This window comes from Bacillus sp. FSL W8-0848 (assembly GCF_038007805.1).
GTDB lineage: Bacteria > Bacillota > Bacilli > Bacillales > Bacillaceae > Bacillus > Bacillus glycinifermentans.
In genome coordinates this window covers 170,847-286,189 of sequence record NZ_JBBOYB010000002.1, presented here as the reverse complement: position 1 = coordinate 286,189, position 115,343 = coordinate 170,847, and the positions used below count along the sequence as shown (strand labels likewise).

The 115,343-nt window shown below is 48.0% G+C and carries 107 protein-coding genes, 4 pseudogenes and 1 riboswitch (2 of these 112 cut by a window edge); of the genes and pseudogenes, 48 read left to right on the top strand and 63 right to left on the bottom strand.

The genetic code is table 11. The features are described from left to right. From NSQ39_RS22185 to NSQ39_RS22150, 8 genes are all read right to left on the bottom strand, one after another. On the bottom strand, positions 1-2,209 hold the 5' portion of the coding sequence (locus NSQ39_RS22185) for a carbamoyl phosphate synthase large subunit (protein WP_175076164.1). 890 nt of this gene lie to the left of the window's left edge; the window shows 2,209 of its 3,099 coding nt (coding positions 1-2,209); its start codon is at positions 2,207-2,209; its stop codon lies beyond the left edge, outside the window. Then, positions 2,202-3,263, bottom strand: a complete 1,062-nt coding sequence (locus NSQ39_RS22180) for a carbamoyl phosphate synthase small subunit (protein WP_175076165.1) — start codon at positions 3,261-3,263, stop codon at positions 2,202-2,204. The genes NSQ39_RS22185 and NSQ39_RS22180 overlap by 8 nt, the downstream gene beginning before the upstream one ends. A gap of 68 nt (positions 3,264-3,331) precedes the next feature. Beyond that, on the bottom strand, positions 3,332-4,489 hold the full coding sequence (locus NSQ39_RS22175; protein WP_175076166.1) for an acetylornithine transaminase: 1,158 nt from the start codon (positions 4,487-4,489) through the stop codon (positions 3,332-3,334). Further along, positions 4,490-5,263, bottom strand: coding sequence for an acetylglutamate kinase (gene argB, locus NSQ39_RS22170; protein WP_175076167.1), 774 nt, complete (start codon positions 5,261-5,263; stop codon positions 4,490-4,492). Between the two features lie 11 nt (positions 5,264-5,274). Further along, positions 5,275-6,495: a bifunctional ornithine acetyltransferase/N-acetylglutamate synthase gene (gene argJ / locus NSQ39_RS22165; protein ID WP_046131240.1), complete on the bottom strand. Its 1,221-nt coding sequence runs from the start codon at positions 6,493-6,495 to the stop codon at positions 5,275-5,277. A gap of 18 nt (positions 6,496-6,513) precedes the next feature. Further along, positions 6,514-7,551 carry an N-acetyl-gamma-glutamyl-phosphate reductase gene (argC, locus tag NSQ39_RS22160; protein WP_175076168.1) on the bottom strand — a complete coding sequence of 346 codons (1,038 nt, stop codon included), beginning with the start codon at positions 7,549-7,551 and terminating at the stop codon, positions 6,514-6,516. Between the two features lie 526 nt (positions 7,552-8,077). Next, positions 8,078-8,386, bottom strand: a complete 309-nt coding sequence (locus NSQ39_RS22155) for a metal-sulfur cluster assembly factor (RefSeq protein ID WP_046131243.1) — start codon at positions 8,384-8,386, stop codon at positions 8,078-8,080. 66 nt (positions 8,387-8,452) lie between these two features. Then, complete coding sequence (locus tag NSQ39_RS22150) at positions 8,453-9,220, bottom strand: prolyl oligopeptidase family serine peptidase (protein ID WP_175076169.1); 768 nt, start codon at positions 9,218-9,220, stop codon at positions 8,453-8,455. A gap of 123 nt (positions 9,221-9,343) precedes the next feature. On the opposite strand from NSQ39_RS22150, the gene NSQ39_RS22145 reads away from it, so the two are divergent. The 4 genes from NSQ39_RS22145 (at position 9,344) to guaC (ending at position 11,734) form a co-directional block, all read left to right on the top strand. Then, positions 9,344-10,156 (top strand): Cof-type HAD-IIB family hydrolase, encoded by an 813-nt coding sequence (locus tag NSQ39_RS22145; RefSeq protein ID WP_046131245.1) that lies wholly within the window; start codon positions 9,344-9,346, stop codon positions 10,154-10,156. 99 nt (positions 10,157-10,255) lie between these two features. Further along, on the top strand, positions 10,256-10,396 hold the full coding sequence (locus NSQ39_RS22140) for a hypothetical protein (protein ID WP_164918140.1): 141 nt from the start codon (positions 10,256-10,258) through the stop codon (positions 10,394-10,396). A gap of 1 nt (position 10,397) precedes the next feature. After that, positions 10,398-10,595, top strand: a complete 198-nt coding sequence (locus NSQ39_RS22135) for a DUF3813 domain-containing protein (protein WP_175076170.1) — start codon at positions 10,398-10,400, stop codon at positions 10,593-10,595. 158 nt (positions 10,596-10,753) lie between these two features. Further along, positions 10,754-11,734, top strand: coding sequence for a GMP reductase (gene guaC, locus NSQ39_RS22130; RefSeq protein WP_046131247.1), 981 nt, complete (start codon positions 10,754-10,756; stop codon positions 11,732-11,734). Between the two features lie 71 nt (positions 11,735-11,805). Here guaC and NSQ39_RS22125 read toward each other — a convergent pair whose 3' ends face one another. Both NSQ39_RS22125 and NSQ39_RS22120 read right to left on the bottom strand, forming a co-directional pair. Then, positions 11,806-12,258 (bottom strand): BsuPI-related putative proteinase inhibitor, encoded by a 453-nt coding sequence (locus tag NSQ39_RS22125; protein WP_046131248.1) that lies wholly within the window; start codon positions 12,256-12,258, stop codon positions 11,806-11,808. Positions 12,259-12,271: 13 nt separating this feature from the next. Next, the gene (locus NSQ39_RS22120) at positions 12,272-13,114 is read right to left on the bottom strand and encodes a YitT family protein (RefSeq protein ID WP_175076171.1); all 843 of its coding nucleotides are present in this window, start codon (positions 13,112-13,114) and stop codon (positions 12,272-12,274) included. Positions 13,115-13,289: 175 nt separating this feature from the next. Here NSQ39_RS22120 and NSQ39_RS22115 point away from each other — a divergent pair, with 175 nt between their 5' ends. After that, the gene (locus tag NSQ39_RS22115) at positions 13,290-14,150 is read left to right on the top strand and encodes a DegV family protein (protein WP_046131250.1); all 861 of its coding nucleotides are present in this window, start codon (positions 13,290-13,292) and stop codon (positions 14,148-14,150) included. Between the two features lie 62 nt (positions 14,151-14,212). Here NSQ39_RS22115 and NSQ39_RS22110 read toward each other — a convergent pair whose 3' ends face one another. Then, on the bottom strand, positions 14,213-14,416 hold the full coding sequence (locus NSQ39_RS22110; protein ID WP_046131251.1) for a spore germination protein: 204 nt from the start codon (positions 14,414-14,416) through the stop codon (positions 14,213-14,215). 151 nt (positions 14,417-14,567) lie between these two features. Between NSQ39_RS22110 and NSQ39_RS22105 the strand changes: the two are divergent. Beyond that, positions 14,568-14,692: pseudogene (locus NSQ39_RS22105) on the top strand (DUF3941 domain-containing protein). Between the two features lie 41 nt (positions 14,693-14,733). Here NSQ39_RS22105 and NSQ39_RS22100 read toward each other — a convergent pair. After that, positions 14,734-15,602, bottom strand: a pseudogene (locus NSQ39_RS22100) (CvfB family protein). Between the two features lie 141 nt (positions 15,603-15,743). Here NSQ39_RS22100 and NSQ39_RS22095 point away from each other — a divergent pair. The 4 genes from NSQ39_RS22095 to NSQ39_RS22080 all read left to right on the top strand — a co-directional run bounded on the left by NSQ39_RS22095 (position 15,744) and on the right by NSQ39_RS22080 (position 22,209). Then, positions 15,744-16,235 (top strand): YajQ family cyclic di-GMP-binding protein, encoded by a 492-nt coding sequence (locus tag NSQ39_RS22095; RefSeq protein ID WP_046131254.1) that lies wholly within the window; start codon positions 15,744-15,746, stop codon positions 16,233-16,235. A gap of 91 nt (positions 16,236-16,326) precedes the next feature. Next, a riboswitch (SAM riboswitch) is annotated at positions 16,327-16,440 on the top strand. Positions 16,441-16,514: 74 nt separating this feature from the next. Continuing rightward, positions 16,515-18,353: a bifunctional homocysteine S-methyltransferase/methylenetetrahydrofolate reductase gene (locus NSQ39_RS22090; protein ID WP_175076172.1), complete on the top strand. Its 1,839-nt coding sequence runs from the start codon at positions 16,515-16,517 to the stop codon at positions 18,351-18,353. Next, on the top strand, positions 18,337-21,753 hold the full coding sequence (gene metH / locus NSQ39_RS22085; RefSeq protein ID WP_175076173.1) for a methionine synthase: 3,417 nt from the start codon (positions 18,337-18,339) through the stop codon (positions 21,751-21,753). Before NSQ39_RS22090 ends, metH begins: the two co-directional genes overlap by 17 nt. Before the next feature lie 18 nt (positions 21,754-21,771). Then, entirely contained in the window at positions 21,772-22,209 is a 438-nt protein-coding gene (locus NSQ39_RS22080; RefSeq protein WP_046131257.1) for a GNAT family N-acetyltransferase, read from the top strand. Positions 22,210-22,252: 43 nt separating this feature from the next. Here NSQ39_RS22080 and NSQ39_RS22075 read toward each other — a convergent pair whose 3' ends face one another. The 7 genes from NSQ39_RS22075 to NSQ39_RS22045 form a co-directional block, all read right to left on the bottom strand. Next, positions 22,253-24,067: an IucA/IucC family protein gene (locus NSQ39_RS22075; protein ID WP_175076174.1), complete on the bottom strand. Its 1,815-nt coding sequence runs from the start codon at positions 24,065-24,067 to the stop codon at positions 22,253-22,255. A 17-nt stretch (positions 24,068-24,084) separates the two neighbouring features. Then, complete coding sequence (locus NSQ39_RS22070) at positions 24,085-25,428, bottom strand: lysine N(6)-hydroxylase/L-ornithine N(5)-oxygenase family protein (protein ID WP_175076175.1); 1,344 nt, start codon at positions 25,426-25,428, stop codon at positions 24,085-24,087. Next, the gene (locus NSQ39_RS22065; RefSeq protein ID WP_175076176.1) at positions 25,403-25,957 is read right to left on the bottom strand and encodes a GNAT family N-acetyltransferase; all 555 of its coding nucleotides are present in this window, start codon (positions 25,955-25,957) and stop codon (positions 25,403-25,405) included. Before NSQ39_RS22065 ends, NSQ39_RS22070 begins: the two co-directional genes overlap by 26 nt. After that, entirely contained in the window at positions 25,950-27,719 is a 1,770-nt protein-coding gene (locus NSQ39_RS22060; protein ID WP_175076177.1) for an IucA/IucC family protein, read from the bottom strand. Before NSQ39_RS22060 ends, NSQ39_RS22065 begins: the two co-directional genes overlap by 8 nt. Then, positions 27,719-29,227, bottom strand: a complete 1,509-nt coding sequence (locus NSQ39_RS22055) for a pyridoxal phosphate-dependent decarboxylase family protein (protein WP_175076178.1) — start codon at positions 29,225-29,227, stop codon at positions 27,719-27,721. The genes NSQ39_RS22060 and NSQ39_RS22055 overlap by 1 nt, the downstream gene beginning before the upstream one ends. Beyond that, positions 29,211-30,557 carry an aspartate aminotransferase family protein gene (locus tag NSQ39_RS22050; protein ID WP_175076179.1) on the bottom strand — a complete coding sequence of 449 codons (1,347 nt, stop codon included), beginning with the start codon at positions 30,555-30,557 and terminating at the stop codon, positions 29,211-29,213. Before NSQ39_RS22050 ends, NSQ39_RS22055 begins: the two co-directional genes overlap by 17 nt. 272 nt (positions 30,558-30,829) lie before the next feature. Then, on the bottom strand, positions 30,830-32,272 hold the full coding sequence (locus NSQ39_RS22045; RefSeq protein WP_175076180.1) for an aminotransferase-like domain-containing protein: 1,443 nt from the start codon (positions 32,270-32,272) through the stop codon (positions 30,830-30,832). Between the two features lie 134 nt (positions 32,273-32,406). Here NSQ39_RS22045 and NSQ39_RS22040 point away from each other — a divergent pair, with 134 nt between their 5' ends. The 4 genes from NSQ39_RS22040 to NSQ39_RS22025 all read left to right on the top strand — a co-directional run bounded on the left by NSQ39_RS22040 (position 32,407) and on the right by NSQ39_RS22025 (position 35,912). After that, entirely contained in the window at positions 32,407-33,015 is a 609-nt protein-coding gene (locus NSQ39_RS22040; protein WP_046131265.1) for a LysE/ArgO family amino acid transporter, read from the top strand. A gap of 123 nt (positions 33,016-33,138) precedes the next feature. Then, complete coding sequence (locus NSQ39_RS22035; RefSeq protein WP_175076181.1) at positions 33,139-34,626, top strand: spore germination protein; 1,488 nt, start codon at positions 33,139-33,141, stop codon at positions 34,624-34,626. 4 nt (positions 34,627-34,630) lie between these two features. Then, the gene (locus tag NSQ39_RS22030) at positions 34,631-35,635 is read left to right on the top strand and encodes a hypothetical protein (protein ID WP_309245923.1); all 1,005 of its coding nucleotides are present in this window, start codon (positions 34,631-34,633) and stop codon (positions 35,633-35,635) included. Beyond that, positions 35,619-35,912, top strand: a complete 294-nt coding sequence (locus tag NSQ39_RS22025) for a Ger(x)C family spore germination C-terminal domain-containing protein (protein WP_236809684.1) — start codon at positions 35,619-35,621, stop codon at positions 35,910-35,912. Before NSQ39_RS22030 ends, NSQ39_RS22025 begins: the two co-directional genes overlap by 17 nt. Before the next feature lie 22 nt (positions 35,913-35,934). Here the strand turns inward: NSQ39_RS22025 and NSQ39_RS22020 are convergent, their stop codons facing one another. The 5 genes and pseudogenes from NSQ39_RS22020 to NSQ39_RS22000 form a co-directional block, all read right to left on the bottom strand. Continuing rightward, complete coding sequence (locus NSQ39_RS22020) at positions 35,935-36,627, bottom strand: class I SAM-dependent methyltransferase (RefSeq protein WP_175076182.1); 693 nt, start codon at positions 36,625-36,627, stop codon at positions 35,935-35,937. 138 nt (positions 36,628-36,765) lie between these two features. Continuing rightward, positions 36,766-37,794 carry a Gfo/Idh/MocA family oxidoreductase gene (locus NSQ39_RS22015; RefSeq protein ID WP_046131270.1) on the bottom strand — a complete coding sequence of 343 codons (1,029 nt, stop codon included), beginning with the start codon at positions 37,792-37,794 and terminating at the stop codon, positions 36,766-36,768. A gap of 272 nt (positions 37,795-38,066) precedes the next feature. Beyond that, complete coding sequence (locus NSQ39_RS22010; RefSeq protein WP_175076183.1) at positions 38,067-39,113, bottom strand: LacI family DNA-binding transcriptional regulator; 1,047 nt, start codon at positions 39,111-39,113, stop codon at positions 38,067-38,069. A 36-nt stretch (positions 39,114-39,149) separates the two neighbouring features. Beyond that, positions 39,150-39,718, bottom strand: a pseudogene (locus tag NSQ39_RS22005) (GNAT family N-acetyltransferase). 34 nt (positions 39,719-39,752) lie between these two features. Further along, the gene (locus NSQ39_RS22000) at positions 39,753-40,616 is read right to left on the bottom strand and encodes an AraC family transcriptional regulator (RefSeq protein WP_175076184.1); all 864 of its coding nucleotides are present in this window, start codon (positions 40,614-40,616) and stop codon (positions 39,753-39,755) included. A gap of 120 nt (positions 40,617-40,736) precedes the next feature. On the opposite strand from NSQ39_RS22000, the gene NSQ39_RS21995 reads away from it, so the two are divergent. Beyond that, positions 40,737-42,077 carry an MATE family efflux transporter gene (locus NSQ39_RS21995; RefSeq protein ID WP_175076185.1) on the top strand — a complete coding sequence of 447 codons (1,341 nt, stop codon included), beginning with the start codon at positions 40,737-40,739 and terminating at the stop codon, positions 42,075-42,077. A 38-nt stretch (positions 42,078-42,115) separates the two neighbouring features. Here the strand turns inward: NSQ39_RS21995 and asnB are convergent, their stop codons facing one another. Continuing rightward, on the bottom strand, positions 42,116-43,957 hold the full coding sequence (gene asnB, locus NSQ39_RS21990) for an asparagine synthase (glutamine-hydrolyzing) (protein WP_175076186.1): 1,842 nt from the start codon (positions 43,955-43,957) through the stop codon (positions 42,116-42,118). 161 nt (positions 43,958-44,118) lie between these two features. Between asnB and NSQ39_RS21985 the strand changes: the two genes are divergently transcribed. Further along, positions 44,119-44,685 (top strand): DUF2777 domain-containing protein, encoded by a 567-nt coding sequence (locus NSQ39_RS21985; RefSeq protein WP_046131276.1) that lies wholly within the window; start codon positions 44,119-44,121, stop codon positions 44,683-44,685. A 39-nt stretch (positions 44,686-44,724) separates the two neighbouring features. Here the strand turns inward: NSQ39_RS21985 and NSQ39_RS21980 are convergent, their stop codons facing one another. The 4 genes from NSQ39_RS21980 to cotG all read right to left on the bottom strand — a co-directional run bounded on the left by NSQ39_RS21980 (position 44,725) and on the right by cotG (position 48,003). Beyond that, on the bottom strand, positions 44,725-45,093 hold the full coding sequence (locus NSQ39_RS21980; RefSeq protein WP_175076195.1) for a YisL family protein: 369 nt from the start codon (positions 45,091-45,093) through the stop codon (positions 44,725-44,727). A 115-nt stretch (positions 45,094-45,208) separates the two neighbouring features. Then, positions 45,209-46,264: a ribosome small subunit-dependent GTPase A gene (rsgA, locus tag NSQ39_RS21975; protein WP_175076187.1), complete on the bottom strand. Its 1,056-nt coding sequence runs from the start codon at positions 46,262-46,264 to the stop codon at positions 45,209-45,211. Positions 46,265-46,534: 270 nt separating this feature from the next. After that, positions 46,535-47,440 carry a fumarylacetoacetate hydrolase family protein gene (locus NSQ39_RS21970; RefSeq protein ID WP_175076188.1) on the bottom strand — a complete coding sequence of 302 codons (906 nt, stop codon included), beginning with the start codon at positions 47,438-47,440 and terminating at the stop codon, positions 46,535-46,537. 152 nt (positions 47,441-47,592) lie between these two features. Further along, on the bottom strand, positions 47,593-48,003 hold the full coding sequence (gene cotG / locus NSQ39_RS21965) for a spore coat protein CotG (protein WP_175076189.1): 411 nt from the start codon (positions 48,001-48,003) through the stop codon (positions 47,593-47,595). A gap of 164 nt (positions 48,004-48,167) precedes the next feature. Here cotG and NSQ39_RS21960 point away from each other — a divergent pair, with 164 nt between their 5' ends. Both NSQ39_RS21960 and NSQ39_RS21955 read left to right on the top strand, forming a co-directional pair. Then, on the top strand, positions 48,168-49,250 hold the full coding sequence (locus tag NSQ39_RS21960) for a CotH kinase family protein (protein ID WP_175076190.1): 1,083 nt from the start codon (positions 48,168-48,170) through the stop codon (positions 49,248-49,250). Positions 49,251-49,414: 164 nt separating this feature from the next. Continuing rightward, a complete protein-coding gene (locus tag NSQ39_RS21955; RefSeq protein ID WP_046131281.1) occupies positions 49,415-49,603 on the top strand; it encodes an aspartyl-phosphate phosphatase Spo0E family protein in 189 nt (62 codons plus the stop codon). A 76-nt stretch (positions 49,604-49,679) separates the two neighbouring features. Here NSQ39_RS21955 and NSQ39_RS21950 read toward each other — a convergent pair whose 3' ends face one another. Continuing rightward, positions 49,680-49,973 carry a DUF3784 domain-containing protein gene (locus NSQ39_RS21950; RefSeq protein WP_046131282.1) on the bottom strand — a complete coding sequence of 98 codons (294 nt, stop codon included), beginning with the start codon at positions 49,971-49,973 and terminating at the stop codon, positions 49,680-49,682. Between the two features lie 143 nt (positions 49,974-50,116). On the opposite strand from NSQ39_RS21950, the gene NSQ39_RS21945 reads away from it, so the two are divergent. The 6 genes from NSQ39_RS21945 to NSQ39_RS21920 are packed head-to-tail and all read left to right on the top strand — an operon-like array spanning position 50,117 to position 52,029. Then, on the top strand, positions 50,117-50,338 hold the full coding sequence (locus NSQ39_RS21945) for a spore germination protein (RefSeq protein ID WP_046131283.1): 222 nt from the start codon (positions 50,117-50,119) through the stop codon (positions 50,336-50,338). Between the two features lie 11 nt (positions 50,339-50,349). After that, complete coding sequence (locus NSQ39_RS21940) at positions 50,350-50,589, top strand: spore germination protein GerPB (RefSeq protein WP_046131284.1); 240 nt, start codon at positions 50,350-50,352, stop codon at positions 50,587-50,589. After that, entirely contained in the window at positions 50,586-51,200 is a 615-nt protein-coding gene (gene gerPC / locus NSQ39_RS21935) for a spore germination protein GerPC (RefSeq protein ID WP_046131285.1), read from the top strand. The genes NSQ39_RS21940 and gerPC overlap by 4 nt, the downstream gene beginning before the upstream one ends. Further along, the gene (locus NSQ39_RS21930) at positions 51,197-51,373 is read left to right on the top strand and encodes a spore gernimation protein GerPD (RefSeq protein WP_046131286.1); all 177 of its coding nucleotides are present in this window, start codon (positions 51,197-51,199) and stop codon (positions 51,371-51,373) included. The genes gerPC and NSQ39_RS21930 overlap by 4 nt, the downstream gene beginning before the upstream one ends. Further along, positions 51,373-51,756 (top strand): spore germination protein GerPE, encoded by a 384-nt coding sequence (locus NSQ39_RS21925; RefSeq protein ID WP_046131287.1) that lies wholly within the window; start codon positions 51,373-51,375, stop codon positions 51,754-51,756. The genes NSQ39_RS21930 and NSQ39_RS21925 overlap by 1 nt, the downstream gene beginning before the upstream one ends. Before the next feature lie 54 nt (positions 51,757-51,810). Then, positions 51,811-52,029, top strand: coding sequence for a spore germination protein (locus NSQ39_RS21920; protein WP_046131288.1), 219 nt, complete (start codon positions 51,811-51,813; stop codon positions 52,027-52,029). A gap of 58 nt (positions 52,030-52,087) precedes the next feature. Here NSQ39_RS21920 and sbcC read toward each other — a convergent pair whose 3' ends face one another. From sbcC to modA, 6 genes are all read right to left on the bottom strand, one after another. Continuing rightward, positions 52,088-55,480, bottom strand: coding sequence for an exonuclease subunit SbcC (gene sbcC / locus NSQ39_RS21915; protein WP_046131289.1), 3,393 nt, complete (start codon positions 55,478-55,480; stop codon positions 52,088-52,090). After that, positions 55,477-56,661: an exonuclease subunit SbcD gene (sbcD, locus tag NSQ39_RS21910; protein WP_046131290.1), complete on the bottom strand. Its 1,185-nt coding sequence runs from the start codon at positions 56,659-56,661 to the stop codon at positions 55,477-55,479. The genes sbcC and sbcD overlap by 4 nt, the downstream gene beginning before the upstream one ends. 67 nt (positions 56,662-56,728) lie before the next feature. Beyond that, positions 56,729-60,421: a helicase-exonuclease AddAB subunit AddA gene (gene addA, locus NSQ39_RS21905; RefSeq protein WP_175076191.1), complete on the bottom strand. Its 3,693-nt coding sequence runs from the start codon at positions 60,419-60,421 to the stop codon at positions 56,729-56,731. Then, positions 60,408-63,908: a helicase-exonuclease AddAB subunit AddB gene (gene addB / locus NSQ39_RS21900; protein WP_046131292.1), complete on the bottom strand. Its 3,501-nt coding sequence runs from the start codon at positions 63,906-63,908 to the stop codon at positions 60,408-60,410. Before addB ends, addA begins: the two co-directional genes overlap by 14 nt. 108 nt (positions 63,909-64,016) lie before the next feature. After that, entirely contained in the window at positions 64,017-64,673 is a 657-nt protein-coding gene (gene modB / locus NSQ39_RS21895; RefSeq protein ID WP_046131293.1) for a molybdate ABC transporter permease subunit, read from the bottom strand. An 8-nt stretch (positions 64,674-64,681) separates the two neighbouring features. Further along, a complete protein-coding gene (gene modA / locus NSQ39_RS21890; RefSeq protein WP_046131294.1) occupies positions 64,682-65,473 on the bottom strand; it encodes a molybdate ABC transporter substrate-binding protein in 792 nt (263 codons plus the stop codon). 182 nt (positions 65,474-65,655) lie between these two features. Between modA and NSQ39_RS21885 the strand changes: the two genes are divergently transcribed. From NSQ39_RS21885 to NSQ39_RS21875, 3 genes are all read left to right on the top strand, one after another. Further along, the gene (locus tag NSQ39_RS21885; protein ID WP_046131323.1) at positions 65,656-66,108 is read left to right on the top strand and encodes a ferritin-like domain-containing protein; all 453 of its coding nucleotides are present in this window, start codon (positions 65,656-65,658) and stop codon (positions 66,106-66,108) included. Positions 66,109-66,192: 84 nt separating this feature from the next. Next, positions 66,193-66,885, top strand: a complete 693-nt coding sequence (locus NSQ39_RS21880; RefSeq protein WP_175076192.1) for a response regulator transcription factor — start codon at positions 66,193-66,195, stop codon at positions 66,883-66,885. Beyond that, positions 66,866-68,236, top strand: a complete 1,371-nt coding sequence (locus NSQ39_RS21875) for a sensor histidine kinase (protein ID WP_046131295.1) — start codon at positions 66,866-66,868, stop codon at positions 68,234-68,236. The genes NSQ39_RS21880 and NSQ39_RS21875 overlap by 20 nt, the downstream gene beginning before the upstream one ends. Positions 68,237-68,248: 12 nt before the next feature. Here the strand turns inward: NSQ39_RS21875 and NSQ39_RS21870 are convergent, their stop codons facing one another. After that, positions 68,249-69,160, bottom strand: a complete 912-nt coding sequence (locus tag NSQ39_RS21870; RefSeq protein WP_046131296.1) for a VanW family protein — start codon at positions 69,158-69,160, stop codon at positions 68,249-68,251. A gap of 257 nt (positions 69,161-69,417) precedes the next feature. On the opposite strand from NSQ39_RS21870, the gene NSQ39_RS21865 reads away from it, so the two are divergent. The 3 genes from NSQ39_RS21865 (at position 69,418) to NSQ39_RS21855 (ending at position 71,904) form a co-directional block, all read left to right on the top strand. After that, complete coding sequence (locus NSQ39_RS21865) at positions 69,418-69,813, top strand: hypothetical protein (protein ID WP_236809685.1); 396 nt, start codon at positions 69,418-69,420, stop codon at positions 69,811-69,813. Between the two features lie 127 nt (positions 69,814-69,940). Further along, positions 69,941-70,300, top strand: a complete 360-nt coding sequence (locus NSQ39_RS21860) for a hypothetical protein (protein ID WP_231592706.1) — start codon at positions 69,941-69,943, stop codon at positions 70,298-70,300. Then, positions 70,288-71,904, top strand: a complete 1,617-nt coding sequence (locus tag NSQ39_RS21855; RefSeq protein ID WP_046131297.1) for an AMP-binding protein — start codon at positions 70,288-70,290, stop codon at positions 71,902-71,904. Before NSQ39_RS21860 ends, NSQ39_RS21855 begins: the two co-directional genes overlap by 13 nt. Before the next feature lie 70 nt (positions 71,905-71,974). Here NSQ39_RS21855 and cotJC read toward each other — a convergent pair whose 3' ends face one another. The 3 genes from cotJC to NSQ39_RS21840 are packed head-to-tail and all read right to left on the bottom strand — an operon-like array spanning position 71,975 to position 73,068. Beyond that, positions 71,975-72,544 carry a spore coat protein CotJC gene (gene cotJC, locus NSQ39_RS21850; RefSeq protein WP_046131298.1) on the bottom strand — a complete coding sequence of 190 codons (570 nt, stop codon included), beginning with the start codon at positions 72,542-72,544 and terminating at the stop codon, positions 71,975-71,977. Positions 72,545-72,565: 21 nt separating this feature from the next. After that, positions 72,566-72,829 carry a spore coat protein CotJB gene (locus tag NSQ39_RS21845; RefSeq protein WP_046131299.1) on the bottom strand — a complete coding sequence of 88 codons (264 nt, stop codon included), beginning with the start codon at positions 72,827-72,829 and terminating at the stop codon, positions 72,566-72,568. Further along, positions 72,826-73,068, bottom strand: a complete 243-nt coding sequence (locus tag NSQ39_RS21840) for a spore coat associated protein CotJA (RefSeq protein ID WP_046131300.1) — start codon at positions 73,066-73,068, stop codon at positions 72,826-72,828. The genes NSQ39_RS21845 and NSQ39_RS21840 overlap by 4 nt, the downstream gene beginning before the upstream one ends. 224 nt (positions 73,069-73,292) lie before the next feature. On the opposite strand from NSQ39_RS21840, the gene NSQ39_RS21835 reads away from it, so the two are divergent. Then, on the top strand, positions 73,293-74,447 hold the full coding sequence (locus NSQ39_RS21835) for an AbrB family transcriptional regulator (protein ID WP_046131301.1): 1,155 nt from the start codon (positions 73,293-73,295) through the stop codon (positions 74,445-74,447). Positions 74,448-74,510: 63 nt separating this feature from the next. Further along, a protein-coding gene (locus NSQ39_RS21830) for an IS3 family transposase (protein WP_341014364.1) occupies positions 74,511-76,066 on the top strand; the annotation gives its coding sequence in 2 pieces (ribosomal slippage) (positions 74,511-75,168 and positions 75,168-76,066; 1,557 coding nt in all). A gap of 76 nt (positions 76,067-76,142) precedes the next feature. On the opposite strand, the gene NSQ39_RS21825 is transcribed toward NSQ39_RS21830, so the two are convergent. The 6 genes from NSQ39_RS21825 to NSQ39_RS21800 all read right to left on the bottom strand — a co-directional run bounded on the left by NSQ39_RS21825 (position 76,143) and on the right by NSQ39_RS21800 (position 82,879). After that, entirely contained in the window at positions 76,143-77,441 is a 1,299-nt protein-coding gene (locus NSQ39_RS21825; RefSeq protein WP_046131302.1) for an alpha-glucosidase/alpha-galactosidase, read from the bottom strand. Between the two features lie 30 nt (positions 77,442-77,471). Then, positions 77,472-78,293 carry a carbohydrate ABC transporter permease gene (locus tag NSQ39_RS21820; RefSeq protein ID WP_373688050.1) on the bottom strand — a complete coding sequence of 274 codons (822 nt, stop codon included), beginning with the start codon at positions 78,291-78,293 and terminating at the stop codon, positions 77,472-77,474. Positions 78,294-78,302: 9 nt separating this feature from the next. Continuing rightward, positions 78,303-79,229 (bottom strand): carbohydrate ABC transporter permease, encoded by a 927-nt coding sequence (locus NSQ39_RS21815; protein ID WP_175077615.1) that lies wholly within the window; start codon positions 79,227-79,229, stop codon positions 78,303-78,305. A 15-nt stretch (positions 79,230-79,244) separates the two neighbouring features. After that, complete coding sequence (locus NSQ39_RS21810; RefSeq protein WP_175077614.1) at positions 79,245-80,501, bottom strand: ABC transporter substrate-binding protein; 1,257 nt, start codon at positions 80,499-80,501, stop codon at positions 79,245-79,247. Positions 80,502-80,607: 106 nt separating this feature from the next. Next, on the bottom strand, positions 80,608-81,651 hold the full coding sequence (locus NSQ39_RS21805) for a LacI family DNA-binding transcriptional regulator (RefSeq protein WP_175077613.1): 1,044 nt from the start codon (positions 81,649-81,651) through the stop codon (positions 80,608-80,610). A 166-nt stretch (positions 81,652-81,817) separates the two neighbouring features. Further along, on the bottom strand, positions 81,818-82,879 hold the full coding sequence (locus tag NSQ39_RS21800) for a tetratricopeptide repeat protein (protein ID WP_175077612.1): 1,062 nt from the start codon (positions 82,877-82,879) through the stop codon (positions 81,818-81,820). 717 nt (positions 82,880-83,596) lie between these two features. Here NSQ39_RS21800 and NSQ39_RS21795 point away from each other — a divergent pair. Further along, positions 83,597-85,537 carry a S8 family peptidase gene (locus tag NSQ39_RS21795; protein WP_175077611.1) on the top strand — a complete coding sequence of 647 codons (1,941 nt, stop codon included), beginning with the start codon at positions 83,597-83,599 and terminating at the stop codon, positions 85,535-85,537. Between the two features lie 57 nt (positions 85,538-85,594). Here the strand turns inward: NSQ39_RS21795 and lepB are convergent, their stop codons facing one another. Beyond that, entirely contained in the window at positions 85,595-86,110 is a 516-nt protein-coding gene (lepB, locus tag NSQ39_RS21790) for a signal peptidase I (protein WP_046131309.1), read from the bottom strand. A gap of 12 nt (positions 86,111-86,122) precedes the next feature. Beyond that, entirely contained in the window at positions 86,123-86,734 is a 612-nt protein-coding gene (locus NSQ39_RS21785; protein WP_046131310.1) for a TVP38/TMEM64 family protein, read from the bottom strand. A gap of 231 nt (positions 86,735-86,965) precedes the next feature. On the opposite strand from NSQ39_RS21785, the gene NSQ39_RS21780 reads away from it, so the two are divergent. After that, on the top strand, positions 86,966-87,331 hold the full coding sequence (locus NSQ39_RS21780; protein WP_046131312.1) for a hypothetical protein: 366 nt from the start codon (positions 86,966-86,968) through the stop codon (positions 87,329-87,331). On the opposite strand, the gene NSQ39_RS21775 is transcribed toward NSQ39_RS21780, so the two are convergent. Then, positions 87,325-87,906, bottom strand: a complete 582-nt coding sequence (locus tag NSQ39_RS21775; RefSeq protein ID WP_048406711.1) for a competence protein ComK — start codon at positions 87,904-87,906, stop codon at positions 87,325-87,327. The two genes, NSQ39_RS21780 and NSQ39_RS21775, sit on opposite strands and share 7 nt — an antisense overlap. A gap of 270 nt (positions 87,907-88,176) precedes the next feature. Here NSQ39_RS21775 and NSQ39_RS21770 point away from each other — a divergent pair, with 270 nt between their 5' ends. Together NSQ39_RS21770 and NSQ39_RS21765 are read left to right on the top strand one after the other, a co-directional pair. Then, a complete protein-coding gene (locus NSQ39_RS21770) occupies positions 88,177-88,410 on the top strand; it encodes an IDEAL domain-containing protein (protein ID WP_046131314.1) in 234 nt (77 codons plus the stop codon). A gap of 123 nt (positions 88,411-88,533) precedes the next feature. Then, positions 88,534-90,089 (top strand): IS3 family transposase gene (locus NSQ39_RS21765; protein ID WP_231947364.1). Its coding sequence is split into 2 segments (ribosomal slippage): positions 88,534-89,191 and positions 89,191-90,089, totalling 1,557 coding nucleotides; the frame shifts between segments, so codons are not numbered across the junction. 60 nt (positions 90,090-90,149) lie between these two features. Here the strand turns inward: NSQ39_RS21765 and NSQ39_RS21760 are convergent. Beyond that, the gene (locus NSQ39_RS21760; RefSeq protein ID WP_175077588.1) at positions 90,150-91,007 is read right to left on the bottom strand and encodes an SDR family oxidoreductase; all 858 of its coding nucleotides are present in this window, start codon (positions 91,005-91,007) and stop codon (positions 90,150-90,152) included. Positions 91,008-91,142: 135 nt separating this feature from the next. Here NSQ39_RS21760 and NSQ39_RS21755 point away from each other — a divergent pair, with 135 nt between their 5' ends. From NSQ39_RS21755 to NSQ39_RS21745, 4 genes and pseudogenes are all read left to right on the top strand, one after another. Beyond that, complete coding sequence (locus NSQ39_RS21755; protein ID WP_175077589.1) at positions 91,143-92,672, top strand: FAD-dependent oxidoreductase; 1,530 nt, start codon at positions 91,143-91,145, stop codon at positions 92,670-92,672. A gap of 104 nt (positions 92,673-92,776) precedes the next feature. Beyond that, positions 92,777-93,310, top strand: a pseudogene (locus NSQ39_RS23170) (protoglobin family protein); the annotation flags it as partial. A 252-nt stretch (positions 93,311-93,562) separates the two neighbouring features. Then, positions 93,563-94,069: a methyl-accepting chemotaxis protein gene (locus NSQ39_RS23165; RefSeq protein ID WP_373688049.1), complete on the top strand. Its 507-nt coding sequence runs from the start codon at positions 93,563-93,565 to the stop codon at positions 94,067-94,069. Between the two features lie 282 nt (positions 94,070-94,351). Then, complete coding sequence (locus NSQ39_RS21745) at positions 94,352-94,924, top strand: histidine phosphatase family protein (protein WP_175077591.1); 573 nt, start codon at positions 94,352-94,354, stop codon at positions 94,922-94,924. Positions 94,925-94,960: 36 nt separating this feature from the next. On the opposite strand, the gene NSQ39_RS21740 is transcribed toward NSQ39_RS21745, so the two are convergent. The 3 genes from NSQ39_RS21740 to NSQ39_RS21730 all read right to left on the bottom strand — a co-directional run bounded on the left by NSQ39_RS21740 (position 94,961) and on the right by NSQ39_RS21730 (position 98,076). Beyond that, positions 94,961-95,983 carry a FecCD family ABC transporter permease gene (locus NSQ39_RS21740; protein ID WP_175077592.1) on the bottom strand — a complete coding sequence of 341 codons (1,023 nt, stop codon included), beginning with the start codon at positions 95,981-95,983 and terminating at the stop codon, positions 94,961-94,963. After that, positions 95,980-96,978 carry a FecCD family ABC transporter permease gene (locus tag NSQ39_RS21735; RefSeq protein WP_175077593.1) on the bottom strand — a complete coding sequence of 333 codons (999 nt, stop codon included), beginning with the start codon at positions 96,976-96,978 and terminating at the stop codon, positions 95,980-95,982. Before NSQ39_RS21735 ends, NSQ39_RS21740 begins: the two co-directional genes overlap by 4 nt. 135 nt (positions 96,979-97,113) lie before the next feature. Next, complete coding sequence (locus NSQ39_RS21730; RefSeq protein ID WP_341017384.1) at positions 97,114-98,076, bottom strand: ABC transporter substrate-binding protein; 963 nt, start codon at positions 98,074-98,076, stop codon at positions 97,114-97,116. A gap of 749 nt (positions 98,077-98,825) precedes the next feature. Between NSQ39_RS21730 and NSQ39_RS21725 the strand changes: the two genes are divergently transcribed. Further along, entirely contained in the window at positions 98,826-99,905 is a 1,080-nt protein-coding gene (locus NSQ39_RS21725; RefSeq protein ID WP_202049496.1) for a S8 family peptidase, read from the top strand. Positions 99,906-99,964: 59 nt separating this feature from the next. Here NSQ39_RS21725 and NSQ39_RS21720 read toward each other — a convergent pair whose 3' ends face one another. The 4 genes from NSQ39_RS21720 to NSQ39_RS21705 form a co-directional block, all read right to left on the bottom strand. Next, positions 99,965-101,221: a M48 family metallopeptidase gene (locus tag NSQ39_RS21720; RefSeq protein ID WP_046128889.1), complete on the bottom strand. Its 1,257-nt coding sequence runs from the start codon at positions 101,219-101,221 to the stop codon at positions 99,965-99,967. 72 nt (positions 101,222-101,293) lie between these two features. Continuing rightward, positions 101,294-101,605, bottom strand: coding sequence for an AzlD domain-containing protein (locus NSQ39_RS21715; RefSeq protein WP_175077595.1), 312 nt, complete (start codon positions 101,603-101,605; stop codon positions 101,294-101,296). After that, on the bottom strand, positions 101,598-102,314 hold the full coding sequence (locus NSQ39_RS21710; protein ID WP_046128891.1) for an AzlC family ABC transporter permease: 717 nt from the start codon (positions 102,312-102,314) through the stop codon (positions 101,598-101,600). The genes NSQ39_RS21715 and NSQ39_RS21710 overlap by 8 nt, the downstream gene beginning before the upstream one ends. Before the next feature lie 11 nt (positions 102,315-102,325). Next, on the bottom strand, positions 102,326-102,877 hold the full coding sequence (locus NSQ39_RS21705; protein WP_046128892.1) for a helix-turn-helix domain-containing protein: 552 nt from the start codon (positions 102,875-102,877) through the stop codon (positions 102,326-102,328). Positions 102,878-103,060: 183 nt separating this feature from the next. On the opposite strand from NSQ39_RS21705, the gene NSQ39_RS21700 reads away from it, so the two are divergent. Further along, positions 103,061-103,396, top strand: coding sequence for a hypothetical protein (locus tag NSQ39_RS21700; RefSeq protein ID WP_231947435.1), 336 nt, complete (start codon positions 103,061-103,063; stop codon positions 103,394-103,396). A gap of 11 nt (positions 103,397-103,407) precedes the next feature. Here NSQ39_RS21700 and NSQ39_RS21695 read toward each other — a convergent pair whose 3' ends face one another. Further along, positions 103,408-104,949, bottom strand: a complete 1,542-nt coding sequence (locus NSQ39_RS21695; protein ID WP_046128893.1) for a fatty acid--CoA ligase family protein — start codon at positions 104,947-104,949, stop codon at positions 103,408-103,410. A 223-nt stretch (positions 104,950-105,172) separates the two neighbouring features. On the opposite strand from NSQ39_RS21695, the gene NSQ39_RS21690 reads away from it, so the two are divergent. Both NSQ39_RS21690 and NSQ39_RS21685 read left to right on the top strand, forming a co-directional pair. Further along, positions 105,173-105,469 carry a transposase gene (locus NSQ39_RS21690; protein WP_046129823.1) on the top strand — a complete coding sequence of 99 codons (297 nt, stop codon included), beginning with the start codon at positions 105,173-105,175 and terminating at the stop codon, positions 105,467-105,469. Positions 105,470-105,477: 8 nt separating this feature from the next. Continuing rightward, positions 105,478-106,359, top strand: coding sequence for an IS3 family transposase (locus NSQ39_RS21685; protein ID WP_341017377.1), 882 nt, complete (start codon positions 105,478-105,480; stop codon positions 106,357-106,359). Between the two features lie 59 nt (positions 106,360-106,418). On the opposite strand, the gene lplJ is transcribed toward NSQ39_RS21685, so the two are convergent. After that, the gene (gene lplJ / locus NSQ39_RS21680) at positions 106,419-107,408 is read right to left on the bottom strand and encodes a lipoate--protein ligase LplJ (RefSeq protein ID WP_046128894.1); all 990 of its coding nucleotides are present in this window, start codon (positions 107,406-107,408) and stop codon (positions 106,419-106,421) included. Positions 107,409-107,422: 14 nt separating this feature from the next. Continuing rightward, positions 107,423-108,157, bottom strand: a complete 735-nt coding sequence (locus NSQ39_RS21675) for an MBL fold metallo-hydrolase (RefSeq protein ID WP_175077164.1) — start codon at positions 108,155-108,157, stop codon at positions 107,423-107,425. A 157-nt stretch (positions 108,158-108,314) separates the two neighbouring features. Between NSQ39_RS21675 and yhfH the strand changes: the two genes are divergently transcribed. From yhfH to NSQ39_RS21660, 3 genes are all read left to right on the top strand, one after another. Beyond that, positions 108,315-108,449 (top strand): protein YhfH, encoded by a 135-nt coding sequence (gene yhfH / locus NSQ39_RS21670; RefSeq protein WP_065894221.1) that lies wholly within the window; start codon positions 108,315-108,317, stop codon positions 108,447-108,449. A gap of 316 nt (positions 108,450-108,765) precedes the next feature. After that, complete coding sequence (locus tag NSQ39_RS21665) at positions 108,766-110,055, top strand: cation:dicarboxylate symporter family transporter (protein WP_341017373.1); 1,290 nt, start codon at positions 108,766-108,768, stop codon at positions 110,053-110,055. 163 nt (positions 110,056-110,218) lie between these two features. Continuing rightward, positions 110,219-110,380, top strand: a complete 162-nt coding sequence (locus NSQ39_RS21660) for a hypothetical protein (protein ID WP_341017371.1) — start codon at positions 110,219-110,221, stop codon at positions 110,378-110,380. Positions 110,381-110,469: 89 nt separating this feature from the next. Here NSQ39_RS21660 and NSQ39_RS21655 read toward each other — a convergent pair whose 3' ends face one another. Then, entirely contained in the window at positions 110,470-111,510 is a 1,041-nt protein-coding gene (locus NSQ39_RS21655) for a M42 family metallopeptidase (protein ID WP_341017370.1), read from the bottom strand. A gap of 116 nt (positions 111,511-111,626) precedes the next feature. Between NSQ39_RS21655 and NSQ39_RS21650 the strand changes: the two genes are divergently transcribed. Then, on the top strand, positions 111,627-112,622 hold the full coding sequence (locus NSQ39_RS21650; protein ID WP_341017367.1) for a ketoacyl-ACP synthase III: 996 nt from the start codon (positions 111,627-111,629) through the stop codon (positions 112,620-112,622). A 55-nt stretch (positions 112,623-112,677) separates the two neighbouring features. Here NSQ39_RS21650 and NSQ39_RS21645 read toward each other — a convergent pair whose 3' ends face one another. Together NSQ39_RS21645 and NSQ39_RS21640 are read right to left on the bottom strand one after the other, a co-directional pair. Beyond that, positions 112,678-114,837 carry a YhgE/Pip domain-containing protein gene (locus NSQ39_RS21645; protein WP_341017365.1) on the bottom strand — a complete coding sequence of 720 codons (2,160 nt, stop codon included), beginning with the start codon at positions 114,835-114,837 and terminating at the stop codon, positions 112,678-112,680. Between the two features lie 72 nt (positions 114,838-114,909). Beyond that, positions 114,910-115,343: the 3' portion of a TetR/AcrR family transcriptional regulator gene (locus NSQ39_RS21640; RefSeq protein WP_341017363.1), read on the bottom strand. Its footprint extends 139 nt past the window's final position; 434 of the gene's 573 nt are visible here — the last part of the coding sequence; its start codon lies beyond the right edge, outside the window; the stop codon is at positions 114,910-114,912.

Here is a 115,343-nt window from a genome sequence, read left to right as displayed (position 1 = left end):
CGCCCTCAAGCAGATCTGACAGTTCACGCTTTGAATGGACGATCATCATTCCCATGCCGCCGATCACATAAGACGGTCTGATCAGAACCGGATAACCGATGGCACTTGCTTTTTGCACAGCCTCCGACTTTGACGAGGCCGTTTCCCCTTTGGCATGCTGGATGCCGAGTTCGTCAAGGAGCTGATAAAATTGGTCGCGGTCCTCCAGTACATCAAGCGTTTCCGATGACGTTCCCAAAAGGACGACACCCGCTTTTTCGATCGCTTCCGCCACATTAATGGCCGATTGCCCGCCGAATTGGACGATCGCAAAATCGATGTCCTCAGCTTCCGCTACATTTAGAATATGTTCAGGGGTAATCGGTTCAAAATAGAGCCGGTCCGCCGTTTCGTAATCCGTGCTGACGGTTTCCGGGTTGTTGTTGAGCATAATCGTCTCAAAGCCGAGGCTTTTCAGCGTCATGACGCCGTGCACGGCGCTGTAGTCAAATTCGACCCCCTGTCCGATCCTGATCGGTCCTGATCCGATGATAAGCGCCCGTTTTTTCGTTTTTTCGGAGAAGTTCCCGTCGCTTTCTCCGTAATATGTCGAGTAAAAGTAGTTCGTTTTTGCATCAAATTCGGCGGCGCATGTATCGACGATTTTAAATGATGCTGTAATGCCTTTTTCTTTGCGGAGGGCCCGGATTTCCTCTTCGGTTTTCCCTGTCAAAGAAGCGATCGTACAGTCGGTAAACCCCTTCTCTTTAGCCTTTTTCAAAAGGTCGGAAGAGAACGAATCCCCCTCCTTCATGAGCTCGTTTTCAAGCTGAATGATGTTTGCAAATACATGGAGGAAAAAGCAGTCGATTTTTGTTCTCTCATGGATTTCTTCGATTGAAATCCCTCTTCCCAAAAGCTCCATGACTGCGAAAAACCGCCTGTCATCAGGTGTCTCCAAAAGTTCGCGCAAAGCGTCTGAAGAAAACGCCCCGAGCTCTGGCAAATGGGTTCCTTTTGTTTTCAGTTCGAGGGAAGCGACGGCTTTTTGCAGAGCCGCTTCAAGGTTGCGGTCGATCGCCATGACTTCCCCAGTCGCCTTCATTTTCGTACCGAGCTTGCGATCGGCGTTTTTAAATTTGTCAAACGGCCAGCGCGGGAACTTCACGACGACATAGTCAAGCGCCGGTTCAAAGCTCGCATATGTCGAATCTGTCAGCGGATTTTTCAGCTCGTCAAGCGTATAGCCGACAGCAAGTTTAGCGGCCATTTTTGCGATCGGGTAGCCCGTCGCTTTTGAAGCAAGGGCGGAAGAACGGCTGACCCTCGGGTTGACTTCGATGACGTAATAGTTTTTGCTGTTCGGGTTCAAGGCGAATTGAATGTTGCAGCCTCCGACGACATCAAGCGCGGAAATGATCTTTAAGCTTGCAGAGCGCAGCATTTGGTAATCCGCGTCCGTTAATGTCTGCGACGGGGCGACAACGATCGAATCCCCGGTATGAATGCCGACAGGGTCGATGTTTTCCATGTTGCAGACGGTAATGCATGTATTGCTCTTGTCGCGCATCACTTCGTATTCGATTTCTTTAAAACCGGCAATGCTTTTTTCGACAAGACATTGATGAATCGGACTTGCGAGAAGGGCGCTTTCGATCAAAGGCATGAATTCCTCCTCTGTCTTTGCGATCCCCCCTCCTTTGCCGCCCAGCGTATAAGCCGGACGAACGATGATCGGAAAGCCGATGGACTGTGCAAAGCGAAGTGCGTCGCCTTTGTTGTCGACGATCTCGGAATCCGGAACCGGTTCATTGAGCTCTTTCATGAGCGCGCGGAACTTTTCCCTGTCTTCGCCTTTTTCGATCGTTTCCACAGATGTTCCGAGCAGCTTCACCTTATATTTTTTGAGGATGCCGGCTTTTTCAAGCTCGACCGCTAAGTTTAATGCCGTCTGTCCGCCCAGGTTCGCAAGCAGTCCGTCCGGTTGTTCGCGTTTGATAATCTGGGTCAGGCTTTCGACAGTCAGCGGTTCAAAATAAATTTCATCTGCGAATGATTCATCCGTCATAATCGTCGCCGGGTTGTTGTTGACGAGGATGACGCGGAACCCCTCGCTTTTCAGCGCCATGCAGCCTTGTGTTCCTGAGTAGTCAAACTCTGCGGCCTGGCCGATGATGATTGGCCCCGACCCGATAACGAGTATGCTTTTTATGCTGTGATCTTTAGGCATGGGCGAACTCTCTCCTTGCTTTGTTCAAATTCTCTATATATTCGTTGAAAATCCACTCGCTTTCAGCCGGGCCGGGATGGGCTTCCGGATGAAACTGAACAGACATGACGGGCAGTGTATTGTGCACGATCCCTTCGACAGAACCGTCGTTTACGTGATAAAACCTGACCGAGCATTCCTTTGTGTTGATCGTTGCTTCATCAACGACATAACTGTGATTCTGGCTCGTCATGAAGACGCGGCCGGTTTTCCTGTCGGCGACCGGATGATTGGCTCCCCTGTGGCCGAACGGAAGCTTGTAGGTGTCGCTTCCAAATGCGAGGGCGATCAGCTGGTGTCCAAGGCATATGCCGAGTGTCGGATAGGCTTTGATGATGTCCCGAAGCGCATCCATGTACGGAGCGATCGCTTTCGGATCACCGGGTCCGTTTGACAGGACGATTCCATCCGGGTTCAGCTTAAAGATTTGATCCATCTCCTGATACGGAACGATCGTGACTTTGCAGCCCCGTTTTATGAGCGACAGTGCGATCGATTTTTTATAGCCGAAATCGATCAGCGCGATATGGGTCGAACCGTCTCCGAATGTGCCTGTTTCATTTTGTCCGGTGACCTGTGCGGCGACATTTTCCTCGCCCGCAGCCGGCAGGCTGTCTTTTTGAACGGTCAGTGTCGCATTCAGCGTGCCTTTTGCCCTGATATGTTTGACGAGCGCTCTCGTATCGACATGAGAGAACAGCGGAACGTCCCATTTTTTCAAATAATCGCGCAGGCTTTTCGTCGCCTGATGGTGAGAAAAATGCTCGCACGCTTCATAGACGACAACACCCCGCACTTGCGGCTTTTTGCTTTCAAAGTCGCTCTCATTAATGCCGTAGTTGCCGATCAGCGGATACGTAAAGACAATGATCTGCCCTTTGTACGAAGGATCTGTCAGCACCTCCTGGTAGCCGGTCATTCCCGTGAAAAACACGACTTCGCCGCTCATGCCGCAAGGGCCGTCTAAATCTCCGCTGAAAGAGGTTCCATCTTCAAGAACTAAATATCCTTCCATCTTCTGCCCACCTTTGATGAATAAATAATAATTTATATGAATTTTTATACTTACATAGCGAAAAAAATTTATTGCGCTACCGCTGTATGCCGTGCCAAGACATTGTTCAGTTTCTGCACCGCCTCTGTGATTTCTTGTACTGTGACCGTTAACGGCGGAAGTAGCCTGATGACGTTCGGACCTGCCGGAAGGACGAGCAATCCTTCCTTTTGAAGATCTTCAATCAGCGGCTGAACAGGGTCTTTCAATTCAATGCCTGCGATCAGGCCTTTTCCCCTGATTTCTTTTACCAGCGGGAATTGAAGCAAGCTTTCCAATTCTTTCTGCAAATATTCGCCTTTTCCGCTGACTTCATCAAGAAAGCTTTTCTCAAAAATGATGTCCAATGTTGCATTTGCGGCGGCCATGGCCAGCATGTTTCCGCCGAACGTCGAGCCGTGAGAACCCGGCGAAAATGCTGAGGAAAGCTCTTTTTTCCCGATGACCGCTCCGGCCGGAAAGCCGCTGCCGAGACCTTTTGCAACGGTGATGATATCCGGTGTGAGCCCTTCATGCTCATAGCCGAAAGCTTTTCCCGTCCGGCCGATCCCTGTCTGAACCTCGTCAACGATGAGAAGAGCCTGTTTTTTCCGGCAGAAAGCCTGCACTTCCTGTAAAAATTCGCTGCTTCCAGGAATGACGCCGCCCTCGCCCTGGACCGTCTCAAGCATGACCGCTGCGATGCCTTCTTCGTCTTCCATCGTTTTCAAGGCGTCCGGGGCATTATACGGAAGATAGTAAAAACCGGACAGCATCGGACCGAAACCTTGCTTAATCTTTTCTTGTCCGGTCGCCGCCATTCCGGCGAACGTCCTGCCGTGAAACGAGTGCTGAAACGTGATGATTTTCGTTTTTTGCGTATGTTTGCGGGCCAGTTTGATCGCTGCTTCGTTTGCTTCCGCCCCGCTGTTGCAGAAAAACACGAGATCGCCTGTGCTGTTTGCCGCGAGCTTTTCGGCGACTTTTTCCTGAAGCCCGTTTTGGAACAAATTCGAAACATGCCACAGGTTATCGAGTTGTTTTTTTACAGCAGCCGTCACCTGATCCGGACAGTGTCCGAGATTGCAGACGGCGATTCCCTGGACGAAATCGAGATAGGTTTTGCCGCTTTCATCTACGGCAAGCGTACCTTTCGCTTTTTTGATATGAATATTCCAGCGGCTGTACGTTTGGAATAAATGGCTCACTTATACGGCCTCCTTCTCCTTTATGATTTTTGTACCGACGAATTCATCTTTTGCAAGAAAAGAACCCTTTCCGCTGACGATCATGACCTCATCCACCGCATCCGTGAGTGCCGCTACAGCGGAGTTCACCTTCGGGATCATCCCACCGGAAATCACGCCGACGGCAATGAAGCGCTCGACCTCCTCCGGCGTGACGGATGAAAGCATGCTGCCGTCTTTCATAATCCCTTTGACATCTGTGACAAACATCAATTTATCGGCGCGCAGAGCCCCTGCGACAGCCGATGCAGCCAAATCGGCGTTTACGTTCAGCGTCTCGCAGTTTTCCGTCATCGACAGCGGCGCGATCACCGGAATGAATCCTTTTTCCATGAGCGCTTCGACGATCCGGCCGTTTACCTTTTTAATGCAGCCGACCTGACCGTATTCTTTTTCATTTATATAATCGGCCAGGAGCAAGCCTCCGTCTTTTCCTGAAACGCCGACGGCTGGCAGACCGTGCCTTGCAAGCTCTGACACAAAAAACTTGTTGATCGAGCCTGAGAGCACCATCTCTGCGATTTCCAAAACCTGTTTTGTCGTTTTCCGCTGTCCGTTCACAAACTCTGTTTCGATCTTCAATTTCTTCAGCATATTCGTAATCTCAGGTCCCCCGCCGTGGACGACGGCGATTTTCCAGCCCTCTTCGACCAGCTTTTTTACATTCTGAAAAAATTCATCGGACAGTTCGCGGATGACGCTTCCGCCGCATTTAAAAACGATTGTTTTGTTCATTGCTTTCCCCTTTACGTACGATAGCTCGCATTGATTTTGACGTATTCATAAGTCAAGTCGCATCCCCAGGCCGTTCCCGTGCCTATTCCTTGATTCATTTGAACATCGATTTGCACTTCGCTTTTCTGCAGGTATTCTTTGGCAAGCGCTTCGGAAAACGGCTGCGGTTCATTGTTTTTAAAAAGGCACTGGCCGCCAAGATGGATTTCGACCTTTTCCGGTGTGACAGATGCCGCGCTGTCTCCGATAGCGGCGATGATTCTGCCCCAGTTGGCATCCGTACCGTACACCGCCGTTTTGACAAGGTTGGACCCGACGATTTTTTTTGCGATGATCTGTGCATCGCGATTGCTTTTCGCTCCCTTTACCTGGACTTCGATTAATTTTGTCGCCCCTTCCCCGTCCTTTGCGATCTGTTTGGCGAGATCTCTGCATACGGACTCCAAGCCCTTTTTAAAAACCGGCCATTCCTTATGCCCTTCATGAAGGCATTCGTTTCCTGCACAGCCGTTCGCCATGACGAGAACCATGTCGTTTGTCGATGTATCGCCGTCGACCGTAATTTGGTTGAATGATACATCCGTAATGTCTCTTAAAGCTTTTTGAAGCGCGCCCTCCTCAACGCGCGCATCCGTCGTGACGAAGCCGAGCATCGTCGCCATATTCGGGTGGATCATCCCGGACCCTTTGGCCGCGCCGCCGATCATGATTTTTTGATCCCCGATCATCAGTTCATAGCACGTTTGTTTTGTAACGGTATCGGTCGTCAAAATCGCTTCCTCGAAATCGCCTTCCGAAGGTGTTGTTTGATCAAGGAGGCTGATGCCTTCGCGAATCTTTTTCATATCGAGAGCCTCGCCGATGACGCCTGTAGACGAAACGGCGACAAGTTCCGGCTCGATGCCGAGGATGTCCGCGCACTTTTGGCGCATCTCATAGGCATCCAAAAGCCCCTGCTCCCCTGTGCACGCATTGGCATTTGCGCTGTTGACGATCACCGCTTGCAGCGTTGCCCCGTTTTTGAGACTGTCCTGCGTCACCTTGATCGGCGCGGCCTGAAAATGGCTTTGTGTATAAACGGCGGCGCTCACCGCCGGCACTGCGCTGATGATCATCCCCAAATCCTTTTTGGAATAGCGGAGTCCGCAGTGAATGCCTTTTGCCTGATAGCCCTTCGGCGAATCGATGCTTCCGTCTATTTTTTTGATGCTGTCTTCACTCACCTGAATCATGGTTCATTCTCTCCTGTCTTATGGATAAATTGGCGTAAAATCAAGTCCAGCCTTCTCGCTCCAGCCGTTCATGATGTTAAAGTTTTGCACGGCCTGCCCAGCGGCCCCCTTCATTAAATTATCGATCACCGATACGATCGTCACCCTGTCCGTCCGTTCGTCAGCGGCGACGCCGATATCGCAGAAATTGCTGCCGTACACTTCTTTTGTCGCCGGAAATTCACCTGATTCTCTCACTCTTACAAAATAAGAATCTTGGTAAAAATCAGAAAAAACCTGCTGCAGCTGTTGACCTGTCATGCTTTCCTTCAGCTCTAAATAGATAGTCGCCATGATTCCCCTTGTCATCGGCACTAAATGCGTGCTGAACGTGATCGGCTGAAAAGCGGGGTCCCATTCCCTGACGGCCTGCTCGATTTCCGGTGTATGCTGATGTTCATTCACCTTGTATATTTTAAAATTGTCATTGATCTCTGAAAAATGCGTCCCCATGGAAGCTTTTCTGCCGGCTCCGGAAACGCCGGTCTTTGCATCGGCAATGACGAACGATTCGTTCACAAGCCCGTTTTTGATAAGCGGGGCCAAGCCTAGAAGAACCGCGGTCGGGAAGCAGCCGGGATTGGCAATGTGCTTTGCCGTTTTGATTTTCTCCCGGTTAAGCTCACTCAGCCCGTATACCGCCTTTTCGAGAATATGCCCGGGAGCGGCCTCCCTTTTATACCAGCTTTCATAAACAGCCTGATGTTTGAGCCTGAGATCGCCCGAAAGATCGATTACCGGCAAATCGTACGCGTCAAGCTGAGGCGTCAGCCGGCTGGAAACTCCCGGAGGCGCCGCCATAAATAAAAAATCTGTCTCGCTTGCAATCTGTTCAATATCGATCGGTTTAAGCGTCTGATCGGCCAGCTTGACAAGGTGCGGATACGACTGATGGTACGGCGTTCCTTCATCGCTCGATGAATAAAGTATGCATTCATCTGTATAAGGGTGAGACCTGAGGATTCGTGTAACCTCGGCTCCCCCATAGCCCGTAGCACCTATAACTCCTATTTTCAAAACATATTCACCTTCTTGGTCTTTGTGAAATTATTTAACATTATAACATGAATAAAAATTAATTCAATTGTATATTTAATATTTTTTTACAATTTGGCGCATCGATTTTTTCATACAAAAAAGCCCGCAGTGGATGCGGGCTTTCAGGTATATCTTAAAACGGGAGGTTCAGCTTTCATGAAACGCCGAACCGTTGGGTGATCAAGCCAAATTTTTTTGCTGAAACCGCAAGCGGATGTCAGCCTTTTTGCTAATCTCTGACAGGTTCCCTCCTCTGTATCAATATTGAGAGCGAATGGGAAGACGCAAAATCGTATTTAACATTGCTGTCCATGCATATGAACTCCTTCCCTTTTACTGAAATGACGCTTTTCACCCGGTTCATTCGCTCCATAGCACGATTCCACGGTTTCTCGCTTCTTCCGCACTTTCCTGGAACATCAAAAGGGGCGCAACTTTTGACAGCAAAAATCAGCTCTCCTTTTTTAAAAAAAGCCTGCTCATTAATGAACAGGCCCTTTCGTTCTTACTGTATTCCGAGCGCGATTTTCGCGTATCTTGACATTTTGTCCCGCGTCCATGGCGGATTCCAGACGATGTTGACGTCTACTTCCTTCACTTCCGGGATATCGGCCAGCGCTGTTTTGACCTGATCGACGATAATCGGGGCAAGCGGGCAGCCCATGGAAGTCAGTGTCATCGTAATGTCTGTTTTTCCGTTTTCATCCATCTCAACATCATAGACAAGGCCGAGATTAACGATATCAATGCCAAGCTCCGGGTCGACGACCTGCTCAAGAGCGCCCATGATGTTTTCTTTCAATGCTTCATCCACACTACTTCACTCCTTTTTTCATCAGTATATCGCACTTTTTGTATTTTCTGAAACGAAAGTGCTTTTTTAAAGATGGGTATCAAACCATTCAACCGTCCTCAAAAGACCTTCCCGTGAAACTTTGTGGCCGGCGCGTTCGTCCGCAATGAACTGAAGCAGATCCTGCCGTTTTTCATACTGAGGCATGACCGATTCGTAAAACCGGCGGGCCGGTGCAAACGGCACGACGCTGTCCAGCTTGCCGTGCCAAAAGAGAAGCGGTCTTGTGTTCAGCTTTTCCGGCTGCAGCGAGAGATCAAACTGTTTCAATTCCTCTCGCTGCTGTGCGATCTGCTCTTCTGTGACAGGAACTTCAAGCTGCTTTTTCTTTATCAATGCGAGCTGTTCGTCAAAAAGCTCAACATATGAGGGACAGCCCATCAGACTGACGGCGGCGGTTATCCAGTCGTATTGGGTAAGGGCTCCCAGCGTCACGATGCCGCCCATTGACGTTCCAGCCACGCCTATCCGCCCGCTGTCAATCAGGTTTTCCTGATGAAAATGCTCTTTCAGGATATCGAGTTCTTTAATTTCATTGGTGACAATGGCCCAAAATCGCGCGGACAGCTCCTCCCGGGAGAGCTCTTTTTCCCTGTCCCCATGATATGCAGCTTCAGGCAATACAGCCCGAATCCCCTTTTCGGCAAGAAGATATGCGAAGTGCAGATTATGTTCCTTTGCGCTTGTAAAACCGTGTATAAAAAAAACCAGAGGAAGAGCTTTATCCTTATTCTCCTCTTTTACAATATGCAAAAAAGGGATTCCTGAAATATTCCGTTTATCGACAATAATCACGACTGTTTCTTCCTCCTTTAGGATATCCATCATCATCAGTTTAACATGTAGACAATAAAGAAGGTAAAAAGATACACTATAAATAAGTCAGAACTTTTAAATTTACGCTTAAAAGGAGCATTTATGGAAACGAAACCATATTTAATTGCATTGGACTTAGACGGAACATTATTAAAAGACGACAAGACCATCTCTGAAAGCTCGAGCAGCGTCATCCGCAAGCTCCGGGAGGACGGGCATTACGTATGCATTTCGACAGGGAGGCCGTTCAGGGCAAGCGCGATCTACTATGAGGAGCTTGGACTCGATACGCCGATCGTGAACTTCAACGGCGCGTTTGTCCATCACCCGAAGGATGAAAGCTGGGGAAGATTCCATACGTCGCTTGATCTAGATGTTGTCAAACAGATCATCGAGGTCAGCGAATCTTACAACGTCCACAATATCCTCGCCGAAATCATGGACGATGTTTATTTTCATTACCATGATGAGAAACTGATCGACGTATTCACAATGGGCAACCCGAATATTACGGTCGGCGATTTAAGAAAAAATCTCGGCGCGGACGTTACAAGCGTCTTGATCCACGCCAAGGAAGAGGATGTACCTGCGATCCGCTCCTATTTATCCGATGTTCATGCCGAAATGGTCGACCATAGAAGGTGGGCCGCCCCGTGGCATGTGATCGAATTAATCAAAAGCGGCATCAACAAAGCGGTCGGCCTGCAAAAGATAACGGAATACTACGGCATTCCGCAGGAGCGGGTCATCGCTTTCGGAGATGAAGACAACGATTTGGAAATGCTCGAATTTGCGGGCTGCGGCGTCGCGATGGGCAACGGAATCGCAGGCGTCAAAAGCGTTGCCGACCATGTCGCCAAATCGAATGAAGAAGACGGAATCGCGGTCTTTTTAAAGGATTATTTCTCTTTATAATTTTATTATTTGCCATTCATAAACGCAGTTTTCCCTCGGCAATACTATGGGAAGGCGGTCTAAAGAGACCGTCCAACTCGTTTCAAGGGGGCAGTCAGGATGGGTAAACGTAGCAAATCGAAACGGTTTATTCAGCAAGGCAAAGACGCGATTAAGCAGCATGCGGCGAGGTTCCCTTACCGATCCACATTAGAAGAGGCGGAAAAGCGCAACGGCCCGGCAGAATGCGGAGGGCTGTAAAATGAGAAACGAATTGTTTCAAATGGCAAAGCATGCCGTCCATGAAGCCGAAACAGCAGCATACGGCGCTGAATCGGGCGAGCGGACAAGGGCGGTTGAAAGGGCGAAAAACGCGATTTCCTCCGCATATGCCAACTCAACCGACGCTGAGCGCAGCCAACTTCACGACCTTCAGGATCGGCTTGACCGATTGTCCTAATCATCAACAAGGAGCCTGTCTCATCGACACGGCTCCTTTTGTCATTTGTAAAAACTCTACATAAAACGTTTGACATTCGAAACAAAAGGGAGTACATTATTAAAGGCGAACATTTAATGTTATTAATAAATAAATATTCGTTTTTAGGAGTGTATATCATGGATAACGTGTTTGATTACGAAGATATTCAATTAATTCCTGCAAAATGCATCGTCAATAGCCGTTCTGAATGCGATACAACCGTTCAGTTGGGCGGAAGGACGTTTAAACTGCCTGCGGTACCTGCCAACATGCAGACGATTATCGATGAGGAGCTGGCGATTTGGCTGGCTGAAAACGGTTACTTTTATGTGATGCACCGTTTCGAGCCCGAAAAACGTTTCAACTTTATAAAAGACATGAAGTCCCGCGGTTTATTTGCTTCCATCAGCGTGGGGGTCAAGGAGGAAGAATACGAATTTGTACAAAAGCTGTCCAAGGAACAGGCAGAACCTGAATACATCACAATCGACATCGCACACGGACATTCCAACGCCGTCATCAGCATGATTCAGCATATTAAAACGCATTTGCCGAAAAGTTTCGTCATCGCCGGAAACGTCGGAACGCCTGAGGCGGTAAGGGAACTGGAAAACGCCGGAGCTGACGCTACAAAAGTCGGCATCGGCCCCGGAAAAGTCTGCATTACAAAAATCAAAACCGGATTTGGAACGGGCGGATGGCAATTGGCCGCATTGCGCTGGTGCGCCAAAGCTGCAAGCAAGCCGATCATCGCCGACGGCGGAATCCGCACTCACGGGGATATTGCGAAATCAATCAGATTCGGGGCAACAATGGTCATGATCGGTTCGTTGTTTGCCGGACACGAGGAATCTCCTGGAGCAACGGTTGAAAAAGACGGAAAGCTCTACAAAGAGTACTTTGGATCAGCTTCAGAATATCAAAAAGGCGAACGAAAAAACGTAGAAGGCAAGAAAATGTATGTGGAGCATAAAGGCTCCATCAAGGATACGCTGACCGAAATGGAACAGGACCTTCAATCCTCCATTTCTTATGCCGGAGGAAACAAGCTTGATGCAATCCGCAATGTCGACTATGTCATCGTCAAAAATTCCATTTTTAATGGCGATAAATATTAAAAACAGAGGCATCCATCTTCGGATGCCTCTGTTTTTATTCGTAGCAGCACAATGCTCGTAAGCCTGGATTCTTACTTTACTTCAAACGATGTGCCTGCCCTCAGCACGGCAAGCTGTTCCGCTCTCCCCAAAAACGTGACATTCACATCGTATACGCCAGGCTCGGGTACTTCCTTCCAAACATCCGTGAAATCGTACGTCTCTTTCGGGTTCAATGTCATCGTTTGGAACGCCTGGGTGAACATTTTTCCTTTTGAATAGCGGTATCGTTCATTTCCTTCCTTGTCGCTTACGATAAGCTCAAACTTCTGTCCGCTGCTAAATTCAAATGCTACCGCTTCATCCGAATGGTTTACAACCGACATGCGAAATTCGATTCCGTCCTGTTTTTGCACAGGTTCAACCGTCAGTACAACACTTCCGTTGCTCATTTCCCCTGATACCTCCTTGGCGGGGCCGCTCCCCGCGTTTTGCCCGCATCCTCCGACGATGAGTAATAGCACAGTCAACAATACAACCCGCATTCATTCACCCTTTCTAATCTTTTCGGAAAAACCCTAAAACAGAGGTTGTTTGCACAACATTTGCAAAAGCCTTTGGATCCACTTCTTTGATGATTTTTTCCAAGTCGTATAATTCATACCTGGTAATGACGATGATCATCATCTCTTTTTGTTCATTCGTAAAAGCGCCTTTGGCCGGAACGGTCGTAATCCCGCGCACCATTTTTCCGTAGATGGCTTCTTTGATCTCTTCCGCTTTCTTCGTGACGATCATGACGGTAAGTTTGGCATGTCGTGTGTGAATCGCATCGATCACCCGCGTCGTTACATAAAGCGTAACGAGCGTATATAAAGCTTTCTCCCAACCCTGCAATAATCCTGCCGTCAAAATGATGGCCCCGTTTAAAATAAAGAAATATGTGCCGACAGGCTTATCTTTCCATTTCGCCAGAACCATCGCGATGATATCAAGACCGCCCGTTGAAGCTCCGTATTTCAGCGTCAGGCCGATTCCGACCGCTGAGATCACCCCGCCGAAAACAGCGTTCAGCAAAATATCGTTTGACAGGCCCTCATCAGGCAGCATCCCGAGAAAAACCGTCGTCAGCGCCACGCTTAATACGCTGTAAATCGTGAATGAACGCCCGACTTTCATCCATCCTAATATACCGACGGGGATATTTAAAATAAACAAGAGCGTTCCGGTTGAAAAATAGATGGGGCTGTACTGGTCAAGCGCGCTTGATAAAAGCTGCGCAACACCCGTAAAACCGCTTGCGTACACATCGGCGGGAATTAAAAATAAATTCAGGCCGATCGCGTTTAGTAAGGCGCCTATGATGACAATGAACAATTTCTTTGCTTCAGCTATTACCATTTTTTCAGTTCCTCCGCTAATTCTATATAATTGGTTTACCCTTAAATCCATATTTTGAAAACGCCAAAATGAAATTATATGATATAGTTGATCTTGGAAAAGCGGATCAGCTTCCGCGGCGGCGACGTGCGCCTTGTTAACCTAAAAACCATTACGATGAAAGAAGGGGTTATATATGACCGTCCATCTGATAGCCGACAGTGCGGCGGATTTGCCGAAATCTTTTTACGATGACAACGGCGTCACTTTCATTCCTTTGCGCGTGCTTCTTGACGACAAAGAGTATGACGATCTCGTAACGATTCAGCCTCTTGTTGTATATGAGGCCATGCGCAATGGGAAAGCGCCTAAAACCTCCCAGCCGTCTTTCCAGCTTATGAAAGACGCGTTCACAAATCTTGCGAAAAAGAATCAGCCCGCTTTATATATCGCTTTTTCCTCTGAGCTTTCCGGCACATACCAGACTGCCGTAATGGCAGCAAACGAGGTCAAGGAGGAATTTCCTGATTTTGATTTGCGGATCATCGATTCAAAATGCGCTTCATTGGGCTATGGCCTCGCCGTAAAACATGCGCTTGAACTCGCAACTAACGGCAATACAATACAAGAAATCGAAACGTCTGTAAAGGACTTTTGCGACCATCTTGAACATATTTTTACCGTCGACGATTTGACCTATTTGGCAAGGGGCGGCAGAATCAGCAAAGCATCCGCGTTCGTCGGGGGATTGCTCAATATCAAACCGCTGCTTGATGTCGAAGGAGGAAAGCTTGTCCCTTTAGAAAAAATCAGGGGTAAAAAGAAGCTTTTGAAACGGATGATCGAGCTTATGAAAGAAAGAGGACGTGATCTAAGCAGCCAGACGATCGGGATCAGCCACGGGGATGCCGAAGAAACGGCCGGCGAAATCAAGCGGCTCATCGAAGCCGAGTTTCACCCGAAAGACATCGTAGTTCATATGATCGGATCGGCCATCGGCGCGCATGCGGGCCCTGGCACAGTGGCGGTCTTTTTTTCGGGAAAAGAAAAAAGGTGAATGTTCAGGAATTTGGACACAGGCCGATGGCTCCTGTCTTTGACAAGGAGCCATCCGCTGCCTTATACGATATTTTGATCAAGCACATCTTCATCAAAGGAGTCCGCACCTGAAACTCCTGTGTTCGAAGCCGTAAGCCCGGTATTCCCGCTTCCAGCCCCTTGAACGGTTTTTGACGTATTGATCGGGCTGATTTTAATCGCCCCGCCAAAATTCACAACCCCGCCTGAAACACTTTGAATAAAAACTGCAATGGGGAACCCCATACCACTTCTCCCTTTCCTATTGCATTTTTCTATTATTCATATATGTATGCCGTTTTTTCCTCAAGGTATAAACTCTCCGGCAAAAACATAGAAAAAATAGCGCACATAGTTTACATTTCAGTGAGCAATCTAATGACGGGAGGTGCTGCACGTGACAAAAGATGATGACAAAAAACCGGTTGATCACAACGCCGTCAACCAGCAAAAAAACCGGCTCGCCGAAAGAACAGGCAAGCCGGAAAACATCAGGGATCAAAAAAACCGAATCATTTATAAAGAGCAGGCGGCGTTTCCTAAAGAATCGCCGCCTGCAGCTGCTATTTTTTTTCGTATGTCCAGCCGTCTTCCTGATAGATTTTATCCTGTTTCATCAGATGGCCGAGCGCTCTTTTAAACGCTGCTTTACTCATGTTAAACCGTTCTTTAATATCTTCCGGGTCGCTTTTATCCCAAAACGGCATCGCCCCGTTTCTCGACCTCATATACGTCAAAATTTCTTCGGCGTCAACGGACATGGCATCCTGCTTTCTCGGCAAAAGCGACAAATTGACAGAGCCGTCATCCTTGACTTTAATCACCCTTGCCGTGAGCCTTTCTCCCAGCCGCGGCTCTTGTTTTCTCTCGGAGGAATGAATGAAGCCTCTGATGCCGCCGTCGGAAATCATAAACGAGCCTGAAGCGATCAAGCGGTAGATCGTCCCTGTCAGCTCTTTATTCATCAGGCCCTGGGACGCCTCGGTAAACAGCTCGCTCATCCTGTCTTCCGGAGCCGGTTTGGCAAACATTCTCCCGTGGCTCGTGATTTTCAGCATGCAATAGAGCCTGTCTCCTTTCTGCGGCCAGACGGATGAATAAGGCGGCAGATGTTCGGTTGCCACCAGTGCATCCTTCGTCAGCCCGACATCGACGAAAACCCCCATGTCATCGACCGCATCAACGACTTCGACCCAGCCGTATTGATCAGCGCTGATCAGCGGCTTTCTCATCGTAGCCGCCGGACGGCCTTCATGGTCGACATATATGAAGACATCGACCTCTTCCCTGTCTTCAATATTTTCGGTGATTTCGCTGTTGTGCAAAAGGATGACCGTTTCTCCATCGGTCAAAAAATATCCGTAATCTGCTTTGTGATCTATTTTCAACGTTAATTGCTGTCCCGGTTTCATACTTGCTCTTCCTTTCTCACTCGCCTGTTTCGCTTTTTCGTATTCCTCCAATGTTCAAATTATTGCCAGATAACGGCCAGACGAAACCGTTCGATATTGGAAGTTTCACCTTATTCTACTATAATTGACTCATAAGTAAAATGGATGGAGGTTTTTTTCTTATGGCTAAAGAAAGCTCATTTGACATCGTTTCAAAGGTGGAACTTCCCGAAGTTCAAAACGCAATCCAAACCGCTTTGAAAGAGATCGGCAACCGCTATGATTTCAAAGGTTCAAAAAGCAGCATCACGCTCGACGGGGAAGAGCTTGTGCTCGTGTCAGACGACGAATTCAAAATGAACCAGCTGAAAGACGTTCTCGTCAGCAAGCTGATCAAGCGGAACGTCCCAACGAAAAACATCGAGTATTCCAAGCTGGAAAACGCGTCAGGCGGAACGGTCAGACAGCGCGGCAAGCTCGTTCAGGGCATCGACAAAGAAAACGCAAAGAAAATCAATACCCTGATCAAAAAATCGGGCCTTAAAGTCAAATCGCAAGTGCAGGATGACCAAATCAGGGTGACCGGGAAAAACAAAGACGATCTCCAGCAAATCATCGCCTTGGTAAGGGAAGCGGATCTTCCGATTGATGTTCAATTTATAAATTTTCGATAAATTCTCAATTTACTGTTGATTATTCCCCCGATTTTCGGTAAATTGAGTAAAAGCCGCTTTTTGGCGGCATCAGCCGACAATTGAATAGCTGTTCTTATCAAGAGAGGCAGAGGGACTGGCCCGATGAAGCCTCAGCAACCGGTGTAATGATTGTTTCATGACCAAGGTGCTAAATCCAGCAAGCAGACTGCTTGGAAGATAAGAAGAAGGTGAATGCGTACGAAAAGTCTTCTTCTTGGAAGGCTTTTTTTATTTATTACTATTTCAAGGGGGAAAACGATGGGTTTATTGGAGGATATAAAAAGCAGAACGTTAATAGCCGACGGCGCAATGGGAACGCTTCTTTATTCATACGGGATCGACCGCTGCTTCGAAGAGCTGAACGTCTCAAAGCCGGATGAAGTGAGACGCATTCATGAAGCATATGTCAAGGCAGGCGCCGACATCATTCAAACAAACACCTACGGTGCAAATTTCATCAAGCTGTCCAGATACGGCCTTGAAGACGAGACGAAGCAAATCAACGAAAAAGCCGTCCGCCTCGCCCGTTCAGCGGCCGGCTCCGCCTATGTTCTCGCAACGCTCGGCGGCATCCGGACGTTCAATAAAAGCGCGTATTCGCTCGATGACATCAAAAGAAGCTTTCGCGAACATCTTTACCTTCTGTTGAATGAGGAACCGGACGGACTCCTTCTGGAAACGTATTACGACTTAGAGGAAGCACGCGAAGTATTGAAGATTGCCAGAAAAGAAACGAACCTTCCGATCATCGTAAACGTATCGATGCATGAAGAAGGCGTTCTTCAGGACGGGACCCCGCTTTCAGAGGGCTTGACGCTTCTTGCGGGACTCGGAGCCGATGTGGTCGGCATCAATTGCCGCCTCGGCCCCTATCACATGATCAAAGCGCTCGAGGAGGTGCCTCTCTTGAAGGACGCTTACCTTTCCGTCTATCCGAACAGCAGCATTCCATCTCTTGTTGAAGGGCGTCTCGTCTATGAAACGGATGATGAATATTTCAGAAACAGCGCGGTTGAGTTTCGCAATCAGGGCGCGCGCATCATCGGCGGCTGCTGCGGAACGACGCCGAACCACATCAGAGCGATGGCTGAAGCTGTCAAAGGCCTCCCGCCCGTCACCGAAAAACGGGTCAAAGTCAGGGAGAAAGCAGCGGCAGCAGTTCAGCACGAAAGAACGGAGCCCGCTTTAGACGAGCTTGCGAAAGAGAAGCGCTCCATTATCGTCGAATTGGACCCTCCTAAACAATTAAACTTTGAAAAGTTTTTGCGGGCAGCAAAAGAGTTAAAGTCAGCCGGAATCGATGCACTCACGTTAGCGGACAACTCGCTCGCCACGCCGAGAATCAGCAATGTGGCCTGCGGCGCGCTTTTAAAAGAGAGGCTTGACATGAGGCCGCTCGTCCATATTACATGCAGGGACCGCAACCTGATCGGCCTGCAGTCTCATTTAATGGGGCTTGATACGCTCGGGCTTTCCGACGTTTTGGCGATTACCGGAGACCCTTCGAAAATCGGCGATTTTCCTGGAGCGACTTCTGTTTACGATCTGACGTCATTCGACTTGATCAGCCTGATCAAACAATTTAATGAAGGCTTGTCCTACTCGGGAAAGCCGCTCGGCAAGAAAACAAACTTCTCCGTCGCGGCCGCCTTCAACCCGAACGTGAGACATATTGACAAAGCGGTCAGACGGATTGAGAAAAAGATCGACTGCGGCGCGGACTATTTTATTTCCCAACCCGTCTATTCCGAAGAACAGCTCATCAAGATCCATGAGGAAACAAAGCATCTCAAAACCCCGATTTACATCGGGATCATGCCGCTGACTAGCAGCCGGAATGCCGAGTTTATTCACAACGAAATTCCAGGCATCAAACTGTCGGATGCGATCCGCGAAAAGATGGCGCTTGCCGGCAGCGACAAACAAAAACAGGCTGAGGAAGGGCTCGCCATCGCCCGCTCGCTGCTTGACGCCGCATGCGATTTGTTCAACGGCATTTATCTGATCACGCCGTTCTTGAGGTCCGATTTAACCGCAGAGCTTACGGCGTACATTCACCAGAAAGAAAAGGAGACGACAAATGTCTATCATCACTGACCAGCTGAAGAAAAAAATCCTCGTTCTTGACGGTGCGATGGGAACGATGATTCAAAATGCAAACTTATCACCCGCCGATTTCGGCGGTGAAGCCTATGAAGGATGCAATGAATATTTGAGTGTGACAGCGCCGCACATCATCCAAGGAATTCATGAAGCTTATTTGGCGGCTAAAGCCGATATCATTGAGACGAATACATTCGGTGCGACAAGGCTCGTTCTTGATGAATACGGCCTTGGACATCTCGCTTTTGATATCAATGCGGCGTCCGTCAGGCTCGCAAAAGCGGCCGTTCAAAAATATACAACGCCTGAATGGCCAAGGTTTGTCGCCGGGGCAATGGGTCCGACGACGAAAACCCTGTCCGTTACCGGCGGCACGACGTTCGATGAGCTCGTCGCCAATTATGAGGAACAGGCGGGAGCGCTGATCACGGGCGGCGCCGACCTTCTGCTCCTTGAAACGAGTCAGGATATGCTGAACGTAAAAGCCGGGTTCATCGGCATCAGGCAAGCGTTTGAAAAGACAAAAAAAACCCTTCCCCTCATGGTATCGGGAACGATCGAGCCGATGGGCACGACGCTCGCCGGTCAGGATATCGAATCATTTTATATCTCCCTGGAACACATGAAGCCGATCAGCGTCGGCTTAAACTGCGCGACAGGGCCCGAATTTATGACAGACCATATCCGGACCCTCTCCTCCCTTGCCGGGACGGCAGTCAGCTGCTATCCAAATGCCGGCCTGCCCGATGAAGAAGGGCAGTATCATGAATCACCGCAGTCACTGGCGAAAAAAATCAGGGCTTTCGCAGAAGAAGGCTGGCTGAACATCGTCGGCGGCTGCTGCGGAACGACGCCGGCCCATATCGAGGCGCTGGCCGATGAAGTGGCTTCATTGCCTCCCCGCGAGCTCCCGGCGGGACCGAGACCGCACACCGTCTCAGGAATCGACGGCTTGATTTATGAGGAATCGATGCGCCCTCTTTTTGTCGGGGAGCGGACAAATGTCATCGGTTCGCGAAAATTCAAGCGCCTCATCGCCGAACGAAAATTCGAGGAAGCTGCTGAAATCGCAAGAGCCCAAGTGAAAAACGGGGCGCATGTCATCGACATCTGCCTCGCCGATCCCGACCGCGATGAAGCGGAGGATATGGAAGGCTTTTTAAAAGAAGCGATGAAAAAAGTGAAGGCTCCGTTTGTGATCGATTCGACCGATAAAGCGGTCATCGAAAAGGCGCTAAAGTATTCGCAGGGGAAAGCGATCATCAACTCGATCAACCTCGAGGACGGAGAGGAACGATTCGCAGACATCCTTCCGCTCATCAAGCGGTTCGGGGGCGCGCTTGTCGTCGGGACGATCGATGAAACAGGAATGGCCGTGACCGCGGAAAAAAAATTGGACGTCGCCGTTCGCTCCTATGAGCTGCTCACGAAAAAATACGGGGTTCCGGCATGCGACATTATTTTTGACCCGCTCGTCTTTCCCGTTGGAACCGGTGATGAACAGTATATCGGCTCCGCGAAAGAAACGGTTGAAGGCATCCGCCTCATCAAAGACAAGCTGCCCGAATGCTTGACGATCCTCGGGGTCAGCAACGTATCGTTCGGCCTACCTCCAGTCGGCAGGGAAATCTTAAATGCCGTCTTTTTATACCACGCCACACAGGCCGGGCTTGATTATGCGATCGTCAATACCGAAAAGCTCGAACGCTTCGCCTCAATTCCAAAACAGGAGGTCGAAATGGCCGAAAAGCTCCTGTTCCATACCGATGACAAGACGCTGGCGGCATTCACCGAGTTTTACAGGGGAAAGAAAAAAGCGGACAAACAGCCGAAGACATCCCTTTCACTCGATGAACGCCTCGCCGGTTATGTCATCGAAGGAACGAAAGAAGGCCTCATTCCCGATCTTGAGAAAGCGCTGGCGAAAAACGACACTCCGCTTGACGTCATCAACGGCCCGCTGATGGACGGGATGGCAGAGGTCGGACGGCTGTTTAACGACAATGAACTGATCGTAGCCGAAGTGCTTCAGTCTGCGGAAGTCATGAAAGCCGCCGTTTCGTTTCTTGAGCAGTATATGGAGAAAAAGGACGACAGCGGCAAAGGCAAGATCATTCTGGCGACTGTAAAAGGCGATGTACACGATATCGGCAAAAACCTGGTCGACATCATTTTAAGCAACAACGGCTACAAAGTCGTAGACCTCGGAATTAAAGTGACGCCGCAGGAGCTCATCGAAGCGATCCGCAAAGAAAATCCCGACATTATCGGTTTGTCGGGGCTGCTCGTCAAATCCGCGCAGCAGATGGTCGTCACCGCGCAAGACCTTGATAAAGCCGAGATTTCCATCCCGATTCTGGTCGGCGGTGCCGCGCTTTCGAGAAAATTTACGAATATGAAGATCTCGCCTGAATATAAAGGGCCTGTTTTATACGCAAAGGACGCCATGGACGGCTTATCCCTCGCCAACGAGCTGAGGAAGGACCCGTCGCAGTTTCTCGAGAAAAAGGAACAGGCTGCACCCGCTGCTGTTGCAGAAAAGAAACCGTCGGCGGCCGTTATAGAAATGCTTGAAAAACGGGCGCTCGTTCCGGAGGCGCCGGTCTTTCAGCCGGAAGACTTGAAGCGGCATTATTTGAAAAACATTGACCTTTCCTACATTGTGCCGTATGTAAATGAACAAATGCTCATCGGCCATCACCTCGGTTTGAAAGGAAAAGTGAAAAAGCTGCTGGCTGAAAAAAATCATAAAGCACTCGACCTGAAAGCATTAATCGACGGATTGCTCTTCGAAGGGAAAAAGCACGGCTGGTTCGATCCCGCCGTCGTCTATCAATTTTTCCCGGCGTACAGCGACGGCGACGCGCTTCATATCCTCGATCCCGGAAATCACGCCAAGATTCTGGAAACGTTTGTTTTTCCGAGGCAGGAGAAGCTTCCGTTCCGCTGTATTTCCGATTATATACGGCCGAAAGGAGAGCTCGATTATGTGTCATTCTTCGCGGTGACCGCGGGCAGACACGTGAGGGAAATTGCGAACCGCTTTAAAGCGGAAGGCGATTATTTAAAAAGCCACGCGGTCCAGGCCCTCGCTCTCGAGCTTGCCGAAGGGCTCGCCGAGCGGACGCATCAAATCATCCGCGACCGCTGGGGCTTTCCTGATGCACCGGACTTCACCATGGAGCAGCGTTTTCAGGCGAAGTACCAAGGGCAGCGCTATTCCTTCGGGTATCCGGCGTGTCCGAACCTTGAGGATCAGGAAAAGCTGTTCAGGCTCATTCAGCCTGAAGGGATCGGCGTTCATTTGACAGACGGGTTTATGATGGAGCCTGAAGCCTCCGTATCGGCGATCGTCGTCTCACACCCTGAAGCAAGATACTTTAATGTACAATGATCTAAAGGGGGACATCATATGGTTGAAGTGAAAGAAATCACGGCAGAGAAAACGTATGACATCAGGCATCGCATTTTGCGGCCGAATCAGCCGGCTGATGCCTGCCGTTATGAAACAGATTTGCTTGACGGGACATTTCACCTCGGCGGGTTTATAGACGGAACATTAATCAGCATCGCTTCTTTTCACAGATCACCCCGCTCCGATCTTGAAGGCGTCCTTCAGTATCAGCTGAGAGGAATGGCAACGCTTGAAGGCTTTCGCAAGCAAAAAGCGGGAAGCGCGTTAATCCGCAGTGCAGAAGAGCGCCTCCGCGAAAGAAGAGCTGACCTTTTATGGTGCAATGCGAGAACATCGGTAAAGGAGTATTATAAAAGGCTCGGTTTCAGCGAAAAAGGCGATGTTTATGAAATTCCCCATATCGGCCCTCATGTATTGATGTATAAAACCTTGTAAAAAAGCCCCGCCGCGTGCGGGGCTCAGGAAGCCGCAAACAGCATCAGAGCTGTGCGGCTTCTTTTTTGAATTGGGTAAGCGCGTTTGTCACCTTTCCGTATTCGGACGCATGCGGACGGTCATCTCCATCCCTGTAGCCGTAGTCAACCATCCGGTTCCGGTTCAGGCAAAGCTTCGTCAGTTCGGGCTTGAACAAGTCAAACAGCTCAAAGCGCTCGTGCAGCTCAGGGAATTTTCGCTGATAATCCAAAATGGCGTCAGCGAGCGCTTTCCAGAGGCGCTTTTCCGGAAGCAGATCATGATTTTCCAAAATGTTGGCCACATAACGCAAATGGCAGATGAAGAGCCCCGTGAAAATGAACTGCACGAGCCCTTCCGGCGGCTCGCTTCTGAGAACCGCTTTTAAATCATCCGTCAAACCGGCCAGCTCTGGAAGGGGCTGGTCGCTGATGTTAACGTCATCGACGAAATCTTTGATCGCGAGCCTGTGAGGCTTGTAGCCTTTTAAAACGAGAATCGTATTTTGACCGTGCGGCGAGAAGACGGTACCGTACCGGTACATAAAGTGAAGCAGCGGAGGCATCATCGTTTGAAAAAGCTGCCCGACCCACTCTTCTGCCGAAAGCTCCGACTTTTCGATCAGACGTTTGATAAAAGGAACGCCGTTTTGATCGGTATATGTCAATGATGCAAGCGTCACCGGGTGCTCTCCTTCTTCCAAATACGTATAAATGCTTTCTCTAAAGATGGCGCCGAGCATTTCTAAATATTGATACGGCGCTTTTTCAAGAGAATGATAGTATGGATGGTTCACGTTCAGACTCGCATTCTCCCCCGGGAGAATGACCCTGCATTCTTCTCTTAAAAACGGATCGTGTTCGGCGATCCCTTTAATATGCTCCGTGATTTTCGGCGCAATGACCGTCCGCTCTGAAGGGAGCCCCCTGTATACGAGCGTGTTTAATATGCTCATCGGCAGTTTGATATGATGCTTTTGTTTATGGGTGATGTTTGTAAACGTTCTGATCGATTGTTGCGGCAAGTATTGGTCTTTCCCCTCTCCTAAAGGGATGATCGCGCCCGATGCAATCTCTTCGGGAAATTGCTGAATGATCACGTTTGTCCACTGCCATTCGTGGACGGGCAGCAAATAGTAGTCTTTTGGCTCGGCACCCTGTTTTTCTATTATTTTTGCAAACTGCTTTAATGTCACTTCATCAAGCTCTTCATTGATCAGCGTGTCATAATCGAGCCCGTCGACCGAATGGAACGTGGCCGATTCTTTATGAACGGCGATCCACAAAAGCTGCACCGCCTTCCGGTTTTCCGGGGCGAAGCGGAGGTAGTCGTCATAGCCAAAGCCGATCCTTCCTTTATTGTAGACAATCCACGGATGGCCGGTCATTTCCCCTTCGATCACGGCATAATCGGCTTCTGTCAGCTCGTCCGCCGAAAGCGCATCCTTCGCCAGTAAATGTGCGTCGGCAAGCAGCGTATGGTTGAACTCTTTGATTAAATGCCCCGCCGTTTCCGGACTCATCGGAATATGCGGCTGAATGTCGAGAAGAAACTCAAGTCCGCTTACATCGCTCGTCCAATGTCCGGACCTTTGCACTTCGATCGAGTCAGAAAGCGCTTCAAAGCTGTCAAACATGCGGCGCTTCGCTGAAAACCGGTACGCTTTGTCTTCTGACGTCCGCAGCTCATAGCGGGAAATTCCGTTTTTTTCCTCAATTAAAGACGGTTTGATGATATCCTCATACATGTATTCGGAAAGCATTTTCGCAAGCAGCCGCTGATTGACTTTTTTCCACCTGTCCTTATGAAGCACCTTGTTCAATTCGTCTTTAAACAACATGAAAAACGCCTCCTTATTCAGCCGTTTGGCACGGCCGCTTTCTCTTTGCTCCCCGTTCCGAACGTCTGAAAGACCGTTTTATGGCTGACGGGGTATACTTCTCTTCCGGCAAGCTGGTTGATGATCACGGAGTTGCGGTAGGCGCCGAGACCCAAGTCAGGGGCTCCCACGCCGTGTGTATGCAGCTCCCCGTTTTGCACAAAGATGCGGTTGTCCGTTTCGGCCGTTGTCTTCAGCCGGTAATCGCGCGTAACGGTGAAGCGCCCGCTGTCATCCTTTTCGATCAGACCGTTTATCGGGGCAAGAAATTCCGGGATTCTTTCTTTATAGCCCGTCGCCAGGATGACGGCATCAGCCCGGCGCTCGAATCGTTCTTCATTCACGCAGTGCGAGCAATGGAGAATGAAGCTGCCGGCGGCGCGCTCGATGCGCTTGACCTCTGTCATCGATTGCAGGTCAAAGGCGGCGGCACGGCCTGCTGCTGTGCGCTCATACAGCAGATGATAGATGTCTGAAATGGTCTTCGCGCTGATTCCTTTGTAGAGCAAGTCTTGTTCTCTGAGCAGCTCATCTTTTTTCCATTGCGGAAGCTGATAGAAAAAATCGATATAATCTGGCGAAAAGTATTCAAGGCCGAGATTCGAATATTCCATCGGAAAGAAGCCTTTTGAGCGGGTCAGCCAGCTCACATGCCGGGCGCAAGCGCCGGCCGCCAGATCGTAAAATATTTCCGCCGCGCTTTGGCCTGAGCCGACGACGGCAACCGTTTTCCCCTTGAATCCATCGCGTTTTTTCATTAAATAGTCGGAAGAGTGGAATACCTCGCCGCCGAGCGCATCCCTCAAAGGTTCCGGAACGTGCGGACCGGTCCCGATGCCGAGCGCGATATGCCTGCTGAAATAGACGGATTCGGCTCCGTTCGTTTGGTCGGCGACCCGCACTTCGTAGACAGCGCCGTTTACTGTTTCAATCAGGGCTATGCTCTCAACATTCATGCCGAAGCGGCAGGAATCGAGGCTTTCGGCAACCCATTGGCAGTAATGGTTATATTCCGCTCTCGGAATTTTGAAATTTTCCAAAAAGTAAAACGAGTACAGCCGGTTATGCTTTTGGAGATAGTTCAAAAAGCTGTATTTGCTCGTCACATCGGCCATGCTTACCAAGTCGGCCAAAAACGGCACCTGCAAGGTCGTCCCTTCGATCAGCAATCCGGGATGCCAGTTAAAGCTGTCGTTCCGTTCAAAAAACAGCGCATCGATCTCAGGCACGGAATCAGCTAAAGCAGCGAGGCCGAGATTAAAAGGCCCGACGCCGACGCCGATCACATCGTATACATCATTTTGTTTGCATGTTGAGTTCATGTCTTTTCTCCTTTTCAAAAAAGCATTTTCGCTCACAAAACATCAATAATCCGGTTTTATCGGGAAGGGTTACGGGTTTGACCGGCCGGAACCCTGCTTTTTCAAAGATATGAATCATTTTTTTATTGCGGATATCCGGCTCTGCGATCACCTTCTCCGTCTCAGGCGCCTCAAATTGCTGCCTGACCATCGCTTCCAAAAGCGGGAGTGCCAGGCCTTTTCCCAAATACGCCTTTTCCCCGATTAAGAGGTGGACGCCCTGATCATAAGGCGCATTGTCATAATGGTGTTCGATGATGTCCCCTTTGACCCAGTACGATTCCCAGTAGCTCATCGGCACGCCGTCAATACAGCCGATGTACAGCGTCTGATGAGGGTCTGTGATCGCTTTATGAAAATGCGCCTCAAATTTCGGAAACGGCATATTCAAATGCCAAAACGGGATCACATGCTCTTCTTGCATCCAGCGATATACGAGGGATACGTCCTTTTCGTAATCAACCGTTCGAAACGTGATTCTTCTACTCATGGACGGCCGCCGCCTCCCTCAGAAGCGGATTTGCGACAGACGTGTAGCGGGACTGCGTTTCAAGCGAACCCGTCAGTTCATCCATGTCGTAAAAGCGCGTCAAGAGGTTTGCTTTGCACGGAAGCGCCGGAAAGCGCAGCAGGCTGTCCGTCAATTCGGTGATACCGTACGTTTTCTCCGCTTCTAAAAGCCGTTCCCTGATCATCGCGAGCAGCGCTTCTTCCTTGATCAGCCCTTCCGATCCGAACCCGTTCACAAGTCCAAACAAGTGGTTGAAGAAGAAATAATAACGCAGCCTTTCGACGGCAACCCCGTCGGAGCAGATCGTCTCGCTTTTTTCGCTTAAATCCGGGGCAAGCCCGGAAAGAATGTGCGCCTTTGATTCGCTGTAGTAATAGCCCTGGTTATCCCTGTAATAAAACGTTTCCGGATAGCCGTTTTTCAGGCGAATGACGGCGTTTTGCTGGTGGGCTTCGATCGCAAGGCCGTACGTTTCAAACAGCCATAAGACAGGTTCAAGCGAAATGGACAAATATTTGTCAAACCAATCGGCGCTCACATCCTCTGTCGGCCGTCCTTCCCGGGCTGCCAGCGTTTTGATGATCGAACCGAGCCTTGATTCTTTTCCGTATGCATGGTCCTGGCATAAGCCGGCGACAACTGTTGCGGAACGGTCGTCTTTATAAAACGGATTTTCCCTGATCACGACTTCAAATCCGGACTCTCCGCTTTCTCCTTTGATTGAAAGATAGGCCGGGTCCTTGATCACGCGGAAGCCGGGAAATTTGTCCTTCAGTCTTTCACCGAGCTCTGTTTCGAGAAGGCGAGCCATCTCAACGCCCCTGTCAAGTTCCTTTTGCTTGTTGACGCGGAGCGAATTCGTGATTTTGATCGGGACCGAAAATTTGTACATAAACCTTGAGCGTTTGCTGTATACTGTGCGGACGGAGGAGGTCGCCGTAAACGTCCGTCCTTTTGCTCCAAGGTATGTAAGCATTCCTTCATCGATCAGCCCTTTGACGAACGGTTTATCCAACAGGGCTCTTGCTTGCAAGGGATGTGCCGGGATCAGCACAAAATCGGGGTTCCTTGTTTCTTTTTCAAGCCATTTTTTATCAACGGATGGGTCGTTTCCCAGTTCTTCTTCAATCAACAGCGGCGCTTTCGTGCCTGCGGCTGAATCATGAAGCACGAGTGAAGCATGCGCTTTAAAGTAGTGAAGCTGAAACTCCCCCTTCAATTCGGGAGAAAAGATTTTTTCTTCTTCATCGGTCATTCCCTGCCTGCTTTTCGGCGTCGGGTGCATGAGATGTCCCAAAAGAAGCGACTGCTCAGCTTCGATAAAGGAAAAGTCCGCTGCGTTCAGCTCTTCCTGATCATTCGCCCTTTCTTCGACATAGCGACGGATATTGCGGCAGCTCAGCACCACCCTGAGCATGAATTCATCCTCTGCGCCCCGGTTGTTTTGCTGAAGAAGCAATTCTTTTGACGCGAGGGCGACGAGTGTGACGTAGTCGAGCGGAAGCTCTTTTCCGTCCCCATTTATTTTGTAATAAAGCGGAAAGGAGAACAGGTGCCTCCCCGTTTCCGACCAATATTTCACAGGGGCAATCAGCTCGATTTGCTGATGCGCAAGCGGCACGATCAGTATCTTCCCGGCTCCGGTCCGGGTTTCTGCCGCTTTGATACCGGTCTCCCGCAAATAGCAATTTAAAAAGCTTTGCATCGTAGCATGTTCTGCAATTTCTTGATAAGACCCCATCATTTTACCCTCCTGCTTTTCAAATATAAGCCTGCAAGCTTTTCGATCTCGCAAAGAACGTCTTCAATGTCATAAAGAGCTGTTCTCGGATTAAGAAGCGTGAATTTTAAGTACGTTTTCCCGCCTGCTGCCGTTTTAGCGATGACGGCCCGTCCGGTTTGAAACAATTCCCGGTGGACGTATTTGTTTACATCATCACTTTCTTCGTCATCGTCTCCGGCTAAATAGCGGAAGACGACCGCGTTCAGCTCAGGGTGCGGGTTCAGCAGTTCGAAATGATCGTTTGCCGCAATCCTTTGCGCCGCGGCTTCTGCTAAGACGAACGTTCCGTCAATCATTTCGGCAAATGCATCTTCGCCGAGGACGCGCAGCGAGATCAACAGCTTTAAAGCGTCAAAGCGCCTTGTTGTTTGAAGCGATTTATTGACGAGGTGTACGAGACCGTCAGCTTCATCCTCTTCAGGATTCAAATAAGCGGCATGATGATCAATAAAGCGGAAAAGCCTCCTGTCTTTCACGAGAAATGCCCCGCAGCTGACCGGCTGGTAAAACAGCTTGTGGAAATCAACGCTGACAGAATCGGCCCGTTCGATTCCGGCCAATTTATCGCGCCGCATTTTACTCATGATCAAAGCTCCGCCGTATGCCGCGTCTACGTGGAGCCAGAGGCCGCTTCTGCCGGCCGCATCCGCGAGCTCTGACAGCGGGTCAATGCTTCCGAAGTCGGTCGTTCCGCATGTCGCAACGAGCGCAAACGGATAAAGGCCGGAATCTTTCAGCATGTCTGTTTTCTTCTGTAAATCGAAGAGGCACATCCGCTTGTTTTCATCCGTGTCGACAAGAACGACGGCACGCTCGCCCAATCCCAGCTGTGAAGCCGACCGTTTCACGGTGAAATGGGCGTCCTTTGAACAAAGAATCCGCAGACGGTCTGCTTCAGGAGGCAGTCCGTCTTTTTGCACATTCCAGTTCCACCGCTTTTCGCAATACGCATCGCGCGCCAACAGCAGCCCCATGTGATTCGACTGCGTCCCGCCGCTCGTAAACGTCCCGTCCGCTTCCTTGCCGTAATGAAATTTCCGGCAGAGCCACTGCACCATTTCCTCTTCGATCAAGGACGCTGCCCCGCTTTGGTCAAATGAATCCATCGACAGGTTCATGACGCTGATCAGCATTTCCGCTGCCACAGCCGGAATCACAGGCGGACAATGAAGATGCGCGATGCATTTCGGATGCTCGACACGGATGCGGTTCTGCAGGCAGACTTCCTGTAATTGTTCAAGAACGCTCTCAAGCGGCTCGCCCGTTTCGCGAAACGAGCAGACGTTTCTGACGGGACCGTCCAATTCGTGCGGCATGTTTCCGCTGTACGGATCCGCGTCCCTCTTCCATTCGTCCGACAAGATGTTCACAACGGCCTCAACTGCTTTCCGGTAGGCTTCGATTCCCTGTTTGCCGCCGTGCATGAAGAGGGAATCGAAGGTTCTCTCCTTACTTGAGAGCTTCATAGACAGCCTCTTTGAAAATCGCTGTGATGTCGGCGATTTGCTCTTCCGTCACGATCAAAGGCGGCAAAAAGCGGATGACGCTGCCGTGGCGGCCGCCTGTTTCGACGATCAGGCCTTTTTCAAAGCATTTTCTTTGGATCTTTGCTGCAAGCTCCGGATCGGCCGGCGGGGTGCCGGCAGCGCTTTGTTTTTGGAGCGGGGAGACGATTTCTGCGCCGATCATCAGGCCCCGACCTCTGACATCGCCGATTTCGGGGATATGGCGCTGTATGTCCTGTAAATGCTGCATGAATTTGGCGCCGGCTTTTTCCACGTGTAGCAGAATGCCGTTTTCTTTCATGTATTTTAATGTTGCCGTTCCGGCCGCCATTGCCATCTGATTTCCCCTGAATGTACCGATGTGCGCGCCCGGGGCCCACTGGTCTAGGTCACGGTCATAGACGACGACAGACAGCGGCAGGCTTCCGCCGATCGCTTTCGACAGGACGATGACATCAGGTATGATGCCGGCGTGTTCAAACGCAAACATTTTTCCGGTTCTGCCGATTCCGGTCTGCACCTCGTCGATGATCAGCGGGATGCCGCGTTCTTTTGTGATTCTTCTCATTTCCCTTATCCATTCGGCACGCGCCGGGACAGAGCCGCCTTCGCCTTGGACGGCTTCAAAAATCATCCCCGCCGGAGGCAGGATACCGCTTTCAGGATCGTCGAGCACGTTTTCGATATATGCGCTTGACAGGCGGTGGGTCTCCTCTCCGCCGGCTCCGAACGGGCAGCGGTACTCATAAGGGTACGGGAGAAAATGAACATCAGGCATCAGCCCCTGGACGTTTTCTTTCGGTGACAAATTGCCGCTTAACGCCATCGTTCCGTGAGTTGCCCCGTGGTATCCGCCTTGAAACGACAGGATGCTTCTCCTGCCTGTCGCCGTTTTCACAAGCTTGATTGCGGCTTCAATCGCATCGCCGCCTGTCGGACCGCAAAACTGAATCTTCGCCCGCTTGGCAAATGATTCAGGAAGGCTTGCAAACACTTCGCTGATGAACTCTTCTTTTATTTCAGACGTGATATCAAGCGTGTGCAGAGGGCGCTTTTCATCGATCATTTTTTGAATCGCTTCAATGACAACTGGATGATTATGACCGAGCGCAAGCGTACCCGCACCTGCCAGGCAGTCGTAATATTGCTTTCCATCCGCATCCGTCACAAAAATGCCTTCGGCCGTTTGCATGGCAAGCGGAAACCGCCTCGGATATGAACGTGCGTTTGATTCTCTTCTATTTTGCTGCTCCAAAAACACTCGATTTTTAGAACTGGTTTGTACAGACATGAAAAGCACTCCTCCAATTGATAAAGATTATCATTTTCAATGACAAAAAAAGTGTATATTTTGTGACACGGGCCTGTCAATAAGATTCGGAAAAATGTGATTTTTCTCATAAGAAGGTGTCTCTTCGCTTTGCTGACATTCTTAATACGAATCAAAAGTCATTTTATAATGGAAATTACTGTTTTTTACCATTGTCTTTTAGACCTGAATTGGAGATTGTGTATTGGGGAGGAATAGGCCGGCTTGCCCCGCCGGCCTTATGAAGGCGTTCGTCACATCAGTTCCCGAGCCAGTTCCGCAACCGTTCGGATGCCTGTTTCGAGATCGGATATAGAGGCGTAGGAGTAGGACAGTCTGATGCTTTGTTTTGCTTCTTTATCATATAGCGTTCCAGGGTTGATCAGGACATTTCTCTTCAGCGCCCTTTCGAATAACGTATTGAGCGGCAGCGGTTTATGAAATGTGACCCAAATGTAAAATCCGCCGCTCGGCTTTTCCCAGGTTGCGATCGCCCCGCAATGGGCTTTAAGACTGCGAAGCGCTGCATCACGCCTGATTTTCAGCTTTTTTCTGATCTCCATGAGGTGTTTTTCGTAAAGGCCGCCCGAAAGCCATTTGGCAGCAGCCCATTGGGAAAGCGAGCTTGAGCCGTAATCCGTCTGCATTTTAATGTCAGCCAGCCTTTCGATGACGGGCTCGGGACCAGCGACCCAGCCAATGCGCAGACCTGGGCTGACGGTCTTTGACAGCGTCCCGACATAAAGGACGCTGCCATCCTGATCAAAGGCTTTCAGCGGCGGAGGCGGCGGACCGTCGAGCCATAAATCGCCGTATGCATCGTCCTCGATGATCGGAAGGGAGTACGCTTTGCTGATTCGAATCAGCTCTTTTTTTCTGTCTTCCGACATTTGTCTGCCCGTCGGGTTGTGGAATGACGGAATCGTGTACAAAAGGTCTGCACCGTATTGCTTTTTGCATGCCGGGATGAATGCGGGATCAAGTCCACTTTCATCAACCGGGATCCCGAAGAGCCTCATCTCCATCGATTGGAAAACGTGCAGCGAGTACAGGTATGACGGCCTTTCCGTGAGTACGGCCGATCTTCGCTTCAGAAGGCCGACCGCGATGAGCTGCAAAGCCTGCAAGGCGCCGGAGACGATTAAAATGGAGTCCGGCGAAGTATTCACCCCTTTTCGCTTTAGATGCTCTGCCACCGCTTCCCTTGCATAGCGGTTTCCTTTCGGCTCTTCATAGCCAAGCGACAGTTGTTGTTCAACTTCAGCACCTGCGAGAACCTCTTTCATTTGCCTGTAAGGCAAGAGCTCAGGCGACAATTCTCCCGTTCCGAGTCTGATCATGCCTTCATTGAATTCCTGCCGGTTGATTTCCTGAATCGTCGTCGAATTCGGGCGGTGAATCCCCGACCGGACATAGCTTGTCCAATCGAGCGGCCGCACGGCGGAGAGGCTTTTCCACGTATGATTCGTCACTTTTGTTCCGCCTCCCCGCTTTCCTTCAAGAAGGCCTCTCGCGGTTAATTCGTCAATCGCCGCGGTCACCGTGCTCCGGTTAACCCGGAAGACATCGGCAAGCTTTCGCTGGGAAGGGATTTTCGTTCCGGCAGGCCATTCCCCTTTTACAATTTTTCCCTTGATGATCTGTTCGATTTGCTGATACAGCGGAATTTCTGAGTTTCGGTTCAGCCGATTATTCATGCGTCGTTTTCGCTCCTTTTTTCAACTATATCATTTGGCTGGGCTCTTATACCATCCAAATGGCTGGAGACAAGATCCGCTCCCCGCACTACAATAAAACAGACGTTTTTTGATGAAAGGAGTTTTTGCTAACAATGAACGCAGCAATTCACGGAATGATTCTCGCTTTTGGGCTGATTTTGCCCTTAGGCGCGCAAAACGTTTTTATCTTTCAGCAAGGTGCAGTTTCACAAAGCTTTTGGCGGGTGCTGCCGCTTGTCGTTTCCGCTTCATTATGCGACACGCTGCTCATTATCGCCGCGGTCACAGGCGTTTCCGCGGCTGTCGCCGGGATCCCCGCCGTAAAGATTGTCTTGATTGCAGCAGGCACTTGCTTTCTCCTCTTTATAGGATGGGTCACATGGAACAGCAGGCCCTCCGGAGAAGACACCGGTTCTTTAGGCATGACGGCGAAAAAGCAGATCGCTTTTGCGGCGGCCGTATCCCTTTTAAATCCTCATGCAATCCTTGATATCGTCGGGGTGATCGGTACCAATTCGTTGACATACGACGGCCGGGAAAAGTGGCTGTTTACCGGATCTTGCATCTTCGTTTCGTGGATATGGTTTGCCGGACTCGCCTCGGCAGGGCGAATCCTCAGGAGGCTCGATTCGCGCGGATCCGTACTGATCTTCTTTAATAAAATCTCCGCTGTCATGATGTGGATGCTCGCCGTTTATCTCGGCGCCTCGTTATTTGCTTAAACTCGGGGCTTCCCCGGGTTTCGCCGTTTAAGTCTCCTGTATAAATTAAGCTTCGGAGAGCACAATAAACACATCTGGAAAGCGCCGGAAACCATTTTGATCAATCGCTGATGAGGGATGCCGATGTTTCGAAAATACAGACTAACGACGATAGATCACATCTCAGGTGCAAAAACCGCTCTTAGTACTGAATCCGTTCAAGAAGCAATCAAAGGCATGGCAGATGCCAAAGTGGAAGAACATGAAACGGAAAGCGGACAAAAAGCCGTATTTTACTTTATCAATACGATCATTGACGGGGGTCTCCTTCAGCAAGCGATTATCAAACCCCTTATCAACTGTTCGGAAGAAACGGTATACCTCTCTTTAAAAAGCTTGGTGTCAAATGTTTTGCATGTTGAATCTTTTGCTGAAGCAAAAGAGCATCTGATGACAGGATCTGTGTTGATACACGATCCGCTTGAGAAGCAGTGGTTCGCGATACCGATGAGAAATCAATTGGGGCGCCCGATTGAATCTTCTCTTACGGAAACGGTAATATACGGGCCAAAAGACAGCTTCACTGAACAGATCGGGATCAATTTGTCTTTGATACGGAGACGCCTGCCTTTGACAAATTTAAAAACGGAAAGCTTAACAGCCGGAACGTTGAGCAAAACTTCTGTCATGATCGTCTATATTGCCGGCCTGACCAACCGTGAATTTGTAGAGGATGTGAAAAAAAGAATTTCGGAGATCGATTTTGATACGGTCTTTGATTCTGCTCAGCTTGCAGAACTAATTGAGGGTCACCATTATTCGATCTTCCCCCAGTTTCAGCAGACAGAGCGCCCGGATATTTGCGTGTACAATTTGAGCATCGGCAAAATCACCATTTTGGTCGATAATACACCGTACGCTCTAAATGCGCCGATTACGTTTTTTCACCTTTTCCATTCGCCTGAAGATTATACAATCCGCTGGCCGATATCTAGCTTTCTCAGATGTCTTCGTTATTTTAGCTTTTTTCTGTCGATCATGTTGATCCCTATTTATGTGGCGTTATCGACCCATCATTATCATATGATCCCTCTGCAGATTCTTTTTGTTTTGATCGAATCGCGAAGCAAGGTCCCGTTCAACCCGTTTTGGGAAGCCGCCCTCATGCTGATCGTCATCGAAATCATAAAGGAAGCAAGCGTGCGTATGCCTGTCAAATCAAGCTCGACATTGGGAGTCATTTCCGGAATCATCATCGGAGAAGCAGCGGTTCAAGCCGGTTTCGTCAGCAAAGTTTTAATTGTTCTCGTCGGAATTTCAACGGTCGCTTCTTTTTTGGTGCCGAATTACATGGTGGCAAAAGGCTATACGTTAATGCATTTTATCATGCTCGTGTTAACGGCTTGCCTCGGCTTTTTCGGAATGATCTTCGGAATGATCTTCGGGCTGATCGGGCTGTTTGTCCATTTGAATGGGCTCACTTCCCTGAAACAGCCTTATTTTGCGCCGTTCTCGCCTTTATATTTAAGGGATTGGCTCGATCTATTCATCCGCAGTCCGCTAATCTGGCTGAAAAGGCGACCGGAATTTTTACACCCCCTTCAAAAATGGAGATATGGCAAAAGGAGGTGATCGGGTGAACCCCTTCACGCTATTTAACAAAACGCGGCCTCTTGACGGCCTGTATATAATCTTTATCACCAACCAGATGCAGGTTCTTTTCTATATCCTGGTCCTGCCGATGTATTTGGTTCACCCTTACATGATCTTCATCATGATTGCGATCGGGATGCTGTCACAGTTGAATTTGGTTATTTTATCAAAGTTCCTGAAGGCACATCCTGCTGCCAGGGGATATGAGGGCTTTGCAGAGCTTTTCGGCGAAAGAAAACTCCGCTTTTTCGTTTTGATCGGCCTGCTTCAGCTGTCCGTCAAAATCATGATTATGGTCGTAAGCTACGCTGAAAGCGTCCGCCACTTTATTTTTCCGGCTATCAATATTAACTGGCTTGTGTTGTTTATCATTTTAATCGGCGGTTATACGGCTTCCCGCGGGATGGAAAATACGATGAGGTTTGTGATCATTGCGTTCATGTCGTCATTTTGGATCGTTTTTTTGTTTATCAGATTCTATGTTCCCCCGATCGCTTCGCTGAATGATTTATACCCGCTCATTCCGTTTGAATGGACCAGGCAGTCATGGAAAGCGCTGCTTGTGACCTGGTCTGCGTTTTCGAGTCCCGAATATCTGATTTGCCTGGCTCCCTGGTTCAGCAAACATACGAAAGTGCTGAAATGCTTAACGATCGTTTATGAAAAAGCAAGCCAGGGAGAGATGAGTATCGTTAATCTGCATCATTTCAAAAATCAGCTTTATACTCATTTTTCTGATCCGTACGCCCCGGTGTTCCAAACAGATGGATATCATTTCAAATATGAAGGCACCGCCCTATTTCAGGATGATAAACTGGCAAACGTTATTTCAGGAATCGATGATCAAACCTTTCAGATCATCAACAATAATCGATATCTCAAATATTTGCCCCTTCCCGGGCATTCGATTGTGCTTGGCCAGGCACGATCGGCGGTCTATTTCGAATTGAACGAAAAAGACGGCGTTAACAATGAATGTCAGCGTTAACGCCGGAATCGAAGAATATGACGGAGAGAAAAACCTCCAGGATCAAAGAGAATTCGACATGCTTGTCCAAGATATCGAATCTGAATTGGAAAGGCGGACAGCCTGCCTGCTGAAAAAAATGCAGCAGGTCAAAGCAGATCCTCTCGAAATCGGCGGTGAAGCGCTGTTCCCGTTCACAAAGCCGATGAGCGATGAACATTGGGAGAAATTGTGGGAAAACATGGATATTAAAGTTCGTTATCAAGTGAAACTCAGACCGATAACAAACACGCAATGATTTCGTTTAAAAAGGTCGCACATCAAAATTCAAGTCCGTTTTGACCGATCGGCTTGTTTTCCCAGACGATCCCCATCGCCCAGCCCATCCGGCGGAATGTGCAGCCCGGAAGCAATGGTCCGTAAAGATCGTAGTATGCTTGTTCTGAAAGGTATTTGTATGCCGCTAAATGTTCAAGCCACGGTTTTGAGGTCTGATGCCTGAACACCCTTGCAGCACTTTTTATTCCGAAAGTAAAACAGTTGGGAAAAAATTCTCGAATCGCTCCCAGCACATACACATACGCGGGCGGCGTCTCAACCTCTGATACATTATCGATGATGACGATCTTTCCGCCTGGATGCAATAATTCTTTCATTCTGCAGATCACATTCGGCACATCTTTCAAATGATGAAATGTCGTCCTGCTGACAATGAAATCAAAGAGACCGGAGAATCGAAGATCATTCGCATCCATTTTCAAATATTCGGTATTTTGGCCCCGGCGTTTACGCCTGGCGATCTCCAGCATTTCATTTGATAGATCAATGCCAATCACATGATCAAAATGACCGGACAGCTCGTGAGCGAGCAGGCCTGTGCCGCAGCCAATGTCTAATGCCGTCCCCTTTTTTAAAGGCATGTTGGACAGAAAAAATGAATGATCATTCAAAAGGCTTGCTGCAAAATCGTATTCTTCAGCGACTTTATCAAACTGAACGCCGGCTGTGCCCATCTATATCCCCCTTGTCAGAAAACCTCCAACAGCTTGTGTCTGGAAGTCCATGCTTCGATTCTTTTTTAAAGAATACGAATGAATCGATCATTTATTAAGGGTCTGCGGGATTGTTCGCGCGTGCGTGTCCCGCCCTTTCTAAACCGTCATCCGCCCCGCCTGATTCTGAAGGTTGACAGGCTTGCCTCTTTTATATGATTCGGTTGCCGCGATCGCGATTTCCAGATTAATGGTCGCGTCATGAGCGGTTACGATCGGTTTTGTCTGATTGCGGACGCATTCGGCAAAATGTTCAAGCTCCAGACAATACGCTTCATGAAACCTCGTCTGAAAATCGGGAATGATGTCATAGCTGCTGCCTTTTCCGGTGAGCATCGTCACCGGTTTGTTTCTGAGCGATCCGACAAAAATGCTGCCTTCGGTTCCGATGATTTCAGCGCGAATGTCATAGCCGTGAGGAGAATTCCGGCTCGCCTCCGTATCGCCGGCTGCTCCTGAATCGAATTCCATATAGGTCAGCGCCTGATCGACGTCCCCGCATTCGGCCATAAAGTCATGCTTTACAACCCGGCCGTGCCCCGATACAGAAGTGATTTCGGCGCCCATTACATAGCGCGCAATATCATAATCATGGATGGAACAATCGACAAAAATGCCGCCGCTGTTTTTAATAAATTCAGCCGGCGGGGAACCGAAGTCACGCGTAAATCCTTTAAAATAGACGGGTTTGCCGATCTCGCCGGCATCGATTCTTCTTTTCGCATCGGCATATGCCGGATCGAACCGCCTCATAAAGCCGACCTGGCAAATGACGCCGGCCTCCTCGATTTTTGCTGTGACCTCTTTTGATTCCTCAAGGCTGAGTGTCAGCGGCTTTTCGACAAAAATCTGCTTCCCGCAATCGGCCGCCTTTTTAATGATTTCCGCATGAGTCGTCGTCGGCGTGACGATGATGACGGCGTCAATATCCGGATCTTCCAGGATTTCGTACGGATCCACTGACCATTTTTCGACTGAAAGCTCTGAAGCCGCCTGCTCTGCCTTTCCTTTGAGCGGATCGGCTACAGCCGCAAGCTCCGCCCCTTGTACTGCGGTTTTTAAGTTTTTCGCATGATAAAGGCCGAGCCTCCCCAATCCCAATACTGCACATTTCACGGTTTTTCCCACGTTTTTTTCTCCCCTCGCTGTTTATTCGTCTGACGGCGGCCCGTCTGATTTGTAAGCGCTTTATTTTTGTAGCAGGCTAAGACCGGTCCTATCGCGGAATATGGATCCCCGCTTATTGAGAAAGCGCTTGCTCAAATTCGATTCCATTTTAGCGCTGATTAATTGCTTTCGCAATACTTTTTTATAATTTTGTCAGATCAATGATGGTGCGTTCGGAAAAAATTAAGGACAAGCGCTTGCTCCCTCCTGGTAAAAAAGAGCCGCTTTTTGAATTAATTAAAGCTGCCCTTTTCCGGTGTTTTTTCTGTTGTTCGCGGCCGAGCCGTCGACTGTCTGATGATAAGCTCCGGTGCTAAAATCGTCTTGCTTTTTGATTTTTTCGCGCCGCGAATCTCTTCCGCAAGCAGTTCGACAACGCGGCGCCCCATTTCTTCGATCGGCTGGGAAACGGTAGTGAGCGGCGGAGCGACCATTTCGGCCAGCATCGTATTATCAAAGCCGATCACCGATACATCCCCGGGCACTTCCAGCCCCCATTCCTTCGCCGTCTGGATCACTGCACAGGCGAGCACATCATTGATCGCCAGAACAGCTGTCGGGACCTTTTGAGAGAATATGGATGACGCGGCTTTTTTACCGCCTTGAAGGGAGAAGCCGTTTCCTGCCGTCAGCAACTCTCCGGCGGCAATCCCTGCTTCATCCATCGCTTTTTTAAAGCCCTTCAGACGGTCTTTTTCACACGTTGTCGTTCCGTCGCCGATCACACAGGCGATGCTTTTATGGCCGAGCGAGATTAAATGCTTTGCCGCTATATATCCGGCCATCAAGTCGTCAATAACCACGACATCCATCGGAAAAAGAGCGCGGTCCTGCGAAATCATGACGAGCGGTATGCCTTCATCGGCGATATCCTCAACCGCCGCCAAGCTCTCTTTGTTTTCAATGCCTGTCGCAAAAATGATTCCGTCGACATTTTTTTGCCTCAGCACTGAAAAATATTTTGTCTCTTTTTTCCGGTCCCTGTCCGTGGAACACATGATGATGCTGAATCCGAGCTCATCCGCCCGTTCTTCCACGCTTTTGGCCAGTTCGCCGAAAAAAGGGTTGGAGATATCAGGCGTCAGAAGGCCGATGATGTTCGTCCGCTTCCCGGTCAGCGCTGATGCATGGACATTCGGCTGATAATCGAGGTCTTTCATAACCTCGAATACTTTTTGTCTTGTCGATTGGCTGATTCTCCCGGTGTTGTTGATCACGCGCGACACCGTGGAAATCGAAACGCCGGCCGCTTCTGCCACATCATAAATCGTGATTTTCATATTTTCTCCCTCATCCGTATTCTATCTCGTCGTTTATTATAGAATGCGGCAGCCTTCTCCGCAAATATGCTCCCACTCTTCCCTCAATATTCCGTATCTGATTGAATCATAGTAAACCCCATCGTAATACCTGACTTTTCGAAGCCGCCCTTCCAATGTAAAACCCGCTTTTTCCGCGCACTTCATCATCCGCCCGTTCCCGGACCACGTCGTCATCCCGATTCTTTCTACATCGATGTTTTCAAACAACCAGCCGACCCACAGCTTCACCGCTTCAGTGCCGTATCCGCCGTTCCAAAACTGTGGATCATAGATGACGATGCCGCATTCAAGCCAGCGGGTCGACCTGCATTCCCAATAATAAGAAACCGTCCCCTTAAACCGTCCGTCAATCTCTATCGCAGCATAGCGGGGCGGCTTTTCTTTCAATAGCGGCAAGAATGATTCTGCAAAATATTGATACGGCTCAGGCTGGAGCGGAAAATAAGGCGCATCCCACTTTTTCCATTCAGGTTTTTTGTCCCATAGATCATAGTCCATAACTCAGGAACGTCATCCATCGTAATCTGACGCAATTTGACTTTATCGCCGCATATGGAGTCCATGTGTTTTCTCCTCCGATCCGTTTTTTCCTATATCTTATTCGATGCTCCTCTTGATCATCCTTCTGTACTCGACAGGCGACATGCCTTCCATCTGTTTGAAAAGCTTTGAAAAATACGTCGGATCGTCGATGCCGACTTGTTCGGCGATCGATGACATTTTGTCATTTGTCACCGAAAGCAGCCGTTTTGCTTCATGTATGCGCGCCTTGTTGGCATACTGCCCCGGCGTTTGACCGAACACTTTTTGCATGCAGCGGGTGATGTAGTCCTGGTGATAATGCAGAGCGGCCGACAGCTGATCCATGCTGAGCTTTTCTTTGTAGTGGCGGTCGATATAGCGCTGCGCTTCCGATGCCACCCGTTCATTCGCGGAAGGAATGCGGAATGCCTCTTTTTGCAGGTGAATGAGCAGCTCTTCGAACAGGAGCTGTTTTCTGAGAGGCAAGTCCGAATTTTCGGCAGAATCATCAAGCAAGCTTCTAAACTGCTTTTCTATAAAAGCCTTTTGATCGACTTTCCCTTTTCTCGGAAGTCTCAGGCTGTATAAAGGGGGCGTTTCAAACGTTCCGTGCTCAAGCTTGAGTCCGGTCCAGTTCTCACCTCCCTGATCCGCCAATTCGTACGCCTCCTCTTGAAAGTGGAGCCAGAAATAATGGGTATCCTCCAGACAGCCCTGATGTCCGTAATGCTCCAGCCCCGGGATGAGGATGATGTACTCCCCCTCTGTGACGCGGAAAGGCTTGCCGCCTTCGGTCAAAAACAGCTCCCCTTTTATGACATATAAGAGGTCAAAGACGGAATATTCACGTTTCACGTGTTTTTCCCCTGTTTTGAATACCCCTTCTCCGCAGGTGATCAGAACAGGCAGCGGCGGAATCTTGAAGATGACATGATCCAATGCTCTTCCCCCCTTTGATTTGGTCGGATTTCTCCAAAAAGTATCGGTTTCGTCTCTTTTTATTATAAAAGGATGGCGTTACACTATTAAACGGATTTTGAAAAGAAAGGGGTCACCGCCATGAAGAAAACAAATGTTCAAAACCTCTCTTTATTTGCTTTGACATGGCCGATTTTTATCGAGGTTTCATTATATATGCTGATGGGAAACGCGGATACCCTGATGCTCAGCCAATATTCCGACGACAGCGTAGCGGCCGTCGGCGTCAGCAACCAAATGCTGAATTTGATCATCGTCATGTTCGGCTTCATCGCAACGGGTACCACAGTCATCATTTCACAGTTTTTAGGATCACGGCAGAAAAATGAAGCGATGGATGTCGGGTACGTCTCCATCAGCGCCAATTTTATCATCAGTCTTCTCATAAGCGCAGCCATTTATATGTTTGCAGAACCGCTTTTATTGATGATGGGGCTGTCGGCGGAACTGCTCGATGAAGCGAAAATCTTTTTGCAGATCGTCGGCGGACTGTCCTTTGTCCAGGCGCTGATCATGACGTACAGCGCGATCTTAAAAAGCTACGGACATACGAAGGATACAATGGCCGTCACGATCGGCATGAACATATTAAATATCGCCGGAAACTATCTCGTCATTTTCGGGCCGTTCGGCTTCCCTGTGCTCGGCGTTGCAGGGGTGGCGCTGTCTACTTCAACTGCCCGCGTCATCGGCCTATTGGCGATCGCCCTGCTCGTCAAAAAGCGCATCGGCATGCCGCTTTTATCAAAGCGCCTTTTCCTCATTCAAAAAGGCCATCTGAAAAAGCTGCTCAAAATCGGCATCCCTTCGGCCGGAGAACAGCTTTCATATAACGCGTCACAAATGATCGTCACCTATTTTATCACGCTCATGGGTGCACAGGCGCTGACGACAAAAGTATATGCGCAAAACTTGATGATGTTTATCATGCTTTTTGGAACGGCGATCAGCCAGGGAACGCAAATTTTGATCGGGCGCCATATCGGAGCCAAACAATTTGACGAAGTATACAGCAGATGCTTAAAAAGCCTGTGGTGGGCGCTGGCGATTACGACATTCACCTCCATTCTGCTGGCCGTTTTTTCAAAACCGCTGATCGGCATTTTCAGCCAAAATCCCGATATTATCGCGACAGCGAGCATGTTAATCATCATGACGATCATCCTCGAGCCCGGCCGTTCATTCAATGTGGTGATCATCAACTCGCTCAGAGCCGCCGGTGATGCGAAATATCCGGTCTATATGGCGATCATCTCCATGTGGGGAATCGGCCTGCCGATCGCATACATTTTCGGCATCCAGCTTGAACTCGGCCTTGCGGGAATTTGGTTTTCTTTTATTGCTGATGAATGGGTGAGAGGGATTATGATGTATAGAAGATGGAGATCAAAAATATGGCTCCAAAAAGGATTTGCGGCTTGATTATCAAAAAGCACCCGCCTTGCTCCGGGTGCTTTCTTCTATTCTTCAATATCGATTCTGTAAGTCTCAAACCAGGTATGAATCTGCGCGAGGTGCGCGATGAGCTGCGGTCCCTTCATCAATTGGCCGTACCAGGGAACCTGAAAAGACGCGCCCTCCGTCTCGATCAGCTGATCGAGCTTTTTTCTGTCCAAAAAGGTGTGAAGGGCCGAATCCTTCTGCTGAATAAGCGACGCGAGCCAGCGTTTCACCGCTTTTGTATAAGCGGGATGATGCGTCTTCGGATACGGGCTTTTTTTGCGATATAAAATGTCGTCAGGCAAAATCCCTTCCAATGCTTTGCGGAAGACCCCTTTTTCCCGGTTTCCGTGCATTTTGTATTCCCACGGGATATTCCAAACGTATTCGACGAGCCTGTGATCGGCGAACGGCACCCTGACTTCAAGACTTGCGCCCATGCTCATCCTGTCTTTCCGGTCAAGCAGCGTCGTCATAAACCAAAGCATATTTAAGTAAAACAGCTCTCTTCTTCTCTTATCCTCACCCGTTTCTCCGTCTAACACCGGCGTTTCTTTCACCGTTTCTTCGTATTTCGCCGTTACGTACTCCTTGAGGCCGAGCTTTTTCTGCCAGCCGCTGTTGAGAAGTCCGATCCGTTCCTCCATAGATCTCATCCATGGGAAACCTTTCACATCCTCTGCCGAATGAAACCACGGATACCCGCCGAAAATCTCATCTGCGCATTCCCCGGACAGGCTCACGACAAAATCCTTTTTGATTTCCCGGCAAAACCAAAGGAGCGACGAATCGACATCGGCCATTCCGGGCAAATCCCTGACGATGACCGCTTCCTCCAAATAGCCGGCGAGATCCTCCTGGGAAATGACGCAGTTGTGGTGAACGGTTCCGAATGCTTCCGACATTTTTCGGATCCACGGTCCGTCGGCATTCGGCTGAAACAAACTCGAGGTAAAATACTGCTCATTGTCCTCATAATCGACCGAAAACGTATGGAGCGGAGCTTTACCTTCTTTTTCAAAATGCTTAGCAGCAGTCGCCGTAATGGCGCTTGAATCGACGCCGCCTGACAAAAACGTGCATACGGGCACATCTGAAACAAGCTGTCTTGTCACGGCGTCTTCAAAAAGCGTTCTGACATTCAGAACGGTATCGGCAAAACTGTCGGGATGTTTTTCGCTTTTGACATTCCAATAGCGCCACACCGTCAAGCCGTCCTTTGAAAACAGCATGGCATGCCCCGGGCGGATTTCCCTAATCCCTTTAAAAACCCCGCTTCCCGGCGTTCTTGACGGACCGAGTCCGAATATTTCGGCAAGCCCCTCGCGATCAACCTTTGCTTTCACCTCTGGATGAGCGAGAATCGCCTTGATTTCAGAGCCGAACAGAAATGACGTACCGTGCTCGGAATAAAACAGCGGCTTGACCCCGAGGCGGTCTCTCGCCGCAAACAGAAGATCCCGCTCGTCATCCCAGACAGCAAACGCAAAGATTCCGTTCAGCCTGTGGATGCATTCTTCCTTCCATTCCATATAGGAGTGGAGCAGCACCTCTGTATCAGAGTGGCTCTTAAATCGGTGCCCCATCGCCAGAAGCTCTTTTCGCAAATCCTCTGTATTATAGAGCTCTCCGTTATAGCAAATCGTGTAGGTATGCCCTTGATGTGTGCGGGTCATCGGCTGTCTGCCGCCTTCCAAATCGACGACAGCCAGGCGCTTATGTCCGAATAAAACGTGATGCTTTCCCCAAATGTTTGTGTCATCGGGTCCTCTTTTCGAAAGCGTGTCAGTCATTTTCTCCATGACAGGCTGCTCTCGGACGAGCGGTTTTGTAAAGTCCACCCACCCCGTTATTCCACACATTGTCGATCAGCTCCAATTCTAATGTTCTTTCTCTTTTTAGGCTCACTTCCTTTGTCACTTTACTTATTTTATGCACCTTACAATAATAGTTGAATTGTCCATCAGAGACTTGTATGAGACAAGCCCGTTTTGGAGAAAAAGAAAAGGAAAGGAGACCAGCCATGGGAACGGAACGCGAGATGAGGATTTATGAAGAAGACCGCAGATGGATTTACGGAACGATTATCATGGACGAGGGAATCTGCCTGATCGAAAATGAGGAAGGGGATATATGTCTGTTTGAAAGCCTGAGAAGCCCGGGCGTCTATATCGATCTCGACGGCAAATGGGTGAAAGCGGAGCTCTTCGATCGGTTCGCCGCAACAGAAAGAGGCGAAAACATTCCATTAACAGGCGGTGAGGCAATCCGCTATTTGAAAACGGTAAAACAGGCATTTTTGGATTTTTTGTATGATTTGGACGACGGGCAGTTTTATTCGTTTTTAGACCAGTTGAACAGCCTCGGTTTTTCTGTTTTTGACTGCGTCTACGCCTTCAACGGCTTAAGCTTTTCGGCAAACCCTGCAACAGAAAAAGGCGCCTCGTTTTACCAGTTTTCAAACGATGTGAAACAATGCGCGCTCCAGCATCATTACGAACGGACCGGTGAGAGAAAAGACAGGTTTGAATGGACAACATCCGATGGGATAAGGATCGTGACTATATCAGCATACAAACCCCCCTCATAAAAAAAACACCAGCCCTTAAAACAGAACTGGTGCACGCGCTTAAAAGGTTTTAAAGCCCAGAGGAAGACGGAGCCCGAGCGCGATCGTTAAGAGCAGGACGATAATGAAGCCGATCCAAATCCCGGTGATCGGTTTTCCTTTTCTCTTGCGGATCAAGAGCATTTCCATCAATCCGACCGTCACAAGGCCGAGGATCGTCTTGCCTATGTATTCTCCTGTATATACATTCGTCCAGGCAGCGAACCTAAACAAGATTTCCGCTCCCGTTAAGATCACCAAAATATAGAACAAGCGAAGAACCATATGCGCGATTTTCGCGCCTCTTTCATTTTTGACGGCATAAAGCGCATAAGTAATGAATACTAAAATGAGCGCAATCACCCAAGCCGTGATGTGCAAATGCGTCACCATATCGAATTCCCCCCTATCAGATCAGGTATTGCTTTTATATTATCATGAACCCGTCCATTAAACAAAAAAATGTGAACGCTGCCAATATCATGGTAAAGGCGCCGAGGTGATTTCAGCGCCGCTTTTTCCTCATGCTTTTTGAAATCTGCTTCCAGCGGTTTTTGTCTTGTATCATCGCCCGTTTGTCTTTTTTTCTCGCGATGTATTCCAGCTCTTTTTTGAGCTTGAGGTAGCTCTTCAAGCGGGAATGATCCAAGTCCCCTGCCAGGATGGCCGCTTGAACGGCGCATCCTGGCTCTTGATGATGGCTGCAATCGGTAAATTTGCAGGCAAGCGCCAGCTCCTCAACATCAGCGAAGCTTTGCTGAAAGCCTTCTTCAGATTCCCAGAGCTCAATTGCTCTCATGCCCGGCGTGTCGATTAAAACCCCTCCATCCGGAATCATAAACAGCTCCCTGTGCGTGGTCGTATGCCTCCCTCTGTCATCACCTTCGCGAACCTCTTGAACGGCCTGACGGTTTTCGTTCAGGAAAAAATTCATCATCGTCGATTTTCCCGCTCCTGACGAGCCTAAAAGCGCCGCTGTCTCTCCCTCTCTGACATAAGACTTCAGTTCATCCATCCCCGTGCCTTCATGTGCACTGATGACATGGACCGGCACGCCGAATGCGACAGATTCAGCCTGTCTGACCTTTTCCTCTATTCGATCGCCAATATCGGCTTTGCTGAGGACGATGACTGGATTGGCTCCGCTCTCCCAAGCGAGCGATAGATATCGTTCGATTCTTCTGATGTTGAAATCCCGGTTTAGGGCATTGACGAGAAAAATCGTGTTTACATTGGTAGCCGTGATTTGTTCCACAGCCGGATCACCCGGAGCCTTGCGCGAAATTTGGCTAAAGCGGGGAACAATGTCAACGATCGTCCCCTTTTTTTCATCTTCCCGCGGACGCATATACACCCAATCTCCCACAGCCGGAAAATCCCCGCTCGTTTCCGCTTCAAACCTCAGCCTGCCGGAAATTTCGGCAAGCCATTCCCCCTGCCCGGTAAAAACCCGATACAGCCGCTTATGCGGAAGGGCGACCCTTCCCAGCACAAGGCCGCTTTCTTTCATATCCTTTAAATGGTCACTAATATAGTTGACGCCTAATTTTGATAAATTCAAATAAGTTTCCTCCCATTGTCTGATGATATTAAAAAAAGAGCCCGCAGGCCCTTTTTTTCGCTCCATCTAAGCAAAAAATCCATGAGCCGTACTGACACAGCCCATGGAATATCACCAGATCAAACAAAGGTAACCGGTCATTTATTTGACATGGGCTGTGCTATGAATAATTGGCTTGCAAACTTCACAATCTGTCTTCTCATCGCACATCCCTCTTTTCGAAAAATTTTATAATTTCATTATACAGAAATACCCACTATGCAACAAGGTTTATTTTACAAGATTCGAAAGCGTTCCGATCGGTTCGATCGTGATATCGACCTGATCCCCTTCGTGCAGAAACCTTGGGGGCTGAAACCCGCTGCCGACCCCGGACGGCGTGCCCGTTGCGATAATGTCGCCGGCTTCAAGCGTCATTCCTTTTGACAGCGTCTCAATGATCTCGGCAACCGAAAAGATCATATCTTTCGTATCGCCCGACTGGCGGAGTTCACCGTTGACCCGCGTTTCCACTTTCAGCTGCTTCGGGTCTTCAATCATTGATTTATGTACAAGATACGGTCCCATCGGACATGTGGCGTCAAGGCTTTTTCCGATAAAAAACTGCTTATGCCGCTTTTGCAGATCGCGCGCAGTCACATCGTTGATAATCGTATAGCCGAATACATAGTCAAGCGCTTGTTCTTTCGGGATGCGTCTTCCCGTTTTGCCGATGACGACGGCCAGTTCCCCTTCATAATCCAGCGTTTCTGTCACGCCTTTGTGGGCATCGATCTCTTCAAGGTGCCCGATCACCGAAGTCGGCGCTTTTGTAAAGACCATGATATGTTTCGGAATGTCTGATTCGCTTCCCATTTCTATCGCATGGTCCCGATAATTTTTTCCGATGCAAAAGACGTTTTTCCGCGGCGTTGGAATGGGCGCCAGCAGCTTGACATCTGACAGCGGATAAATATACGAACCGCTTTCTTCGGTATTTTTTTTCTTTGACCACTCGACAAGCTGTTCGACATGCCGGACGAACTTGTCGCCCTCGCTCACGCACCCGATGAGCGTTTCAGGTATAGTCTCAAGCTCAAACAGCTTTTTTTCGGCTTTGTGCAAATCCATGATTTTATCGCCAATGACAAGTCCCACAAATTGACGGCTGTGCAACACTGCTGTCGCAAACTTCATTCAAAATTCCCCCGCAGTTAGATTTCAGCTTAACTTTTTTTTATATTCTCCAGACCGTTAAAAAATCCTTTCTGCAATGTGAAAACCCGTTCTAAAGTCCCGGTTTTCACACCTAAAAAAATGGCGGCTCACAATGCAGTAAGCCGCTTTGATTACACTTTGCGATATTTGACCTCTGTTACATTTCCCTCATAATATTCCGTATATTTTTCATAGCCGTGTCTCGTTTTTCTGTAATGCTTTTTCTTGTGAGAACGATATTCAGGCCGCTTATGCCCATATTCCGGTTTTTTGCTTTTCTCGTGTTTTTTCCTTTTTTCGTGCTCCTTGCTTTTCTCATGCTCCTTGCTTTTCTCGTGCTCCTTGCTTTTCTCGTGCTCCTTGCTTTTCTCATGCCGGTTGCTTCTGTGCGGCCTTATCCCCCACCACAGGTCAAAAATGCTGGCGGGCCTGGTTTCTTCGGCTGCCGGAGAATCAGGCTCACGGTCTAAATATTGATCTCTGCCCTCGCTCTTCAGCTGGTCTACCGCTTGTTGAATATCATGATCATGGACATCACTCATCTTTTAACCCTCCTATCCACCTTTTTATGTCCTGCTTTATCATACTCTAGAGTAGAGACAGGTGTACTGAGGCAAATGACTGTTTTATGCAAACTTAGGCCATGCGCTTCCGGGACAGGCTTTTTCCACATATGATATGTCAGATAAAAAAGGAGGAAATGATCATGAGTGGCACTGCTTTGCCGGCCTTTAGGCTGAACATTGATCAGAGCAGATTAACTGAATTAAAAAAAGACATCTGGAGCGACAAAGCGGTCCCCGGCATGCTACAAACCCGTTCGGCAAACATTCCCGTCTTCGTTTCTTACAGGGGATCGCACACCCGCAAATTGAAAAAAAAATCGTATGACATTCAATATCGCAAGCATTCGAAAAACGGGGAATCCGAATTCCATTTAAACGCCGAATTCAATGATCCTTCCTACATCCGAAACAGGCTCTCCTTTCATTTCTTTGAAAAAATCGGCGTCCTTTCTCCCTCAGCCTCGCACGTGTTCCTTTATATCAACGGAAAAAAAGAAGGGATCTATTTAAAAATCGAATCTGTTGACGATACATTCTTAAAGAAAAGAAATTTAGAAGACGGGGCGATTTACTACGCTGTTGATGACGATGCCAACTTTTCCCTTTTGAGTTCTTTCGATAAGCAGGCAAAGAAAAATCTCCTGCAGGGCTATGAAAGAAAATCGGGTTCGGTGAGGCACGACGATGCGCTCCAGGAGTTTATCTACTTTATCAACACCGCAAAAGACGATGTCTTTGCAAAAGAAATCAAACGATACCTTCATGTCAAACAATATTTGCTATGGCTGATCGGAGCGGTGTGCACGCAAAATTTCGACGCATTTGTTCATAATTACGCCCTGTATTTCAATGAAAAGACGGGATCCTTCCAAATCATCCCCTGGGATTATGATGCAACATGGGGGCGGAACATCAACGGCAAAGAAATGAAGCATGACCGCATTCCGGTGACAGGCTATAACACATTATCCGCGAGGCTGCTGGACATCCCGGCCTTCAAAGCCCAATACTCCATTTTAATGAGGCACATCCTGCAGCACGAATTCACGATCAGCCGGCTCTCGCCTTTTCTGACAAAATGGCATGCCGACCTGACACCTTTCCTTCAGATGGATCCTTACACAACCATCACCTCCGAGCAGCTTGAGGATGAACAAAAACAGATTTTTCAGTATATTGAAAAGAGAAAACGCTTTTTGCTTTTTGAGCTGGCCAGGCTTTAAGACGAAACACACGTCTCGCCGAAAATTGTCACATTTTTTGTCATATTGGCGAAAAAAATCCTTTTATCACAAAATAGGGTATACTATCAATATCCACTTTTTTATTACGCTGTAAAAGCTGATTCACCGGCTCAAAATATATGTGAAGGTTGGAGACTGCCATGATGAACAAGAAAATTGAAGCAAAACGGTTAGACTTATTCGAAACCGCTGAAAAATTCGGAATCAATTCAAAAGAAGCGATTCGCTGCAGTCAGGAACTGGACAACTTGCTCAATCAAAAAATGCAGAAACACGAAAACGGCATGCAACCCGAAGACGCTTTTAAAACCCGCGGCCGCCGAACTTCCTAAAAGCCGCCGCCCCGGGCAATACTGCTTTTTTCCGGCAGAGCTGTAACAGCCGCCGGTCTTTTTTTGATGCCATCCTCTAATCAACCAATGTTTTCTGCACATATATGATTGTACAGACACCGTAAGCAAGGATGGCAGGTGGTGTAAACGTCTCTTGATACGGTATATAAACAAAGCCGTTCAACAACAGGAAAAAGCCGCTGTTTAAAAAGAAATATCCGGCTGTTTCAGCGAGTTTATCCTTGTCTCTGATCCTTGACTGCTGAAATCCTCTCAACAGCCACAATTGTTTTTTTATCCCGACAGCGTAGGCCGTAAACATAAAAAGAAATGCCAGCAATAATGAATCATATTGAAGCTCGAAATACATGCTCACTTCCACCCCCCGCAACACGCTTCTGCTTGCTTTTTACGTTTTTTTCAGAAAATAGTTTCACCCTTATCACAAAAGAGCCCAATGAACATAAGATATGGTGTATAGCCCATAAGAATGTTTGTAAAGGGTGTGCTTTCATGCCAGCGATTGTCGGAGCTTTTAAAGTAAATGCCGTAGGTTCAAGCGGGATTGTTCATATCGGGGACTGCATTACGATCTCTCCTTATTCCGAACTTAAAACGTTTGCCGGCGCCGGGAGTTTTGTAACCGGAGACGGAACCGTCATATACAACCAAAACAGCATTACCCGCACAAACGATACCGATCTGATCGATCAGCCGGTCGCAGGAAACCTGTAAGGAGTGAGATCATGAACTTCTATATTAATCAAACGATACAAATCAATTACCTGCGAATAGAAGGGATCAGCAACTCTTCCGTCTTGCAGATCGGGAGCGCCGGTTCTGTTAAAACGCTTTCCAATTTGTACAATACCGGCAGCTATACTGAGGCTGCTCCGCCTGTAACCGGAGAGGTTCCTCAGCCAATCCTTACCCCTCTTGTGGCTCCTACAGGCGCAGGGGTAGTACGCGGAGGTGCAGACTCATGAATCAAATGAATCCTTCTTATTCGCAAAACGCGTATGGAGTTCTGCAGCAGCAGGCCGCACAAATTCAGCAGCTTGAAAGGCAAATGATTGCCATTCAGACAGAGCTCAACAGAATGAAGGAAAATCCGGGAACAAGGATCGACCGGGTTGAATACAAATTTGATCAATTAAAAATCGAACGGTTGGAAGGAACGCTCAACATCGGGCTCAATCCGGCAGAACAGGAGCAGGTGGAGAACTTTCAAATCGGTCAGCAGCCGCCGGAAATCGGGATGCTCCAGCAGGAAATGGACGGCCAGCTCTTGCAGCACGCAAGACTCCTCGTTGATGCTTACTTAAATGAAGAAATTCCGCATCACCTTGAACAGCTGGAGAGCCGTTATGACAGCAAATTGGATGAAACAAACCGGCATCATATCATCGAAGACATCCGAAAACAGATCGACAGCCGTCTCCGCTATTATGCCAAACATTTAAAACCCGGAGAGTTCGGTAATCCGAGAGAGCATGCAGAAAAGCTGGCCGAACACGTAAAACGGGATATCATCCGGGCGATTGAACACTTTCTACAAGCGATACCAGATGAAATGAAAGGAAATGAAAACGAATGAATTTTACTGTTGTAAACCGTTGTTTGGACGTAGGCAACATTAAAATTACCGGGGTTTCAAGTTCATCTGTTTTTTTAATCGGGGATACCGAGTCCATATCATTGTCATCGATTTTTGACACGCCGCCGGAATCTCTCATCGTCGGGCCGATTACGCCTCTGCAGCCGGAATAATGCTGAACAGAACGTCAAAAGTCAAGTTTTTAAAAGTGCAATTTATTGGAACCGGCAGCACGCTTCAAATCGGTGATACACAGGAGTTCTTTGCCAGGGAAAAGGTACTCGCCGTTCAGCGGTATCTTCCCAACTATTTCGGCAATGAAGGCTCATTTAAGCAGGAAGATTTTCAACTTTTCCGGGAACCGGTTCCCCGGCTTCTGCCGGAAACCGGGGTATACTCCGCATTTTATCATGAAAACCCGGTCATCCGTGTCAGGGCGATTAAAGTGCAAAGTATATCTTCTTCTGCAATTGCCCATATCGGCTCGACCGGCCGCATCGACACCGAAACGAGAATCAAGCACATTCGAAACCTGCCTCCGGTCAATTCACAATAGGTAAACGTCCGGCATATACTGTTTCGAGACTTCTATAAAGGGTGTCGATCTATCATGCCAGCAATTGTCGGACCTATCAAGATCAACTCTATCTCAGGCGGAGTCGTAAACTTCGGTGATTCCTTTTACCTTTCTCCAAAAAGCTCTTCAAAATCCGCACTTGGTTCAGGTGCTGGTAATACAGGAGACTTCCTGCTTGTTAACAATGGTTTAAACGCTACGAATTATATAGACCCCGATGTCAGCGACCAGGATGTTGTCGGAAATGCATAAAGAGCCCCATTCGTACAGAAGGAGGCTGCTTTTGGTTTGTGTTTTATAACCGGGCGCGTCAGATCATTTCGAGTGATACGGCGGTTCCCCTGCCGCTCGGCTCTGCCGGGCGGACGATCAGCTTTTTCGGAAGCCTTGCCCTTAGCTCCTGAACATGGCTGATGACACCGACCGACAAATTGTCGGATTGGAGTTTTTCCAATGCCGTAATCACCGTATCCAGCAAATCCTGATCAAGCGTTCCAAAGCCCTCGTCCAAGAAAAAGAATTGGAGCGGGTACTTTCCGCGAAGCTGGATTTGCGCGGATAAAGCAAGTGCCAGCGCAAGCGATGTCAAAAACGTCTCACCGCCGGACAGGCTTGTGACGGGACGCCTGACTCCGCCGTTGGCATCATCCCTCATAACAAAACCGCCCTCTGAATCGACCTCAATCGCATATCTTTGCCTTGTCAGTCCGCCAAGCCTTGCCGATGCGTCCCTTGTGACGCTTTCCAGCTGTTCTTCCGCCAAATATTCAACAAAGCTGTTTCCTTTAAATACAGCCTGAAGTTTATCAAGGCGATCGATATAGGTCTGCCATTCTTTCAAGGAGGCTTCAAGCTCCTTGAATCTGTTATGGTTCTCGCGCATGACATGGAGCGCTTTTACCGCTGCCCCTCTTTCCTCCAGCGCTCTGCCGAATGCTTCTTCGGCCTCAACTTTTCTCTTTTCCGCCTTTTCCCATTCCTCCGCGGTAAGCGACCTGCCTCCGAGCTTTTCCTCAATCCGTTTCATATTTGATTTGAATTGCTTTGTATGATCCCAATACGATTGGATGTCTTTTTTCAAACGTTCAAGCTCTTCCTGCCCGATGAGGTGCTTCTTCACATCTGCGGCATCTTCAAACATTGTGCCTTCCGCTTTCTCCGTCCAGATGCCAGATGCTTTTGCGAGCCTTGCCGCCGCTTCGCGGACTGCGAGCTCACACGCGTTTGTCCGGGCTCGCCATCTGTTGACGCGCGAATCCGTTTCCTTCAGATGCTCATAAAGAACCTGTTCCCGCTCATTCAGCTCTTTCAATTGCGTCTTCACGTCCTCAAGATGTTCATCGATGGCAGCTGCGTGAGGGTAATCTTTGAGCTCTTTTTCGTATTCGCCGATTTCCTTTTTCAGCCCTTCGATCACATAATGGAGGTCGAGCTGCTCTTTATCGAGGGTAAACAAGCGCTCTGTCAGTTCCCCTTTTTGCTGTTCCTGCTCTTTGAGAAAACCGACGCTCTTTTCGATCCTTTTTTCGTAATCTTCGGCCGCAAGATCTTTTTCTTCGATCGATTTTTGCCATGTTTCGGCCTGCTCATACGAGAGGCCGTCAAATTGTTCGCCGAAACTTGTTTCCATTTCGCTCAATGAAGCGCTGAGCTCCTTGACGCCCGTTTCCAGGCGTTCCTTCTCTTTTTCTTCGTAGCCGATCCGCTCGCGAATTTGTTCGCGTTTTTTGGCGGTTTCCTTGTATGCGCTAAGAAGCTTTGGCATGCGGCTTTTAATGTCTGTCAGATCCTGCCTGATCCCCCTCCACTCAAAACCGATTCGGCGGAAGCGCTCAGGTGTAGACGATTCTTCTAATGAAGCGGCAGTTTCCGGCAATTGAGGTTCGTTTTTCGTTAAAAACGGGCATTCATTGATAAGATGGTCTGACTGCTGTTCAAGCGCCACTTTAGCAGAAAGAAACTCCTGAGCCAGTTCGGCAGCTTCTTGGATGATGTTTTCAGCTTCCCGCAACGCTTCTTCCGTTTCTTTGAAAGACACGCTCTCTCCATTGAAATGGGCGGGTTTTTCATGCAGGATGGACCCGCAGACCGGGCAGGGCTCTCCTTTTTTGAGCTGCTTTGCCAATTCCTTTGTCAGCTCTTCCGTTTTTGCAGCCTCCCGTTTCGCCGATAGTTCATCCCTCTTTTTGGCGGCGAGATTGACGGTTTCAGAGAGGGCGCGTTCGGCATCGCAGACCATTGCATAAGCCCGTTCGACCGCGGAAAAGCCAGCCTGAATATGCTCTTCTTCGGCCTTGATGCTGCGCTTGATTTGCTCCTCTTCTTTATGAAGCCGGCTGAGCACGTCCTTCTGCTTGTACAGACGCTCCTGTTCTCTTTCGGTTTCCTGTTTCCGCTGTTTAATTTGAAATGCAAGCTGATTGGCGGTTTGACAGTTTTTTCGTTCAACGCTTGACACCTGAACGGCTTTCAGTTCCGCTTTTAGCTGATTTTGCCTCGTCATCCCCCGCTCCAGCAGGCTTTTTACCTTTTGAAGCTCATCTGTCGCACGCTTGATTTCGTCTTCCTTTAAGGCCTTCTCGCTCAGTTTCCGATCGGCCTCCCGTTGGACGGCAAGCCGTTTTTTTTCGATTTCCTTCAGGGCTGTGAGCTGCTCTTCCTGCTTCAACAGCTCCGGCTCTTTTTCTTTTTTGCCGTTTCTGAAGTTTTCGTATTCGTGCTGCGCTTTCTCATAGAGGGCTTCATACGTTTGCAGCTCTTTGCGCGCCTGTTTTTCCTCCTCTTCGGCGCGCGCTGCGTCTTCTTTGGCATCAAGATACGCATCCGCGTACGGTTTTAGCGTGTTTGCCGTTTCGGCGAGCGTGAGGCGTCTTTCCTTTTCGGCAATCGCGTCCTTGTGTGCAAGGAGCTCTTCTTCTTCTCTGAGATAGCCTTCTTTTTCCTTTTGCAGATTCCAAATCTCCTGGCATTCGGTAAAATGCCGGGCGCTGCTGTCCCGTTCGATGCGTTTTTTCTCTAACGTTTGCTCGGCTTCCCCGAGATGCTTTTCCGCGCGTTTTAACGCCTCTTTATCGGCATCTCCGAGTCCGGCTTGCTCGGCGAGCATTTCATTCTTTTTCGCATACGCCGCCTGCGCCTGTTTTTTGAGCTTTTTCACGAGCCGGTCGCCGTACTGCTCAAGATTGAAGAGGCGCTGAAGCATTTGCCTCCTGTCCGCTCCTTTTAAAGAAAGGAACTCGGCGAATTTCCCTTGCGGCAACACGACCGCCCTCGTAAAATCATCGATCGTTAAGCCGAGCAGCTCTTCGACTTTGCGGTTGACTTCACTTGCTTTATCAGCCAAAACGGTTTGTTCTTCTTTCATTTCGATAAAGCGGCATATGGACGTTTTCACTTTCACGTCATCCGTTCGTTTAAACACCCGCTCCACCTTATATGCCGTCTCATGGCCGGTTTGCAGCTTAAACGTGAAAGACACGGCAAGCTCATCCTCAGCATGGTTTAAAATGCCGTGTGTATTGTTCGAGGCCCGCTCCACTTTTCCGTAAAGCGCCAGCGTCATGGCGTCCAAAATCGACGATTTTCCGCTCCCGGTCGGCCCGAATATGCCGAATACGCCGGAATCGCACAGGCTTTCAAAATCAATGACCTGTTCTTCCCTGAAGCTGTGCAGCCCCTTGATGGACAGGGAAATCGGCTTCATGAGTCATCCCCCTCTTCCAGTTTCGCTGTTGATGCAAGCTCTAAAAACAATTTTACGGTTTCTTCATCCGGAACCGCTCCGCCGGTCTGCCTTTCGTAAAACGCGATAAACCTTTCTTCAATCGGGACCTGCCGCGACTGAACCGTTTGGTCGGCAGACGGCGGAATGTCTTGAAACACCGGCCGGATGTGGATGATTCCCTGATGCGCTTTTCTCAAACGGTGAATCTCTTCAATGGAGAGCTGGTCTGTCAAATGGATTTCGAGATCGATCCACGCGTTTTTGTCGCGCTCTTCTTCAAGCCAGCTGTACACCTGTGAGATGCCTTCCGTTGCCTTCCATTTCACAAGCGGCTTTCCGCTCGACAGGAAAATCTCATTGGCTGCCGCCGGCCCGCCAGGAGCAGCTTCCACAACCGTGACCGATTTGGCATAGCTTGCTTCTGAAAAGCTGTAGGCGAGCGGTGAACCGGAATATCTTGCAAGTGTGCGGGCACGTTTTATCGTTTGCGGACGGTGGAGATGGCCGAGTGCCACATATGCGGCGCCTTCAGGCAGGCTTTCCGCCGCCACCGTATACGCGCCGCCGACTTCGATCGGCCGCTCTGAATCAGTCTGGCTGCCGCCTGCCACATAAATGTGGCTCGCCGCGATCTGAACGGCGCCTTTTTTAAACTTTCGGCTCATATGCTGAAAGGTCTGTTTAATTTTTTCGTCATACCGATCGCGGAGCAGCTTTTCATCAAACGTATCAGACAGCACTTCATTCAGCCTTGATTCTGATGGATAGGCAAGCGCCGCAATGGAAAGGATTTCTCCTGAAGAAGGGACTTCTATGTCAATGGGCTCGGCTTTTGGATATCCGATCAGATAGATGCCGTGGTCAGTCGTTAACGGTGACGCGGCCGAAAGGCGGTCGGGATTGTCATGGTTTCCTGCGATCACGACCACCGGGCGCGTTCCTTTATCAGACAAGGCGGAGAGGCTTTCATAAAAAAGCTGTTCGGCAAGAGCCGGCGGGTTTACAGTGTCAAAAGCGTCTCCCGCCATGACAACGGCATCGATATTCTCGTCTTTTACGATCCGGGCGAGCTCATCTAGAAAATCCTCCTGCTCCTTCAATCGGCTTCTTCCTTCAAGCGTTTTTCCCAAATGCCAGTCAGCCGTATGTAAAATTCTCAAATCTCTGTCACCTCTCTTTTTATCAAAACTTCCCCCGCTCGGAAAGCTGGGGGAAGGTAACCATTCATCAAAACAGGATCACGTGCCCGCCGTCGAAAAAGTAAAGAGCCTTTCCTCTCAGAGGCGTCTTAAGCATCGTTTCGACAGCCCGGGCGTAAAGGTTGATCTGCGTCTCGTAGCGTTTTCGTAAAATCGGCTCCGCTCCTTCAAAGCCGTTTTGAAATTTGCCGTGTATCCGGTCGGTTTTGTAGTCAAGCAAATAAAAGCCGTCATCGGTTTCGAACAAGCAGTCGATAATCCCTTGAATTAAGACGGGGTCATCGGCAGTCTTGAAGCCTGGATAAACCTCTCGTGCAGGCAGCGTCATGTTGAAGGGCACTTCCCGCTCAACCCGGCGGGCGCCAAGCAGTTTTCCGCCTATATCCGTATCAAAAAACGCGAGAATGTCATCTTCTTCGATAGCTGCGCGTTGCTCTTCCGTTAGAAGCTCTTTTTCGATAAGCCTGTCCAGCAGACGGCCGAGCTCATCCTTTTCGGGGACGCGAGTGAGCGGAAGATGCTGCATGACTGTATGCATTGCCGTTCCCCGCTCAGCGGCGGTCAGCCCTTTTGCCATCATGAAAGAGGGTCTTCTGAACAGCAAAGTTTCATTTGCCGGACGAATCAATGAACGGTCGCCGTACTCATCCTCGTACTCCTTCTGTCTCTTGATTTCGGAGACAGACTGTTTTGTGCGGACCTGTGACGCATCCCGGAAAGGATACGACCATGTCAGCCGTTCGCGGACTTCTTTTTCATAATCGAAAGCCCCATCGATCGGCAGCCCTTTTTTTACCAGTGACAGCCGTTCGTGTTTTTCTTCTTCAGTCTGCGCTCTATCTTCGGCCTGCAGCTCTCCTGCTGATATCCAGCTGATCGTAAAACGGGACGGATGCTGACGGATGTCATCATTCGGCAAATTCAGATCACCGTCTGCCATATCCCTGTGCCGCATTAAAGCTGGGCCGATAAAATCGAGATACGATTTCGCCTGAAAGCGTTCGAAATCAGGAAGCAGCCATTCGGCATGGGAGGCGGAGGTCCGCCATTTTGCCAAAAGCTTGTCCTTGTCTTTCGCCGTTCCGACCAAAAAGAGTTTTTCCTTTGCACGGGTGAGAGCGACATACAAGACGCGGAGCTCTTCTGATAAAAGCTCGCGCCGCATTTTTTTCTTCATCGCCACAAGCGGCAGCGTCGGATAGCTGATGCGCCATTTCGGATGGATAAATTTCGTCCCGAACCCGAGCTCTTTATCAAGCAGATACGATTTGTTGAGATCCATCATATTGAAATTCCGGCCGAGGCCCGCCGTGAATACGACGGGAAATTCAAGGCCTTTGCTCGAATGGATCGTCATCAGGCGGACGACGTCTTCCTGTTCGCTCAAAGCCCGCGCCGTTCCGAGGTCATCGCCCCGCTCCTGCATCCGTTCAATAAATCGCAAAAAGCGGAACAATCCGCGGAAGGAGGTCGATTCGTACGATCTCGCCCTGTCATAGAGCGCGCGCAAATTGGCTTGCCGCTGCTTTCCGCCCGGCATTCCGCCGACATAATCGATATATTTCGTATCGCGGTAAACTTCCCATATCAGCTCTGCCACGGAATGGTTTTTTGCGTATGCCCTCCACTTCTTCAGGAACCCGTCAAAGCGGGCAAGCTTTTCATAAAGCGGATCATCCCTGTCCGCTGACGCCATATACGCCTTCAGCGCTTCATAGAACGGCGCTTTTTTATCCCGGATTCTGATCAGGGACAGTTCGTTTTCATCAAGGCCGACAATCGGTGACCTGAGGACGGATGCAAGCGGAATATCCTGGTAGGCATTGTCGATGACTTTAAGCAGTGAAAGCGTAACGGCTACTTCTGTCGCTTCGAAATATCCGGTAGACAGATTCGCGTATACCGGAATCCCCTGCTGCTTGAACTCGTCCATGAATTGCGGCGCCCACGGCATGGAGCGCAGCAAAATCACGATGTCGCGGTACTGGATGTTTCTTGTCGTTTTCGTTTTGCCGTCATACACTTGAAATTTGCCGGAAATCAGCTCTCTGACCCGTCCGGCGACAGCCCTTGCCTCAAGCTGAACCGTTTCAAGCTCTTCTGCCTCTTCATCAGCCGCATCTTCCCCATTTTCAATGATCAGCACCTCTGTTTTTGTGCTCTCATTGGGAGGATACGATGCGCCGAGCTTTAATTCGGCTTGTTCGTCATAGACAACCTCGCCGACCTTCTCCCCCATCAGCTGTTTAAACAAAAAATTGGTGCTATCCAAAATGTCGGACCGGCTTCTGAAGTTTTTGTTCAAATCGATTTTCTGTCCGGCGCCTGAACCGTCATCTGTGAACCGCTTGTATTTCGAAAGAAACAAAAGCGGCTCAGCCAGCCGGAAACGGTAGATCGACTGCTTGACATCGCCCACCATAAAAAGGTTTCCTTCGTGCTCCTCCTTGGCGACAAGCTTTAAAATCGCCTCCTGTACAAGGTTTGTATCCTGATACTCATCGACGAGCACTTCGTGGAACAAGTGCCGGTAATAGGCCGCAGCTTCGCTCGGCTCCGTTGTCCCGCCTTCGTTTTTCTTTGTCAAAATCGCCAGGCAGTCGTGCTCAAGATCGGAGAAGTCGACGATGGCTTTTTCTTTCTTCGCCGCTCTATAGCGTCTGCCGAACTCTGCGACGAGCTGGACAAGCGTCCTGATGACGGGCTTCATCTCCTTCAAACTCTCCAAATGCTGCTCCGGCGTTCGGGTGAAATAGTCGCCTTTCAGCTTTTCAAGCATTTTTTTTGCACTGTTCCGAAGGTCTGTCGCTTCGTCGATTAAAGACGGATCGAAATCATCCCCTTTGCACGGTTTGGCCCGCTGAAACGAAACAGCCGGCACAAGCTCATAAAGGGCCTCAAAATCATCCTGATGCTCAAGCAGCTTGTCGATCTGCGCCAAATCGTCGAGAAAGTTTTCAGCGCGCGGAGCCGGCCCCCCCGGCCGTTTTGTCAGCTCAAGCGCGCGGGTCAGCTTTTCCCGCACACTGTTCAACACAAGCGCGATATCTTCCCTGATGTAGGAATAAAACGGCAGCGACTCGATCTTCGCGCCGGGATCTGCGTCGTACAGGTCCATAAATTTTTCAAGCCACGCTTCCGGGTCGGGATGTGAGCGGGAAAACTCGTAAACCCGTTTGATAAGGTACTGCAAATCGAGATCGTGGCGGTCTGTCGTATATCTGTCCACCAGCTCAAAAAAAGCCGGGTCGCCTTTTTGATATTCTTCTTCAAACAGCTCGTCAAGGACCTCATCGCCGAGCAGCTCGCCTTCTGTCTGATCGGCGATCCGAAAAGCCGGATCAACGTCGATCATATAATAATACTTGCGGACGACCTGAAGACAAAAAGAATGCAATGTCGAAATGCTCGCCCTGTTCAGCAAGGAAAGCTGCCTGCGCAAATGAAGGGAGCCGGGGTTTTCGGCGAGCTTTTTCTCAAGCGCTTCACCGATCCGGTGTTTCATCTCCGCCGCCGATGCATTCGTAAAGGTGACGACGAGCAGCCGGTCGACATCGATCGGATTTTCCTCTGCCGTAATCTTTCGGATGATCCGCTCGACAAGGACGGCCGTTTTTCCGGAGCCCGCCGCAGCGGCGACCAAAATATCCCGGCCGGATGAGACGATCGCTTTCCATTGGTCGTCCGTCCATGTGCTGTTTTTCGGCTTAGCCGTTTCCATCTGCCTCATCCTCCTTTTTCAGCCATTCCAATATGACATTGTCTTTTTCCGGCTTCAATACGCGATATTCATTCTCTTCAAGCGATTCGTCAAACTGGCAGAAAGATTTGAAAGCGCAGTATGTGCAAGGGGTTCTGTCCTTTAATTTATAAGGCTCGATCGACACATTGCCGTCTGTAATCTCCTCGCCTGCTTTTTGAAACGTCCGGCGGACGTGGCGCCTTAACAAATGAAAGTCATCTTCCGTGACAACATCCGAATCCGAACGCAGAGAACCGTCCTTCTTCAAGCCGGCGCTGATGATGTCGGACCTGCCCTGTTCAAGGGCGGTGTCCATCAGCTTGATCGCTTCCCGGTCCCCTAACAGGAGCCCTTTCATCTTAAACTTCTTGAATATTTCCTTTTCGATCTCATCAAGGCTGAGCGGCACGGAGGCCTGAATCATCGGGTCGTGCACGTGAAAATAAAGAACCCCGGCCGGCGATGCCTTCATCCCGAGCCATTCGGCCGAATACGTGATCGACAAATCGAGGTATGTCAGCATCTGCAGGGCTAGGCCGTAGTACACTTCGGCTAAGTCGAGGCCTTTATCGCTCGATTTGTAATCGACGATTCGAAGCAGCAGACCTTTTGAGCTTTCGGCTTTATCGACCCTGTCAATCCGGCCGACAAGCTCCATTGTGCACCCGTTCTTAAGGGTGAACCGCATCGGAGGAAGCGGTCCGTTGCCGCCGAATCCCAGCTCCAGCCCGACGGGAGCAAATCCGCTCGCTTTTGCATGCTCGCTTAAAATGCCGGACACCCTTGCAATGATTTTTTGCAGCTTTTGCTTGACATAGTGGTGGCGGTTCGAACTGAGCAATATCTCTTTTTGCAGCCTTGGCGCAAGCCGCTCCACGGCATCGCTCGACAATGTATCGCATTGCTCCTTCGTCAGATCCCGCCAATCAAGCTTCAGTTCATGAAGTCGGTCTGAAATCAGCTTCAGCGCGGAATGAAACAGCTGGCCGATATCAGGCGCTTCAAGCTTGAAAAATTGGCGTTCCTTCAGCTTTAAGCCGTGGGAAGCAAAATGGGAGAACGGACAGGCTTTATACGTCTCCATCCGCGACACGCTCCCCTGGATGTTCTCTCCGTACAAATCCCGGCTCACGCGCTCGGTGAGCCTGTGCACCTTGTTCCGGAAAAACAAGCTGGACAGAATATTTTTCGAAAAGCCGCGGTCCGGCTCATCCATCAAAAAGTTGTATGTGCTCCACCAGACATCACTGATTGCATACTGCCTCGCCCATATACCAAGCTGTCCTGTCAAATAGCTTAACGCCGTGCTTTTATTGACGAGAAATTCGAGCTGTTCTTCATCGTCAAGCTGTTCCGGTTCATTGACAAGCACCTTTTCTCCGCTACTTGGAAACAGCTCGTCCAATCGTTTCACAACAGTTGAAGGAAGCAGCGTCTTTCCTTCGGCATCCGCGATCGGATATGAAACATAAAGCTTGTCTGACGGGCTTGAGAGCGCCATATAGATCAGAAAATGCTCGTCAAGCAGCTGCTCTCTGCCCGTTGCTGCAAGCTGGACACCGTTTCGTCTCAGCCACTCTCTGTCGTCATCTGTCAAAACCCCGTCATCTGCCGGCCTTGCGGGAAGAATGCCGTCGTTCACCCCGATGAGGAACGTGCATTTCGTCCCGTACATTCTAGATAAATCCATATTCCCGATAAATACTTGATCAAGAGCGGGCGGAATCAGCGAGAATGTTAAAGACTCCAAACCGGTTTCGACCATTTGCTGAAACAAGGAAAACGATATGCGCTCGTCTCCCATCATTTCCACAAACTCGTCCAGCAATTGAATGACTGCGTCCCATACTTGATCATGCTGTCTTGATTCCGCGATCCGGCCGCTTTCTTCGGCAAGCTGCCGTTCCTGTTCCAGCTTCATCGGAACGTCCGCTTCTTCCAGATAAAGATAAACGGCTTCAGCCATTTCCCTGACTGATCCCGCTTTTTTCAAGCGTTTTTGCAGCCGGTGGACTGGCGGTACGATCCAGCTCCTTAAGTCATTGAGCATATTTTCTGTCTCAATCTCCCGGTCGGTCTTGGCAAAGTCGTCATCCAATGAGGCGTATCTGCGGTATGTAAACGGGTCTTTGCTCGTCCATCTCTCGCCTTTAATCCCATAGGCAATGCAATAGTTTTCGAGCTGGTCGATCTGATCCCGCACCCGCTCCCTCGGCTCATCCATCGGGAATAAAAGCTCTGTTTTGATGCAGCGGAACACCGCTTCATATCGCCAGTTGCTTTTGATGATATCAAGGGTTGAACGGATCAGTTCGATCAGCGGATGATTCTGCATGGACTCTTTTCCGTCTATGAAAAAAGAAAGTTCGTAATCCGTAAACACTTCTTTTATCGTATCTTTATAATCTTCGAGATTGCGGGCGATGACCGCGATATCTTTCAGCCTGAATCTGCCGCTATGCACCAGGGAATGAATTTCCCTCGCGATCCCTTCGATTTCGGTTCTCCGGTTTGCCGCCTGCATGAGGCAAAAAGACTCCGATGTTCCCGTATACGGTTTTGCCGGCCGTTCATCAAACTGCCGTTCCAAGTGTTCAAGTTCAGGGGCATGGCTGTGCCGTTTCGCCCCTTCCATCCGGACCTCTGACAAGTCGAGGCCGAGCTCCCGCGCCTTTTGGCAAAGATCGAAATACGCCTTTCCCGTCATCCGGAACAGATGCAGATCATGCGGTGCATGGTGGGCGAAAGGTTCGTCCACAGTCAAAGAAAACGTAATCTCCCGGGCATGCGCCATCAGCTGTTCAAGAACGCGCATCTCCTGCGGGGTGAATTGATGAAAACCGTCCACATAAATCGAAGCGTCCCTGATCTCTGCGGCGTGCGGAATCTGCTCCGCCAAAAGCGTCAAATAATCTTCTGACTGAACGTATTGATGCTCGAGAGCTTCTTCCATCCTGCTGTATAAAATGTAGAGGTCATGGAGCTTGTCGGAAAGAATCCGTTCCTCCTCATATTCCGATGCCCCGCTTCCCTGCATGATCTCGCGAATGCCCTCAGGCGGCAGGCAGTGCCGTTTAAACTCGGTCAGCATCCGTTCGACCTGCTCCGTAAATCCGCTTTTATCGCTTGCATTCTGGTAAACTTTAAACTCGCTCTTATGCTCTTCGATCAATTTGCGAAGAAGCATTTGAATGCCCGTCCCCGTCAGAAACGGACGATTCATCCCTCCCGTATGCTGGAGGATTCGCCAGGCAAGCCTTGAAAAACTGTAAACCTGGGCGCGGATCGTCCCGCCCAAATCGGGAGTTTTACTAAGCTCATATTCCATTAAAAACGTCATCTGATCCGGGACTAGAAAAATGATCGGTTTCCCGAGCGGGTCATGGCGAAGCTTTTCTCTGATGTCATCCAAGATGAAGGTCGTTTTCCCACTCCCGGACCTGCCTGATAAAAAGACTGCTCCCATTACGTCCGTCTCCTTTCTTTGTTCATTTCCTTTCTATTCTATCGAATCATCGCCAAAATAACCATTCTGCAAAACTGGAAAAAACCGTATGAGAACTGTCCCATACGGCTATTTTTGCTTAAACTGCACAAAAAACAGCATGAAGAACGAGATAACCGCAATCGAGGCGACCCACAGCCACGCCAGCGTCATATTCCCCGAATCAATCGACAAATAGATCGCCGTTGGAACCGTCTCCGTCACACCCGGAATAATCCCGGCAAACATCAGCGTCGCGCCAAATTCGCCGAGCGCCCTGGCAAAGCTGAGAACACTCCCTGTCATCACTGCATTTGACGCCATTGGAAGGGTGACGAATAAAAACACCTGCCATTCTTTTGCACCGTCAACTCTTGCGGCATCTTCGATCTCCCGGTCAACACCCAAAAAGCCCGCCTTCGCCGACTGGTACATTAGCGGAAAAGCAACGACAGCCGCCGCGATCACCGCCGCCCACCAGGTAAATATAACAGGCGCATGGAACACGTGTTCAATCAGGCGGCCGATCACGCTCTGTCTTCCGAATATTACGATTAAAAAGAATCCGACGACAGTCGGCGGAAGGACAAGCGGCAGCATCAAGACCGTCTCGACGACGGATTTGCCTTTAAATCGCTTACGCGCCATTAATCTTGCCGCAGCAGTGCCAAACAGGACGGCGATGATCCCAGCCGCAATCGTCACTTGGACAGAAATCTTGATCGGGGAAAGAAATTCCTCAAGCATCCCGGCGATCAGCCTTTCTTAAACCCGTACTTTTCCATTTTTTTAACGGACTCGTCGCTTTGCAAAAATTTGTAGAACTGCTCAGCCTGCTCTCTATGCTTCGTATTTTTTACGATTCCGAGCGGATAAACGATCGGAGTGTGAAGATCAGAAGCGGCGGTTTCTACTGCCTTCACCTGATCGGAGGTAAGAGCATCCGTCCGGTAGACGGCGCCTGCATCCGCATTGCCAGTTTCAACATAGGAAAGCACTTGTCTGACATCTTTTCCGTAAACGATTTTAGATTGAACCTTAGACCACAAATGAAGGCTTGTCAGCGTCTCCTTTGCATATTTTCCGGCGGGAACGGATTCAGGCTTCCCGACCGCAAGCTTATCGACGCCGCTTTTCGTCAGGTCTTCAAAGCTTTTGACCTGCTTGGCTTTCTCTTTCGGAACGATCAGCACCAGCGAATTTTCAAGCAAGTTGACTGAATCGCTTTTTGAAATCAATCCTTGTTCAACCAATCTATCAAATTTGTCTTGTGCAGCCGAAAAAAACAAGTCGGCCGGAGCTCCCTGTTCGATCTGTTGCTGAAGGGCCCCTGATGAACCGAAGTTAAACTTGACGGTGACATTCGGATGATCCTTCTTATATTCAGACGAAAGCTCCGTCAATACGTCTTTCAGGCTCGCAGCCGCGGAAACGGTCAGCTGAACGTCTTCAGACTGATCTTTCCCTGAAGCATCCTTTCCGGCCTGACAGCCGAAAAGCGCAAATGCCAAAAGCATCGTCATTACCAGTAAAAGCGTCTTTTTCATCAATTTCACTCCAATTTGAGGTATGTACTTTGGCGCTAACAACCATTTTACGTCAAACTCCATGTTTTTAAAATAGATTCGGGAGATGTGACATAATTGACACTTTTTTCGGCAAACACGTGCAGCGGTTTCCGCTCATATACTGGCAAGGCAAGACGCTAAAAAAAAGCGAGGTGAGCATGATGTGGCACGTTCAGACGTTTTATCCCGTCAGACAGCACGACAGGCTGATCAAGGATATCGAAAAGGCGGTAAACGGAGAGCACAGCGCAGTTATTTGTTATCAAAAACTCGCGCAAATGGCGGCAACTCCCGATATAAAAAAGCAGATATTGGAGATCAGGCAGGACGAAATCCGCCATTTCAATACATTTATCAATCTTTTCATGTCCATAGCCGGCAGAAAACCGGATATCAAAATAACGGAGCCATGCCCTGATCAATACAAAACGGGCTTGGAATTCGCATTTAAAGACGAACAGGAAACGGTCGATTTCTATTTGAACATTGCCGACTATACCCGGGACAAAACGGTAAAACAGGCTTTCAAACGGGCAGCCGCCGATGAGCAAAACCATGCGGTCTGGTTTTTGTATTTTCTGACAAAACAGCCCGCCCGCGACCCTTTTCAATAACTTGATCAATATACCCTTATAGGGTATATTTTTAAAATGTAGCAGTCTTATTTTCACTAAAGCTAGCAAAGAGGTGCTAAAGCATTGAATGTCTTATTGATAGATGACGAAATCCGGATGCTTGATTTGCTTGAGCTGTATTTGGAAAACTACACATGTTCGAAAGCATCCTCCGGAAAAGAAGCGCTCGCTTTGATCGAACAGCGTGCATTTGACCTGGTCATCCTTGACGTGATGATGCCTGAAATGGACGGCTGGACAACCTGCGCGGAAATCAGAAAACTCACAAATGTACCGATTATCATGCTCACCGCAAAAAGCGGACAGGAAGACATCGTCAGGGGGTTGACCGGCGGCGCCGACGATTATTTAACAAAGCCGTTCAGCGAAAAAGTGCTGCTTGCCAGAATAGAAGCTGTCTTAAGGCGAACGGAGAGACAGATCGAAATTCGTTTTCTTAATTTAATTTGGAATAAAGAAAAGCATACGCTCCGCGTCAGTAACCGGGAAACAGAGATCACGCCGAGCGAATTCGAACTGCTCGGCGTCCTGCTGAACCATCAGGATCAGGTGCTCGCACGAGACCAATTGATCGAAAAAATCTGGGGGTTTAACGCCGATATTGATACACGGACAATCGATTCACATATGAAAAACTTGCGAAACCGTTTGAAAAAAGCCGGCTTCCCCGTGCACGATTACCTTCAGACCGTGTACGGCGTCGGCTATAAATGGACAAGCAAAGGAATCAGGCATGATGAAAAGCATTTCATTTAAACTCGCAGGGGCATTTTTCATATTCACCCTCATCATCGAATCCGTCCTGTTTGTCACGTTGTATTCATCGATTGTCGATACAAGAATCAACGAAGAAGTTCAGGCCCTTCAAAAAAGGGGAAACAGCCACAGGGACGTCTTGGAAAAGCACTTTGATCAAAGGACGATTGAACACGTCGCCCTTATGGAAACCGAAGCTGAGACGAACGTCATCATCACCGACAAAAACAGGCGCGTGCTCGCACAGTCCGTCCCCGGCGACATAAAAGAGCACCTTCATGTTGAACAAAAAAACATACCAAGAGCCGGCATCGCCCTGTCGAACCATTTAAATACATCGAAATATATCTGTACCATCAGCCCCATCATGAAAGGCGAAAAAACGTCCGGCTATGTGTTTATGTTTTTGGAGACTTCCTCCATCCAAGCTTTGGTACAGAGCATTACTGAGCGTTTTATCATCAGCTTTGGCTTAACCGGCATTTTTACGCTAATCGCGATTTTTTTATTCAGCCGTTTTTTGACAAAGCCGATCATCAAGCTGAAAAAAACGACCGAAAACATCATCAACGGCAGAAACGATATTTCACTCGATATGAAAAGGACTGATGAGCTTGGAGAACTCGCCGCATCGATCGAAAACCTCTCCTCCGGCCTGAACCGGCTGCAAAAGGAACGGAACGACTTTTTATCCGGCGTAGCCCACGAATTGAGGACACCGATCACATATATAAAAGGCTATGCTGATATTTCAATGAGGAATGGGCTTGACGAAAAATCCAGAAATAAATATTTGTCCATTATTAAAGAAGAGACGGATAATCTTGCCCGCCTTGTCGATGATGTCTTTTTGCTGACGAAGATGAAGCAGCCGAGCTTTACGATCAGAAAGGAGCCGGTTCACCTGCACACGTTTATAGCAAAGGAAGTACAGAAGTCGCAAATCGCCTATTCCGAAAAACGTATCAGCCTTTCCTTCTACGCCCCGAAGGATTTATATGCATCGCTTGACGAAAAGCGCTTCTCCCAAGTGATCACAAATCTGCTGAATAACGCCCGGCATTATGCCGAGCCTGATACGAAAGTCGCCGTTACAGCCTTAAAATCGAAAGGTAACATCATCATAACGGTGGCCGACGAGGGCTGTGGAATTCCCGAAGAAGAGCGCGGGCTTATTTTTGAACGGTTTTACCGCATCGATAAATCAAGATCTAGACAAACCGGCGGAACCGGAATGGGACTTGCCATCGTAAAGGAAATCGTCGAACATCATGGCGGCACAATAACGGTGAAAGGCAGATATCCGAAAGGAAGCGAATTTGTCATCACACTGCCCGCGAAGGACAAGTGAAAAGGGGGCCGTTTACTGTTCTGTATTAATTTCTTTTGGCAGCCGGGACGGGGCCTTTGGAACGTTTCGAATTTCGTTATTGATCACATCTGAAGAATAAAGCGTGACAACCATGCTCCCTCCATATCGTTTCGCCCTGATCAAGACCGGCTGGTTATATTTGTTTTGAAAGCGGAAGTCGGGTCCGTTCCAGCTTACCGTGGCATCGCGTCCGCGCGGAACATAAGGAACGCGCCTGCTGTGGGAATAGCGCTGGACGATTTTTAGCCCCGCGCGGTCGACGGCATTATACAGCGTTGATGATACTTGGCAGATTCCTCCGCCGATTCCTTCAGACAATTCACCTCTGACGATAATTGGAGCGCTCATGTATCCCTTGTTCTTAGTCCTCTGCCCGACAACCTCGTTAAATGAGAACGTCTCATTTGGAAAAACAACGTGGTTGTCAATCGCTTTGGCAGCAAGAGAAATATTGTGTGAACGGCTTTTATTGCCGGAATTAAAATAAGTCACGTATTGACCGATCTGCTGCACCCGGATATGGGCAAGCAGCTCGCTGTCAACCTTCGGGTAAATGTTCAATTCAGGCACTTCTACTTTCGAAGGGCCATTGCCGAAGAAATAGGAATAAAACTGTTCCTTAAACGCATGTCGATAAAGTCTGTAGCCTACTTTACCGGGGACGATTTTTCCATAATCATTGATGACGGCGTTTACAGGAGCCCGGTAAATTTTTCGATCAAGCTTATCAATGAATGAACGGTATTTTCCCCCGTCGATAATTGGAGTGCCGGGAAGTGGTAATGTAAAGTCCTCGCGGTTAACATTTTCAATCGTCTGCCCTCGCTGTGTGATCGTTAAGCTGTCTGAAGACTCTGCAGGCTGAGCCAATAATAAAAGTCCAGTTATCCAAATATTCATCATAAGTCGGTTTACCTCCCGAGATTTAGTATAAACAGGAGGTCATTCTTTAATGTATGTCAGACCCGAATCAACATGCTGCCGGGTTAACGCCGCTGGACGCATGACGGATTCCGGGCACGTTTATCATTTGCGGCGAAAATTGCTTTCCCAGGACCGCCTATTTCCTGTATTTTTGAAAAAGAAAATGAACAGCCCGTTCTTCACTTAAGACCGGCCATACCTTTTATAAAACGGCATTTCGTTTCAGGCTCAGAAGGATGCGGAAAGCGGGGGGAGGTGTTTGCCGTGCTGCGCATCCAGAAGGCTTCGGCCTGGCGATCGGCCCCGCCGCCGGGCTTGCCGTCTATTCGTATCAGTCCGTCGTGATCTTCGGTTTTCAGGCATGCACACTTTTTCTTTATTGGCTTGCCGTTTATTTTAGGCTGCCGGAAGCTTATCCGTCAAAAAGCAAAAAAGAGATTTTTCGACAAGAAAAACCGGTTTCCGTTCAGGGCAGGTACATCCAGCACCGCCCCGTCCTGCTTCTGATGCTGTTACCGATTCCTGTCAGCCTGCTTTATGCACAGCTTGAAACAAACTACCGCCTTTATTTGAATGATCTTTTTAAAGATATTTATTCTGGCTGCTTTCCCAGTCTGCCACGCCCTGCTTAGCATCATCCTGCAATTCCCGCTCGTGAAATGGACGAAAAAGCTGGATATGAAAGCGATTTTTATGTTTTCTTACGGCTTCTATGCGATTTCGTCGTAGGCTTTGCTTTTTCTTCCTTCTGGCTGTTTGATGATCATCCTTTTTACCGCCGGGGAAAGCCTGCTGCTCAATCACATTCAAACGTTCGTCTCAAGGATCGCACCTCATCAAATGCTCAGCAGGTATTTTGCATTTTACGGGCTGCATTGGGATATTTCCCGGGCAATCGGGCCTTATTTGGGCGTATTGGTCTCCATCGGCTTCGGAGGCGCCGTTCTCTTCCTGTCTGCAGGTGCGGTTGTCGCTCCGGAAGGGATCGCCCAATGCTTCGCGATTGAGCATCTGAATAAAAGGAGAAAATCAGCCTTTATAGTACCTGGTACTAGAACAAAGTGCTATAATAAAATCATTATTCTTCTTGAACATGAGGAGGCATTATGGATACATTAAAAAAACAAACGATCGGAAGCCTGCTGAAGTCAGCCGCAGACCGGTTTCCGCATCATGAAGCAGTCGTCTATTCCGAGTTGGATTTGCGATATTCGTATCAGGAGCTCTATGAAGAAACGGGGAAAATTGCAAAAGGTTTGATGGCGCTCGGCATCCAAAAAGGAGAGCATGTCGCCATCTGGGCATCGAATATTCCGGAATGGATTCTCCTGCAGTTTGCAACCGCGAGAATCGGCGCCGTGCTCGTCACCGTCAACACGAGCTATCAGGCAAGAGAGCTTGAATATTTGCTGGAACATTCGGATTCGACCACCCTCTTTTTGATGGACGGCTATAAAGGCACTTCCTACATTGATATGATTCAATCGATTACGAAAGATCCGAAAAACCTGCCAAAGCTCGAACGCCTCGTCTATCTTGGACGCGGGGACGCACCGGAAAAGATGATCTCATTTGCAGACGTTACCAAAAAAGGCAGCCTGATCTCTGATGACGCCCTTTTTGAAAGAGAGTGGTCTTTATCACACGAAGACGTCATTAATATGCAGTATACGTCTGGAACGACCGGATTTCCGAAAGGCGTGATGCTGACGCACAATAATATCGTCAACAATGCCGCGATCGTCGCTGCCAGGATGGGGCTGGGGAGCGAGGATAGATTATGCATCCCGGTCCCGCTTTTCCATTGCTTCGGCTGTGTGTTAAGTACGCTTGCCTGTGTGTCGGTCGGCGCGGCTATGCTGCCGATCATCGAGTTCAAGCCGGAAACGGTGCTGCAAACGGTCGAAAAAGAAAGGTGCACAGGTCTGCAAGGCGTGCCGACAATGTTTATCGCCGAGCTTTCGCACCCTAATTTTTCCGACTATGACCTTACTTCATTGCGGACCGGGATCATGGCAGGGTCTCCGTGTCCGAAAGAAGTCATGAAAAAAGTCATGAAACAGATGAATCTGACGGATATCACAATCGCATACGGACAGACAGAGTCTTCTCCCGTCATTACTCAGACGACGATTACTGATACGATTGAGCGCCGCGTCGAAACAGTCGGCAAAGTGCACCCCCATGTAGAAATCAAAATCGTCGACCCTGAAACGGGCGAAACGCTCGGCCCCGATGAGCAGGGTGAACTGTGTACAAGAGGATATCTCGTCATGAAGGGATATTACAAAATGGAGGAAGCCACGAAAAAGGCCATCGATAAAGACGGCTGGCTCCATACAGGCGATCTCGCGGAAATGGATGAGGACGGTTACGTCAGAATTACAGGACGTCTGAAAGATATGATCGTCCGCGGCGGGGAAAACATTTACCCGAGGGAAATTGAAGAATTCCTTTACGAGCACGAAGATATTGTCGATGTACAGATCGTCGGCGTTCCGGATGAGAAATACGGGGAAAAAACAGCCGCTTTCATTAAATGCAAACCTGGCAAAAAGCTGACGCTTGAAGATGTCAGGGCATTTTGCAAAGGCCAGCTTTCCTATTATAAGATTCCTGAATATGTATTTCATCTCGATGAATATCCGCTGACCGCCTCCGGCAAAGTGCAAAAGTACATTTTGAGAGATTGGGCAAAAGAGGCGTTGCACGCGGTGAAATAGTTGAATTGAAAAAAGCCGAAAATACCATGAACAAAAGCCTTACATGGTATTTTCGGCTTTAATGCATGAGCTAAAACACTTTTTTTCGGTCGCGCTCTTCCTTTAAGATTTCGACGGCTTCGCGGAACCGCTGGGAATGAACGATTTCCCGCTCTCTTAAAAAAGCCAGCCCGTCATTTAAATCAGGATCATCCGACATGTCAATCAGCCATTGGTAGGTCGCTCTCGCTTTTTCTTCAGCCGCAATGTCTTCATATAAATCTGCAATCGGGTCGCCTTTTGCCTGAATATATGTAGCTGTGAACGGAACACCTGCCGCATTATGATAAAACAGGGCTTTGTCATGATCTGCGTAATGATCGCCGAGGCCCGCGTCCCTCAGCTGCTCAGGCGTCGCGTCTTTCGTTAATTTGTATACCATCGTCGCAATCATTTCCAAATGGGCGAATTCTTCTGTGCCGATGTCTGTCAGAAGGCCGACAACCTTATCAGGAATGCTGTAGCGCTGATTCAAATAGCGGAGCGCAGCCGCCAATTCGCCGTCCGCTCCGCCGTACTGTTCGATTAAATATTTGGCCAGCCGCGGATTGCATTCCCTCACTTTCACGGGGTACTGCAGTTTTTTCTCATACAGCCACATGAACCTGACTCCCTTCCTTCTTTAAACTTGCCATGGCCAAGGACTTTGTTTCCAGCTCCAGTACGATGTCGTATGATCGGGGTCCCCCTGCGTGAGAGGGCCGTATTTTGATACGAACTTTGCTTTCAGCTTTTTGGAATATGCCGCATACTGATTGTATTGTTTAATTGCATCCATATCATCCGGATGTGTATCAAGGTACAGCATGAGCTCGACAATGACAAAATCAACCGCCTGAATCTCATGAAGCCTTTGATAATAGTCTTGCGGCAAAGTGTGTGTCATCCTCCCTTACCTCCTATCTCATAAGGATTTTCATAAGGGTCGTAAAACACGGGCCAAAGCGTCCCTTTTTGCAGCGCCTCCATCGGAGAAAACTGCGGAAGACCGCGGGGCTGAAAGCCTAAATACAAATTCGGCGGGGTCCGGTAATATCTTTTGCCGATTGGGGGGCACGGATCAAAAGCGCTGTGGAAAGGACGGTACGATTTAACTCTGGTGAATGATTCCTGGGCGTGTTTCAATGAATTCACCTCTAGTTTGTGATCGAATCTAATCTATTGTATTCACACATTCTTCCTGATATGTTCCTGAACGATTCTTTTTCCTTTGATCAGTTTTTCTTATTAATCTTTTAAATAAATTCGTATTTTACCAATCGTTAAAATTATATTATAGTTATAAATAGATTAATACTTTACCAAGTGAACAAAAAGGCTATCGTAGTATATAGGAAGAAGGGTTTTCATTGAGAATAAAAAATGATTTCCTTCGGGATATCATAATGATATTCATCAGCAGCCTCGGGGGGTTTCTGCTCTCATTAACGGGGATGACGATCGGGTGGATGGTCGGCACAATGACGGCTGCCGCCTGTCTGTCATTGTTTCGGCCGGCTCCGCTGAAAGAAGCGGTCAGCCAACACGGCATTCATAAAGGGTGGCTCAGTTTCGGGCAAATGTTATTGGGCATTGAGCTCGGCCAGAAAATGAATATGTCCGTGATTTTAATTTTCAAAGAAAACTGGCTCTTTGTCGGGGTGATGCTGATCCTTTCCGTCATTTTCGCAATGCTCTCCGGATTTGTATTATGGCGGTTCAGCAATGCGGATATGATGACGAGTTTTGTAGGGACTGCGCCCGGCGGACTTTCCGCCATGCCCGGCATTGCACAGGAAGTGGGAGCCAACACGGCTATCGTCAGCCTTGTGCAGACGATCCGGGTGCTTTTGGTTGTCATGACGATTCCTTTTTTCGTCTTTTTCATTCATTCTAAATATCCGGATTCGCATGCTGTCACACACCAGATGCTTGCCGCCGGTACATCCGAATTCGGAGCAGAATACGTGATGTGGACAGCCGTCTTTACACTCGCCGCTTTTTTTGCCTGTAAAGCGGCGAAACGGTTAAAATTTCCCGCGCCATGGCTGCTCGGAAGCATGATAGGCGTCGCCGCCGTTCAAATCGCCGGGAGCTCCCTGGCCGGCTACAGCCTGACCGCATGGTGGCCCCACGGGTTTTCGGTTCTGTCGCAAATCTGCCTCGGCGCAACGATCGGCTCGAAAATTCATAAGGAAATGTTCATCGGCGTAAGCAAAACGCTTACCGTCGCCTTCCTCGGCTCCGTCGGCCTGATCATCGCAATGATCGCGAGCGCCGTCGTGACTGCCCATGTGGCCGGCATTTCGTTGACGACGGCCATATTGGCTTTTTCACCAGGAGGAATTGCAGAAATGGCGACAACATCCGTTACCCTTCATGCCGATTCGACATTTGTTGTCGCTGTGCAAGTGTTAAGGGTCGTGCTCGTCATTGCCATGATGCCGCCTTTCTTTCGGCTGCTGCATCACAGATCGGAAAAAACGGCGCACCCGCATATAAAAAAAGCCGGAACTGAGGGATGATATGCTCCCCTAAAGGTAGACAGATGAAATAAAAAAATCTGTTTGCCTTGGGGGAGTTTTTTCATGGCTGGAAAATGGTTTTCAAAAGAAGAAAAATTGAATATTCTATCAGAATGTGATCAGGGCAATAATTCGGTGAAGGAGATCGCAGAAAAATATGGCATTCATGCCGAAACGATTCGTGAATGGAGAACATCGCATGATATGGCGGGTGTGGAGAGTTTGGAACGTTCAAAGCGCCATAAGTTCTATCCCGCAGAATTAAAATACAATGCCGTGAAAGACTTCTTATCCGGACGCTACTCTCAAAGAGAAATCTCGAGAAAATATAAGATTTCCAGTAAATCCGTACTCATGAAGTGGGTTGAGCTTTATAATGGTCATAAAACGTTAAAAGACAGCGGGAGAGGAAGGAATCGTTTGATGACCAAACGGAAGAACGTTTCATTGGAAGAACGGATTGAGATTGCGAAGGATTGTCTAGCTCATGGAAAGGACTACGCCAGATCAATGGAGATTCATCAAGTCTCCTACCAACAGGTGTATCAATGGGTGAAAAAGTATCAAGAAGGTGGAGAAGAAGCCTTAAAAGATACACGGGGAAAACGCAAAACCGAAGAAGAACTGACACCTGAAGAAAAAATTCAACGGGAAAACAAACGGCTGGAACAGGAAAATGAGCGTTTGCGCGCAGAGAATGCGTTCTTAAAAAAGTTGGAAGAGATCAAAAGGAGGCGGTTCTAAGTCAGGTTCGGTACGAAGATCGATATCTCGCCATTTTAGAGCTGAATCGAAAAGAAGGCTTTTCTGTCCAAATGTTATGTGAGATTGCCGAAGTTTCGCGCCAGGGGTATTACAAATGGAGGAGCCGAGTACCTTCAGCGAGAGAAAAACAGAATGAAAAGATTATCGCCAAAATGGCGCTACTTCACGAACAAATTGGCGGTATCTACGGATACCGCAGAATGACCTTAAACATGAACCGCCGCTTTAAAGAGCGCCTCAATCATAAGCGCATCTATCGGCTGATGAAAATTGCCAAGCTGGAGTGTGTCATTCGGCGGAAGAAAAAACGTTACGGCAAAGCGACGCCTCAACATGTGTCCGAAAATATCCTGAATCGAGAGTTTAAAGCGGACAAACCAAATCAAAAATGGGTGACTGATGTGACAGAGCTAAAATACGGCCATCGGAAAGCGTACCTCAGTGCCATTTTAGATCTTCATGAGGGAATGGTCGTGTCTTATGTGCTGGGGAAATCCAATAATAACGCCCTTGTGTTTAAAACCTTGAACCAAGCGCTTGAGGCAGCCCCAAACGCACGTCCTCTCCTTCACAGCGACAGAGGTTTTCAATACACGTCCCACCAGTTTAGAAGGATGATTGAAAACGCAAATATGACACAGAGTATGTCCCGCGTCGGCCGCTGTATTGATAACGGCCCCATTGAGTCGTTTTGGGGGAAATTAAAATGCGAGAAATACAGACGGAATTCGTACGAGACATTTGAGGCACTTCAAAGCGCAATTGATGAATATATCCACTTTTACAACCACGATCGTCTACAAGAAAAACTAAACGGCCTCAGCCCAGTGGAATACAGGGCTAAAGCCGTCTAGTGTGTTTTAGTTATTTCCACTGTCTACTTGACAGGGTGCAGATCAGGATAACCCTTTCGTTCCGGTTTTTTTATGCCTATCGAAACGCCGGCAGCCAGTCGCCATGAGCCTCGATCAGCTCGTCACACATATTGACGATATCATCGATCGACAGTTCCGACGCCGTGTGAGGATCGAGCAATGCAGCCTGATAGATGTGCTCTTTCTTTTTCGTCATTGCAGCTTCAATCGTCAAGAGCTGTGTGTTAATATTTGTGCGGTTTAAAGCCGCAAGCTGCTCAGGCAGCTCGCCTGCGATGCACGGGGTAATCCGGTTTTTCTCCGCCACACAGGTCACTTCGACGACTGCCTTTTCCGGAAGGTTTGTAATCAGCCCTTTATTCAATACGTTCCCGCCGAATGTGAACGGACGATTCGTTTCCATCGCTTCGATTATTCTTGAACTGTACTCCTTCGACCGCTCGTGCGTCAAATTCTGATTGCCGACGATCTCGCCGCGCATCTCTTCCCAGCGTTTGATCTGTTCTTGGCATCTCCTCAAATACTCGTCAATCGGGATGTTGAGCGCTTCAATGAGATCCGGATATTTGCTTTTGATAAAATAAGGATGGTATTCGGCATTATGTTCGGATGATTCTGTCACATAGTAGCCGAATTTATCCATCAGCTCAAATCTGACCATATCGCCGTGCTTTGTTTTCTGCTTTTCCTTCGCTCTTTTTTTGATCTCCGGATATAAGTCCTCGCCGTCTTTTTTGACTTCGAGCAGCCATGCCATGTGATTGATGCCGGCGATTTTTTCTTCGATTCCGTCATGCTCCATGCCGAGCGACTCAAACAGATCTTTTGTACATACTTGAACGCTGTGGCACAGGCCGACCGTTTTCACATCTGTATAGCGAAGCATCGCGCCGGTCAGGGAAGCCATAGGATTTGTATAATTCAAAAACCACGCGTCTGGAGCGACGCTTTCGATATCCTTCGCCATCTCCAATAAAACGGGGATCGTCCTGAGCGCCCTGAAAACCCCGCCGATTCCGACCGTATCTGCAATCGTCTGTTTCAGCCCGTATTTTTTCGGAATCTCAAAATCGATGACGGTGCTCGGTTTATAGCCGCCGACCTGAATCGCATTGATGATATATTTCGCCCCGGCCAGCGCTTCCTTCCGATCATCGTAGGCGCGAATCGAAATCGTTTCATTGTAGCGGTTCCTTAAATGTTCAAGCATATCCTTTGACTCTTTCAAGCGCCGTGGATCGATGTCGTACAAAGCAAATTCAAACCCGTCGAGGGCAGGAACCATCAGGCAGTCTCCCAATACGTTTTTCGCAAAGATCGTGCTTCCCGCTCCGATAAAAGCTATTTTAGACATTCATTTTCCCCCTGTTGATCAATTTGTGATTCATCCTTTAAGTGCTCCTGATGACAATCCTTTGATAAAGTACTTTTGCAGGAATAAAAACAAAATCGTCATCGGCAGCATCGCCATCAGCGAGGCGGCAGCCACCAGATGCAGGTTGTTCGCGTTTTGGCCGAAAAAGCCGGCAATCGCAACGGTGAGGGTCTGCACTTCTTTATCCTGCAGGAAAAAGATCGAAAATTGATAGTCATTCCAAATGAAGACGCAGGCAATAATGCAAACAGTCGCTGTTACCGGTTTCAGCAACGGGAAAACGATGTTAAAGAAAATCCCCATCGTACCCGCCCCGTCCATCCTGGCAGCTTCCTCCAGTTCTTTCGGAATGGTCGAACGGATAAAACCGGCATATAAAAAAATCGCGAGAGGCATATAAGCCGCTGTATTGTTCAGAATCGCTACCGCATGCGTATTCATCATCCCGAGCTCCACCACCATTTTGTATAAAGGAACCATCGACGATAGCGGCGGGATGATCATGATGGCGATAAACAAAAAATAGACGGCCTGATTCAGCTTTGTCCGGCGCCGGGCAAGCGGATATGCGGCCAGTGAGCCGATGAAAATGAGCAGCAGAGCGGAAACGAACGTAATGATCGCAGTATTGATAAATGAGTTTGTTAAACCGGCTTTATCCCACGCTTCCGTAAAATTGGCGATACTGAATTCTTCGGGGAGCTTCCACTTCGAGCTGAAATCCCCCTTTTGTTTCAGCGCCGTCGTAAGCAAAATGTAGAACGGAACAAGGTGCAGGACTGCAATAGATAAAGCCAGCCCTGTCAATAGGATGCGTTTCTTTTTTTGCATACGTTTCATCTACGCTTCCACCTCCTTGCGTTTAAAATAGATGAGAGCCGAAAAGCTGATCACAAGGATCATTACCGCCATGAAGACGCCCTGTGTCGCCGCATATCCCGCATCCTGCCTCTTAAAATACAAATCATACATAAACGTCGACATTGATTGTGAAGCATTGCCCGGACCGCCGCCCGTCAGCGCCAGAATGACATCGAACAGCTTTAATCCGCCGATGATATTGATCACCATGTTGATCGTCACCGAGGGCATCAAAAGCGGAAGCGTAATCTTCCAAAACTGCTGAAAAGCGCTGGCCCCGTCGATTTCAGCTGCTTCGTAAAAGTCTTGCGGAATGCTTCCCAGTCCTGCCAAATAGATCACCATTGCAATGCCCACGAATTGATACGAATTAACGAAAACGATAATCCACGGGTTGATTTCCGGGCTGCTTAACACGTTTACCGGGCCGGCGCCAAACAGCTTCATCACATCATTCAATGCGCCGCCTTCATAAGAAAAGAAAAAATACCAGATATATCCCATAATGAGCGGGCTGATAATTACCGGCAAGTAGACGACCGTTCTCATTACAGCTTTCATTTTGACGCTTTGAAACAGCAGCAGGGCATAAAGAAGCCCGACCATATTTTGCAAAATCGTACTGCCCAGCCCGTACAAGAGGGTGTTTTTGACAACAAGCCATGTAGCCGGATCGGCGAGCATCCGTTTATATTGGCTAAACCCCACCCATTCGTGCGATTGGGAAAAGCCGTTCCAATTCGTAAACGTGATTTTGATCCCGTTTGCGAACGGATAGATGATAAACACTGAGACAAGGAAAAGAGCCGGAAGATACATCCACCAGAGCGAGGCGCTTTTCTTCCATGACGGCCTTCTGCTTTTTCTTAGAACGGCAAGGCTTCTTTCTTTTGCTAATTCGCTCATCTCTTCACCTTCTTTTTATTGGCCTTTCAGCCTGATGTATTCGTCTTTTATTTTTTCTGAAACCTGCTTCGGCGTTAGTGTGCCGGCAAGCAGCTCCTGCCCCGTCGTCCCCATGACGTCCCACATCCCGCTCGGCAAATAAACGCGGTCAAAATAGGGCTCGATTTTCATATCCCGATATTGTTCGTAAAACTTAGAATAGTAGTTGTCAGCCTTGGTGTTGGTCAATGCTTGAGGAAATGAAGTGGCTTCAGCGATCTTTTTCGCATTTTTTGGCTGTGCGGCAAATTCGATAAACCGTTTTGCTTCCTTCAAGTGTTCTGAATCTTTCCAGACAGCGATTGTATGACGCTCTCCTCCGATCCAGCTCGGTTTGTCTCCTTTATGAATGGCGGGTGTCGGAACGATGCCAAGCTGTATATCCGGATTGACTTCTTTCGTATCAGGGCCGATCGAGGTAGTCGAGAGGGTAAAGCCGATTTTCCCTTGAGCCATCAATTCGACAAGCTGGGAGGGTTTCGCCGTCAAAATATCTTCGTTAATGAGTTGTTTCTCCTGCATTTCTTTAAAGATCTTGGCCAAACGCGCATATTCGGACCAATCAAATGTCCCTTTCTCAAGCGCTTCTTTTTCATTGTGCTTTTCATCTGTGATGAGAAGAGGGGTGGCAAGCTGATCATAAAACTGTGCCAGTGAACCCTTGTCTGAACCGGCAAACCAAAACGGGATCACGCTGCCGCTGCTTTTTTCTTTGATCGTCACAAGCGCCTTCATCAGTTCGTCCAGCATCTCGGGCGGCTTGATATGATATTTCTTTAAGAGGCCGGCGTTGTAGGTGATTCCGTCCTTTGCCTGATTGAACGGATATGCGTATACTTTCCCCGTTTCATCTTTCAAAATCGGTTTCAGGCCGGGGTCAAGATGTTTCGTCCAATTCATATCCTTCAAATCGGCAGCATATTCTCCGTAGCGGATTTTCGCCCAGCCGTGAGTATCGAATAAATCAGGCATATCGTTTGCCGCCATCTTTACGCGAAGCATATTTTCATAGTCTGCGCCGGGAAAGTTGATATCGATCTTGATGCCTTCATTTTCTTTTTCAAAATCATCGGCCACGCTTCTGAGCGCTTTTTTTTCATTGTCATTGGTCATTGTTGAAAACAGCGTCAGCGTGACCCCGCCATTCTGCTGTCCTGCGCTTCTTCCCGAGCAGCCTGCTGCCGTACCGGCCAGCAAAACGAGGAAAATAAAAGAAAACATTAATTTTTTCATCAAGCTTCACCTCATTCCTTATGAATCAGATTCCAAAAAAAACGCTTTCATTTTTGGTTTACTGAAATTTAGTAATCACCTCCTTCATAACTGCGGCCTGAGGATTTCAGCATTGCCGCCTGTGAAACCCGCAGCTTTCTCTAATGATGAGCTCCGAGGGAACAGTGACTTGCAACGGAAGGTTTCTTCCTCTCATACGGTCGAGCAGCAATTTGACGCCCGTCCGCCCCATTTCCTCTGTGGGCACTTTAACAGTCGTTAAAGCAGGATTCGCATATTTGGCCGCTTCAATGCCGTTGAAGCTGACAATCGCCACATCGCCGGGAACCTTGAAGCCCGATTCGCGCAAAGCCCGCAAAGCGCCGATCGCCATTGAATCACTGGCAATGAAAAAAGCATCAGGCACTCGCTTTTTCGCAATCGCCTGTTTCATCAGTTCATAGCCCTCCTGCATCGAATACTCGCCGACATAGATATTGTCGGAGCTTTCCGCACCGGTCAACTGCATAAACGTTGTCAGCCGCTTATCTTCAATTTCAACCGCTTCCGTTTTGCGGTCGCTTGCCCGAAAATGCTCTTTCTCCCGGCCTCCGATATATCCGATGTTTGAATAGCCGAGCGATATCAGATGATTGAGTGCCCGTCCCGTGGCTTTTTGAAAATCGACGACAACGGAATCGTACTGCTCTTCGCCGTCTGTATGGTTGATGTATACAATGTTTTTTAAATCGCCGATGCTGTGCTTCAAACCGGTAATATTGATTCTCCCGATCACGATCAAACCGTCGACGTCCGACACAGGCTGATTGAAGCGGATGCTGCTTAATTGAATAAATTTCGTGATAAAGACCCCTTTTTCAAAACACTCGCTTTCAATTCCCTGTCTGATCGAATAAAAGTACGGATCATTCAATTCCTCCTCCTGCGACTGACAGACGACAATGCCGATCCGCGGGCTTTCCCCGCTTCCTGCATACTCATGTTCATTGCGGCGCCTGCGGTTGTTTTTATAGCCGAACCGCTCTGCAATATCCAGGATCCGCTGCCTTGTTTCAGGTGTAACTGATAAAGACTGATCGTGGTTGAGCACTCTTGAAACCGTCGTTGCAGAAACCTTCGCTTCCATCGCGATATCTTTTATGGTTGCCATTTTAACCCCCCAATGCATACTTCATCCAATTTCACTAAATGTTTACTAAAGACATCTTAACAAACAGAAAGAATGTTTTCAATATTAAAAATATTTTGATTCAAACAAAAAAGCATTTGGTCAAATCCAAATGCTTTTTTGCCGCTGAGCCGCAAGTAGCAGCTTTTCATTGCATTACCGCCGCTTTTTTCATCATCTCCTCCGTCTGAATCGCTTCAAGGAAAAAATGCGCGGCTTCTTTATAAAGCGCCTTTTTGCTGTAGACATTGGCCGCTATGAGCGAAAGTTCCCGCACGCTGTCATATTGCTTTCGTTTCAATAAGGCGGCAAGGCTTTTTTTGCAATCGTCAAACGCTTTTTCATGATAGACGGAGTATAGGGCATCAACTTTCGCGTCAAATATGTCATTACAAGCCTCTCGTGACCTTTCTTTCCCTTCCGTATAGTAAACGATCGCCCGGTCGTGCCCGCCGGTTTTGAAAAGCTCCTTTATCAATAAATAAACGGATTGAAAGTAGTGGTCTGATGCGGCGTATGCTTTATCTTTCAAGGCTTTTTCCAAATATGTAATGCTCTCTTCCGGCTTGTCCATGGCCGAATAAAGAAGGCCGTAGTGATGGAAGGCGTGCGCCTCCTTGACATGGTCACCTGCAGCCCTCGCTGTTTTGACTGCTTCAGCCAAAAATTGTTCCGCTTCTTTATATTTTCCCATCTCAGTATAATTGTCCGCCATCGTCATGTAGACCGAGACAAGATTCATAGCGTAACCGCCATGATCCTGGAAAATCTCCATCGCTTGTCTTGTGTGGCTCAGCGACATCAAGTTTTCTCCTAAGTCATAATACAATTTGCCGATTTTTTCGTGAAATCGCGCGGCTTCTATCGGATCGTCCACATGGGCAAGTTTTTTTTCGGCCGTTTTGTAAAAGCCGATCGCCTGCTGATCATTTTTCTTATAGCTTTCGTATGCTCCGGAAAAAAGGTGAAAATAATACGAAATCAAGTGTGAGTCGCCATATCCTTCCCCTCTATTGTCGTCCGGCATGCCGTTATGCATTTCTTCTAGAAGTGCGTAATAGGTGAGGAACGCTTCGCTTTCTTCCATTTCCTTTACTAATGGCTTGGCTTGTTTAAATAATCGTACCGACTGTTCTGTATCGTTTTCCTCGATAGCCCGGTACCATGAGTTCAGAATGTTGGCTGCTTCCTCCGCGGGAATCTTATTCATGGAGAACTCCTTTCTTCCTGAATGCTATATTTTTATATCATACTATATCTTACCTTTTATCACACCTATATAACTAGGTCTATTTTCTCATTATCACAAAAAAACGTCCTTTTACAGCAGGGACGTTTCCGATCGAGGCCGTAAACATCGGTGTAATAGCAGGATGCCCGGTCAGGCAGAACTTTCCCGTTTCCGCCCGAAGAGCTGCAGCTCAGTTCTTTTTTAGCCGGTGTTTTGTTTCACAAATGCATTTTCCTCCAGACGGTCGGCACCCATTTATCCAGCATGATTGCAGCCAATGCCGTTTGACAGACGCTGCTGGAATCTTAATTCCGCGATCCCGAATTGTATATCTATCAGTCCGCCCGCCCTTTCGCCTGAGCCGCTTGAATCAAGTCATTATACATAGGTCTTTTCCTGATGTACGTATGGTTCTTGCCGGCCCATTCATCTTAAAAACAACTGACCAATCAAACATATGCTGCACAGCATAGCCGGCCAGACCTCACTTCCTTCTCCGCTTCATGCCAATAATATGAACGGGGTCACCGCTGCAAAAACTTTGTAAATCCTGGTGCGAAATTGATCATATTTTATATCTGAAAATTTACAACCGTTTTATTCTTCGAATTTTCAATCCTCTTTTCTCTTTGAAACGAAGGTCTTTTTACCGATATATAGAGCGAACCCCGTAAAATGAAAAAGGAGGAGAGCTTTATGACAAAGTTATGGAAAACCGCTGCTTCTGTCATGCTGTTTTTAGGTGTTTTCGCCATGTCCCCCCGCGTTCATGCTGAAGGCCAGCAGCACGGAAGCGGGGTCATCGTCGTTTACAAAAACAAAAGCGGACAAGAAACGGCGCTGGAGAACAGCGAATCCGTCGATCATCAATACAAACATATTCCCGCCGTCGCCGTTACGGCTGACAAAGAGACAGTACAGGACTTAAAAGATGATCCCGATATTTTATACGTTGAAAAAAACGTCTCATTTACGGCAGCCGACAGCACCGAATTCAAAGTATTATCAGATGAAATCGGTGAAGATTCAGATTCATTTGAACAATGGAATTTGAAGCCGATTCAGGCTGAAAAAGCCTGGAGTGCCGGACTTACGGGGAAAAATGTGAAAGTCGCGGTAATCGACACCGGAATCTCCGCCCATGATGAGCTTACCGTTTCAGGCGGCACGTCAACGGTCAGTTATACGTCCTCATACAGCGATGATAACGGCCACGGAACGCATGTCGCCGGGATTATCGGAGCCAAGCATAATGACTATGGAATCGACGGGATTGCTCCGGGTGTCCAACTGTATGCAATCAAAGCACTCGATCAAAACGGAACGGGCGATCTTGAAAGCATTCTCAAAGGAATCGACTGGTCAATCGAACATGGCGTCAATGTCATCAATATGAGCCTTGGCACGTCTACCGACAGCCAAATCCTTCATGATGCCGTCGATAAAGCCTATCAAAAAGGGATCTTACTGGTTGCGGCAAGCGGAAACGACGGAAACGGACATCCTGTCGATTATCCGGCCGCCTACAGCAGCGTCATCGCTGTTTCCGCAACTGATGAAGAAAACGGGATTGCCGGTTTTTCCAACACCGGAGCAGATGTTGAATTTTCCGCTCCCGGCACGTCAATCATCAGTACGTATTTACACCAGCAATTTGCTGCAGGAAGCGGCACATCTCAAGCCACGCCGCACGTAACCGGCATGCTTGCGCTTTTAAAACAACTGTATCCAAATGAAACAAGCGCCGGACTCAGGCAGCAATTGCAGCAAAATGTCAACGATTTAGGAGATGCCGGCCGCGACCAGCTGTTTGGCTACGGTCTTATCCAATACAAAGAAACACAGTCAGCAGCGCTTGCAGCGGCAAGAAAAGCCGTTGAAAACGCTGAAAAAACAAAGCTGCAATCTGATATTGACGCCGCACGCAAGCTCGTCGGCAAGCTTCCCGATTCATCAGAGAAAAATGAGCTGCAAAAACGGCTGGACAATGTTCAGTCAGAGCGAAACCTTGCGGATGCAAAACGCAAAGTCAGCCTTGCGGAAAAGTACAAAACCGAAAAAAGCGTTGGCGAAGCACAATCGGCCATCAACAAGCTGCCGGACGGAATCGCAAAAACGAATCTTCAGAAGCGGCTGGACAATGTAAAGAGGTATATGGCAAAAGCGATTGACAAAGCGGCGGAAAAAGTAACTAAAGCTGAAAAGAAGAAAAATAAAACAAATCTAAAAGACGCTGAGAAAGCGGTCAGCCAGTTGCCAAGCGGTTCTGCGAAAACGAAGCTGCAAAAACGTCTCAATGCGGTCAGAGCAAGCCTCATCAAAACAGCAAAACAGGCTGTAACTTCGGCCGAAAAAGCAGCAAATGACTCAAATATCGCCAAAGCTCAAAAAGCCGTCAATGAACTCGATTCGGGAAAAGACAAGACAAACCTGCAAAAAAAGCTTGACGCTGCAAAAAAGAAGGCAGCCGCATCTTACAGCAAAAAAGTAAAAAGCGCTGAAGCAAAAGTAAAAGCGGCCGAGAAAAGCAAAACGAAAAAGGCAAAAGCCTCCGCACAATCCGCGGTTAAACAGCTGAAAGCATCTTCTGCAAGAACGAAGCTGATGAAACGGCTGAATGCGATTAAAGTAAAGTAACGCACAAAAAACCTTTAAGCCATGATCATGTCAGGCTTAAAGGTTTTTTTCCGGCCATTACTTTTTATCAATCCGTTCAGCGACGATGCCGACAATCTCCTTGTCTGAGACAAAACCGAAATGGCGGCTGTCATAGCTGTGAATCCGGTTGTCTCCAAGGACAAAATAATGGTTCTGGGGAACCCTTTTCTCTCCCGTTACCTCTTCCAGAGTAAAATCCCCGGTCAGATCGCCCCCTGCGGTAACCTCCTTTAAATCATCCAAATAAGGTTCTTTCACCGGTTTGTTATTAATGTACAGCTGGTCATCCACATATTTAAGCGTTTCGCCCGGAAGACCGATGACCCGCTTAATGAACACATCTTTCTCAGGTCCTTTAAACAGAAGGATGTCAAAGCGGTGGATCGTTTGAAAATGATGGGCAAAGCGGTTGATAAGAAGCGTGTTGCCCTCCTGATAGGTCGGATTCATGCTGACCCCTTCTACTTTATATTCGATGAAAACGGCGTTTTTCACCTGAATACCAAGGACGATTAACAGTGCCGCGGCGATGACCAAAAAGCGCTTTTTCACATTTATGTCCCCCTAGTCATTCTCTCTCTGGCTGAATTTCACGTTCAAGCGATGTTCGAGCCGCTTTCCGGCGTACCATAAAATCATAATGACGATGATGGCAGCAGCTGTTCGCAAAGGCTGCGTAAACAGCGCCTTCAGGTCATGGCCGATAAAGCTGACAATAAAAATCATCACAAACTTTCCGCAAAGCACCGCAAGCGAAAAAGGCACAGGGCTGATCCTTGAAAGCCCCGCCACAACATTTACCGCTGCCGAAGGCGTGAATGGAAAGCAAAGCAGCAGGAACAACGGGCCGAAGCCGCGCTTTTCCAGCCAGGTCATCAGCTTTTTCACCGACTGATGCCTCCGTATAAAACCAAGCGCCTTTTGCTGGCCGAAATGGCGGATAAACAGAAAGACCGCAATTGAGCCTGCTGAAGCGCCGATCCACGTCAAAATGAACCCCTCCCACAAGCCGAACGAATTCACATTTGCGACGATAAATACGATGAGGGGCAAAAACGGAAGAATCGCTTCTATGAACGGCAGCAATATGGCGGCAAACGGACCAAAAGCCCGATAGCTTTGAAAAAATTGTGTTAGATTCTCTTCTGTAAAATAACTGAACAATTGCTCCAACATTTATTCTCCTCATACAGTTGTCTACTTCTATTCTACACGTTAAAGCCGAAACTTTAAATGATCGGGCTCCGGAGGTTTTTAAAGAAACGTCCGGCCGCGGATTCTTTATTAGTCTGAAACAACCGGCGCATTTTAGTCTTTTTTTCCCGTTCTTGAAAAAAGAAAGGACTTTCGTGTACAATAAAAACAGAACAAACGTTCCTAAACAGAAATGAAAAGAGGAGAAAAGCCATGACGAGAATTCCCTCCGATGTCAGGGACACGATTGAAAAGGCTATTTATCTTCCAATGACCATCAGCATCTTAAACAGGGATATCGCCATCGTTCAGCAGAGCCCGTTTAAGCTTAAAGATCCTTATCTGCGCCTGATCGAGCAGGCGCTGAAGCTGGCGCAGCGCGATTTACACGATGTAAAAAACGATTTGCGCAGACGGAAAGTCAAAATTCACGAAGTGTCCCGGGACGAAGCGTTTACGATGTATTGCTTCATTTACGAAGGATACGAGGAAGAGCACAATTACTTCAACCCCCGTATCCGCAACCAGGTCTCCGCTCTTTTGGAGCATTATTTATTCGCGGCAGAGCCCGGTCAATAGCGCTTTCTCAGCTCCCTGAGGATGAATTCATAGATCAGCTGGTTCCGATCCTCCTTCGGATACAGCATAAATTCCTGTTTTTTCGGCGCGGCGTTCCCTTCAATCCGGTCGAGAAATTTCGTTCTCAGCCATGCCGTGCGGTAAACCTGATTTTCGAAAGATGCGCTTGACACCGGCAGCTCCAGCGATTCACCGTTTACGAACGTAACGAATGTATTGTCATACTTAGCCGCACGGAATTCATGAACATGCGCATGGGAAAGCCACCCGCATTGAGGCCTTGTAGAGGAGAATGTGGGAAAAAGAAAAATATTGTTTGAATGATCCACCATGATCGGCGGCTTATGGGAAACTTTAATGACTTCGTACGTGCCGGCCTTTCTCCCCGCATAGCTTGAACCGAAATAACGGCAGCTTCTCTCTATGATTTGAAAAGGTCTCATATTGACCCGAAATGTCCTGTCGGTTTCAAGCACTTTTGAGGCGGGCGTTTTTCCATCATCAAGAGGCAGAACTGCCATTGTCGAACTGTTTACTTCATAAGAATCTCTTGTCAAATCTTCGGTATTGCTCATCATGATCCTCCCAACCATTAGTCAATTTATACTATTAATCTAACATTATCCTACTAGAAACGACAGGATTTTTTCAATTAATTTGAAAATATGTTTTTAAAATGCCATTTTTATGTTTTAATCCGAAAAAATCAAGTTTTCCGTCCTAATCTATACCCTTTTCTTCTTATAAAGACGCTTTTTCGAATAATTATCTAAAAATTTTAAATACTTATTGATTTTTTTATTTGCAATCCATATACTATAAAAAAGGCATCAGGGGGAATCTTTATGAAAGAGAAAAAGTCGTACGCTGAGCTCATGAAGTCCCGCAATAACCAAAAGGTAAAAGAACTTGATGTAACCATCACGGACATCTACATTCAAATGGTCCTTGATGAGTCGTTGTTTAAACGGCGCTTGAACTTGCTGTATGAGAAAATTAATGAGGCATTGGACAAAGGAGATAAACAATCTTTCCTTGAGCTTTCAAGAGAATATACCGCGTTGAAATTGCACGCATAACAGCCAATCCCCAGGAAAGGATTGGCTTTTTTATACGCAAAAAGGCCAAGCGCTTACTGATATGCTCCCCTAAAGGTAGACAGATGAAATAAAAAAATCTGTTTGCCTTGGGGGAGTTTTTTCATGGCTGGAAAATGGTTTTCAAAAGAAGAAAAATTGAATATTCTATCAGAATGTGATCAGGGCAATAATTCGGTGAAGGAGATCGCAGAAAAATATGGCATTCATGCCGAAACGATTCGTGAATGGAGAACATCGCATGATATGGCGGGTGTGGAGAGTTTGGAACGTTCAAAGCGCCATAAGTTCTATCCCGCAGAATTAAAATACAATGCCGTGAAAGACTTCTTATCCGGACGCTACTCTCAAAGAGAAATCTCGAGAAAATATAAGATTTCCAGTAAATCCGTACTCATGAAGTGGGTTGAGCTTTATAATGGTCATAAAACGTTAAAAGACAGCGGGAGAGGAAGGAATCGTTTGATGACCAAACGGAAGAACGTTTCATTGGAAGAACGGATTGAGATTGCGAAGGATTGTCTAGCTCATGGAAAGGACTACGCCAGATCAATGGAGATTCATCAAGTCTCCTACCAACAGGTGTATCAATGGGTGAAAAAGTATCAAGAAGGCGGAGAAGAGGCCTTAAAAGACAACCGAGGGAAACGCAAAACCGAAGAAGAACTGACACCTGAAGAAAAAATTCAACGGGAAAACAAACGGCTGGAACAGGAAAATGAGCGTTTGCGCGCAGAGAATGCGTTCTTAAAAAAGTTGGAAGAGATCAAAAGGAGGCGGTTCTAAGTCAGGTTCGGTACGAAGATCGATATCTCGCCATTTTAGAGCTGAATCGAAAAGAAGGCTTTTCTGTCCAAATGTTATGTGAGATTGCCGAAGTTTCGCGCCAGGGGTATTACAAATGGAGGAGCCGAGTACCTTCAGCGAGAGAAAAACAGAATGAAAAGATTATCGCCAAAATGGCGCTACTTCACGAACAAATTGGCGGTATCTACGGATACCGCAGAATGACCTTAAACATGAACCGCCGCTTTAAAGAGCGCCTCAATCATAAGCGCATCTATCGGCTGATGAAAATTGCCAAGCTGGAGTGTGTCATTCGGCGGAAGAAAAAACGTTACGGCAAAGCGACGCCTCAACATGTGTCCGAAAATATCCTGAATCGAGAGTTTAAAGCGGACAAACCAAATCAAAAATGGGTGACTGATGTGACAGAGCTAAAATACGGCCATCGGAAAGCGTACCTCAGTGCCATTTTAGATCTTCATGAGGGAATGGTCGTGTCTTATGTGCTGGGGAAATCCAATAATAACGCCCTTGTGTTTAAAACCTTGAACCAAGCGCTTGAGGCAGCCCCAAACGCACGTCCTCTCCTTCACAGCGACAGAGGTTTTCAATACACGTCCCACCAGTTTAGAAGGATGATTGAAAACGCAAATATGACACAGAGTATGTCCCGCGTCGGCCGCTGTATTGATAACGGCCCCATTGAGTCGTTTTGGGGGAAATTAAAATGCGAGAAATACAGACGGAATTCGTACGAGACATTTGAGGCACTTCAAAGCGCAATTGATGAATATATCCACTTTTACAACCACGATCGTCTACAAGAAAAACTAAACGGCCTCAGCCCAGTGGAATACAGGGCTAAAGCCGTCTAGTGTGTTTTAGTTATTTCCACTGTCTACTTGACAGGGTGCAGATCATACCGCCTGTCCTTTTTATCCGTTTATGATCGTTCCCCCGTTGACATGGAGCACCTGCCCGGTCATGTAAGAGGAATCGTCGCTCGCCAGAAACAAATAGCTCGGCGCTACTTCGACAGGCTGTCCCGGACGCCCCATCGGCGTCGTCGAGCCGAACACCTCGACTTCCCTTTCGGTAAACGTCGACGGGATCAGCGGCGTCCAAATCGGTCCCGGCGCCACGCCGTTGACGCGGATACCCTGATCAACGAGCGATAAAGCAAGCGATCGCGTAAACGACGTAATCGCTCCCTTCGTCGATGAATAATCGATCAGCCTTTCATTGCCGGCATACGCCGTAATCGACGTCGTATTAATAATCGAGCTGCCTTTTTTCATATGGGGCAGAACTGCTTTTGTTAAGTAAAACATCGAAAAAATGTTGGTTTGAAACGTCCTGAGGAGCTGATGGCTCGTGATCTTTTCGATTCCTTTCTGCGGATGCTGTTCAGCTGCATTATTGACAAGGATATCAATCGTCGGAAATGCTTCATTCGCCCGGCGGACCGCCTCATTGCAAAACGCTTCATCCCCGATGTCTCCGGCGATCAGCATGCAGCTTACGCCTTCTTTTTCGACATAAGCCTTCGTTTCTTCCGCATCGCGGTGCTCATTCAAATAAACGATGACGACGTTTGCCCCCTCCTTCGCAAACAAAACGGACACCGCCCGGCCGATCCCGCTGTCTCCCCCTGTAATAATCGCTGTTTTTCCGGCCAGTTTTTTCGCCTTTTTCGGCCTGTCAAAAACGGGACGGGGGTTCATCACATACTCCAATCCGGGCTGCTGGTTCTGGTGCTGGGGAGGCAGTATTTTTTTCGGCTGTTTACTCAAGGTGATTTCCTCCTTCACATCAATTAAACCTTACTATTTTATGGATAAATCAAATTTTTATGACAAGCCGTTTCCCGCGCATGAATATTTCTACATTGGAAAATGTAAGAACAAAACACATTTGGAGGGAACATTGTGACACACCATGAGCAAAAACTGCCTGACTCGCCTGAATCGTATTGGAGAGACAGCACTGACCTTCCTTCATTTCAGGAGCTTACGGAGGATGTGAAGACGGATGTCGCGATCATCGGAGGCGGCATGACCGGGATTACGACGGCATACATGTTGACGCAAAAAGGATATCGCGTCGTTTTGATTGAAGCAGGACGCATTCTGAACGGAACGACGGGGCATACGACCGCAAAAATTACCGCCCAGCATGACTTGATTTATGATGAACTGATCAACCATATCGGAATGTCTAAAGCGCGGGCTTATTATGAAGCGAATCTCCAGGCTCTTTCATTCATCAGAAATCTCGTTCATGAACAAAACATCTCCTGCGATTTTCAAGAACAGGACGCCTGTATTTATACAACGGAAGAAAAATCGGTCCAAAAGATCAGAAAAGAGCATGAAGCCTATCAGAAGCTCGGGATTGAAAGGGAATTCATCAAGGACCTTCCCGTCCCGATCGATATTAAAGCCGGCCTCATAATGAAAAATCAGGCGCAGTTTCATCCGCTCCATTACTTGAAACATCTTGCCGGCGCCGTTCAAAAAGCGGGCGGAAAACTGTTCGAAAACACGGCCGCTAAGGAAATCAAAGAAGGAGATCATCCGAAGGTGCTGACGACAAACGGGCATATGATCATCAGCGATTATGTGGTGTGCTGTACGCACTTTCCGTTTCATGATAAAAAAGGCTTTTACTTTGCAAGGCTTGAACCGAGCCGGTCTTACGTACTTGCCGTCAAGCCAAAAAACCCTTACCCGGGCGGCATGTATTTAAGCATTGACCAGCCTTCCCGGTCGCTGCGTTCGGTCACAATCGGCGGCGAAAACATGGTGATTGTCGGCGGGGAAAGCCATAAAACCGGCCAGGGAAAAGATACGATAGAGTATTACAGAGCCCTTAAGTCGTTCGCAGAAAGTGTACTCGGCATCGAAGACATCCTCTATCGCTGGTCGACACAGGATTTAATCACCCTTGATAAAATCCCTTATATCGGACCGATTTATCCGAAAGAAAAAAGGATCCTTGTCGCGACCGGATTCCGAAAATGGGGCATGACGTCGAGCACGCTCGCCGCTCAAATCATGACCGACCATATTACAAACGAAAGCAATCCGTATAAGGAAATCTTCGACCCTTCCCGCTTTCATCCTGATCCGAGCATCAAAAAAGCGATTTCCTTTAATACAGACGTCGCCCGACACCTTGTTGAAGGAAAGCTTGAACAGCCGCTCCGCATCCCTGATGAGCTTGCCCCAGGAGAGGGATCGGTCGTTTCAATCGGAGGAAAACGGGCCGGGGCATACCGCGATGAAAACGGGCGGCTCCATACCGTCGATACGACATGCACCCATATGGGCTGCGAGGTCGAATGGAATGACGGAGAAAAGACATGGGACTGCCCATGCCACGGTTCGAGATTTTCAATCGACGGCGAAGTGGTGGAAGGTCCTGCGGTCGCACCGTTAAATGATCCCAAAAGCTAGCATCCCCCGCTAAAAAAAAGAAAAGAACAGCCGATAAAAAAGATAAATGCTGGAAAATTTTAAAATCCGGCATTTTTATTATCGTTTACAGGGGGATACGGATTGTGTTATTCAAAAAGGATAGAAAGACAGAACGCTCGCTATTGGCTGAAAGGGGCAATGACAAAACAAACAGAATCAGGCTTTCGGATCATCCAGAATTTCAAAAGCAGCTCGCCATGGTCGGTTTGACGAATGAAGACCTCTGGGTGTTGAGCAAGCTGAAGCCTTTGGTTTCAGAGCATATCGAGACCATCGTCGCCCGGTTTTATCAAAACCTTGAGCATGAAAGCTCGCTGATGGACATCATCCATGACAACAGTACGGTCGACCGCTTGAAAAAGACGCTCTCCATCCATATAAGCGAAATGTTTTCCGGAATCATCGATGAAGCGTTTTTAGAAAAAAGAATCCGGATCGCCCACGTTCATTTGAAGATCGGGCTTCTTCCAAAGTGGTACTTGTGCGGCTTTCAAGACCTTCTTCTATCATTCCTGGCATTATTTGAAAGCACCTTAACCGCCGGTGAATACATGCGGGCCGTCAAGGCGGTCACGAAAATCTTCAACATTGAACAGCAGATCGTTTTGGAAGCCTATGAAGAAGAGCATGCTAGAATCCGTACGCTTGAAGAAGAGCGGAAAGCCGAACTTCACAGGCAAATCAAGGATACGTCAGGCTCGCTTGCCGCATTGTTTGCAGAAACGACGGGCGCTGTTCAGGAGCTGGTCGACAAATCGGCAGACATCACCAAAAGATCGAGAGCTGGAACGAAGACGGCGAGTTCTGTCGAAGAAAAATCAATCGGCGGCAAAAAGGAACTCGAGGAACAGGAACAGCAGCTGAACAAGATGGGAAGCAGCATGACCGAGATCGAGCAGGAAATTAAAAAGCTGGAAGAAATCGCAGGCCAAATCGAAAAGATTTTCGGCATTGTAACGGGCATCGCCGAGCAGACGAACCTGCTGTCGCTCAACGCTTCGATTGAATCGGCGAGGGCCGGGGAACACGGAAAAGGCTTCGCCGTTGTCGCCAATGAAGTCAGAAAGCTTTCCGACGATACGAAAAAAACCGTCTCAACGGTCTCAGAGCTTGTCGATAACACAAACGCGCAGATCGGAATCGTGACCAGACACATTACAGGGGTAAATCAGCTTGTGGTCAAAAGCAAAGAAAAAATGGCAGAGATCAATCATTTATTCGATGACATCGTCGGCAGCATGAAGCTCAGCAAAAATCAAAGCGGCAAGATCGAAGAGGATCTGAAATCCTTTTTAAGCGGTCTTCAAGAGGTAAACGGAGCGGTATCACAAGTCGCTGCTTCTGTCGATTCGCTTGTCGAACTGACAGAAAAATAAGCTTGAAACAATCCACAGATCACCCTTATCTGTGGATTTATTTGACACTGAACCGTAATCCTGGCACGGGTCCGTTTGCTGGAAAAATTGCGGCGTTCGCCCAAGAACTTGGGTTTTTTTATCATAAACTGAATCTAAAGAGGAACTTTGGCGATCAGGGAACATCTTGAGACCGCGGCTTGGGAATGCCGGCCAAATTAGTGAGTACCCGTTTTGAATTTTAGTATAATGGTTGTATCATATAAAAACGTGCACTCGTGTTTGAAAGGAGATCTTTTTTTTATGACTGCGATTTGCTTAATCCGGCACGGAGAAACCGACTGGAACGCTTTAGGAAAACTTCAGGGAAGAACCGATATCCCTTTGAATGAAACCGGAAGAAGACAGGCAAAAAAAACCGGAGAATATTTAAAAAACACATCCTGGGACGTCATCATTTCCAGCCCGTTAAAAAGAGCCAGGGAAACGGCAGACATCATCAACCAGTACCTCGGGCTTGATATTGTCGAAATGGATGATTTCATCGAACGAAATTACGGGGATGCAGAGGGTATGCCGTTTGAGGAAAGAATGAAGCTGTACCCAGATAAAAATTATCCGAACCAGGAATCAAAAGAGGCGTTGACAGAACGGATGATGGCCGGCATTCAAAAGGTCAGCGGGCAATACCCGAATCGAAAAGTGCTGATCGTCGCCCACGGAGCGGCGATTCACGCGCTCTTGTCCAGGATTTCAAACGGGGACGTCAACCTTGACAACACGAAACTCGTCAACGCCTGCCTGAGCAATATCCATTTCCATGAAAATAAATGGCATGTTCAAGACTATAACCTTTCAGAGCATCTATCCGATTAACACATGCGGACGGCAGATTCGGCTGCCGTCCGCATGTTACGTTTTGCTGCGCTTCGCTTCACGCCGCAGCAAATAAATAAAATAAGGACCTCCGATCACGGCTGCAATCAAACCGGCCGGGACTTCAACGGGCGGGATCAGCCCTCTCCCCGCCGCATCTGCCAGAAGCAGGATAATGGCGCCGACCATTCCTGAGACGGGGATCAGGATGCGGGATTCAACGCCTGCCAGCCTTTTCGCAATATGCGGCGCCATCAGCCCGATAAAACCGATCGTCCCTACAGCGGTTACGGAAGCAGCCGTCAAAATGACAGCCGCGGCAAGCAGCAAAAACCGCGTCCTTTCAAGCCGGACGCCAACGCTTGTGGCAATCGCGTCCCCGGATTTGATGATATCAAGCGGCTTTGCCGCAAGCCACACGGGCGGAATGAGCAGACAGCACCAGATGAACAGAGAAAGCACATCATTCCAGCTTCTTCCCCACAAGCTTCCGTTCAGCCAGATTAAAGCGCTGTTAACATTCGGACTTCCCCTTGAAATCAAAAGCTGAATCCCTGAATGGCAGAAAGCGTTGACGGCAATCCCGACTAGTGCCAGCCGCAACGGTGAGATGCCGTTTCGATAAGCCAACACATAAACAAAAACGGCCGCAACGATGCTCCCGGAAAAAGCAGCTCCCGTCAATAAGATGGAACAATGCTCTGAAAACAGCACAGTGACAATGACCGCGCCGAGCCCCGCTCCCCCCGTTATCCCGAGCGTGTCAGGGGCGGCGAGCGGATTTCTCATCAGCGACTGGGCGACAACACCCGCAACAGCGAGGGCGCTGCCTGCAAGCACGGCCAGGATGACCCGCGGCATTCTGAACTCCATCACCATAAACCGAATTCCCGGATCGCCCTGCCCCGCCAAAGATGTGATCACATCTCCGAGCGGAAACTTCTCATCGCCGATCATTAAATTGGCCGCTGCCAAAAGCAGCAGGAAAACCGGAAGAATGACAAGTACGGCTGCCGGCTTTCTGCGTTGCCTTTTTGTTATGTCTGTTTTGCTGTTCATGATGCCGATCCCTCTTTTCGTCTCCGCGCCAAATAAATAAAAAAGGGCGTTCCGATGAATGCCGTGACGACGCCGACCGGCGTCTGATACGGATAATAAACAAAGCGTGAAGCAATATCCGCCGCAAGAAGCAGCAACGCGCCACAGATCGCCGAATATGGAATAACCGTCCGATAATCAGCCCCCATCATATAGCGGATCATATGAGGAACCATCAAACCGATGAACCCGATCGGGCCTGCTGCCGCTACGGAAACCCCGGCAAGCGCGATGACGGTGACGGCGATCAGCATCCTACTGATCCACACTTTTTGCCCCAGCCCTTGAGATATGTCATCGCCCAGGCTAAGAACGGAGGCCGTTCTTCCTAAGGCAATAGCAATCAGCAATCCAAGAAAGCTGACAGGAATCAAAAACCCAAGCTTTTCCCACGAACTCCCTGCTAATGACCCCGAAAGCCAAAACAAAATCGTCTCCGTCGACTCCTCATGAAAAATGAGGAGCATCTGCGTAACGGACGCAAGGATCGCCTGAATGACGACACCGACTAACGCAAAGCTGATATCCCGCTGATTTTCGCTGAAAACAGAAGCGATCGCATAAACGGTTACGGCGGCAACGGCTCCTCCTATAAACGCCGTCCCCATCGTCATCATCGGGACGGCGGCAGCCGGAAACACGACCGTCAAAAAAACGACAGCCGCCGAGGCCCCGGCATTAATGCCAAAAATGCTTGGTGACGCGAGGGAATTTCTCGTAACCGCCTGCATGAGCGCGCCCGCAGCTCCAAGGTTCGCTCCGATCAAAGCAGCTTCCAAAGCGTGCGGGATCCGAATGGATAAAATGATAGAATCCAATTTTGAATCGCCGTATGAAAAGATGGCCGACCATATATCAGAAAGCGCAATATTGGCAGAACCGACCGAAACGGAAAGCGTAAAACATACGAATAAAAGAATAATGAGAGCGATGCGGGTCAAAAGCACCTTTTTCATGAAAGCAGATCACCTTCCTCGTAAAAAACAAGCGCATGCTTTGTTGAAAAAGCATGCACAGAAACCGCATTAAAAACAGCCGGTCATGTATCGATAGGCACCGGGGTCGGCGCCTAACATCCTAACATCAAAAATTCATTTCAGAATATCATTTTCGATTTGATCGATCACGGCATTTGCTCCGTCAATGCTGCGGCGAAGCGACCATGCGAACCTGTCGACTTTATACACTTTGTGATGCTTGACGGCGCTCAGCTTGTTCCAAAGCGGATCATTTTCAAGCGGCCGTTTTCCGTTTTGATCAACTTTATCCTTTTCTCCCGACATTAAAATGATGACGTCCGGGTCTTTCTCGAGAAGCTGTTCGACGGTCATTTTAATGTTGACGGACTCGCCGTTTTCAGCATTGCTTTTTTTGCTGTCGCCTACCGCGTATGTATAGCCGATATTCGTCAACAGCTGGGAGGTGAAGAAGTTTTGGTCACGGACTGTGACAGCTTCATTCGTATTGCCGAGCAGAAGAACGCTTTGTTTTTTGTCAGAGAGCTTCTCTTTCAGCTGTCCCAGCTTTTTTTTATGTTCGGTGATTTTTTTCTCCATTTCGCTTTCCTTTCCGACCGCTTTTGCAATCGTAAGGGAAGCATCAATCGTATCCTGGTAGTCGGCATTTAAATTTTTCAGCGCAATCGTCGGCGCGATTTTCGACAGCTTGTCATATACACCGCTGTGTCTGCTTGAATCCGCGATAATCAGATCGGGCTTTAATGCCGCGATTTTTTCAAAGCTTGGCTGCGCCCGTGTCCCAACTGATGTATAGCCTTTGATTTCTTTTCTTACTTGTTCATTTATAAACTTCGGCTTTCCGTCATCTGCGACGCCGACCGGTTTCACGCCTGCATCCAACAGGGCGTCGATAAATCCGAACTCAAGGACGACAACCTTTTTCGGATGTTTGGGCACTTTCGTTTCGCCCAGATCGTGTTTAACCGTTACGGTATCCCGGCCGGAATTTGAAGCGCTCCCTCCCGAACCTGAGCAGGCGGACAAAACAGTGATGAGAAAGACAAAAGATAGAATCGTAAAATATCTAAGCTTCATATGTATCTCCTTTTTTCTTTATGTAGACTGAAATTATTATAGCAACAGAACAGCATAATGACAATGATAATCATTATCACTATAAAAAAAAGAAAACAAACTCCTCTTTCCTAGCCGGGAGAAAGTCAAATGACCGTTATGATGATCATCGCCGTACCCGCCTCATTGAAAGGAACATGCAGCCAGCTTAGGACAGCTTGTTTTTTCGGCGAGAGGAATGAAAGGCTTCCTATGTAAAAGCAAACGCGAGAGCCGTACCGAACAAAACGACAAACACAATGGCCGCCCAACCCCATGTTGCAGAGCTTCCCGAGATACCCCATAAAGGCGCACCGATCAGCACCATGAGCATTCCTTTAGTAAGCCTGCATATTTTACAATCATTTTTTATGTTATGCATTTAATATTTTCACAAAATGAGAGGATGCATGACGCCTTGCAGCTATTGGGGATCACGACCTTTTTCACACGATCGGCCGGTATAAAAAATCGGCTAGTTTCATTCTTAAGACCTTTAGATTTGTTCTAAAATAGGAAAAGAAGCTCGAAAAATCAAATATATTTTTTCAAAAAAATAGGTCTACCATATATTTCATTTTTTCTATATAATAAATTAACAGAATAATTGGAATAGAAGATATTATCATCATATTTCAATTATTCTGAATAAAAATGGAGGAGAGTGATTAGTGGTGAAAAAGAGGAGTTTATGGCTTAGCGTGCTGACGGCCCTTTTGCTTGTTTTTACAATGGCTTTCAGCAATCCGGCTTCTGCTGAACAGCCGGCGAAAGATGTAGAAAAGGATTATATTGTCGGATTTAAGTCATCGGTAAAAACAGCAGCAGTCAAAAAAGATGTCATTAAAGAGAGCGGCGGAAAAGTGGACAAGCAATTCAAGATCATCAACGCCGCAAAAGCGACGCTCGATCAGGATGCGGTAAAAGAGCTGAAAAATGATCCAAGCGTTGCCTACGTGGAAGAGGATCACGTCGCTCATGCGCTGGCACAAACGGTTCCTTACGGCATTCCGCAAATCAAGGCTGACAAAGTACAGGCTCAAGGATATAAAGGAGCTAATGTGAAAGTCGGTGTCATCGATACGGGGATCGCTGCTTCTCATTCAGACTTAAATGTCGTCGGCGGAGCAAGCTTTGTCTCTGGTGAAAGCTACAATACTGACGGAAACGGGCACGGCACGCATGTTGCCGGAACAGTGGCGGCGCTTGACAATTCAATTGGCGTTTTGGGCGTTGCGCCAAATGTCTCCCTATACGCTATTAAAGTGTTGAATTCAAGCGGAAGCGGAACATACAGCGCGATCGTCAGCGGAATCGAGTGGGCCACGGCGAACAACTTGGATGTCATCAATATGAGCCTTGGCGGAACATCAGGCTCAACTGCGCTGAAACAGGCTGTTGACAAAGCATACGCAAGCGGCGTCGTCGTAGTGGCGGCAGCGGGAAACAGCGGAACATCAGGCAGCTCTAGTACGATCGGCTACCCTGCAAAATACGACTCTGTCATTGCTGTAGGTGCAGTTAACAGCAGCAACCAGAGAGCTTCGTTTTCAAGCGTCGGTCCAGAGCTTGATGTAGTGGCTCCGGGCGTCAGCATATACAGCACATACCCTTCCAACACTTACGCTACTTTGAACGGAACTTCAATGGCTTCGCCTCATGTAGCGGGAGCAGCAGCCTTGATCTTGTCTAAATACCCTACGCTTTCAGCTTCCCAAGTTCGCGACCGCCTCTCAAGCACCGCGACTAATTTGGGAGATTCTTTCTACTATGGCAAAGGGCTGATCAATGTGGAAGCTGCCGCTCAGTAACATATTTTAACAAATAACCCATGGAAAAAGCTAGTGTTTTCTAAACATTAGCTTTTTCTTCATTTGTCAGCGTTTTGTTCGACATTTTGAATCCGCTCCATGATGGTCGGATGCCCGTATTTAAAAATTTTGACGAGAAACGGCGGATTTGCCTCGCTTAAGCCCGCTTTTGACAGCTCCTGAAAGGCGGTCACAGCGGCTTTTTTGTTTTTGGTCAATTCGACGGCATACTCGTCTGCGGCTTTTTCCTGATGCCTTGACACCGCGTTTGTAAACGGAGAGGCAGTAAAGGTGAGCACCCCTGTCAATAGCAGCAATAACGGCAGTGCGGCAAAGTCTGTGCTCCCTTTAATATGCAGACTGTTTCCATAGCGCCTGATGATCCATTTATAAAGCTTGGCAATGACATACAATCCGGCTAGTGATAAAAGCAGATATCCGGCAAGTCCTTTATATACGTGCTTCATGACATAGTGACCCATTTCGTGCGCCATGATGAATAAAATTTCCGGCTCATTGAGCTTGTTCAGCGTCGTGTCCCAAAGCACGATCCGTTTGTTAGCGCCAATCCCTGTCACATATGCGTTTAACGCATTCGTTTTTTTCGACATATCCACTTCATAGACGTGATTTGCGGGAATGTCAGCCTGATCGGCCAGCTTAAGGATGTCATGTTCAAGCTTTTTGTTTTTCAGCGGATAAAAATCGTTGTACAAAGGATCGATGACGACAGGCTGCAGAAAGAATAAAAACAGCGTAACCGGCACGGTCAAAAGCCACGCAAAGAGCCACCAGCGTTTTTCGCTCCTTTTCATCAGCCAGTAGAACACCATCACAGCTGCTGCGGTTAATGGAAAGCTGATCCAAAAATCGATGACCTGGTCTTTGATCCAGCTTGCAGTCGACTGTGTTGAAATTCCGTAGTCGAGCGAATACTGATAACTGATCCAGTCGAGCGGCAAAGATGCGGCCGTCACGATCAGAAAGAGGACGAAAACGTATGCAGCGATTTGAACAGCCTTGAATCTTGACGTTTGCTCAGCCCAATGCGTCATCTTTCGCGATAAACCGGCGATCAAGAGAATAAAAAACAGAAACCACTCAAGCGGAATCCTGAGAAAAAATATAAAATCTTTGATCTTCGAATAATCTTCTGTGAGAATCAGTTCTTTTTTGTTCATGAATGTCTCCGGATCTGCGCTTGTCCCCTTCAGCGCCTCGGGAACGGAAGAATCCCCGGTCTTGAAGAGATACCAGTAGAAAAAAAGTCCGTACAACACATAAAGCAGGCAGGCTCCCGCGATCCATTTCCGCATGGACGAATCACCCCTTCTCAAATAGCGGTTATTTCTATTGTAGGCTTTTTGCTGCAAAGTTAGAACCAAGCCCTATAGCGAAAGCATAAAACCTGCCGCGGTCAGCGCCGCAATCGTTCCGGACACGACAATGATGACGCTCATCCCCATGTACGACAATAAAAAAGCGATTACAGCGCCTGCGAGACCGTAAAAGGCACCGCTTTGCACCAAAAAAACTCCGGGAAAGATCAAGGCGCCCAATACTGCATATGGGACATTTTTAAGAACGCGCTCCAAAAATCGGGGAAGCTTAAGGCTTTCGAAAGCTACCAAAGGAATTACCCGCGGAAGGTATGTAACAGCGGCCATTCCGAGGATCATCCAGACAATGGGACTAAACATATTTTCTTTTCTCCTTCGACTTGGGATGATAAAGCCGTTCGATCAGGACTGCCGATAACAACGTAGCGATGACGATCGCCCAGCCCGCAGACAGCATGCCGCTCATTTGAAAAACGGTATTGAACAAAGCTCCGGCTCCAGCCAGAAACAGCACTTTCCTCTGCTTTTTCAAGGCAGGTACGAGGAGTCCGATAAACATCGCATAAAGGGCGATGCTCATGCTTTCCTGTAAAACGGACGGCATGCCGGCGCCTGCAACATGACCGGCGGCGCTCCAAAAAACCCAGCTTGCATAACCGGTGGACCCAAGCCCGATCATGTAGCGCGTCGTCAGCTTTTCTTTTCTTAAAGCAGCGACTGCAAACGACTCGTCTGTCACGGCAAAAAAAGCATAAAATGCTTTTTTCCAAGGAACATCGCGTTCAACAAGCTGATTTAAAGAAGCTGAAAATAAAAAATGCCTGATGTTGACGATAAAAGTCGTCATGATAATTTCGATGATGCCGGTATGGACGGCAAGCATGCTTAAAGACATGTACTGGGACGCCCCGCCGAAAACGAGGGCGCTCATCAGGAACGTTTCAAACAGCGAGAGTCCTGTCGTTTTCGCCAAAAGCCCGAATGTCAAAGCAACGGGAATATATCCGGCTGCGAGCGGAATTCCCGAACGAAAGCCGTCCAAAAGTGTGAGCTGATGCTGATTTTCCATCGTGACACCTCTTACGGATAATAAATTAATGTGTAGCCTGTTGCGGTTTGTTCCGTTTTGTTTTCATACTTGTGAACGGTATTTGCGGTAAAGTGCATCGCATCCCCTTCGCGCAATTCACAGCTGTAATCCCCGCAGGAGACAGCCACCGTTCCTTTGCTGACGAGCACGTATTCCTCAATGCCGCCGTGATGGGGTTCTGATTCGTGTACACAGCCCGGCAGCAGTTCGATATAAAAAATTTCAAACTTTTTTTTCTGGTCGAAAGGAAAATGCGGAAACGCTGCATATCGGTCATCCCCGGCCGTCACGGGCGCCCTCTCACTCTTTCTGACGACCGTCGGCTCCCCTGCCGGCTTTTCAGCAAGCGATGTAAATGAGACTTGCAGCCCGTTTGCGATTTTCCAAAGCGTTGTGATCGTCGGGCTTGAAGCGCCTTTTTCGATTTGCGCCAGCATTCCCTTGCTCACGCCCGTCAACGCTGACAGCTGGTCAAGGCTGTAATTGCGGATTTTCCTGAGTCTTTTCATATTTTCGGCGACTTGCTGTTCAATAGAATTCATCGTTGCCTCCTAACAAATTGAACATTTGTATAATTTATTGAACATTATAGCATATTTTTTCCGGATGAAAAGCTCTTTGTTGGGATAAACTCCATACAAGAGGTGATTATTCTGAAAAAAATTATCGGCATCATACTCTTTTTCGGTATTTTATTACTCAGCTTTTTTTATATATTCAATCTCATGGCCGATCCTTTTGATGCAAGAAATGCCGAAGAAATCACAATAAGGCCGGCGGAAAAAAACGGCAGGCTGATCAGAATCGAAAAAAAGCAATATATCGACGGCATACTCAATACTTTCAATAAAGGAACAAAACTGAAGAAAAACAAGGCGCATGATTTGGCTTCCCCCGATTATCGCGGGAGCATCAAAATGAGCCCCACCGATCGCATGGCGTTCACCGTCTGGCTGAAAAAGGACGGAGCCGTTATTTTAAAAAATGAGGAAAAAACATACTATCATCTGAATCAAAAACAAAAAGCTGAGTTTTTAGAAAATGTAAAGAAAGGGACGTGAGCACGTCCCTTTCATGTGTTTGCCAAAATGTCTTTCAAAGCCCTGCGCAAAATTTTTCCGGTCGAGTTTTTCGGGATCTCCTCAAGGAAAATGATCGATGAAGGGCGCTTATATTTGGCGAGGTGCTGTTTGCAATGCGACGAGATGTCCTCTTCTGTCAGCGTTTTCGTCTTTGGAACGACATAGCATTGCACAGCTTCTCCCGCATTCGGGTCGGGAACGCCGATCACCACCGCCTCGGCGACCTCAGGATGCCTGTAGAGAATTTCCTCGACTTCCCGCGGATAAACATTGTAGCCGCCGACAATGATCATGTCTTTCTTTCTGTCGACGATATAAAAATACCCGTCTTCATCGCGCTTTGCAAGATCTCCTGTATAGAGCCATCCGTCTCTTATCGTATGGGCGGTTTCTTCGGGCATTTTATAGTACCCCTTCATAACGTTCGGCCCTTTTACGATCAGTTCCCCCACCTGGCCGGCCGGCAGTTCTTCTCCAAGCTCATTGACGACTTTGTTTTTGACATTGAGAATGTCGGTACCGATGGAACCCGGTTTGCGGCCGGTGCTGAACGGGTTAAAACACGTGACTGGAGAAGCTTCGGATAAGCCATAGCCTTCCAACACGAGTACATTGAATCTTTCCTCAAATTTTTTCAGCAGCGCAACGGGCATCGCGGCGCCTCCTGATATACAAAGACGGATCGAAGCAAACCCCTGTTCATCGGCAGCCTCATGCTGGTATAGGTAATTGTACATCGTCGGTACCCCGGCAAAAATCGTCGCCTTATGCTTTTTCACAAGTTCAAAAACCTTTGCAGGACTGAATTTCGGGATGATTAAAATGGCGGCGCCGTTCATCAGCGGAGCATTCATGCAGACCGTTAGGCAAAACACATGGAACATCGGCAGGGCCGCGACGACAAGATCGGCTTCATTCATCGTCAAATAGCCGGCCGTATCATTCGCATTCGAAAAAAGATTTTGATGTGTCAGCATCGCGCCCTTCGGCTGTCCCGTCGTTCCTGACGTATAAAGAATCGCTGCTGTATCATCTTCTTTAAGCTCAGGAAAGCTCTGAGCAGCAGCCGGCTTCATCACCATTGCAAACGATTTCAATTTGACTTTCACATGCGGATCTTCCGGCTCGTAGAGCGGCCCTCCCGTTTCGCAGAATACAACATGCCCGACCTTCGGAAGTGATTCATGCATCTTTTCGTATAAAGGCAGGAGCCGGCCGTCGGCCACAATGACTTTGGCATCGCCATTCGTCAGCATATAGCCGATTTCTGTCGGCGTGTAGGCCGGATTAATCGGAATCGCGACCGCTCCCGCTTTTAACGTTCCGAAAAACGAAATGACAAAATGCGGCGTATTGCCGAGCAGCAATGCAACATGATCTCCTTTTTCAACCCCTAGTTCGCGCAGTCCTCCGGCAAAACAATCGATTTTTTGCTGCAATCCCCCGTAAGTTTCCGTCTGCTCCCCAAAAATATAAGCGATTCTATCAGGCTTTGCTTTTGCTGTTTCCTCCAATTTGGAAACTAAATTCATTCTCCCACCCCTTGAAAAATGAATGAATAACCATTCATTTTTGAATAATAAAAAATCTATCCCCATTATAGTAAATGAATCGAAAACACTCAAGGTCTGATGGAAAATATCTTCCATTCCTCTCATAAGCAATCAAAAAGAGCCGCCCAATATGATATGATCCCCTCATAGTAGACAGAAAAAAGAAAGGATATTAATCTGTCTACTATGGAGGGGATTTTTTATGGGAGAAATCATGAAAACATACGATGTGACTTTCAAGAAAAAAGCAGTCGATTTACACATGAAAGATGGGATGGGTTTCAAGACGGTTGCTAAAGAATTAGGAATATCTAAATCAATGGTAGCTCGTTGGGTGAAGTATTATGAGGCCGAGGGAATGAAGGGATTGGAAGAAAAACGAGGAAAAGCAACAGGATCTGGCAAGGGCAGACCAAAAAAACGACTTGAAGATCCTGAATCTAAAATCAAACGCCTTGAAGCAGAGGTGGAAATGCTAAAAAAGCTCTTAAAGATGTAAAAGGGGGAATGGATGAGGTACCAACACGCAAGAAGTTTGAAGTTATCAAAGAAATGTCTGCGGGGAATAGTTCTATTCAATTATTATGTCAGATAGCTAGAGTATCTAAAAGTGGTTATTACAAGTGGCTAAAAAGACAAAAAACGCCTTCTGAAAAGCAGTTAAAGGACGAGAGTATGAAAAAAAGAATCATGGAGTGTCATAAAAAACATAGGGGGATTTACGGATACCGGAGAGTACAGATATGGTTGAAAAAAACATATGGATTACATATTAACCACAAACGTATTCAACGCCTTATGAATAAATTGGGGATCCGGGCAGTCATCCGAAAGAAGAAACCATATTACGGAAAGAAGGAAGCATATGTCATGTCAGACAACCATCTGAACAGAGATTTTACGGCTTCCGCGCCTAATCAAAAATGGGTAACGGATATTACCTATTTAATGTTTAACGGTCAAAAACTGTATTTGTCCGCCATTAAAGACTTGTACAATAATGAAATTGTTGCTTACCAAGTCAGTCGAAGGAATGATTTGAAGCTTGTGGTAGACACCCTTAAGAAGGCAAAGAAAAAACGGAATGTAAAGGGAGTTCTCCTGCATAGCGATCAGGGGTTCCAATATACATCCCGCTTATATAACAACCTAATTAAAAAATATCAGATGAAAGCCAGTATGTCCAGAAAAGGTAACTGCTGGGACAATGCATGTATGGAAAATTTCTTTAGCCACTTTAAAACGGAATGCATTTACTTATATTCGTTCAAAACAGCTGAAGCAGTTAAGGACGCTGTATGTAAATACATTCGTTTCTACAACCATCAACGGTTCCAAAAGAAATTAAACAACCTGAGCCCCTATCAATACAGGACTCAGGCTGCCTAGTACCTTTTTAAAAGCTGTCTACTTGACAGGGGTCACTCCAATATGGGGGCTCCCTTTTATTAGTAAACGAGATCAAAAAACTCTTCTTTTTCAATGTTTCCGAAATAATGCCGAATATCAACGCCCTCGAGCGCCTCTTCAATCGCTTTTCTTTCATATTGGACGCCTGACAGCTTATCTTCGATGTCGCTGACATCGCCGACGCCGAAAAAGTCGCCGAAAATTTTGCATTCCTGAATGATGCCTTTATGAACCTCAAGGCGAATATCGATTGACCCGGCAGGAAACCGTTTTGAGTGCTGGAGGTTGAATTTCGGAGACTTTCCGTAATTCCAATCCCAGTTTTGATAGCGTTCTTTAGAGATTTGATTGATGATTTTCCAATCGTCATCAGTCAGCTTGTATTCTGGAATGTCTCCTTCGGTATCGAAAATATATTTGAGAAGCAGGCTGCGGAATTCCCCGGTCGTCATTTTTTGATCGAGAAATTCGCTGATGTTCGCCACACGGCTTCTAATGGACTTAATCCCTTTTGATTCGATTTTATCTTTTTTTACTTTCAATGCCGATACGACATGGTCGATTTCAGAATCAAACAGCAGCGTGCCGTGGCTGAACATCCGCCCTCTTGTCGAAAACTGGGCGTTCCCCGAAATTTTCCGGCCGTTCGCCATCAGATCATTCCGCCCGCTCAGCTCGGCGTCGATCCCGAGGCGCTTTAACGCGGCAACGACGGGTTCAGTAAACTTTTTAAAGTTATGAAAACTGTTGCCGTCATCTTTTGTAATAAAGCTGAAATTCAAGTTTCCGAGATCGTGGTAGACGGCTCCGCCTCCGGAAAGCCGGCGGACGACAATGATTCCGTTTTCATCGACATATTTCGTATTGATTTCTTCAATCGTATTTTGGTTTTTGCCGATGATGATCGACGGCTGGTTGATGTAAAACAGCAAATACGTCTGTTCAGGATCAAGGTGCTTCAAGCAGTACTCCTCGATCGCCAGGTTGATCCTCGGATCTGTAATGTTTTGATTATCGATAAACAGCATGTTCGTTCCTCCTTTTAGTCTCCCCACACATAACCCGTCTCCGCCAGGTCAACCGGGCCGCTATAAACGGTTTTCGCTTCCTCTATCAATTGCTGATGATCCCCGAAGTGCGGCAGGTGTATCAAAAGAAGCCTTCCTGCTCCGGACTTTTCGGCGATTCTGCCCGCTTCATGGCTGTTCATATGCCCTGCCTTCGCTCCGTCTTGGCCTGCATAAAAATTGCACTCGCTCATCAGCAAATCGGCGCCTTCTGAAAAAGGGATGAACGATTCCTGAAAGCTTGAATCTGCCGTATAAACGGCTGTATGTTCGCCGTCTGTGATGCGCATCGCAAAACAGTCGACCGGATGAACGGTCTTTAAAAAAGTGAACGTAAACGGGCCGAGCTTAAGCGGCGCTTTCGGGTCATACGCGAACCCCGCGGTATGCGTTTTATATGTAAGCTTCGAAAATTGTTCTTCATCAAACAGATGTCCATAAATCGGAAGCGCGTCTGCCCCTTTTCCGAGATATGAACCGACAAGCTTGGCAAATTGCAAAGGGCCGACATCCGCAATATGGTCATGATGATAATGGGATAAAACAACGGCATTCAGCTTCTCAACCGGCAAATACTGCTGGAGTTTTGATAAAACTGCGCTGCCGCAGTCGACAAGCACCGAATAATCCCCGGATTGAAACAAGTATCCGGACGTCGCTTCGTTTGCAGCCGGAAATCCGCCATAACAGCCTATTACAGTGATCTTCATCGTCATTCACCTCATGTGTGTGGCTATCGTCCCCCTATACAATATACCCATTTTTCTTAAACATTGCATGTTTTATGTTTTTGTCATAAAACAGACATTGACCTTTTTACATCTGTTATAATACAATGTTAACAATTAAAGGAATGGGGGATGTGCGATGCTCGGAAAAATCACGGAATTTTTCAGAAATCTGCCTGCCAAAAAATGCACGGAATGCGGCCGCGAGATCGAAGAGCAGCATGAATGCTACGGAAATACGTGCTGCAATTGCCTGAAGCTGAAAGATCTTTAATTCAAAAAAACGCTCCGGATAAGGTTTGAACTCCGGAGCGTTTTTTTGTCACAAAAGTTAGGCAAAAAGAGATTCATTTTTGCCAAATAGGATTATTTTGATTATAATTATCTAGATGAAATAGGCATAAACACCCCGTTCCCGGCACTTCCGAACCCCTGTCAACATGAGCAATATACCATTTCTGAAAATTCAGACAGTTTAAAACCAAATTTTTTTTATAGACGAGATCCTTTTTTTTCGGATATACTGGATGTAATCGTGTCATTATTTAATATTTTTATATAATGAAAAAACTTACGTTGGGAGGGCATCTATGAAGAAGAAATTTAAATTCGGATTAGCAGCTCAAATTTTCCTCGGGCTCATTTTAGGTGTCGCAGTCGGCGCCATCTGGTTTGGCAATCCTGCCATAGAAACCTATCTTAAGCCGGTGGGAGATTTATTTCTGAGATTAATTAAAATGATTGTGATTCCAATCGTCGTGTCAAGTCTAGTTGTCGGAGTCGCAGGAGCGGGGAGCGGCAAAAAAGTCGGCCGACTTGGATTTCGGACTATTCTCTATTTTGAGATTATTACAACTTTCGCGATTCTGCTCGGCCTTGTACTGGCAAACGTTTTCCAGCCTGGACACGGCGTTCATTATAGCAGCGGCGAAAAAACCGATATCAGCCAGTATGTTGAAACCGAAAAAGAGGCCAGCACCAAAACGGTCGCAGAGACGTTTCTTCACATTGTGCCGACAAACTTCTTCCAATCTCTAGCTGAAGGCGATTTACTTGCAATTATCTGCTTTACCGTGTTTTTCGCACTTGGAATTTCAGCGATTGGCGAAAAAGGAAAACCTGTGCTTGCGTTTTTTGAGGCCACTTCACAGGCGATGTTCCATGTCGTCAACCTTGTCATGAAATTCGCTCCGTTCGGCGTTTTCGCCTTGATCGGGGTAACCGTTTCCAAATTTGGTTTTGGTTCACTGGTGTCATTAGGAAAACTTGTCATTTTGGTTTATGCCGCCCTTGCCGTTTTCCTGATCATCGTTTTCGGCATCGTCGGAAAAATGGCCGGCATCAATATATTTAAATTCTTAGCCTATATGAAAGATGAATTATTGCTAGCTTATAGTACATCAAGCTCCGAAACGGTTCTTCCCCGTGTCATGGAGAAGATGGAAAAGATCGGTTGTCCAAAGGGCATTGTCTCATTTGTCATCCCGATCGGCTATACCTTTAACCTCGACGGGTCTGTTCTGTATCAGGCGATTGCTGCATTGTTTTTGGCTCAAGCCTCCGGGATCGATCTCTCGATTGGCCAGCAGATTACGCTGGTGCTCGTACTGATGGTAACTTCAAAAGGAATGGCTGCTGTGCCTGGCACATCGTTTGTCGTGTTGCTTGCGACATTGGGCACGATCGGCGTGCCTGCTGAAGGACTAGCCTTCATTGCCGGGGTCGACCGGATTATGGATATGGCCCGCACAGTCGTCAACCTGACAGGAAACGCCCTTGCGGCTGTTGTCATGTCAAAATGGGAAGGCGAATACGATGCGCAAAAAGGCGAAGCCGTATTGAACAACCGCGAGCCGATTGATATGAAAATGTCCGGCTGACCGCCGAACAGCAAATAAAAACGCACGTTGTCCGTTAGCGGAAACGTGCGTTTTTTCTTTTGAAAAATATACAGTTTGACCAATCAACCTGTCCAAGCAATCTCCCCCTGCCGACATACGATGTATTGTAGCTACATTAAGATAGAAACAGGAGGGAAGTTCTATGTGTTATTACCATGATTTCCACAAAAAAGATCATGACTGCAAAAAATACTACTACTATTACTACTACTACTATCCTTGCTATAAGAAGCATGATTATTACTATGATCATAAAAAGTATGATTACTACTACGATTGCAAGAAACATTATGATTATTGGTAAATAGAACATTTAAAACTGAAAGCTTCCACATTTCTTTGCCCGAAAGGATCTGGAGTCCTTTCGGGCTTTTTTCATATGGAGCACCGGCGTCACGCCATGTCAGACTGGACATAGCGGTACAGAAGCTCGGCCGTATGCTCCAATGATGTTTGGTGCGTCCTTTCAAATGCGTGTGAAGCGTCAATTCCCGGACCGATCAAGCCGTGGACGATATCATGCCCCGCTTTTATGGCCGCCGAAGCGTCAGACCCATAATACGGGTAAATATCGAGCTTGTAACGAATGCCGTGCTTTTCGCACAGCTCGACAAGCCGTTTTCTGAGGCCGTAATGATAAGGGCCGCTCGAATCTTTCACACAGATCGATACCGTATATTCATCAGACGATTGCCCATCGCCAATCGCTCCCATGTCAACAGCCAAATATTCGGCAGTTTCGGGCGGAATATTCGAATTGCCGCCGTATCCGATTTCTTCGTTATTGGAAATCAAAAAATGAGTCGTGTACGGCAGGCTGATTTCTTCCCTTTTGATCTGTCTGATCAGCTGGAGCAAAAGGGCGACGCTTGCTTTATCATCGAGATGGCGCGATTTGATAAATCCGCTCGGCGTGATTTCGACCCGCGGATCAAAGGAAATGAAATCACCGACATTGATCCCGAGCGCCCTCGTGTCCTCTGCATGATGAACCGGTTCATCGATGCGGACCTCCATGTTTTTCTGGCTGCGTTCGGCTTTTCCCGCGTCTTTATAAACGTGAACGGACGTTTGATGCATTAAAATCGTCCCCGTATAAACCTTGCCTGAGGACGTTTCGATCCGGCAATATTCGCCTTCGATTGAGTTGTATCGAAAACCGCCGATTAAATCGATTTTCAGCCTTCCGTCCGGTTTGATTTCCTTCACCATCGCGCCGAGTGTATCGACGTGAGCGGTCAACATCCTGTGCTTCGACTCGTCGCGCCCCGGAATCGTGGCGATCAGCCCTCCTTTACGGTTGAACCTTGTTTCGACTCCCTGTTCCTGCAGAAGCTGATGAATATACTCTATGATCTGATATGTATTTCCGGTCGGGCTCGGAATTGAGACGAGCTCTTTAATAAGCTGCATCGTTTCCTGAACAGATGACATTTTTATTCCTCCCTTTACGTTATTTATATAGTATACATTACTCAAAAGAATTAAAAAAATTAGTACCAGATACTAATACTTGGTGTTATAATATAAAAAAAAGGAGAGTGAGCATCATGGATACCTTATCAAAAGCGCGTATATCAGCCATCGGGGCTTATGTTCCGGAAAAGCGGCTGACGAACGAAGATTTAGAAAAAATCGTCGATACCTCTGACGAATGGATCGTTCAGCGGACAGGCATGAAAGAAAGACGGCTGACTTCCGAACAGGAATTTACTTCAGACCTTTGCATTAAAGCTGTAGAAAATTTGCAAAACAGATACCCCGGCGCATTGGACGGCCTTGATATGATCATTGTTTCAACGACGACGGCCGACTATGCTTTTCCGAGCACAGCGTGCCAAATTCAGGACCATTTCGGATGGGCTGACATCGGAGCGTTCGATTTAAATGCAACATGCGCCGGATTAACATATGGCCTCCATGCGGCAAACGGACTGATCACTTCAGGACTGCACCGGAAAATTCTCGTGGTCGCCGGGGAGTCGTTATCGAAAGTGACGGATTATACAGACCGCACATCGTGTGTATTGTTCGGCGACGGGGCAGGCGCCTTGCTTGTCGAGCGCGATGACTCGTCCCCAAGCTTTATCACGTTCGTCCAGGGCACAAAAGGAGACGGCGCCCGCCATTTGTACAGAACGGGTTTGCGAACCGATTTAAAGGGGGAAGAGCTTGCCGGCGCGGGAAAAATGGTTCAAAACGGGCGCGAAGTATACAAATGGGCGGCCAGGTCCATTCCCGAAGGAATTAAACTGTTGCTTGAACAGGCGCAAATGGAGCTCGAAGACATCGATTGGTTCGTCCCTCACAGCGCCAATATGAGAATGATCGAATCGATTTGTGAAAAAGCGGGAATTCCGGTCGAAAAAGCGCTGACAAGTGTCGAATGGTTCGGCAATACGTCATCGGCTTCGATCGTTCTCGCGCTCAATGAAGCCGTTAAACAAGACAAGTTAAAAGAAGGAGATACACTGATTCTTTACGGCTTTGGCGGAGGTTTTACATATACGGGGCTGCTCATAAAATGGGGCGTTTCCGCTTACTGAAAGTGAACCCTTTAAAAGAAAAACACCTTTATCGTCGATAAAGGTGTTTTTTCGATCAGGCAGGCTGCTCCTCTATTTTCTCTTTTCTCAGCAGCCTCCAGAAATAAAGGATAGTCAACGCCATCATGGCGACGGCTATTCCCCCGAGAATCGCCGCTTGCTCCCACATGAAAGCATAATCTCCGCTGGAAATAATCGCTCTGTAGCCTGCGATGCTGTACGTCATCGGCAGAGCGGAGTGGATGATTTGGAAGAACCTTGGCACAAGCGCCAGCGGGAACGTTCCTCCGCTTCCTCCGAGCTGAAGCACAAGCAGGATCACGGCGATGAAGCGTCCCGGATTGCCCATTGTTGCCGCAAGGAACTGAATGATCGCAAGGCATGTGATGCTCATGATGACGCTGAACAGATAGAATCTCCAGACGCTTTGCACGTCAAGGCCGATGCCGAAGAGAATAACCGTGCATGCGATCACAGCCTGAAGAATGCCGACCGGCAAGAGAACGCTGAATTTGCTGAAGAACCATCCAAATGCAGTTTCAGGCCGGCTTGCCGGCTCTTTGACGTCAAACACTACGGTGATCATCAGCGCACCGACGAATAATCCGAGCGATAGAATGTACGGCGTTAAACCCGTTCCGTAATTTGAGACCTCTGTGATTTTATCGCCTTTGACTTTGACAGGATCAGAGAACATGTTGTAATTTTGTTCACCGGCTTGAATGCCGCCCGTCTGATCAGCCGCGTCGGCCAGCTTGCTTGACAGCTTACTGCTGCCCTCAGTGATCTTTCCTAAGCCTTCATCAAGCGTTTTTGCCCCTTCTGCCAGCTTGGAAGAAGCGTCTTTTAACTTCCCTGAAGCATCCTGCAATTGGCCGAACTTCTCTGTCAATGTCTGGCTTCCTTCAGCGATTTTGGAAGATCCGCTTCTCGCTTCGGCGAATTTTTCGTTATAAGCCGCCTGTCCTTTCGCCAGACTGTCGAGTCCGTTTTGAATTTTTTCAGAGCCTTTATAAAGCTTATTGACCGAGCCGGGGAGCTGTTTTAAATCGTTAAGCTTCTGTTTGATGCCCGAAAGGTCAGGAAGCTTGCTCATATCCGGAATCTGGGCTTTGAGGCGGTCAAGTTCCGGCAGTTTGACTTCGTCCATCTTTTGATCAACCTGCTTTGACAGCGCCGCTTTTTGTTCATCCGTCAAAATCTTGCTGGATTCAATGATTTGCTTCACTTGACTGTTCTGATGTTTCAAGGCGCTTTCAAGCTTTGTGATGTCATCAGAAATCCGGCTGATTTCTTTTTTCGCCTGCTCTGCGTTTGAAAGCGCGGTTTCAAGCTGTGCAATTTTCTCTGACGAAATCGCGTCTTCGAATTTGGTTATCGTTTGGGCTTCTTCATTCAATTGACTCAATCCAGCCACAATCTGCGGCATTCCTTCTTGCAGCTGTTTGGCTCCGCTGTACAGCTGGCCGCTCTTTTCCTGAAATTGTCCGAGTGCCGAATCAAGGTCATGGATTTTTTCATTCAACGTGTTGAATGCCGTGCCGAACTGGCCCATTTTGTTATTGAAAGTGATTTGGCTTTTTGCCAATTTTTCAAGGTTGTCTTTGAGCGTTTTGCTTCCGTTTTTCGCATCTTTTAAGCTTTCATTCAGCTTTTCCGCGCCTGAGCTTGCTTCGCCGAGCCCTTTCGCGATTTTTCCGAAGTTGTCAAAGATCACTTCCGCATACTGTTCGCTGATTTCCGAGCCGACCGAATGCTGGAGCTGCTCAATGGCTTTATCGCTGATTTGGGCGCCGACGTAATTTCGTCCGGCATTTGTATGATAAATGAGATTCAGCTTTTTCGGATGCTTATTCATGACCGTGCTGGCATCTTTGGAAAAATCCCCGGGAATTTCAACGACCATGTAATATTCTTCGTTTTCCAAGCCTCTCAACGCTTTTTCTTTCGTTGTAAAATGCCAGTCAAATTTTTTATTATCCTTCAGCTCTTTGATAAGGTCATCGCCTATGTGAAGGTCCTTCCCCTCATACGTCGCCCCCTTGTCAGAATTGACGACGGCTACGGGAAGCTGGTCGACATGTCCGTAGGGGTCCCAGTATGCCGCCAGAAATATGCTGCTGTAAATCAGCGGAATAAAGAGTACACCGATCACGGAAATCAGCAGCTTTTTATTGGTTATCAGTTCTCTCCACTGGTGTCGTAGTACATTCATCGTTGATACGCCTCCTAATTGATGACCGCTTTCTCTATATTGGCCGCACCCCTTAAAAAAAGAAAGGACGATCTAATGGGACAATCCTTTTACAATATACAGCTTAAGCGTTTCTGCTATTTCTTCTTTCTTTAATGGTTCATGGTGTTTTTCCCAATCAAAGATAAGCGCAATATACAGCTTAAAAATGACAAATGCATTGAGTTCAGGGTTACACGGTTTAATATCGCCATTTTTAATCGCTTCTTTAATTTTTTTCTCGATGTAACTGATGATCATGCGCTCGAACTTTTCAATGACTTCCCTTACGGCATGTGTGCCCAGTTCTGCGCCTTCCTGAAAAATTTTGATCGTCAGCTGGTGCCTTTTTCTGTACTCCAATATGGCGATCAGCGCACGATGTGCATTTTCGTGGAACGGCAGGTCTGGATCAATCGCATTGTCAGCCGTTTGTTTCATTTCCATTAACAGCGAAGAAATGATTTCGTCAAATAATTCTTCTTTGT

What these genes read in the sequence shown, in the direction of transcription:
- NSQ39_RS22180 (WP_175076165.1), bottom strand. Translation starts at nt 3,263, where the DNA reads ATGGAAGGATATTTAGTTCTTGAAGATGGAACCTCTTTCAGCGGAGAT.
- argB (WP_175076167.1), bottom strand. Translation starts at nt 5,263, where the DNA reads ATGAACAAAACAATCGTTTTTAAATGCGGCGGAAGCGTCATCCGCGAA.
- argJ (WP_046131240.1), bottom strand. Translation starts at nt 6,495, where the DNA reads ATGATTCAGGTGAGTGAAGACAGCATCAAAAAAATAGACGGAAGCATC.
- NSQ39_RS22145 (WP_046131245.1), top strand. Translation starts at nt 9,344, where the DNA reads ATGGAAACGAAACCATATTTAATTGCATTGGACTTAGACGGAACATTA.
- NSQ39_RS22140 (WP_164918140.1), top strand. Translation starts at nt 10,256, where the DNA reads ATGGGTAAACGTAGCAAATCGAAACGGTTTATTCAGCAAGGCAAAGAC.
- NSQ39_RS22135 (WP_175076170.1), top strand. Translation starts at nt 10,398, where the DNA reads ATGAGAAACGAATTGTTTCAAATGGCAAAGCATGCCGTCCATGAAGCC.
- guaC (WP_046131247.1), top strand. Translation starts at nt 10,754, where the DNA reads ATGGATAACGTGTTTGATTACGAAGATATTCAATTAATTCCTGCAAAA.
- NSQ39_RS22125 (WP_046131248.1), bottom strand. Translation starts at nt 12,258, where the DNA reads ATGCGGGTTGTATTGTTGACTGTGCTATTACTCATCGTCGGAGGATGC.
- NSQ39_RS22120 (WP_175076171.1), bottom strand. Translation starts at nt 13,114, where the DNA reads ATGGTAATAGCTGAAGCAAAGAAATTGTTCATTGTCATCATAGGCGCC.
- NSQ39_RS22115 (WP_046131250.1), top strand. Translation starts at nt 13,290, where the DNA reads ATGACCGTCCATCTGATAGCCGACAGTGCGGCGGATTTGCCGAAATCT.
- NSQ39_RS22110 (WP_046131251.1), bottom strand. Translation starts at nt 14,416, where the DNA reads ATGGGGTTCCCCATTGCAGTTTTTATTCAAAGTGTTTCAGGCGGGGTT.
- NSQ39_RS22095 (WP_046131254.1), top strand. Translation starts at nt 15,744, where the DNA reads ATGGCTAAAGAAAGCTCATTTGACATCGTTTCAAAGGTGGAACTTCCC.
- NSQ39_RS22090 (WP_175076172.1), top strand. Translation starts at nt 16,515, where the DNA reads ATGGGTTTATTGGAGGATATAAAAAGCAGAACGTTAATAGCCGACGGC.
- metH (WP_175076173.1), top strand. Translation starts at nt 18,337, where the DNA reads ATGTCTATCATCACTGACCAGCTGAAGAAAAAAATCCTCGTTCTTGAC.
- NSQ39_RS22080 (WP_046131257.1), top strand. Translation starts at nt 21,772, where the DNA reads ATGGTTGAAGTGAAAGAAATCACGGCAGAGAAAACGTATGACATCAGG.
- NSQ39_RS22075 (WP_175076174.1), bottom strand. Translation starts at nt 24,067, where the DNA reads ATGTTGTTTAAAGACGAATTGAACAAGGTGCTTCATAAGGACAGGTGG.
- NSQ39_RS22070 (WP_175076175.1), bottom strand. Translation starts at nt 25,428, where the DNA reads ATGAACTCAACATGCAAACAAAATGATGTATACGATGTGATCGGCGTC.
- NSQ39_RS22065 (WP_175076176.1), bottom strand. Translation starts at nt 25,957, where the DNA reads ATGAGTAGAAGAATCACGTTTCGAACGGTTGATTACGAAAAGGACGTA.
- NSQ39_RS22060 (WP_175076177.1), bottom strand. Translation starts at nt 27,719, where the DNA reads ATGGGGTCTTATCAAGAAATTGCAGAACATGCTACGATGCAAAGCTTT.
- NSQ39_RS22055 (WP_175076178.1), bottom strand. Translation starts at nt 29,227, where the DNA reads ATGAAGCTCTCAAGTAAGGAGAGAACCTTCGATTCCCTCTTCATGCAC.
- NSQ39_RS22050 (WP_175076179.1), bottom strand. Translation starts at nt 30,557, where the DNA reads ATGTCTGTACAAACCAGTTCTAAAAATCGAGTGTTTTTGGAGCAGCAA.
- NSQ39_RS22045 (WP_175076180.1), bottom strand. Translation starts at nt 32,272, where the DNA reads ATGAATAATCGGCTGAACCGAAACTCAGAAATTCCGCTGTATCAGCAA.
- NSQ39_RS22040 (WP_046131265.1), top strand. Translation starts at nt 32,407, where the DNA reads ATGAACGCAGCAATTCACGGAATGATTCTCGCTTTTGGGCTGATTTTG.
- NSQ39_RS22035 (WP_175076181.1), top strand. Translation starts at nt 33,139, where the DNA reads ATGTTTCGAAAATACAGACTAACGACGATAGATCACATCTCAGGTGCA.
- NSQ39_RS22025 (WP_236809684.1), top strand. Translation starts at nt 35,619, where the DNA reads ATGAATGTCAGCGTTAACGCCGGAATCGAAGAATATGACGGAGAGAAA.
- NSQ39_RS22020 (WP_175076182.1), bottom strand. Translation starts at nt 36,627, where the DNA reads ATGGGCACAGCCGGCGTTCAGTTTGATAAAGTCGCTGAAGAATACGAT.
- NSQ39_RS22010 (WP_175076183.1), bottom strand. Translation starts at nt 39,113, where the DNA reads ATGAAAATCACGATTTATGATGTGGCAGAAGCGGCCGGCGTTTCGATT.
- NSQ39_RS21995 (WP_175076185.1), top strand. Translation starts at nt 40,737, where the DNA reads ATGAAGAAAACAAATGTTCAAAACCTCTCTTTATTTGCTTTGACATGG.
- asnB (WP_175076186.1), bottom strand. Translation starts at nt 43,957, where the DNA reads ATGTGTGGAATAACGGGGTGGGTGGACTTTACAAAACCGCTCGTCCGA.
- NSQ39_RS21985 (WP_046131276.1), top strand. Translation starts at nt 44,119, where the DNA reads ATGGGAACGGAACGCGAGATGAGGATTTATGAAGAAGACCGCAGATGG.
- NSQ39_RS21970 (WP_175076188.1), bottom strand. Translation starts at nt 47,440, where the DNA reads ATGAAGTTTGCGACAGCAGTGTTGCACAGCCGTCAATTTGTGGGACTT.
- cotG (WP_175076189.1), bottom strand. Translation starts at nt 48,003, where the DNA reads ATGAGTGATGTCCATGATCATGATATTCAACAAGCGGTAGACCAGCTG.
- NSQ39_RS21960 (WP_175076190.1), top strand. Translation starts at nt 48,168, where the DNA reads ATGAGTGGCACTGCTTTGCCGGCCTTTAGGCTGAACATTGATCAGAGC.
- NSQ39_RS21955 (WP_046131281.1), top strand. Translation starts at nt 49,415, where the DNA reads ATGAACAAGAAAATTGAAGCAAAACGGTTAGACTTATTCGAAACCGCT.
- NSQ39_RS21950 (WP_046131282.1), bottom strand. Translation starts at nt 49,973, where the DNA reads ATGTATTTCGAGCTTCAATATGATTCATTATTGCTGGCATTTCTTTTT.
- NSQ39_RS21945 (WP_046131283.1), top strand. Translation starts at nt 50,117, where the DNA reads ATGCCAGCGATTGTCGGAGCTTTTAAAGTAAATGCCGTAGGTTCAAGC.
- NSQ39_RS21940 (WP_046131284.1), top strand. Translation starts at nt 50,350, where the DNA reads ATGAACTTCTATATTAATCAAACGATACAAATCAATTACCTGCGAATA.
- gerPC (WP_046131285.1), top strand. Translation starts at nt 50,586, where the DNA reads ATGAATCAAATGAATCCTTCTTATTCGCAAAACGCGTATGGAGTTCTG.
- NSQ39_RS21930 (WP_046131286.1), top strand. Translation starts at nt 51,197, where the DNA reads ATGAATTTTACTGTTGTAAACCGTTGTTTGGACGTAGGCAACATTAAA.
- NSQ39_RS21925 (WP_046131287.1), top strand. Translation starts at nt 51,373, where the DNA reads ATGCTGAACAGAACGTCAAAAGTCAAGTTTTTAAAAGTGCAATTTATT.
- NSQ39_RS21920 (WP_046131288.1), top strand. Translation starts at nt 51,811, where the DNA reads ATGCCAGCAATTGTCGGACCTATCAAGATCAACTCTATCTCAGGCGGA.
- sbcC (WP_046131289.1), bottom strand. Translation starts at nt 55,480, where the DNA reads ATGAAGCCGATTTCCCTGTCCATCAAGGGGCTGCACAGCTTCAGGGAA.
- addA (WP_175076191.1), bottom strand. Translation starts at nt 60,421, where the DNA reads ATGGAAACGGCTAAGCCGAAAAACAGCACATGGACGGACGACCAATGG.
- addB (WP_046131292.1), bottom strand. Translation starts at nt 63,908, where the DNA reads ATGGGAGCAGTCTTTTTATCAGGCAGGTCCGGGAGTGGGAAAACGACC.
- modB (WP_046131293.1), bottom strand. Translation starts at nt 64,673, where the DNA reads ATGCTTGAGGAATTTCTTTCCCCGATCAAGATTTCTGTCCAAGTGACG.
- modA (WP_046131294.1), bottom strand. Translation starts at nt 65,473, where the DNA reads ATGAAAAAGACGCTTTTACTGGTAATGACGATGCTTTTGGCATTTGCG.
- NSQ39_RS21885 (WP_046131323.1), top strand. Translation starts at nt 65,656, where the DNA reads ATGTGGCACGTTCAGACGTTTTATCCCGTCAGACAGCACGACAGGCTG.
- NSQ39_RS21875 (WP_046131295.1), top strand. Translation starts at nt 66,866, where the DNA reads ATGAAAAGCATTTCATTTAAACTCGCAGGGGCATTTTTCATATTCACC.
- NSQ39_RS21870 (WP_046131296.1), bottom strand. Translation starts at nt 69,160, where the DNA reads ATGATGAATATTTGGATAACTGGACTTTTATTATTGGCTCAGCCTGCA.
- NSQ39_RS21865 (WP_236809685.1), top strand. Translation starts at nt 69,418, where the DNA reads ATGCGGAAAGCGGGGGGAGGTGTTTGCCGTGCTGCGCATCCAGAAGGC.
- NSQ39_RS21860 (WP_231592706.1), top strand. Translation starts at nt 69,941, where the DNA reads ATGATCATCCTTTTTACCGCCGGGGAAAGCCTGCTGCTCAATCACATT.
- NSQ39_RS21855 (WP_046131297.1), top strand. Translation starts at nt 70,288, where the DNA reads ATGGATACATTAAAAAAACAAACGATCGGAAGCCTGCTGAAGTCAGCC.
- cotJC (WP_046131298.1), bottom strand. Translation starts at nt 72,544, where the DNA reads ATGTGGCTGTATGAGAAAAAACTGCAGTACCCCGTGAAAGTGAGGGAA.
- NSQ39_RS21845 (WP_046131299.1), bottom strand. Translation starts at nt 72,829, where the DNA reads ATGACACACACTTTGCCGCAAGACTATTATCAAAGGCTTCATGAGATT.
- NSQ39_RS21825 (WP_046131302.1), bottom strand. Translation starts at nt 77,441, where the DNA reads ATGTCTAAAATAGCTTTTATCGGAGCGGGAAGCACGATCTTTGCGAAA.
- NSQ39_RS21820 (WP_373688050.1), bottom strand. Translation starts at nt 78,293, where the DNA reads ATGCAAAAAAAGAAACGCATCCTATTGACAGGGCTGGCTTTATCTATT.
- NSQ39_RS21815 (WP_175077615.1), bottom strand. Translation starts at nt 79,229, where the DNA reads ATGAGCGAATTAGCAAAAGAAAGAAGCCTTGCCGTTCTAAGAAAAAGC.
- NSQ39_RS21810 (WP_175077614.1), bottom strand. Translation starts at nt 80,501, where the DNA reads ATGAAAAAATTAATGTTTTCTTTTATTTTCCTCGTTTTGCTGGCCGGT.
- NSQ39_RS21805 (WP_175077613.1), bottom strand. Translation starts at nt 81,651, where the DNA reads ATGGCAACCATAAAAGATATCGCGATGGAAGCGAAGGTTTCTGCAACG.
- NSQ39_RS21800 (WP_175077612.1), bottom strand. Translation starts at nt 82,879, where the DNA reads ATGAATAAGATTCCCGCGGAGGAAGCAGCCAACATTCTGAACTCATGG.
- NSQ39_RS21795 (WP_175077611.1), top strand. Translation starts at nt 83,597, where the DNA reads ATGACAAAGTTATGGAAAACCGCTGCTTCTGTCATGCTGTTTTTAGGT.
- NSQ39_RS21785 (WP_046131310.1), bottom strand. Translation starts at nt 86,734, where the DNA reads ATGTTGGAGCAATTGTTCAGTTATTTTACAGAAGAGAATCTAACACAA.
- NSQ39_RS21780 (WP_046131312.1), top strand. Translation starts at nt 86,966, where the DNA reads ATGACGAGAATTCCCTCCGATGTCAGGGACACGATTGAAAAGGCTATT.
- NSQ39_RS21775 (WP_048406711.1), bottom strand. Translation starts at nt 87,906, where the DNA reads ATGAGCAATACCGAAGATTTGACAAGAGATTCTTATGAAGTAAACAGT.
- NSQ39_RS21770 (WP_046131314.1), top strand. Translation starts at nt 88,177, where the DNA reads ATGAAAGAGAAAAAGTCGTACGCTGAGCTCATGAAGTCCCGCAATAAC.
- NSQ39_RS23165 (WP_373688049.1), top strand. Translation starts at nt 93,563, where the DNA reads ATGGGAAGCAGCATGACCGAGATCGAGCAGGAAATTAAAAAGCTGGAA.
- NSQ39_RS21745 (WP_175077591.1), top strand. Translation starts at nt 94,352, where the DNA reads ATGACTGCGATTTGCTTAATCCGGCACGGAGAAACCGACTGGAACGCT.
- NSQ39_RS21740 (WP_175077592.1), bottom strand. Translation starts at nt 95,983, where the DNA reads ATGAACAGCAAAACAGACATAACAAAAAGGCAACGCAGAAAGCCGGCA.
- NSQ39_RS21735 (WP_175077593.1), bottom strand. Translation starts at nt 96,978, where the DNA reads ATGAAAAAGGTGCTTTTGACCCGCATCGCTCTCATTATTCTTTTATTC.
- NSQ39_RS21730 (WP_341017384.1), bottom strand. Translation starts at nt 98,076, where the DNA reads ATGAAGCTTAGATATTTTACGATTCTATCTTTTGTCTTTCTCATCACT.
- NSQ39_RS21725 (WP_202049496.1), top strand. Translation starts at nt 98,826, where the DNA reads ATGGCTTTCAGCAATCCGGCTTCTGCTGAACAGCCGGCGAAAGATGTA.
- NSQ39_RS21720 (WP_046128889.1), bottom strand. Translation starts at nt 101,221, where the DNA reads ATGCGGAAATGGATCGCGGGAGCCTGCCTGCTTTATGTGTTGTACGGA.
- NSQ39_RS21715 (WP_175077595.1), bottom strand. Translation starts at nt 101,605, where the DNA reads ATGTTTAGTCCCATTGTCTGGATGATCCTCGGAATGGCCGCTGTTACA.
- NSQ39_RS21710 (WP_046128891.1), bottom strand. Translation starts at nt 102,314, where the DNA reads ATGGAAAATCAGCATCAGCTCACACTTTTGGACGGCTTTCGTTCGGGA.
- NSQ39_RS21705 (WP_046128892.1), bottom strand. Translation starts at nt 102,877, where the DNA reads ATGAATTCTATTGAACAGCAAGTCGCCGAAAATATGAAAAGACTCAGG.
- NSQ39_RS21700 (WP_231947435.1), top strand. Translation starts at nt 103,061, where the DNA reads ATGGCCGATCCTTTTGATGCAAGAAATGCCGAAGAAATCACAATAAGG.
- NSQ39_RS21695 (WP_046128893.1), bottom strand. Translation starts at nt 104,949, where the DNA reads ATGAATTTAGTTTCCAAATTGGAGGAAACAGCAAAAGCAAAGCCTGAT.
- NSQ39_RS21690 (WP_046129823.1), top strand. Translation starts at nt 105,173, where the DNA reads ATGGGAGAAATCATGAAAACATACGATGTGACTTTCAAGAAAAAAGCA.
- NSQ39_RS21685 (WP_341017377.1), top strand. Translation starts at nt 105,478, where the DNA reads ATGGATGAGGTACCAACACGCAAGAAGTTTGAAGTTATCAAAGAAATG.
- lplJ (WP_046128894.1), bottom strand. Translation starts at nt 107,408, where the DNA reads ATGCTGTTTATCGATAATCAAAACATTACAGATCCGAGGATCAACCTG.
- NSQ39_RS21675 (WP_175077164.1), bottom strand. Translation starts at nt 108,157, where the DNA reads ATGAAGATCACTGTAATAGGCTGTTATGGCGGATTTCCGGCTGCAAAC.
- yhfH (WP_065894221.1), top strand. Translation starts at nt 108,315, where the DNA reads ATGCTCGGAAAAATCACGGAATTTTTCAGAAATCTGCCTGCCAAAAAA.
- NSQ39_RS21665 (WP_341017373.1), top strand. Translation starts at nt 108,766, where the DNA reads ATGAAGAAGAAATTTAAATTCGGATTAGCAGCTCAAATTTTCCTCGGG.
- NSQ39_RS21660 (WP_341017371.1), top strand. Translation starts at nt 110,219, where the DNA reads ATGTGTTATTACCATGATTTCCACAAAAAAGATCATGACTGCAAAAAA.
- NSQ39_RS21655 (WP_341017370.1), bottom strand. Translation starts at nt 111,510, where the DNA reads ATGTCATCTGTTCAGGAAACGATGCAGCTTATTAAAGAGCTCGTCTCA.
- NSQ39_RS21650 (WP_341017367.1), top strand. Translation starts at nt 111,627, where the DNA reads ATGGATACCTTATCAAAAGCGCGTATATCAGCCATCGGGGCTTATGTT.
- NSQ39_RS21645 (WP_341017365.1), bottom strand. Translation starts at nt 114,837, where the DNA reads ATGAATGTACTACGACACCAGTGGAGAGAACTGATAACCAATAAAAAG.